At 36.9% G+C, this 115343-nt stretch carries 102 protein-coding genes, 1 tRNA gene and 1 pseudogene (2 of these 104 cut by a window edge); 42 read left to right on the forward strand and 62 right to left on the reverse strand.

Translation table 11 applies throughout. The features are described from left to right. From BUA71_RS00580 to BUA71_RS00595, 5 genes are all read left to right on the forward strand, one after another. Nucleotides 1-175, forward strand: the final stretch of a protein-coding gene (locus BUA71_RS00580; protein ID WP_072875706.1) for an ABC transporter ATP-binding protein. 446 nt of this gene lie to the left of the window's left edge; only the last 175 of its 621 coding nucleotides appear in the window; the start codon falls outside the window, past its left edge; it ends in the stop codon at nt 173-175. A 179-nt stretch (nt 176-354) separates the two neighbouring features. After that, the gene (locus BUA71_RS00585; protein ID WP_072875708.1) at nt 355-2622 is read left to right on the forward strand and encodes a TonB-dependent receptor; all 2268 of its coding nucleotides are present in this window, start codon (nt 355-357) and stop codon (nt 2620-2622) included. Nucleotides 2623-3015: 393 nt separating this feature from the next. Then, nucleotides 3016-3828, forward strand: coding sequence for an SDR family oxidoreductase (locus tag BUA71_RS00590; RefSeq protein ID WP_072875710.1), 813 nt, complete (start codon nt 3016-3018; stop codon nt 3826-3828). A gap of 45 nt (nt 3829-3873) precedes the next feature. After that, entirely contained in the window at nt 3874-4035 is a 162-nt protein-coding gene (locus BUA71_RS17745; RefSeq protein ID WP_245812528.1) for a hypothetical protein, read from the forward strand. Nucleotides 4036-4052: 17 nt separating this feature from the next. Beyond that, on the forward strand, nt 4053-4511 hold the full coding sequence (locus tag BUA71_RS00595) for an HdeD family acid-resistance protein (RefSeq protein ID WP_245812537.1): 459 nt from the start codon (nt 4053-4055) through the stop codon (nt 4509-4511). 28 nt (nt 4512-4539) lie between these two features. On the opposite strand, the gene mgtE is transcribed toward BUA71_RS00595, so the two are convergent. The 3 genes from mgtE to BUA71_RS00610 all read right to left on the reverse strand — a co-directional run bounded on the left by mgtE (nt 4540) and on the right by BUA71_RS00610 (nt 7428). Beyond that, the gene (mgtE, locus tag BUA71_RS00600) at nt 4540-5880 is read right to left on the reverse strand and encodes a magnesium transporter (RefSeq protein ID WP_072876818.1); all 1341 of its coding nucleotides are present in this window, start codon (nt 5878-5880) and stop codon (nt 4540-4542) included. Between the two features lie 371 nt (nt 5881-6251). After that, nucleotides 6252-6668 carry a nickel-responsive transcriptional regulator NikR gene (gene nikR, locus BUA71_RS00605; protein ID WP_072875712.1) on the reverse strand — a complete coding sequence of 139 codons (417 nt, stop codon included), beginning with the start codon at nt 6666-6668 and terminating at the stop codon, nt 6252-6254. A gap of 262 nt (nt 6669-6930) precedes the next feature. Then, the gene (locus tag BUA71_RS00610; RefSeq protein WP_072875714.1) at nt 6931-7428 is read right to left on the reverse strand and encodes a hypothetical protein; all 498 of its coding nucleotides are present in this window, start codon (nt 7426-7428) and stop codon (nt 6931-6933) included. Nucleotides 7429-7712: 284 nt separating this feature from the next. On the opposite strand from BUA71_RS00610, the gene BUA71_RS00615 reads away from it, so the two are divergent. Further along, a complete protein-coding gene (locus BUA71_RS00615; RefSeq protein ID WP_083572008.1) occupies nt 7713-9935 on the forward strand; it encodes an FUSC family protein in 2223 nt (740 codons plus the stop codon). A gap of 188 nt (nt 9936-10123) precedes the next feature. Here the strand turns inward: BUA71_RS00615 and BUA71_RS00620 are convergent, their stop codons facing one another. The 7 genes from BUA71_RS00620 to BUA71_RS00650 all read right to left on the reverse strand — a co-directional run bounded on the left by BUA71_RS00620 (nt 10124) and on the right by BUA71_RS00650 (nt 18623). Further along, nucleotides 10124-11296, reverse strand: a complete 1173-nt coding sequence (locus tag BUA71_RS00620) for an MFS transporter (RefSeq protein ID WP_072875716.1) — start codon at nt 11294-11296, stop codon at nt 10124-10126. A gap of 135 nt (nt 11297-11431) precedes the next feature. Further along, nucleotides 11432-12679 carry an amidohydrolase family protein gene (locus tag BUA71_RS00625; RefSeq protein WP_072875718.1) on the reverse strand — a complete coding sequence of 416 codons (1248 nt, stop codon included), beginning with the start codon at nt 12677-12679 and terminating at the stop codon, nt 11432-11434. Nucleotides 12680-12957: 278 nt separating this feature from the next. After that, the gene (locus BUA71_RS00630) at nt 12958-14130 is read right to left on the reverse strand and encodes an ABC transporter permease (RefSeq protein ID WP_072875720.1); all 1173 of its coding nucleotides are present in this window, start codon (nt 14128-14130) and stop codon (nt 12958-12960) included. Nucleotides 14131-14136: 6 nt separating this feature from the next. Beyond that, complete coding sequence (locus tag BUA71_RS00635) at nt 14137-15102, reverse strand: HlyD family secretion protein (protein ID WP_072875722.1); 966 nt, start codon at nt 15100-15102, stop codon at nt 14137-14139. After that, the gene (locus BUA71_RS00640; RefSeq protein WP_072875725.1) at nt 15092-16492 is read right to left on the reverse strand and encodes a TolC family protein; all 1401 of its coding nucleotides are present in this window, start codon (nt 16490-16492) and stop codon (nt 15092-15094) included. The genes BUA71_RS00635 and BUA71_RS00640 overlap by 11 nt, the downstream gene beginning before the upstream one ends. Nucleotides 16493-16584: 92 nt before the next feature. After that, nucleotides 16585-17202, reverse strand: a complete 618-nt coding sequence (locus tag BUA71_RS00645; protein WP_072875727.1) for a trimeric intracellular cation channel family protein — start codon at nt 17200-17202, stop codon at nt 16585-16587. 485 nt (nt 17203-17687) lie between these two features. Next, on the reverse strand, nt 17688-18623 hold the full coding sequence (locus BUA71_RS00650) for a ClpXP adapter SpxH family protein (RefSeq protein WP_072875729.1): 936 nt from the start codon (nt 18621-18623) through the stop codon (nt 17688-17690). A 212-nt stretch (nt 18624-18835) separates the two neighbouring features. On the opposite strand from BUA71_RS00650, the gene BUA71_RS00655 reads away from it, so the two are divergent. From BUA71_RS00655 to BUA71_RS00665, 3 genes are all read left to right on the forward strand, one after another. Next, the gene (locus tag BUA71_RS00655) at nt 18836-19201 is read left to right on the forward strand and encodes a winged helix-turn-helix transcriptional regulator (RefSeq protein ID WP_245812529.1); all 366 of its coding nucleotides are present in this window, start codon (nt 18836-18838) and stop codon (nt 19199-19201) included. 107 nt (nt 19202-19308) lie between these two features. Further along, nucleotides 19309-19554: a DUF6364 family protein gene (locus tag BUA71_RS00660; RefSeq protein WP_072875731.1), complete on the forward strand. Its 246-nt coding sequence runs from the start codon at nt 19309-19311 to the stop codon at nt 19552-19554. Continuing rightward, nucleotides 19551-19964, forward strand: a complete 414-nt coding sequence (locus tag BUA71_RS00665; RefSeq protein ID WP_072875733.1) for a type II toxin-antitoxin system VapC family toxin — start codon at nt 19551-19553, stop codon at nt 19962-19964. Before BUA71_RS00660 ends, BUA71_RS00665 begins: the two co-directional genes overlap by 4 nt. Before the next feature lie 180 nt (nt 19965-20144). Here the strand turns inward: BUA71_RS00665 and BUA71_RS00670 are convergent, their stop codons facing one another. The 19 genes from BUA71_RS00670 to BUA71_RS00760 form a co-directional block, all read right to left on the reverse strand. Continuing rightward, nucleotides 20145-20867 carry a YoaK family protein gene (locus tag BUA71_RS00670; protein WP_072875735.1) on the reverse strand — a complete coding sequence of 241 codons (723 nt, stop codon included), beginning with the start codon at nt 20865-20867 and terminating at the stop codon, nt 20145-20147. Between the two features lie 373 nt (nt 20868-21240). Next, the gene (locus BUA71_RS00675; RefSeq protein ID WP_072876824.1) at nt 21241-21810 is read right to left on the reverse strand and encodes a YceI family protein; all 570 of its coding nucleotides are present in this window, start codon (nt 21808-21810) and stop codon (nt 21241-21243) included. Nucleotides 21811-22274: 464 nt separating this feature from the next. Then, the gene (locus tag BUA71_RS00680) at nt 22275-22748 is read right to left on the reverse strand and encodes a DIP1984 family protein (protein WP_083572009.1); all 474 of its coding nucleotides are present in this window, start codon (nt 22746-22748) and stop codon (nt 22275-22277) included. A gap of 64 nt (nt 22749-22812) precedes the next feature. Next, entirely contained in the window at nt 22813-23616 is an 804-nt protein-coding gene (locus BUA71_RS00685; protein ID WP_072875737.1) for an MliC family protein, read from the reverse strand. Between the two features lie 160 nt (nt 23617-23776). Further along, entirely contained in the window at nt 23777-24280 is a 504-nt protein-coding gene (locus BUA71_RS00690; RefSeq protein ID WP_072875738.1) for a VOC family protein, read from the reverse strand. Nucleotides 24281-24285: 5 nt separating this feature from the next. Beyond that, nucleotides 24286-25011 carry a DUF981 family protein gene (locus BUA71_RS00695; protein ID WP_072875740.1) on the reverse strand — a complete coding sequence of 242 codons (726 nt, stop codon included), beginning with the start codon at nt 25009-25011 and terminating at the stop codon, nt 24286-24288. Nucleotides 25012-25126: 115 nt separating this feature from the next. Further along, entirely contained in the window at nt 25127-25846 is a 720-nt protein-coding gene (locus tag BUA71_RS00700; RefSeq protein ID WP_072875742.1) for a pirin family protein, read from the reverse strand. Nucleotides 25847-25878: 32 nt separating this feature from the next. Further along, complete coding sequence (locus BUA71_RS00705; RefSeq protein ID WP_072875744.1) at nt 25879-26469, reverse strand: TMEM175 family protein; 591 nt, start codon at nt 26467-26469, stop codon at nt 25879-25881. Next, on the reverse strand, nt 26466-27359 hold the full coding sequence (locus tag BUA71_RS00710; protein WP_072875746.1) for a pirin family protein: 894 nt from the start codon (nt 27357-27359) through the stop codon (nt 26466-26468). The genes BUA71_RS00705 and BUA71_RS00710 overlap by 4 nt, the downstream gene beginning before the upstream one ends. A gap of 12 nt (nt 27360-27371) precedes the next feature. Further along, nucleotides 27372-27821: a DoxX family protein gene (locus tag BUA71_RS00715; RefSeq protein ID WP_245812530.1), complete on the reverse strand. Its 450-nt coding sequence runs from the start codon at nt 27819-27821 to the stop codon at nt 27372-27374. A gap of 387 nt (nt 27822-28208) precedes the next feature. Further along, complete coding sequence (locus BUA71_RS00720) at nt 28209-29030, reverse strand: SDR family oxidoreductase (protein WP_072875750.1); 822 nt, start codon at nt 29028-29030, stop codon at nt 28209-28211. Between the two features lie 370 nt (nt 29031-29400). Beyond that, nucleotides 29401-29685 (reverse strand): GNAT family N-acetyltransferase, encoded by a 285-nt coding sequence (locus tag BUA71_RS00725; RefSeq protein ID WP_072875752.1) that lies wholly within the window; start codon nt 29683-29685, stop codon nt 29401-29403. Between the two features lie 14 nt (nt 29686-29699). Continuing rightward, nucleotides 29700-30404: a flavodoxin family protein gene (locus tag BUA71_RS00730; RefSeq protein WP_072875754.1), complete on the reverse strand. Its 705-nt coding sequence runs from the start codon at nt 30402-30404 to the stop codon at nt 29700-29702. Nucleotides 30405-30436: 32 nt separating this feature from the next. After that, nucleotides 30437-31357 carry a DUF5996 family protein gene (locus tag BUA71_RS00735; protein ID WP_072875756.1) on the reverse strand — a complete coding sequence of 307 codons (921 nt, stop codon included), beginning with the start codon at nt 31355-31357 and terminating at the stop codon, nt 30437-30439. 53 nt (nt 31358-31410) lie between these two features. Continuing rightward, a complete protein-coding gene (locus BUA71_RS00740; protein WP_072875758.1) occupies nt 31411-32385 on the reverse strand; it encodes a quinone oxidoreductase family protein in 975 nt (324 codons plus the stop codon). Between the two features lie 61 nt (nt 32386-32446). After that, nucleotides 32447-33022 carry an NADPH-dependent FMN reductase gene (locus tag BUA71_RS00745; RefSeq protein ID WP_072875760.1) on the reverse strand — a complete coding sequence of 192 codons (576 nt, stop codon included), beginning with the start codon at nt 33020-33022 and terminating at the stop codon, nt 32447-32449. A 44-nt stretch (nt 33023-33066) separates the two neighbouring features. Further along, a complete protein-coding gene (locus tag BUA71_RS00750) occupies nt 33067-33945 on the reverse strand; it encodes a pirin family protein (RefSeq protein ID WP_072875762.1) in 879 nt (292 codons plus the stop codon). 187 nt (nt 33946-34132) lie between these two features. Continuing rightward, nucleotides 34133-34657, reverse strand: a complete 525-nt coding sequence (locus BUA71_RS00755; protein ID WP_072875764.1) for a YceI family protein — start codon at nt 34655-34657, stop codon at nt 34133-34135. 328 nt (nt 34658-34985) lie between these two features. Further along, a complete protein-coding gene (locus BUA71_RS00760; protein ID WP_072875766.1) occupies nt 34986-35579 on the reverse strand; it encodes a Crp/Fnr family transcriptional regulator in 594 nt (197 codons plus the stop codon). Between the two features lie 665 nt (nt 35580-36244). Between BUA71_RS00760 and BUA71_RS00765 the strand changes: the two genes are divergently transcribed. Further along, on the forward strand, nt 36245-37183 hold the full coding sequence (locus tag BUA71_RS00765) for a hypothetical protein (RefSeq protein ID WP_072875768.1): 939 nt from the start codon (nt 36245-36247) through the stop codon (nt 37181-37183). Between the two features lie 261 nt (nt 37184-37444). Here BUA71_RS00765 and BUA71_RS00770 read toward each other — a convergent pair whose 3' ends face one another. Together BUA71_RS00770 and BUA71_RS00775 are read right to left on the reverse strand one after the other, a co-directional pair. Next, complete coding sequence (locus BUA71_RS00770; RefSeq protein ID WP_072875770.1) at nt 37445-39637, reverse strand: beta-N-acetylglucosaminidase; 2193 nt, start codon at nt 39635-39637, stop codon at nt 37445-37447. Between the two features lie 150 nt (nt 39638-39787). Beyond that, nucleotides 39788-41059, reverse strand: a complete 1272-nt coding sequence (locus BUA71_RS00775; RefSeq protein ID WP_072875773.1) for a Kelch repeat-containing protein — start codon at nt 41057-41059, stop codon at nt 39788-39790. A 279-nt stretch (nt 41060-41338) separates the two neighbouring features. On the opposite strand from BUA71_RS00775, the gene BUA71_RS00780 reads away from it, so the two are divergent. Genes BUA71_RS00780 through BUA71_RS00795 form a run of 4 tightly spaced genes read left to right on the forward strand, consistent with a single transcriptional unit; the run spans nt 41339 to nt 47750 of the window. Further along, nucleotides 41339-42067, forward strand: coding sequence for a hypothetical protein (locus BUA71_RS00780; protein WP_072875775.1), 729 nt, complete (start codon nt 41339-41341; stop codon nt 42065-42067). Continuing rightward, nucleotides 42067-44850, forward strand: a complete 2784-nt coding sequence (locus tag BUA71_RS00785) for a TonB-dependent receptor (RefSeq protein ID WP_072875777.1) — start codon at nt 42067-42069, stop codon at nt 44848-44850. Before BUA71_RS00780 ends, BUA71_RS00785 begins: the two co-directional genes overlap by 1 nt. Before the next feature lie 2 nt (nt 44851-44852). After that, on the forward strand, nt 44853-46025 hold the full coding sequence (locus BUA71_RS00790; RefSeq protein ID WP_072875779.1) for a DUF4249 domain-containing protein: 1173 nt from the start codon (nt 44853-44855) through the stop codon (nt 46023-46025). Nucleotides 46026-46034: 9 nt separating this feature from the next. Beyond that, nucleotides 46035-47750 (forward strand): hypothetical protein, encoded by a 1716-nt coding sequence (locus BUA71_RS00795; RefSeq protein WP_072875781.1) that lies wholly within the window; start codon nt 46035-46037, stop codon nt 47748-47750. A gap of 171 nt (nt 47751-47921) precedes the next feature. Here BUA71_RS00795 and BUA71_RS00800 read toward each other — a convergent pair whose 3' ends face one another. From BUA71_RS00800 to BUA71_RS00840, 9 genes are all read right to left on the reverse strand, one after another. Further along, nucleotides 47922-48143, reverse strand: a complete 222-nt coding sequence (locus BUA71_RS00800; RefSeq protein ID WP_072875784.1) for a DUF6095 family protein — start codon at nt 48141-48143, stop codon at nt 47922-47924. Then, nucleotides 48143-48991, reverse strand: a complete 849-nt coding sequence (locus BUA71_RS00805; RefSeq protein WP_072875786.1) for a DUF4249 domain-containing protein — start codon at nt 48989-48991, stop codon at nt 48143-48145. Before BUA71_RS00805 ends, BUA71_RS00800 begins: the two co-directional genes overlap by 1 nt. Further along, nucleotides 48991-51363: a TonB-dependent receptor gene (locus BUA71_RS00810; RefSeq protein ID WP_072875788.1), complete on the reverse strand. Its 2373-nt coding sequence runs from the start codon at nt 51361-51363 to the stop codon at nt 48991-48993. The genes BUA71_RS00805 and BUA71_RS00810 overlap by 1 nt, the downstream gene beginning before the upstream one ends. A gap of 168 nt (nt 51364-51531) precedes the next feature. Then, entirely contained in the window at nt 51532-53751 is a 2220-nt protein-coding gene (locus BUA71_RS00815; protein WP_072875790.1) for an NADP-dependent isocitrate dehydrogenase, read from the reverse strand. A gap of 735 nt (nt 53752-54486) precedes the next feature. Beyond that, nucleotides 54487-54837 carry a 50S ribosomal protein L19 gene (gene rplS / locus BUA71_RS00820; protein ID WP_072875792.1) on the reverse strand — a complete coding sequence of 117 codons (351 nt, stop codon included), beginning with the start codon at nt 54835-54837 and terminating at the stop codon, nt 54487-54489. Between the two features lie 113 nt (nt 54838-54950). Then, a complete protein-coding gene (trmD, locus tag BUA71_RS00825) occupies nt 54951-55637 on the reverse strand; it encodes a tRNA (guanosine(37)-N1)-methyltransferase TrmD (protein ID WP_072875794.1) in 687 nt (228 codons plus the stop codon). A 51-nt stretch (nt 55638-55688) separates the two neighbouring features. Next, the gene (locus tag BUA71_RS00830) at nt 55689-56270 is read right to left on the reverse strand and encodes a hypothetical protein (protein WP_245812531.1); all 582 of its coding nucleotides are present in this window, start codon (nt 56268-56270) and stop codon (nt 55689-55691) included. A gap of 510 nt (nt 56271-56780) precedes the next feature. Next, on the reverse strand, nt 56781-58229 hold the full coding sequence (locus tag BUA71_RS00835; RefSeq protein WP_072875798.1) for a glyceraldehyde-3-phosphate dehydrogenase: 1449 nt from the start codon (nt 58227-58229) through the stop codon (nt 56781-56783). A 123-nt stretch (nt 58230-58352) separates the two neighbouring features. After that, nucleotides 58353-59750, reverse strand: a complete 1398-nt coding sequence (locus BUA71_RS00840; protein WP_072875800.1) for a S1C family serine protease — start codon at nt 59748-59750, stop codon at nt 58353-58355. 137 nt (nt 59751-59887) lie between these two features. Here BUA71_RS00840 and dapF point away from each other — a divergent pair, with 137 nt between their 5' ends. The 4 genes from dapF to BUA71_RS00860 all read left to right on the forward strand — a co-directional run bounded on the left by dapF (nt 59888) and on the right by BUA71_RS00860 (nt 63112). After that, nucleotides 59888-60685, forward strand: a complete 798-nt coding sequence (gene dapF / locus BUA71_RS00845; protein ID WP_072875802.1) for a diaminopimelate epimerase — start codon at nt 59888-59890, stop codon at nt 60683-60685. After that, a complete protein-coding gene (locus BUA71_RS00850; RefSeq protein WP_072875804.1) occupies nt 60673-61203 on the forward strand; it encodes a GNAT family N-acetyltransferase in 531 nt (176 codons plus the stop codon). Before dapF ends, BUA71_RS00850 begins: the two co-directional genes overlap by 13 nt. Then, entirely contained in the window at nt 61193-62236 is a 1044-nt protein-coding gene (mltG, locus tag BUA71_RS00855; protein WP_072875806.1) for an endolytic transglycosylase MltG, read from the forward strand. Before BUA71_RS00850 ends, mltG begins: the two co-directional genes overlap by 11 nt. A 207-nt stretch (nt 62237-62443) precedes the next feature. Further along, nucleotides 62444-63112, forward strand: coding sequence for a peptidoglycan-binding protein LysM (locus tag BUA71_RS00860; protein ID WP_072875808.1), 669 nt, complete (start codon nt 62444-62446; stop codon nt 63110-63112). 17 nt (nt 63113-63129) lie between these two features. On the opposite strand, the gene BUA71_RS00865 is transcribed toward BUA71_RS00860, so the two are convergent. Genes BUA71_RS00865 through dnaA form a run of 3 tightly spaced genes read right to left on the reverse strand, consistent with a single transcriptional unit; the run spans nt 63130 to nt 65770 of the window. Then, nucleotides 63130-63855 (reverse strand): SAM-dependent methyltransferase, encoded by a 726-nt coding sequence (locus BUA71_RS00865; RefSeq protein WP_072875811.1) that lies wholly within the window; start codon nt 63853-63855, stop codon nt 63130-63132. A gap of 6 nt (nt 63856-63861) precedes the next feature. Continuing rightward, nucleotides 63862-64332 (reverse strand): low molecular weight protein-tyrosine-phosphatase, encoded by a 471-nt coding sequence (locus tag BUA71_RS00870; protein ID WP_072875813.1) that lies wholly within the window; start codon nt 64330-64332, stop codon nt 63862-63864. 10 nt (nt 64333-64342) lie between these two features. Further along, the gene (dnaA, locus tag BUA71_RS00875; protein ID WP_072875814.1) at nt 64343-65770 is read right to left on the reverse strand and encodes a chromosomal replication initiator protein DnaA; all 1428 of its coding nucleotides are present in this window, start codon (nt 65768-65770) and stop codon (nt 64343-64345) included. A 206-nt stretch (nt 65771-65976) separates the two neighbouring features. Here dnaA and BUA71_RS00880 point away from each other — a divergent pair, with 206 nt between their 5' ends. Beyond that, complete coding sequence (locus BUA71_RS00880; RefSeq protein WP_072876828.1) at nt 65977-66372, forward strand: acyl-CoA thioesterase; 396 nt, start codon at nt 65977-65979, stop codon at nt 66370-66372. Between the two features lie 53 nt (nt 66373-66425). Here BUA71_RS00880 and BUA71_RS00885 read toward each other — a convergent pair whose 3' ends face one another. Continuing rightward, on the reverse strand, nt 66426-67151 hold the full coding sequence (locus tag BUA71_RS00885) for an SIMPL domain-containing protein (protein ID WP_072875815.1): 726 nt from the start codon (nt 67149-67151) through the stop codon (nt 66426-66428). An 87-nt stretch (nt 67152-67238) separates the two neighbouring features. Here BUA71_RS00885 and guaA point away from each other — a divergent pair, with 87 nt between their 5' ends. The 3 genes from guaA (at nt 67239) to BUA71_RS00900 (ending at nt 71222) form a co-directional block, all read left to right on the forward strand. Continuing rightward, entirely contained in the window at nt 67239-68771 is a 1533-nt protein-coding gene (guaA, locus tag BUA71_RS00890; RefSeq protein ID WP_072875816.1) for a glutamine-hydrolyzing GMP synthase, read from the forward strand. A gap of 80 nt (nt 68772-68851) precedes the next feature. Continuing rightward, nucleotides 68852-70861: a LysM peptidoglycan-binding domain-containing protein gene (locus BUA71_RS00895; RefSeq protein ID WP_072875817.1), complete on the forward strand. Its 2010-nt coding sequence runs from the start codon at nt 68852-68854 to the stop codon at nt 70859-70861. Then, on the forward strand, nt 70821-71222 hold the full coding sequence (locus tag BUA71_RS00900) for an OsmC family protein (RefSeq protein WP_072875818.1): 402 nt from the start codon (nt 70821-70823) through the stop codon (nt 71220-71222). The genes BUA71_RS00895 and BUA71_RS00900 overlap by 41 nt, the downstream gene beginning before the upstream one ends. 325 nt (nt 71223-71547) lie before the next feature. Here the strand turns inward: BUA71_RS00900 and BUA71_RS00905 are convergent, their stop codons facing one another. The 5 genes from BUA71_RS00905 to BUA71_RS00925 form a co-directional block, all read right to left on the reverse strand. Then, the gene (locus BUA71_RS00905; protein WP_072875819.1) at nt 71548-72492 is read right to left on the reverse strand and encodes an NAD(P)H-dependent flavin oxidoreductase; all 945 of its coding nucleotides are present in this window, start codon (nt 72490-72492) and stop codon (nt 71548-71550) included. Between the two features lie 18 nt (nt 72493-72510). Continuing rightward, nucleotides 72511-73701: a tRNA 2-thiouridine(34) synthase MnmA gene (mnmA, locus tag BUA71_RS00910; RefSeq protein WP_072875820.1), complete on the reverse strand. Its 1191-nt coding sequence runs from the start codon at nt 73699-73701 to the stop codon at nt 72511-72513. Between the two features lie 156 nt (nt 73702-73857). Next, nucleotides 73858-74271, reverse strand: coding sequence for a lipocalin-like domain-containing protein (locus tag BUA71_RS00915; protein ID WP_072875821.1), 414 nt, complete (start codon nt 74269-74271; stop codon nt 73858-73860). A gap of 302 nt (nt 74272-74573) precedes the next feature. Then, nucleotides 74574-75578 (reverse strand): M28 family metallopeptidase, encoded by a 1005-nt coding sequence (locus BUA71_RS00920; protein WP_072875822.1) that lies wholly within the window; start codon nt 75576-75578, stop codon nt 74574-74576. Nucleotides 75579-75899: 321 nt separating this feature from the next. Beyond that, nucleotides 75900-76607, reverse strand: a complete 708-nt coding sequence (locus BUA71_RS00925) for an SGNH/GDSL hydrolase family protein (protein WP_072876831.1) — start codon at nt 76605-76607, stop codon at nt 75900-75902. A 163-nt stretch (nt 76608-76770) separates the two neighbouring features. Here BUA71_RS00925 and BUA71_RS00930 point away from each other — a divergent pair. The 3 genes from BUA71_RS00930 to BUA71_RS00940 all read left to right on the forward strand — a co-directional run bounded on the left by BUA71_RS00930 (nt 76771) and on the right by BUA71_RS00940 (nt 80114). Then, a tRNA-Ser gene (locus BUA71_RS00930) sits at nt 76771-76855 on the forward strand. A gap of 255 nt (nt 76856-77110) precedes the next feature. After that, nucleotides 77111-78355: a site-specific integrase gene (locus tag BUA71_RS00935; RefSeq protein ID WP_072875823.1), complete on the forward strand. Its 1245-nt coding sequence runs from the start codon at nt 77111-77113 to the stop codon at nt 78353-78355. A 193-nt stretch (nt 78356-78548) separates the two neighbouring features. Then, the gene (locus tag BUA71_RS00940; RefSeq protein WP_072875825.1) at nt 78549-80114 is read left to right on the forward strand and encodes a Fic family protein; all 1566 of its coding nucleotides are present in this window, start codon (nt 78549-78551) and stop codon (nt 80112-80114) included. A 260-nt stretch (nt 80115-80374) separates the two neighbouring features. Here BUA71_RS00940 and BUA71_RS00945 read toward each other — a convergent pair whose 3' ends face one another. The 3 genes from BUA71_RS00945 to BUA71_RS00955 form a co-directional block, all read right to left on the reverse strand. Next, a complete protein-coding gene (locus BUA71_RS00945) occupies nt 80375-81124 on the reverse strand; it encodes a hypothetical protein (RefSeq protein ID WP_072875827.1) in 750 nt (249 codons plus the stop codon). A gap of 16 nt (nt 81125-81140) precedes the next feature. After that, on the reverse strand, nt 81141-81419 hold the full coding sequence (locus BUA71_RS00950) for a helix-turn-helix domain-containing protein (RefSeq protein WP_072875829.1): 279 nt from the start codon (nt 81417-81419) through the stop codon (nt 81141-81143). A 685-nt stretch (nt 81420-82104) separates the two neighbouring features. After that, nucleotides 82105-82461 (reverse strand): BfmA/BtgA family mobilization protein, encoded by a 357-nt coding sequence (locus BUA71_RS00955; RefSeq protein ID WP_072875830.1) that lies wholly within the window; start codon nt 82459-82461, stop codon nt 82105-82107. Nucleotides 82462-83083: 622 nt separating this feature from the next. On the opposite strand from BUA71_RS00955, the gene BUA71_RS00960 reads away from it, so the two are divergent. The 16 genes from BUA71_RS00960 to BUA71_RS01035 all read left to right on the forward strand — a co-directional run bounded on the left by BUA71_RS00960 (nt 83084) and on the right by BUA71_RS01035 (nt 103433). Then, nucleotides 83084-83557, forward strand: a complete 474-nt coding sequence (locus BUA71_RS00960; RefSeq protein WP_072875832.1) for a UpxY family transcription antiterminator — start codon at nt 83084-83086, stop codon at nt 83555-83557. 858 nt (nt 83558-84415) lie between these two features. Continuing rightward, nucleotides 84416-85792 (forward strand): nucleotide sugar dehydrogenase, encoded by a 1377-nt coding sequence (locus BUA71_RS00965; RefSeq protein ID WP_072875834.1) that lies wholly within the window; start codon nt 84416-84418, stop codon nt 85790-85792. A 56-nt stretch (nt 85793-85848) separates the two neighbouring features. Beyond that, nucleotides 85849-87369 (forward strand): lipopolysaccharide biosynthesis protein, encoded by a 1521-nt coding sequence (locus BUA71_RS00970; protein WP_072875836.1) that lies wholly within the window; start codon nt 85849-85851, stop codon nt 87367-87369. Further along, nucleotides 87359-88360, forward strand: a complete 1002-nt coding sequence (locus tag BUA71_RS00975; RefSeq protein ID WP_072875838.1) for a glycosyltransferase family 2 protein — start codon at nt 87359-87361, stop codon at nt 88358-88360. The genes BUA71_RS00970 and BUA71_RS00975 overlap by 11 nt, the downstream gene beginning before the upstream one ends. Nucleotides 88361-88366: 6 nt before the next feature. Next, a complete protein-coding gene (locus BUA71_RS00980; protein ID WP_072875840.1) occupies nt 88367-89422 on the forward strand; it encodes a polysaccharide pyruvyl transferase family protein in 1056 nt (351 codons plus the stop codon). After that, nucleotides 89422-90534, forward strand: a complete 1113-nt coding sequence (locus tag BUA71_RS00985; protein WP_072875842.1) for a glycosyltransferase — start codon at nt 89422-89424, stop codon at nt 90532-90534. Before BUA71_RS00980 ends, BUA71_RS00985 begins: the two co-directional genes overlap by 1 nt. A gap of 92 nt (nt 90535-90626) precedes the next feature. Continuing rightward, nucleotides 90627-91655: a glycosyltransferase family 2 protein gene (locus BUA71_RS00990; protein WP_072875844.1), complete on the forward strand. Its 1029-nt coding sequence runs from the start codon at nt 90627-90629 to the stop codon at nt 91653-91655. A gap of 1 nt (nt 91656) precedes the next feature. Further along, complete coding sequence (locus BUA71_RS00995; RefSeq protein ID WP_072875846.1) at nt 91657-92589, forward strand: glycosyltransferase family 2 protein; 933 nt, start codon at nt 91657-91659, stop codon at nt 92587-92589. A gap of 37 nt (nt 92590-92626) precedes the next feature. Then, nucleotides 92627-93712 carry an EpsG family protein gene (locus BUA71_RS01000; protein ID WP_072875848.1) on the forward strand — a complete coding sequence of 362 codons (1086 nt, stop codon included), beginning with the start codon at nt 92627-92629 and terminating at the stop codon, nt 93710-93712. Between the two features lie 25 nt (nt 93713-93737). Beyond that, on the forward strand, nt 93738-94922 hold the full coding sequence (locus BUA71_RS01005; protein WP_072875850.1) for a glycosyltransferase: 1185 nt from the start codon (nt 93738-93740) through the stop codon (nt 94920-94922). Nucleotides 94923-95394: 472 nt separating this feature from the next. After that, nucleotides 95395-96582 (forward strand): glycosyltransferase family 4 protein, encoded by a 1188-nt coding sequence (locus tag BUA71_RS01010; protein WP_072875852.1) that lies wholly within the window; start codon nt 95395-95397, stop codon nt 96580-96582. Nucleotides 96583-96851: 269 nt separating this feature from the next. Beyond that, entirely contained in the window at nt 96852-97646 is a 795-nt protein-coding gene (locus BUA71_RS01015) for a polysaccharide biosynthesis/export family protein (RefSeq protein ID WP_072875854.1), read from the forward strand. Next, complete coding sequence (locus BUA71_RS01020) at nt 97647-100046, forward strand: GumC family protein (protein ID WP_072875855.1); 2400 nt, start codon at nt 97647-97649, stop codon at nt 100044-100046. A 460-nt stretch (nt 100047-100506) separates the two neighbouring features. Next, a complete protein-coding gene (locus BUA71_RS01025) occupies nt 100507-101028 on the forward strand; it encodes a HigA family addiction module antitoxin (protein ID WP_072875857.1) in 522 nt (173 codons plus the stop codon). Further along, nucleotides 101028-101678 (forward strand): nucleotidyl transferase AbiEii/AbiGii toxin family protein, encoded by a 651-nt coding sequence (locus BUA71_RS01030; protein WP_072875858.1) that lies wholly within the window; start codon nt 101028-101030, stop codon nt 101676-101678. The genes BUA71_RS01025 and BUA71_RS01030 overlap by 1 nt, the downstream gene beginning before the upstream one ends. Before the next feature lie 393 nt (nt 101679-102071). Next, nucleotides 102072-103433: a capsule assembly Wzi family protein gene (locus BUA71_RS01035; RefSeq protein WP_072875859.1), complete on the forward strand. Its 1362-nt coding sequence runs from the start codon at nt 102072-102074 to the stop codon at nt 103431-103433. On the opposite strand, the pseudogene BUA71_RS17750 reads toward BUA71_RS01035, so the two are convergent. The 8 genes and pseudogenes from BUA71_RS17750 to BUA71_RS01070 form a co-directional block, all read right to left on the reverse strand. Further along, a pseudogene (locus BUA71_RS17750) lies at nt 103411-103524 on the reverse strand (AbrB/MazE/SpoVT family DNA-binding domain-containing protein); the annotation flags it as partial. The gene BUA71_RS01035 and the pseudogene BUA71_RS17750 sit on opposite strands and share 23 nt — an antisense overlap. A 499-nt stretch (nt 103525-104023) precedes the next feature. Beyond that, nucleotides 104024-104659, reverse strand: coding sequence for an SDR family oxidoreductase (locus BUA71_RS01040; protein WP_072875860.1), 636 nt, complete (start codon nt 104657-104659; stop codon nt 104024-104026). Between the two features lie 78 nt (nt 104660-104737). After that, on the reverse strand, nt 104738-105442 hold the full coding sequence (locus tag BUA71_RS01045) for a type 1 glutamine amidotransferase domain-containing protein (protein ID WP_072875861.1): 705 nt from the start codon (nt 105440-105442) through the stop codon (nt 104738-104740). Between the two features lie 19 nt (nt 105443-105461). Next, entirely contained in the window at nt 105462-106457 is a 996-nt protein-coding gene (locus BUA71_RS01050; RefSeq protein WP_072875862.1) for an NADP-dependent oxidoreductase, read from the reverse strand. 83 nt (nt 106458-106540) lie between these two features. Then, complete coding sequence (locus BUA71_RS01055) at nt 106541-107119, reverse strand: TetR/AcrR family transcriptional regulator (RefSeq protein ID WP_072875863.1); 579 nt, start codon at nt 107117-107119, stop codon at nt 106541-106543. Between the two features lie 440 nt (nt 107120-107559). After that, the gene (locus tag BUA71_RS01060) at nt 107560-108513 is read right to left on the reverse strand and encodes a hypothetical protein (protein ID WP_139277045.1); all 954 of its coding nucleotides are present in this window, start codon (nt 108511-108513) and stop codon (nt 107560-107562) included. Nucleotides 108514-108712: 199 nt separating this feature from the next. Then, nucleotides 108713-109531 carry a universal stress protein gene (locus tag BUA71_RS01065; RefSeq protein WP_072875865.1) on the reverse strand — a complete coding sequence of 273 codons (819 nt, stop codon included), beginning with the start codon at nt 109529-109531 and terminating at the stop codon, nt 108713-108715. Between the two features lie 628 nt (nt 109532-110159). Beyond that, entirely contained in the window at nt 110160-112004 is a 1845-nt protein-coding gene (locus BUA71_RS01070; RefSeq protein ID WP_072876833.1) for a PLP-dependent aminotransferase family protein, read from the reverse strand. 521 nt (nt 112005-112525) lie between these two features. Between BUA71_RS01070 and gntA the strand changes: the two genes are divergently transcribed. Continuing rightward, nucleotides 112526-113185: a guanitoxin biosynthesis heme-dependent pre-guanitoxin N-hydroxylase GntA gene (gene gntA / locus BUA71_RS01075; RefSeq protein WP_072875866.1), complete on the forward strand. Its 660-nt coding sequence runs from the start codon at nt 112526-112528 to the stop codon at nt 113183-113185. Nucleotides 113186-113235: 50 nt separating this feature from the next. Here gntA and BUA71_RS01080 read toward each other — a convergent pair whose 3' ends face one another. Next, nucleotides 113236-114453: a serine hydrolase domain-containing protein gene (locus BUA71_RS01080; RefSeq protein ID WP_072875867.1), complete on the reverse strand. Its 1218-nt coding sequence runs from the start codon at nt 114451-114453 to the stop codon at nt 113236-113238. 724 nt (nt 114454-115177) lie between these two features. Then, on the reverse strand, nt 115178-115343 hold the 3' portion of the coding sequence (locus BUA71_RS01085) for a cupin-like domain-containing protein (protein ID WP_072875868.1). The gene runs 698 nt beyond the window's last position; only the last 166 of its 864 coding nucleotides appear in the window; the start codon falls outside the window, past its right edge — the gene reads right to left on this strand; its stop codon occupies nt 115178-115180.

Here is a 115343-nt window from a genome sequence, read left to right on the forward strand (position 1 = left end):
GACCACGATGCTCGATGCCATTACCAAGGCACAAATTTGGGAAACCGTTCTGCAACTGGTTGAACAGCATCAACTGGGAATGCTCGTCATTAGCCACGAACTTTCTTTATTGGAAAAAACCTGTGACCGAATTCTTGATTTTCAGGAGCTTTCAGGGGGTAGTTCAGCTTTTTAATTCATCTTAAAAATCCATCTCGTTCGGGGGTGAGCCTGATTATACCCGAACTCGGATTCCGTCACCAAATTTTATTCCTTGTTCAGTTTAAAATAACCCTGAAAACCGCTATGTTTGCAGAGTATTACGAATTACATAAAAAGTATTACGCAGTATAGTCATTTTTAATTTAGGATTTTATGAAGTTACAACTACTGATTTTATTACTGGGTTTTGTGGGAATATCTGGGGTAAGCGCCCAGGAAACCTGCAGTATTGAAGGTATAGTTTTTTCCGGGGATGGGACTGGTGTAGAAGATGTACATATTAGGATTCTAAATACCGACAAAGCTGCTATTTCCAATAAAAACGGAAGCTTCACCATTGCGAATGTTCCTGTTGGCGATCATATTCTTGAAACTTCCGCCATAGGTTTTAAATCCGTAAAAAAATCCATACGTGTTCAGGCATCTAAATCTACAGTAGTGGAAATAAAACTAGAGGAAGCAACCTTCGATCTTAGTGAAATTGTGGTTAAAGGAGACGGTTTGAATAAGCGAAATAGAACAGAAACGGTTTCCACGATAAACTTAAAAACGATTAAAGAACTTCATATTACCAGTGCACTTGACATTTTAGAAAAAGTCCCTGGGGTCGAAATCGGTGCCTATAACCAGGGTGGCGTTGCCGATGCGTTTATGTTGCGTGGGTTTAGTGGCGGTGGCCACGAGGGGCAGGCCGCGATAGAGGTAGATGGGGTTTCGCTTAATGAAGGCGAGGGCAACCACGACGGATATGCCGATATGAATTTAATAATTCCTCTTAACATCAGTCAAGTTGAGGTGTATAAAGGCCCATCTTCTGCCTTGTTCGGTCGTTTTGGAATGGCGGGAACATTAGCCTTTGAAACCAGAAAAGGTGGTGATTATCAGGATTTGAGCCTGAAAGGTGGGTCTTTTGAAACCTTTGATGCACAAATAGCTTTAGGAAAACCTTTCAGTATTAACGAAAAAGCCCTGAAAACCAATTTCGCAGCCCAATTGTACAGGACGGGTGGCTACAAAGAAAATTCAGAATTCTTAAAGGGAAATTTGAACGGACGGGTTGCTTATGAGCTCACAGATCGTACGGAGATTGCTTTAAATCTAAAGGCCTACAGCGGTAAATGGGATGCTACGGGCTATATTCCCACGAAGCAGTTTAACGATTTGGACCGTCGAAACGATCAGGCCGTAAATGCTGAAAATGATGGTGGCGCTAAAAATTTTGCCTCGGAAAGGATTGATATCAACCATAATTTCAACCAAAACCTCAGTTTGTTGGTGTTCGGTTATGCCGTTCAGCAGAATTCACAACGCTATTTAAAATTCTTTTACGAGCCGGGCGGACAAGCTGAAAATTATGTGGAGCGGAACTTGTATGCTGCAGGCGCCAATTTAAATGGAAAAAACAGCCTTGGGGATATAGCATTGAATTGGATTGGCGGGGTAGAATATTTTAATGAGATCACAAACTATAAAAACTGGGACACCGATTTTAGGCAGCGACAAAACCTGAACGAAAATCGTGATTTTGAGCTGCGATCATTTTCAGCTTTCCTCCAGACTGAAATTGATATTCACCGGTACTTTAGACCAAGCCTCGGGCTTCGGTATGATGTTTATAATGGCCATTTGGAACTGAATGACCCGGGCAGTCCCAATGAAACTAGGCCCTTGAACGATTTTTCGCATTTGAGTCCGAAATTGGGTTTCCGATCCACTTTGTTTGAAGGCTTTGATTTCAGGGCGAACGTTTCTAACGGCTTTTCTCTGCCAAGTGGTTCAATTCGCTACAATAAGGAAGCAAAGGTCGATCCTTCCGAAATCTGGCAATACGAGGCTGGGGTGGAGTATGCTTACGGCAATAAATTCGATTTTAGTTTAACGGGATTTATTTTGAATACGTCCAAAGAAGTAAATGAAACGGCACCGGGATCTGGGGTTTTCATCAATACGGGAAAAACACAGCGCAGGGGATTGGAGCTGGGAATAAACGCACAACCAGTAAATCGTCTCAATTTTAACGGTTCGCTGGCTTATATTAAGACCGAAATCAAATCTAACGTTGACGAATCCCTGGAAGGCAAAGAACTGAATAACGTTCCACGAACAGTAGCCAATCTCTCTTTGGACTATACCCTGGAATCGGGACTGGGCGCACGCATTAATGTAAGGGACGTGGGGAAATACGCGACCGGCTTGGAGAATTTTTTCTATTATCAGGGGTACACCCGGGCCGATGCGATGCTGTTTTACAACTTTGCGGGTGCTTTTTCACATAAAGGGCAAATTTTTGTTGAATTCAACAATATTTTCAATGAAAATTACGCCACGTATGTGTTTGATAATGGCGGCCCCGGAGACGGGCAATCCTATTCGGCCTCGGCCCTTCGAAATTTTGCGATTGGGGTAAGCTATAATTTTTAAGGTTTTTCGTAACACTTTTGCATTGAAAACTTCTGTATAGTTTTAATACTCCTATTTGAGACGTTCTTTTAACTCCTGGAGAATAAATATTTCAGAATAAATAAAGCAGAAAGTGTAGATAAAATACAACATATACTGTATTTCAAAATTCCATTTCCATCTTGCGTTTCCGCAGAAACTTTTCTTACCTCTTTAATAAATCCCAGTTGTTTAAATTAGTCCTAAAGTATTACCAATCGATGCCCTAAATTTTTAATAATGCCAATAAGGTCGTAACTTTAAGTTTATTCAAAGCAATAGCATTTCCTGGATAAAAGTTTAACCTATTATTACCAGAAACTGGTACGCTTGATGCGGCGATATACCATAAATACTGTATTTAGAGAAAATATTATGAAAAATCAAAAAGACATTGTAGTAATTACCGGGGGAGCAGGAGGCATAGGCCAAACCTGTGCCAAAGCCTTTAAAGACCATCCCATAATTTTAACCGATTATTCGCAGGAAACCGTAGATAAGGTTGTAGATAAATTTTCAAAAGAAGGTTTTGACGTAAAGGGAATTGCCTGTGATATAACCGATAAAAAGGATATCGAGAAATTGGTGAAATTTGTGAAAAAACAGGGTTCAGTAAAAACCTTTATTCATACTGCCGGGGTAAGTGGAACGGTAAAGGACCTAAACAAAGTCTTTACTATAGATTTGGTGGCGACAGAACTGCTAATTGAAGCTTTTTATGAACTGGCCAACAAAGATTCCGTGGCAATTTTACTTTCGTCAATGATGGCCCACGCCGTACCGGCCAACGAAGAATATGACGAAGCACTTAAGTATCCGCAAGCAGCGGGGTCTTTCGATACCGTGGTTAAGTTTGTGAATGACGATTCAGATACGATGTACAATTTTGCCAAACGCGGCGTGCAGCTGTTAACCCATAAATATGCCAACAAATGGGGAGAGAAAGGAGCGCGAATTGTTTCGGTTTCTCCCGGGGTTATTGAAACCAAAATGGCTCTAAAAGCGGCAGAAGAACATCCAGAGCGAATGGAAATGATTAAAAAGGCAACGCCCTTAAAACGTAACGGAAAACCCGAAGATGTGGCAGATGTGGTATTCTTTTTAGCCAGTGATGCCGCAAGGTTTATTAATAGTACCGATATTTTGGTTGATGGCGGTGTTATTCACAACATAAAAAATATGCATTGACCAGTGGACAATGAGAAACAATACTAATTATATACAAAAACACTTATGGAAACTTCATTTTTAAAAACCATTAGAAACAGCGTTAAATATTGGTATATTCCGCTACTTGTGGGTATTTTCTTCGTAGTGGTCGCCATTGTGGTGTTTAGCTCACCGGCAGGCTCTTTAATGGCTTTGTCCTTATTGTTTGCCTTATCGTTTTATTAGGCGGACTCTCGGAAACCATTTTTGCACTGGCCAATAAAGACCGGTTGGAAAATTGGGGTTGGTCGCTTGCTTTTGGGATCATCACCTTAATTGTGGGGGTGTTCTTGTTGCTAAAACCCTCATTGTCGCTTACTGCCCTGGCTTTTTATATAGGTTTTGTAATCTTGTTTCGTTCCATTTCAACAATAGGGTTTGCGCTGGATGTTAGAAAATATGGCAGTAAAAATTGGGGCGGACTCTTAATTTTAGGTATTATAGGTGCAATTGTATCCTTCATTTTAATTTGGAATCCGCTTTTCGCCGGACTTAGTATTGTGGTTTTGGTGGCTTTGAATTTTATGTTTGCGGGACTATTCAGTATTTTTCTTTCAATTCAATTACGAAAACTGCACAAATCCTCCAAAAAACTTTCTGCTGACCTCGTAGAGCGATATGACAAAATTATGTTAGAGATTCGTGAGGAATTGGATAAGTAAATTGCGATAGTAAAAAGGCGTGCTTTTTTTAGAAACCAAAATATTGTGCTGCGATTGAGAAATAGATTAATACGCCACAAATATCACATAAAGAAGTTACCAATGGGGCACTTGCTGTTGCCGGATCTAATTTTAACCTCGTAAATATAAAAGGTAAAAAGAGCCCGATTAGACTGCCAAAGATTACTGTTAAAATCATAGACAGGGCAACAACCACAACAACTTCTGGTGCTCTAAAACTCGCTATTGCGGCTACACCTATGGCCATCGTGATCCCCAAACTTAGAGAAACAAGAAATTCTTTACCAATAAGTTTATACCAGTCGTTTAATTTCACTCCTCCCACGGCCAAATAACGTATCATTAAGGTTGCCGATTGGGAGCCCGCGTTTCCTCCGCTATCAATTAAAAGGGGTAAAAAGAACACCAGGGGAACTACAGATTGGATAAGATCTTCAAAACTGGATAGTGCCGCGCCTGAAAAAACATTCATAAAAACCAGGATAAATAACCAACCCACCCTGTTCTTGTAAAGATCGAACACCCTGGCCGTAATGGGATTGGCTATGCTGCTGGTGTTCGCTCCAAATTTATGGAAATCTTCGGTGGACTCAATTTCATCCACATCCATAATATCATCAAAGGTCACAATTCCCAACAAAATGCCTTCTTTACTAATAACCGGCAAGGCAACCCTGTCGTATTTTTTAAATAGTTTTAATGCATCTTCCTGGTCATCCAACGCATCTAAAGCTATAAATCGGTAATCAAGCAATTCTTCTACCATGAGCTGTGGCTCAGCCAAAAGCAGTTCGCCTATCCTAATATCATCAATCATTTTCCCATCCTGATCAATAACAAAAATCACATTCAGGGTTTCTGAGTCCCTGCCATTTTTCCTAATATGCTCCAAAGCCGAATCAACCGTAAAATCGGGTTTAATAGCGAAAAATTCCGGAGTCATCAATCGGCCAACGCTATCTTTTGGATAACTAAGAAGAAGCTCTGTAAGCTCGCGTTCTTTTGGCGACAACAGTTCAATTAAAGGTGTAACGACATCCTCTGGGAGCCCTTGAAAAAATGAGGTTCTGTCATCGGGTTCAATGTCGTTTAAGAGGTTTGCTAATTTATTCGGCTTTTCTCGTAAGGCTTTTATAATGATTAGCTGGTTAGTAGGAGAGAGAAGTTTAAAAACCGTTTTGGCGCGTTCTCTTGTGAGCAGTCTAAACAGAATGATTTTCTCAAGTTTTGGCGCATTATCCAATTCTTGTGCTATTTCATTAACCTCTAATTCGTTTAATGAACGTTTTGCCGATTTCCAGTCTTTGTTCTCGATTAGCTCAAGAAAGTTTGTTTTTGTGACCATCATAGATACCAAATTATTTATGACTACTAATACTATAGGTTTATTTAAAGTCTGAATATCAAAAAAATACTTCAAACAAACAGTGAAAGCTTTTAATTTTATTTGCTTTGCTCACTTTATGACAAAGTATTTTTTAATCCTTAAATATTCTAAAATATCGGAATATTAGCTTATGCTAAAATAAATGTGAACAAACAGTAGCACCTGTACGGGTTCTTTAAGAAATGAACAAAACACGTTTTCATTATTATTGAAAACGGAATTAGAAAAAATAGTAAGTTGAATGGATATTGCGGGAATGGGTACTTTTTCTTAGCCTAAAATTATGCACCTCAACTTTCTTTAAAATTTATTGGCCGTATTTCTTAACCAATTCAGGAAATTTCCTTCCCGGTTGTAGTAAGGGTTAATTTGCCGTGTTTTACGCCTTTTATGCTGATAAGAGAATCGGCCAGCTCGCGTATTTCCCTGCCCTTGCCCTTAACAGCAATAATTTCCAGACAATTGTCATAATCTAAGTGAACGTGCATCGATGAAACAATTAAAGAATGATGTTCGTGCTGTTTGTGGGTAATATCGTCTGAAAGGGAATATTGGTGGTGGTTAAAGACCAGGGTAATGGTGCCAATGGCTTCTTCTTTTTCATCCCAATCCTGGGTAACCAGCTTGTTTCGGATTAAATCCCGCACTGCTTCAGACCGGGTTTCGTAACCCTGATTCTCAATTAACTGGTCAAAGCTGGCCAGCAAATCAATATCTAATGAAATCGCAAATCTTACCGTGTTAGCCATTGTATTTATTTTCTAAGTATGTTGCAGAACCATTATCAAAATCAAGAAATTAAAATGAATGAAAGTTCTGTGTTATTTTCTGGTTCAATATAGTAATAATGCCACATTCATCCCGAAAATAGCTTGTAATTATTTTTAATCGCGGAGAGATAGCCAAGGGTATAATCAGAGCTTACCTCGAAATAAATAATTTTTTTCGGAAGCATACCTCGTACCCTTGGGTGGAGGTTGTTGATTCAATTTTGCTGCTACACGATAAATTTTAGAATCCAAAACCAATGGACAGTCCATAATTAAGCGCTTCAGTTTTACCAAAATCAAAATTGATATCTGGACCTATAGAAAATCCCTTAAAATGAAAATCATACCCGGTGCCAAACCTAAAAGCAAATTCGGTTTCTTTTTCAACTTTATGTTCTCCAGAAGTGTGTTCCTCTAAAAATACTGCCATAGGTGCTGCAACAAATTTTAATCCTTTATATGGATGTACAAAGAATGGAACTCCCGCCAGAAACTCGCCACTTTCTGCAGCAATATATTCTCCCAGAAGACCTAATCCGAATAGTTTTGAAATTCGGTATTCATAATCTAAACCAATGGTATAAGATGTTGATTCGTGGCTAAAATTAGTCGTGGCTCCGTTAAACAGTGCAATGTGATGCTTATGAGTGTGCGAATTATTTTCCGCATCGTTAGTTTGTGCAAAAATGATGGTTTGGCTAAAAAAAGTAAATATTAAAGTAAAAATTATGGTTTTCATTGTGATTTAGTTTTTAGAAACTCATTAAAAATACACTTAAAAATCAAAATTCTAAAATTTTTATCGAGCTTTTCAAAGCTGTATTTTCCACTTGTATCAATTGCTGAAACAAGTCTAATAATAATCAAAATAATAATTTTAATATAGCTGTTCAAGTCCATATTCGAATGCAAAATTAGGTTTCAACTGCGCTAACCAGACAAACATCTTATAAATTGTATTTTTAGTGTGAAAGAGAACTACTTACCTCTAAAACATTATATTTACAATTAAAGTATTCTGCCTTGAGCAAAATAATTTCTTATGTTTCTGAAAGTTTTAAAGAACTGCAAGAGTTTTTAAAAAGCCTTAGTTTTTCGAGAGCTTTGCGTGTTGGTGTTGCGGTTACCTTACCTGCGGTAATTGGCATGCAGCTGGGGTATTATGAGGTGGGGCTGGCGTTGAGTTTTGGTGCCTTTTGGAGTTCACCCAGCGATGTTATTGGTAGTTTTCGGCACAAAAAAATAGGTATTCTTGTTTCTGCTGGCCTGGTTATGTTGGTTAGTCTTGTTAAGGGCTATTTAAATTTAGAACTATCCTTGCTGCTCCCTATTTTGGGACTGTTTACCTTTTGCATCGCTTTTATTTCGGTGTATGGTTTTAGGGCTTCCCTAATTAGTTTCTCGGGGCTCATGGCTTTGGTACTTAGTTCTGCTCAGGTTTCCGAAGAACTGGAAATTTATCAATATGCGCTCTTATTAGGCCTTGGTGGACTTTGGTATTTATTGCTTTCTAAAATTTGGCACCGATTAAATCCTAAAGCTGAAACCGAGGAATTTTTATCTGAAACTTATTCGCTTACCGCGGAATTTTTAGAAATACGCGGAAAATTAGTTGATCCGAAAGAAAATCAGAAAGAGCTTCAATCTAAATTATTAAAGCTTCAAAGCGAGCTCACCAAAAATCATGAAACTCTTCGGGAAATTTTAATTCTATCCAGAAAAACTACCGGTTGGTCTAATTATCGGGATAAAAGATTATTAGTATTCGTGCAATTGGTTGAGATACTGGAAACGGCAATTGCCAACCCGGGAAATTACCATCGCATGGATTTACTCTTTAATGAGCATCCGCAATATATTAAAAGGTTTCAGAGCGTTATTTTTGAAATGGCTTTGCAGTTGCGAATGATTTCTGAAGCTGGAAATAATATAGAAAAATTACCCAAGAGCGATGCTGTGCGCCAATGTTTTGATGATATAAGACGGGATGTAACTTTATTGCGAAATACAAAGTTTTATGAAGAATACCTTATTCTTCAAAATTTGCTAGCCTACCAAGAAAAACAGTTTGAAAAAATTAAAAGAATCAAGTGGCTTTTAGGAGCATCTAAGAGCACTGAAATTGATTTTATTGATAGAACAAAAGCCAAACGCTTTATAGCAGTTCAAGATTATGACCCGCGCTTGCTGCTTAGGAATTTTAGCTTTAAATCCAGTATTTTTAGACATTCCATTAGGCTGGCGACAACAGTGATTATAGGGTTTGCTTTAGGATCCATCTTTGATTTTCAGAATCCCTATTCAATTTTATTGATTATCATCGTTATTATGCGACCCAGTTACGGACTTACCAGAAACCGGGCAAAAGACAGGATGATAGGGACCTTAATAGGTGGGGCGATCGCTTTTGGTATGGTTTTCCTTATTCAAAATTCCTATCTATATGGAATTTTGGGAGTTACCTCCCTGGTAATTGCGCTTTCACTGGTACAAAAAAACTATAAAGCTTCGGCGACTTTTATTACCTTAAGTGTTGTTTTTATCTATGCTATTCTAAAGGAAGATGTTTTAGATTTAATAAGTTTTCGGTTGTTAGACACCTTTGTGGGGGCTATTCTTTCTTATGCAGCCATGCGCTGGCTATGGCCAACCTGGGAATATGAAGAAATAAACGAAAGTATTGAAAAAAGCGTAAAAGCGAATAAAGATTTTCTTCATAAAATTGCCGATTATTATCGGCAGAAAGGAAAAATACCTACCTCTTACAGCATTGCACGTAAACAAGCATTTTTAGAAACATCTAATCTAAGTTCGGCTTTTCAGCGGATGGCACAGGAGCCAAAATCAAAACAAAAAGATTCAGAAAAAATTTATGAATTGGTCGTGTTAAACCACCAGTTTCTTGCCGCGTTGGCTTCATTAAGTACCTATATTCAACACAATACCACCACCGCAGCTTCAGATAGGTTTAAGCTTGCAACGCAAGGAATTGAAAATAACCTTGAAAAAGTACTCGCCTGTTTAAAAAACCGGAAATGCGACCTGAAGCAATCTTTATCAAGCGAAATTTTTTTAGGGGAGAATCTACCAGCCTTCAACATATCTAAAATAGATAATTTGACAATCGAGGATAAAGATGCTTTACAGGATTTACAAGAGGCTCATTTAATATGGGAGCAGCTACAATGGCTTAACTCCATGAGCGAAACCATGCTTAAACTTGCAGTTTCGGTAAAGTTAGATTAATGATAATTACTATCTGCTTATTACTTTCTTGAATATCTTCAAATAAATTTTAATCGTGGCCATAGGTCTATTCCCCGGGGTTTGAATGCTTCAGTTAATTTGATATTAAGAGGATTTAACCATATAAATCAATAAAAAGAATTTTGATAGGATTGATTTTTTAATATAATAAACAACGATAACAGAACTCAACTTAAAGATTTCTTTGCAAAAACGGAAATGATTATTCCCGGTACAGATAAGACGATTGCCAGGTAAACTAAGCTCATTGGTGAGTAAATCCCAAGTAGCAATCCTGCAACGGAAGAGGCGATCATAATGGAAAAGTTGAACACCGAAGATTGCACCGAAGTGGCAACATCTTTTGCAGTTTCTACCTGTCTGCTTACCGCTGCCTGCAACAAGGTTACCAATGGCCCAAAGGAAACACCCCATAAAAAGAAAGCAAAATGTCCTATACCAGTGGTGCCTCCAAACGTTAAGAAAATAAACATAGAGATAATTATTAATGCAAACATTGCTATTGTTAGCAGCCTTAAGTGTTTATCTGTATATTTTATGGCCAACAATACAGAAATTAAAGATCCTGCCCCAAAAAACATTAAGGCGCTTTCAACACCGCCCGCCAGTTGAATTTCGTCAACTAGACTGGTAATGTACACATAAACGCCATAGTGCGCAACTACGCCAAGTAAGGTAAGTAATAAAACTATTAAAACTGCCGGTATTTTGAGAAGGGCAAAGGGTGATGAACTTTTAGTGAGTTTTTCTCCTGGAATTGAGGGTAAGGCAATAAAACTAACTATGGCAATAGCTATTATAAATACGCCAAGACCAATGAATTCTGTTCGCCAGCCATAATCATTACCAATTGCGGTCATTATAGGCATTCCAATACTAATTCCCAGGGTAGTTCCCGCCATAATTACGGCAATAGCCTTCCCGTGATGTTTTTCATCTACCAGTCGCATTCCATAAGCGGCAATCATTGGCCACATTACCCCAGCACAAATTCCACCAAGAATCCTAAGAATAATAACAATGGTGTAATCCTGAACAAGCCCTGAAATAATATTTGAAATAGCAAAGCCACCAAGCAAAATCAACAATAAATATTTACGGTTAAAATGCATGGTTAATGAAATAAGCGGGATTGCAAAAATAGCCGAAGCAATGGCGTAGTAACCAACCATGTTACCTGTTTGCACCTCACTGATATTTAAATCGTCCATTATTAAGGGAAGCACGCCCGAAGGCATCAACTCAGAAAGTATCCCCACAAAGGTTACTGATGACATTAAAATCATTAGCAGCAACGGAAAACCACCCTTGGCTTTTTCTACAATATATTGTTTGCTCATAGCTTTATTTTATAGGAAATGAAAGTTGCCGTGGCCATAAAGTTTTTGTGTTACCAGACGATCAATAAACGAGAGACCACGACAACAGTTCTTTTTTATTTTTTTATGTTTAACTACTCATTAGAGAAACCGAATTTAAAGGCTCAAAGGAATATCATAAGCCATTTCTTTACGGCGGAATAGGAAATCTCCATCTCGAACAGATGCCAGTACATCTACTCTTTTCCGAACTGCTTCATAAACCGAGCTTTCATTAAGAACAATGAAGTTGGCAGCTTTACCTTTCTCCAAACCGTATGTGTCCTGAATATTCATACAACGCGCTCCGTTATAGGTAATTAAATCAAAAATTGTTTTAATCTCTTCTGGGGACATCGTTTGGGCTAAGTGAATTCCGTTGTCAAGAATATTCATCATATTACCATTCCCCATAGGATACCAGGGATCGTTTATGGAATCTTGTGCAAAAGCAACATTAATCCCTGATTCTATAAATTCTTTAACTCTCGTTAATCCGCGACGTTTTGGGTAGGTGTCCTGGCGACCCTGTAAATAAGCGTTTTCGGTAGGGCAGGAGATAAAGTTCATCTTGCTCTTTTGAAATAAATCCATCATCCTAAAAGCATAAGAGTCGTCTGCAGAACCAAAGGAACAGGTATGACTGGCAGTTGTTTTAGTGCCAAAATCTTCCATAAGTACAAGTGCATTTAGCAGCTCAACAAATCGTGAATTAGGATCATCTGTTTCATCGCAATGAACATCAATCATCTTGTCGTATTTTAAACCAAGATCTACAATATCGTGAACCGATTTCTCACCAAATTCCCTGGCTGGTTCGTAATGCGGGATTCCACCAACGACATCAGCACCCATTTTAAGCGCTTCTTCTACTAAATCCCTTCCGCCTTTGTAGGTGTACATTCCTTGTTGGGGAAAAGCTACAATTTGGATATCAAGGGTGTCTTTTAAATCTTCCTTCATTTCCAGCATAGCTTTTAGCGCGGTAAAGTTTGGATCTGTAACATCAATATGGGTGCGAATATGCTGAACTCCCTGAGAGACTTCATCTTTAATACCCTTCATTGCAAGCTTTTTAACGCTTTCAACCGTAAGGGTTTCCTTAAATTTTGGCCATAACTCGATAGCTTCATATAAAGTACCTGAGCCAGCGCCTTCCTGCCCGAGTTCAGATAAGGTATATACATAATCTAAATGCAAATGCGGATCTACGTAGGGAGGCATAACAAGCTTTCCGCCGAGATCAATTTCTTCCTCACATTTGGACAGATTTGTTCCTATTTCTGTAATTTTTCCATCTTCAACTATCAGTTCAGTTGCTGCATCATTGCGATAAATTTTCGCATTAAAAAACTTCTTCTTCATTATACATTTATTTTAAGTTAATCCTATTTTTCAACGTAAAATGTTATTATCCAGGTTTTTGCGTTGTTTGCAATATACAGCACTAATTGCGATTTTAAGCTGATATATATCATAAAACCTACTATTTTAAAAGGTTTTTGTTGTATTCTGGATGGAATTTAACTATGAAACTAACTTTGAATAATTGATAGTAGAGTGGTGGATGGATTGTAAGATTAACAACTTCTTCGAGCTATATTTCTATAGGTGATTTTTATTTTGCAAGGCTTAAACCTGGCTTACAAAGTATTTTCTTCCAGAGCTATTTTTGTCTTTCTAATTTTGAAATATAAAATAACTGCTGATAGCGATAAACAAACTACCGCTATAATAGCCATGGCGATCACCGGCTTGTAAATATGTATAATTTCGGCGTGGTTGAGGTATAACAATCTAAAGGTTTTTAAATAGTGGGTTAGCGGAATTAACTCGGCGATAAACTGTACCCAGGCTGGCATTTGGCTTAGAGGCCAGGTAAATCCGCTAAGGATAAAGCTTGGCGTAGCAACGACCATCAATACTTCTGTAGCTTTTAATTGATTGGGTAAAACAATGCTCACCAGGACCCCTATGCCACAAACGGCCAAAATAAAGACAAAAGTGCTTAACGAAAATGCCCAAAAAGCACCACCAATAATCATATTGTAATATTTTGAAAAACCATAATAGAGTAGGAGTATGCCTATAGACATAATCATATAGGGAATAATTTTAACGGCTAACATCCCAAATGGATTTGGCATTTTTCGCACCAATTCCTTAAAGGTTCCGTTTTCATATTCGGCAGCAAAGGTTAGAGCCAGCCCCAGGAGTAAAACCTGCTGAAAAACCGTTAGCAAGACTCCGGGAAGCATGAAATATAGATAGTTTCCACTGCGGATACTTTGTTTTATGATGGTGGTTTTAAAAGGTTCGTAATTTTGTGCGGCTATATATTCGGGGACTCCTTTTTTCATCTGGGATTCTATTTGGATACCCGCTTTCATCGTCATTGCAACCCCATTTACCGCCATTAAAGCAGTATTGGAAGTAAGGGTGTTGGAAGCATCTACAAAAATGGTAATCTCGGGCAACCTGTTTTGTTGGATTCCGGAAGTAAATCCGTTTGGGAGATTAACAATAACAGTGGCTTCCTCATCTATAGCTTTATTTTTCGCATCATTAAGCGAAGGTAAAACTGCTGCTACCTCAATACTCTCGGTCTCCTCGAGCATATCGATGAATTTAACGCTCATTGGGCTTTGGTCTTGATCCACCACAATTATGGGCAAGTCTGTAATTTTTCCTTTTTGATATACAGCGCCAATAAGTACGCCGTATAAAATGGGAGCGCCTATAAACAGTAATCTCAGGACATTATTGCTAAAGAACAGCCTGAATTCCCGATTTATTAAATGTATAAATTTCTTCACTTTAATCTATTTGTCGAGTTCCAGGGAAACCGATGCTTTGGTTATCAATCCTCTTACCTCCTCGGGATTTGTGGGTTGCACCTCTACTTCAAACAAGGCTTGTTGCATATCAAAATCGGGATAGGCAGTGGCGATGTTGGCGTATGAACTCAATGCTTTCACCATGACTACTTCACCATCAATAAGTTCAGTATCTTTATAAAGCACTTTTATTTTTACTTTTTTACCCGGTTTAATTTCTCCCAATTTACTTTCGGCAATGGTAAACCTGAAATAGACCGATTGATCTACATAACCGCTAAACACGGGATAGCCAACCAGGGCAAGCTCGCCAATCTCCAGGTTGATGGTTTCTACCGACATATCCTGGGGCGCGGTCATATATTTTTCCCGCTCAGCGGCATCTACTTCAGAGATTGCTCCCGAGGCTTGCAATTGCTGTCCCAGGGCCATGGTTTGCTGTTCTAGACGCCCACCGGTGCGAGCTTCTTCCAATTCGGTTTTGGCAGCTTCATATTGATTTCTAGCTCCCTGGTATTTAGCATAAACCTCGTCAAATTGTTGCTGGGGTATGAGGCTGTCCTGCAACATCTTTTCTAACCGGTTCTTAGATTTTTGGGCAAATTCAAATTGTTCCTTAAGTCCGTTTACCTTGTTTTGTAATTGGCGCAATTGGGCACTTGTAGCTCCCTTTTGGGCCATTTGGTACTGCGCTTCTGCGGATTTAAAAGCACCTTCGGCCTGTTGTTTTTTGGCATCGACTTCGGGAATATCTAAAATAGCCAAAGTGTCACCTTTTTTTACAAGATCCCCTTTGGAGACCAATATCTTTTCAACAGTACCAGGCACCTTGGTAACCACTGAGATTTGCGTCCGCTCAATTTTTCCCATAAAGGCTGGCTCAATTTTTTTGTCGGAGCAAGCGGCAAAAACAACCAGAATCGCTAAGAATAAACTATTTTTAATTTTCATTTTTGCTATAAATTTTATCCAACAACTCTCCGGTGGCCAGCAAAAGTTCTATTGTCGCTGCCCTTTGATTGAGAATTTGATTGTAATAATTTAAATTTACCTTGTAGTAATCATTTTCAGATTCCAGGCGCTCTGTTAAATCAACTAAACCGGCATGGTATTGTTTTGTGGCCAATTGCAGATTGTTTTCGGCTATTTTAACGCGTTGGCCTGCCACTAGAACCTTTTGCTCTGCTGTTTGCAAATCAGATTGATTTTTAAACAACAGCAGCTCAAATTTTTCACGGGAATCCTTTAGCTTGGCCTCACTTATCTCGAGTTCGATCTCGGCCTTTTTTATGTTCTTGTTGTTTTCTCCCCCCTTGAACAAATCCCATTGTAAACCAACTCCCACTGCAGCTGCCGGCTCCATACGGATATGCTCTGCTTCTAAAGTTACATCGCCGGCAATGGGCACATCTTTAAAGTCTATACTGGTGTCGAAGGCATTTAAATAAGCCAAATTTCCAAAAGCAAAAACTTTTGGGAAAAAACTTCCCTTTTCTTTTTTATAAGCAAATTCCTTTGCTTTTTTTCCCGCTTCCAGGGCTTTTAACTCTATTCTTTTTTCTGCATCCAGGGAAGCCGTGCTTATCATAAAGGTTTTTAACTCATAGGCAGTAGCCTGTAATTCTTGTTCGCTCATTCGGGTAAGGTAACCTAGCTTGGCAAGCAATACATTTCTGTTTCCTTCGGCTTCAAGCTGTTTCTCTTTCAGTTCCAGCATTGCTAATTTTACTTTGTCGCGGTCATAAGGAATGGCCAGACCATTTTCTATAGCTTTTAAAACCTTTTTATGTTCTGTTTCGAGCCGCTTTTCAGAATCTTCAATTAATTTATCCACCTCATTCAAGAGCATCAATTGGTCAAAAGTAGTAATGACTTCCTTAGCAATCTCTTCTTTACCAGCTTCAGCTAAAAAACGTTCTGCTTTTTGTTTTTCTTTTAATGCCTTTATGCCACTATTAATTTGGTTACCCGCAAAAATAAGCTGCCTTGCCGATAGCGAGCCTAGAAAAACCTGGGTTTGAAAATTGGAGACGAGGGGATCTTCTAAAAAAGGAGTGCCACTAATAGGTAAATATTGGGTGGGAAACTTAGGGCTCAATTGTGAATATAAAAACCCGTAGCCTCCCGAAAATGAAATTTGGGGCAGTCTTTTCCCCTTCACAATTTCCATATCAAATTGTGTGTTTTCAGCTTGCATTTGCTGTATATCAACCTCGGTACTTTCTGTAATCGCTTTTTGAATGGGCTCTTTTAAAATAGCTTCAATAAAGCTTTGGGCCTGGATGGGGGTATCCAATAAGAATATCATTATAATGCCCAAACAGCTTAACTTCCTTTTCATATTAGACTGATTTACCCAATTTCTTTAAAGTTAACGAAAATATTTAATTGACAGAAGCAACCTATTTGACTATCGTCATTAAATAATTATAACTATGATTTCTCAGGTTTCCAGATAGTTGGTAATTGCCAATGATATCTAACAGAGAGTAACCTTAATATCACGATAGAGACCAGGCAAACTACTTCAAATAACATTTTAGGTGCACCCATTTTCATTAAAAGAAAAAAAACAACTCCGCCGAAAATACTAGTGGTAGCATAAATTTCTTTTTCGAAGATAAGCGGAATATTACTTAAAGAAATATCTCTAATAACACCGCCAAAGCAGGCAGTTATTGTTCCTAGCGCAATACAGCCCACAGGATGTAGCTCAAAGCTAATTCCTGTTTGAATACCCACTACCGTGAAAAATCCCAGTCCTATGGAATCAAAAAATAATAGGGCATTATGATAATTTTTAATTACTGACTTAAAGAAAATCGTTGCAATTGTGCTGAGTAGCACGATTAGTCCCGAACTTAAATCGGATAACCATCCAATAGGTACTTTACCAACTAAAATATCCCGGAGGGTTCCTCCTCCCAGAGCAGTTACAAAGGCTATAATAAAAATCCCGAATATATCCAGCTTCTTTTCCATTGCAGCCGAAACCCCGGCAATACTAAAAGCGGCCGTTCCAACAATATCTATTATTCTAATAGACTCCATTATTTGATTTTTGCATGATTTTTTGAGTTAATCGAGTGAATATACGAAATATAGTAATTGATGAAAATGACAACTTGTGACAACTCCCGCGATTATTACTTTTTATGGTTTTTATGCAAAAAAGCGCGTTGAACATGAACTGGATTTGGGTTTTGCCGAATAAAAAAACACCATTAAGTTATTCAAAACCTAATGCTGCCGTTTTCAATATTAAATTACTTCTTTAACGATCTATTTCTACCAATATCTTAACTTCTGAAGGATCTTCCACCAAAGCGTCAAAACCTTTTTCTACAATTTCATCTAGCGAGATCACACTAGTAACCAATTTTTCAACAGGCAATCGTCCGCTATTGATTAATGCAATAGTTTCCGGGAAAATATTACGATAGGCAGCAGTTCATCGTTGCCATAAGTTTTTGTTTTATAAGTTAATAATTGCATTCGGGGATACGCTTCAGTTAAGTCAGGATTCCTATACTTCTTTATGTCCTGGTTGTTTTCTTTTTCCAAATAGAACCATTTTTTGTGGTCAATTTTTCCAATTCTCCATTTTCAGAAAGTTCATTCAATTGTTTCTCACTTTCCACTCTTGGAGCGCCAGATAGTTCAGAAAACTCTTTCGCGGTTAGCGTAGAATATTTTGAAAAGAGCGTTTGCCAATTTTTGCTGTATTCCTTTTTGGAAGCATTCGGTTTCAATTTTAGGATGGCCATTTCATAAAAAGCATAAGGTCTGGTGCCATATACGGTTTCCTGGTTTCCTTCATCATCTATAAAAAATATGGTGGGAAAGCCACGTACGCCTAGTTCCCTTCCCAATTTTAAATCTTCTTCAAACAATTCTTTTGCTTTGCCTTCAAAATCAGATTTCAATTGTTCTACATCAAGCCCCATATTTTTTGCGGCCGATGCCAAATATTCCCACTTAGCGATATTTTTCTTTTTCAGAAATACCATTTCCCGAATTTCCCGCATAAATAGATTGGCTTTTTCTTCATCTTGCATTTGTGCTGCTTTAAATGCTATGGAAGGCGGATAGGAAGATTCCAATGGGTCCTCCAACCACAAATCTCCATCTATGGGCATGTCGTAATGTTCACTCACTTCGTCCCAATGTGAGGCAACGTCTGAAGGTTTTCCAATTCCGCCGCTATTATAACTCCAGTCTGGCAAAAGTCCACCCATCCTGTATTCTATTTCAATGGCATCGCCATATTCCAGTTTAAGCTTGCGCAGTTGCGGTTCTATGCCCCAACAGGACGAGCAAATAGGATCGGTATAGTAAAGTAGCTTTACTGATTTTTTGGTGGATTGCTCTTTGGTTTTGTTTGTCGTGTTTGAAGTATCTCCGGGTGTTTCGCACATTCCGGTTTCTATGTCGCATAAAAGCGGATTGCTTTTTGAAGTTTCTTTGTTCATATTACTATTCTTTCTATTGGGTTTCTTTAAGTGAATTTCAGTAAAAATCGACTTATAAATAATTAATATTCAGTTTATTAGTTGCTGAAACAAATCTTTGTAAAGATACGGAAAATAAGTGTATATTTGACATTTGTTTCCTTTTAGAAAGTACTTTCCAAAAGGAAACTACCCTGATTTGTTTTAGGGAATAATTTTAAGTTTTTTATTAGATGAAAACAATTAAAAAGAAGTCCGTAGTAAACAATACCCCTGTTTGCCAGGTGAGGATACAAGCCATTAGCGATACGATGAGTATTTTATCGGGAAAGTGGAAATTCCATATTTTGGGAACTTTAATAGAAGGCGAAAGTTTGGGATTTATGGATTTGTTGAGGGAGATTGAAGGCATTGGCAGTAAAATGCTATCAAAAGAACTTCAGGATTTAGAAAGCAACCACTTAATAAGCCGCACAGTAAAAGACACCAAACCCATTACCGTGAAATATGCCATCACCAAACATGGAAAAACTTTAGCGCCGGTTATTGATGAATTGGCAAAGTGGGGAATAGCTTATCGCCAATCTGTACACGGTTAAAATACATTTAATTTTGGCCACTATTTATTGTTAGTCACAGGCATAAGAAGCGATAGTAGGCTGAAATTACGTGATAAAATATTAAATTTGTACGTAAATCACATGTTATGGATAAAAAATTGACATTAAGTTTAGACAGAGCTATTATCGAAAGTGCAAAGAGCTATGCTAAATCGAACAATATTAGTTTGTCAAAACTAATCGAATCATACTTAGCAACTCTAACCGAGAAAAAGAGGAATTCAACAGAAATAACACCTCTTGTAGAAAGTTTAAGCGGAGTAATCTCTCTGGATGAGGATTATGATGTAAAAGATGATTATACTGATTATTTAATTGAGAAATATAAATGAGCAAATTACTAATTGACACAAACATCGTTATAGATCTGCTTTCAAAAAGAGAAAAATTCTATGATGAAGCTGCTGATTTATTTTCTCGTGCCGACAGAAATAAGTTGGAACTAACTATTTCATCTTTGACATTCGCTAATACGAATTATATTCTTTCAAAACTTAAATCTGCAGAAGAGGCGAGACAAATATTAAGAAAATTTAAAGTGCTGGTTGAGCTATTAAGTTTAGATGACAAAATAACTGAATTAGCTTTGAGTGATAATAATTTTCCAGATTTTGAAAACGGATTACAATATTACTCTGCAATCGAAAATGAAATTGACGTAATTATAACACGAAATAAAAAGGACTTTAAAAATTCAAAAATCCCTGTCTTAACCGCAAAAGAATTTTTAGCTAAAAAATAATGCTTGTGGCTGATTTATCTGTATATTTTAATTCATTGTTGGTGATAGCCTATTTCACGAATTCCGAAACCTTGGAACTCGCGGACATTCTACCTGTGTTATTTGCTAACTTTTAAGCCTAAACACGCCACGAAATCATACAACAAAAAGGAAAATTAGCAATTGCAGAAACAAGAACGCTTATTGACGTATTTTTTTCTGTAAGAGCCTCAACTTCAATTTGATGTTTTCATAAATAATACCCAAAATTAAAGTAACCGAACCGAGAATTAAGGTGTATAGTCCAATTTTTGTATAAGCGATTCCGCCAATAATCCCGCCAATAAAGAAAAAACTAATAATGATAAGTCGGAGGTTTATGATTTTGGTCAATTCTTTTCTTGAGTCTTTATCTTTATAAAAGAATAATTGGGACAACTCGATTCCCAAATCGGTAAAAAGTCCCGTTAGGTGAGTGGTTCTTACCACGGCATTTGAAATTCTGGTTACCAAAGCGTTTTGCGCGCCCATAGCAAAGAGTAGGGTGCAGGCAATTAAATGCGGATTTCCCGGTAGCAGGTATTTTCCGAAGATTCCGAGGAAGAAAAGTATTAAACTTTCTACAAAGGTAGGAATGATGTAAACGTAATTGGAATCTCTACGGGAAATTTTTTCTATCGCAAAATTAGAAGTAAATGAGCCGGCTAAAAAGAAAAGGATATACAAAAAGTAAACAAGACTGTGCCACGGGTTTAGGTTGTAAACTTCATCTACCAAAAAAGCAAAATGTCCCGTTACGTTTGTCGTGAGCTGTGCAACGGCTAAAAAGCCGGTTACGCTAACCAATCCTGCAACAAAAGATAAAAGGGACGCGATTTGTAAGTTATGGCGAGCTGTTCTTTTTTTACCTTGACGTACAAACATTTATTTTAACTTTAATCGCGGGGCGATAGCCATGCGGTTAATTCCCCGGGGCTTGTTTCGGAATAAAAGAGATTTTTTGGAAGAATACCTCGTATACCTGAGTCCTGATTGTTGATTTCGCTAAAATAGGAGAAGTGCCACGAATAGTTTATAGCAATTAAACCGATTTCTCACACATTGAAATTTTCGTTAAAAATAGTAAAGCCACTTGATTTAATCACTTCTTTCTCTGTGAAATAATCAAGCGGCGTCTTTATAGATTTTTTCTGAAAAAGCAAATCTCGATACAAATTTCTTCAGCTCTCGCTTCAGAAATCCACTCGATTTGACGTTTTGTAACGATAGTGCATCACAGATTTCTTATAGCCAAGGTTTACTGCTTTGCAAATTGTAAGTGGGCAACAATATTTACTTCTTTCCCTACGGCAGCACCGGTTGGGTCATAATCTACATTATAATCAAACCTGTTGATAGTGGTTTCAGCTTTTAATCCTAACTTTTCTCCCTGGTCATTTTTTATTGTTCCGCCATAATGCACATCAAAAATGACGTCTTTTGTAACGCCTTTAATTGTTAGTTCGCCATACAATAAATATTTATCTGGTTTTCCGGTAGCTAAAATTTTATTGCTTTTAAAGGTCATTTCCGGATATTTTTCTACCTCAAAAAAATCAGCACTCTTTAAGTGATTGTCCCTTTTATCAACATTAGTATTGATACTTTCTATTTTTACGGTAAAATCAAAATTGGCATCGGTTAATGCATCGCCGTTTGTAGTTAAACTTCCGGTATAATCCATAAATTTTCCGTTTACCATACTTATCCCCGAATGTTCAATATTAAAATTCAACGAGGAATGATTTGGATCTACCTTCCATTGTGTTTGTGCAAAACTACTTACCGATAGGAGGAGTACTGCTACTAAAGTTATAATATTTTTCATAGTATTCGTTTTTAAATGTCTATAATAATTAAAAATAAACCTTTCAGAAGATTTAATTTCCTCTTCATAAAATGATAGGGGTGTTTCACAATTATTAGAAAGCATATCCAGATTAGACCTCAGGATATTCATTTTTAGAAAAACAATAATTATAATTTTCTTCCCAATCTTTTATGTCCTTATAATACTATGAAAATTAATAACATTTTCCTACACCATTAAGGATATTTTAGCAAATAAAGTCAGTTGTATTTGTCCTGAAAAGTTAAAAAGAATGATCGGTCAGTACCCGGTAGTAAATTTTACATTTTACGCCTGTACTTTGTAAGCAGTAATGGGTCTTAAAGAATACAATTTTGCCGCAGCCCAAGCAGCTCTGGTGGTGTGGTTTTCACTTTGCCCGGAAAAACATACCAAAAAAGGGGCTGGTACTCGCCCCGATCATTCCGCCTTTCGGCTAAAGTTTATTCTTTCAACTCTGTGAGCCAATTAATTTCCTGAATCTTACTGTCCAGCTCTCTAAATGCCCTTCCTGTTTGATCCATCTCAGCTTGCAACTTCTGAATGTCAATGGTCGTTTTAAGATTGGTTTCGCCACTGTTATTTACTTGTGCGGCGTATCTAATGTTTCTTAGTTTTTCCGAAAGCATTTTTAACGAATCTCTTTTGGCCAGGGCTTCCATTAGCGTTCCTTCGCCTTCAACTTGGGTATTATTGTTGGTTTTGTTTATTCTTATAATTACTGCTTCCAAATCTTTAACAGCTTTCCTTAGCTGAGCCAGTAATTTGTCCGGATCTTCTTGTGGGACTTTATCATCAGAAACGATCAATACAGGTCTTATCCTGTTTTGAAGATGCTCTATTTTCTTCATAAGATCTGTTCTTAACAAGAGCCCTTCGGCAAGTTTCATTTTCTTTTGTATGATTTGTTCAGACATTTAATTGCTTATTTAACCGGTTCAATTAATAAAAAATACCGAGTTGGTCGTTTGTTCTACAACTTTAATTCTCAAAAACGGTTTCCCCGTCTTTTATCAGCATGTAATTATCTCCTTTTCCGCGTAACTCATAGGTGTCATTTTCATACCAGATTCCGGGAGCTGCTTTTTTCTGTTCCAAATCAATTTGTTCACCGCCGTTTAAATAGGCCTTAACCGTTCCGGCAGTGTTGTTAAAGGTCATCGTTAAAACATCGTCCTTGTCGTTTTTTGCTTCTACGTTTACTTTATCGTCCTCGTGTTCAAAAACGGTCTCGCCGTCTTTTTTCAACGAGATGTCATTTCCTTTTCCGCGCAATTCATATTGGTCGTTTTTATACCAAATTCCCGATGCAGCCCTTTCCTGCTCCAAATCGATCTGCTCGCCACCGTTGAGATAGGCTTTTGCGGTTCCGGCGGTGTTGTTAAAGGTCACATTTAATACGTCGCCTTCATCATTTTTAAATTCTACGGAAGCTTTTTTGTCCTGATGTTCAAAAATCACTTCACCGTCTTTTTTTAGCGAAATATCATTTCCTTTTCCGCGTAACTCATATTGGTCATTTTTATACCAAATTCCAGATGCAGCCCTTTCCTGTTCCAAATCAATAGTCTCTCCTTTAAAATTCACGGATGCGGTTCCTTCTAAATTATCAAAAGACATCTCAAGGGTTTCGCCATCATTATTCGTCAAAGATTGGGTAACCACATCCTTGGAAGTTGTTTGTTCTGTATTGGATGAATCTTTATTTTCCTGTTTTGAGTTATTCTTACAGGAAATAAATACCGTTGCTGTTAGCATTCCGATTGCAAAAAATCTTTTTATCATTTTTTCTTCTTTTTTATGTTTGAATTTATTTGTGTTATGCTGAATATAATGAATAAAGGAAATTATATATTATTTCAGGTTGAGTTCAGATAAGATCCCAAGACCTCTCGACTGCGCTCGAGCTGACATATTTTTAATATCCTTCATTCTTCGTTTTTATTTAAGTGATGCTTCCGCCGTCGCCAACGTTTTGTAATTCGTAAGAATGGGTGTATATTTCTATACTATTTCCAAAGGGATCTTCCGTAAAGGCCATTTTATAAGGTTTTTCGCCCGGGTACATTTCCTGTGGAGACATTGTTTGCTTTCCGCCGTGCGCAACAATTCTTTCAATCATCGCTTCAATGTCGGGATGCTGAATGCAAAAATGAAAAACACTGGTTTTAAACGGACTATTATCTGATTTTTCTTCGGAATTATTAGCGAATTCAAAAATCTCCAAGCCAATGCCATCTGAAGATGACAAATGGGCAAACTTGAAATTCTTCCAACCTTTTCCGTAAATTTTTCTACTGATAGCCGATAGATGGTTGTCTTCATCTTCGCTGACTTCCATAGGGCCTGCGATTTGATAAAAACCCAAAGCATCTTTATAAAATGCGACGGCTTTATCTATATCTGGAACACTAATTCCCACGTGGGAAAAATTAACTGGATAATTCATAGTTTTTAATTTGGCATCGTATTTACAATAAGTCCGATATGTGTGAAATAGTTAAAGGCGCCGAATAACAGGAATACAATTCCCAGGCCGTAAAGCAAACTGTAACTGATTTTCACTTTGCTGGTCATCGCGGTATTTCCTGTTGCAAAATATTTTAGTACCGAAGGCATCAATATCGAAGCCACTCCGGTCAAGGCCCATAATAAAGAAATAAATGTCGCTTCAACCATTGGGTAATCTGCAAACATTCCTGTAATGGGTTCTTCCGGCGGGGCTGCAAAAAGTTGATAGGTTACCCCGGCTATGCCAATGGCAATTAGCGCAAGACCTAATCCGTAAAGTAAATATTTAATATGCCAAACCACCTGGGCGACATCTTGAAAAGGCTTTACGGCACTTGCGATTTGATTTCGGGTTTTATAAAAATAAAATGAAAGTCCCAAAGCAATGACCCCTAGCGCCAACGTGGGTTCACCAAAGACAATATTGTCAAAAGGGAAATATTTTGCCAGGGGCCAGGTAAGCGTCATATGCAAACCGGTTGTAAAAAGCAAAATACCTAAAACCCCTAAATTTAAACTCCAGCCCAACGGATTTATATGCTGTTTTCTAAACAATTGTTGCCCTATTTTGGCCAAAGACATTAGTACGGCACCAGTGGCCAAAGCCATAATAGTATTGTAAGTGGGCATACTAACCCAATCGATGATAAGTCCGGAATCTTGCGACATACAAAGTTGTTTTTCAGCAAAAACCAAAGTTAAAGAAAGCTATTCATCAAAACAGGTCAATTAAATTAACATTAACCATTTTAGCAGCTTTTTAAAAAAATTATAAGCTTTTAACCTAAGCGGGTAGCTCCATCGGCACTTCCATTAAAAGTATTTTAGAATTTTCTTGCGCTTCCAGTTGAAAGGAATTGGTTTCACTTATTCCCAGGGCGTCTCTTTTTTCCAAAACCTGATCACCGATTTTAGCTTTACCTTCCAGGACAAAAACATATACGCCGTTGCCTTCTTTTTTCAGCTTGTATTCTTTTGAATTTCCCTTGTCAAAATTAGCGAGATGAAACCAGGCATCCTGATAAATCCAAACCCCTGCATCGTCTTTATTGGGCGATAAGATTTGTTGAAAATCATTAGGCTTTGCATTATCGGCTATTGTGATTTGATCGTAGCGTGGCTCAACGTTCATTTTATTCGGAATTATCCAAATTTGTAAGAATTTTACCGGCTTATCGGGGCTGTTGTTGTATTCGGAATGCATTACCCCGGTACCCGCACTCATCACCTGGATATCGCCTTCTTTGATAATGGTTGAGTTGCCCATATTGTCCATATGTTTTAAGTCGCCTTCCAACGGAATGGAAACAATTTCCATATCTCGATGGGGATGGGTGCCAAAGCCCCTGTTTTCGGAAACGGTATCGTCATTGAGTACGCGTAGCACGCCAAAATTCATCCGTTCGGGATTGTGATAATTTGCAAAACTAAAGCTGTGTTTTGAATGTAACCAGCCGTGATTAGCATCTCCTCTGGAGTCTGCTTTGTGAAATATTGTTTTCATTTTTTTATCTATTTAATAAGTTTTAAACGTGTTTAATTTTGTTGGTTTTCTTTCTTGATAGCTTTTTCAATTCTTGGGTCTGGCACAACCCACATTATGGCAACCACCAGATAAATGATTAGACTGATAACAGGAAAGAAGAATGAAATAACCACACCAGCAAAATATAAAAAGAGCGATAAATTCATTCTTTTATCGGAGCTGTAAACCCTGCCAATATGGGAATCTTTGCCTTCATTCATTATTACACAATACACCATAATCTTAAAAGCTACTGCCGCCATAAACAAGACCGCGCCATAAATGGCAGTTGGATTGTCTTCAAAATGGTTTTTCCCCATCCAGTCGGTTGCAAATGGAAAAAGCGAGAGCCAGAACAATAAATTAAGGTTCGCCCATAAAATTTTTCCATTCACCTTATTTACGGCTTGCAGCAAATGATGGTGGTTGTTCCAATATATTCCGAGATATACAAAGCTGAGCAAATAGGTAAGAAAAACCGGAAGTATGGGTTTTAAAGCTTCAAAAGTATAACCTTCCGGTGCACTCATTCCCAGCACCATAATGGTTATGATTATTGCCAGCACCCCATCGCTAAAGGCTTCCAATCTTCCTGTTTTCATCGAATACGCGGTTTTGGCAACGGCACATACTCTTCCTCATCTCCAACTACTTTTGGAAAAGCTTCCAAATTCTGATTTTCCCAATCTTTTTTGGCTTTTTCAATCACTTCTTTATCAGAATTCACGAAATTCCAGTGGATGTAACGTTCCTCATCAAAAGGAATTCCACCAAAAATATAAATAGTGGTGTTTGGTTCCATTTCAAAAGAACAAAGCGTACTATCCTTAGCGACGAGAATTTGTTTGTTTCTGTAGTTATGTCCGTCGGCGTTAATACTGCCCTCCAAAATATACAAAGCACTTTCGCCATAAAGATCTTTACCTATATCGATTTGCTGTTTACGGTCGCTTTTAATTTCGATAAAATACAATTCGCTGTGGACCGGTACGGGCGATTCTTTATCAAAAGCTTTCCCGGCAATCAATTTAAATTGCGCTCCTTGTTCTTTCCAATGCGGAATATCTTTTTCTTCAATATGCGAAAAACTGGGTTCAGATTGCTCTAAATTTTTGGGCAGTGCAACCCAAATCTGCAAGCCGTGTAAGGATTTTGCTTTATTTCGTAAATATTCGGGGGTTCTTTCTGAATGAACCACGCCTTTTCCTGCGGTCATCCAATTAACCGCACCGGGTTTAATTTCAATATCAGAACCCAAACTGTCTTTATGCTGAATAGAACCTTCAAACAAATAGGTGAGGGTAGATAAACCGATATGTGGATGAGGTGCTACATCCAGATTCGTGTCCTTATCCATTTCCGCCGGTCCCATATGATCGATAAATGAAAAAGGACCAACACTTCTTTTTTGTCGGAAAGGCAATAAGCGCCCCACCATAAAGTTCCCGATATCGGCAGCGCGTTCTTCTATTATTAATTGGGTGTTTGACATAAATTTAAAATTTTATTTTTTTCTATTCATAACTGCTTTAAAAGCACCAGTTGACCACAACGTCCACACCACCAATACTGGCTGGAAAAATAATCGTATAAGTCTGGACTGGTCGGTATTCAGACCAAAGGCATCAACTTCGTTTACATATTGCGAGATGTTTCCGGGGAAAATCAAAACGAAAAAAATGGCTATTGCCAAACCAACCAAAGCCTTCCATTTGTATAGGGCAATTAGCGAAAAACCAAGTATAATTTCCGCAATTCCGGAAAGAATGACAACCAAATCTGTAGACAAGGGAACCCAATTTGGCACTTGCGCCACAAATTCTGCTCTATTAAAAGTTAAGTGGCTAATACCTGCAAACAAAAGCGCTGCACCAAGTAAAATTCTGAATATGGTTTGAACCCATTTGGTATCTTTTCCGTAAAGCCATTTAAAGTTTTCTGGTAGTTTCATCATATCGTTTTCTATTTTTGAATTCTGTTGTGAACACAAAATGATATAAGGTATCTCCCTGATTGCTTTGCTGTAAAAAATACCCGAAAAAATGATGTTGGATTCTAATCGAAAACTAATAAAATTGTTGAGTTGATATCCCGCGATTGCACCGATTTGATTCCCGATAAACCGTTTCGTTGCAATTCACTTTTTATAAGTCTTTATCAATTCAAAATCTTCAAATTGTATTAGCAAATTATCATTCTGTTAAAAGTTGCATTTAATAATTGAACTTAGGCATATTCCCAGGAATCAATGTTCCATTTATGGTGAAAGATTAATAATATGAAATGACCATCATTTTTTAAATTGATGACGGTCATTTTTCTCAAAAAGAAATATTTAAAATTATTTTTTTGAGGGCTCAATCTCATCAATCATCAATTCATATTGGCTCTTCTGATAGTCTTTACAGGTTTCAACAAAACTTTCTGGCCAGATAGTTCTGAAATTATGCGACTCCTGCGGAATCACTTCAATCATCTTGTCAATCATTTCTTTTGGGTCAAATTGACTTTCTCCCAATTCTTTAGCAGCTTCCTCAATTTTTTTCAAAGGCGTGAAATTTATATCTTCATCAAACCATTGCTTATACGTATCATACATCCTGTCGTTAAACCCGGTTTCAAAAGGTCCTGGATTTATGGTAGCGATGGTAATTCCCATTGGCATTAACTCGTCCCGTAAAGATTGCACGACTGCTTCCAAAGCGTATTTTGATGTGTTATAAGGTGCTAAAAAGGGTTGCGTTGATAAACCTGAAATCGAGGATAGGAATACAACCTTTCCTTTTCCTTTCTCCACCATTTTACGGATTATAGGCTGTGAAAATTCCAATGGGGAAAATACGTTGGTTTCTATTACCTCGCGCATTAAGTCTACGGGTATTTCGGCAACAGGCCCCGTTTGGCCTATTCCGGCATTGTTTACCAAAATATCAATATCGTATTCCCAGGCCTTTTCACAATCCATCCTATCTAGAATATCGAGTTTTATAAGTTCCAGATTTTTCTCGTAATCCGTTCCCTTTCTTTCAATGATAAAACGGGACATTTGTTCCCAAGTATGCATTCCCGCTATTACGGAATGACCTTTTTTGGCTAACCCAATTGCAGTTCCCTTGCCTAAACCAGAACCCGCACCTGTAATTAAAATTTTTTTCTTACTCATAATATTGATTTTATTTTCAAAAGATAGTAAAAAATAAATATATATTTAACGTTATTAGTTATTTAATTAGCTCCATTTTATAGTTGGGATTCAATTTTTTATTACGTAAAGTTCTGCATATGGTTTGCACCCAATTGGTATCTTTTCCGTAAAGCCATTGTAAGTTTTCTGGTAGTTTAATCATCTATTTTTTTTAAAATTTATTCAAAGTAAAACGAATTAATCCTGCGTATTTTTCTTTCTTATTTTAAAATACCTTGGGTAAAGTTATGCGATATGATTGAGCAAGACTTCGCACTGCAGATGCCAATACGCCTGCAATTAAGTAAATAAGCGTATTTAGATAACATTCTAACAGTTTTAAGCTTACTTAAGCTAAAACGTCCTTTATGCTTTCATCTTTTTCAAACCTGCGTTTTGCGTAGGGACAAAGCGGAATGATTTTTAAGTCGTTTTCCCGCGCGTATTCCACACCGGCCATTACCAGTTGCTTTGCAAAACCCTGTCCGCCATATTTTTCTTCTACTCCCGTATGATCAATGATAAATTTTTCTTTACCCGCCCAGGTAAACGTCATTTCGCCGGCTTCCTCATTATTTTCATAAATGATAAACCGACCTTTTTTTCCGTTATCTTCTCGTTCTATTTTTGCCATAATTTTTAGTTTTTTTATGCTTTTTTATTCCAATATTCTTGTGAATTCCCATAATTGGGATATCCATTATTTGCCTTCAGCATAGCTGCAAGATGAAGCAAATTATAGGTCATAAACGTAGTGTTCTTCTGCGTAAAATCTGAATCAAAACCTACCGGCACATCAAATTTTTCTCCTTTCCACTCTTTATCGCCATAACTGGGGCCGGGGCCAACTTCTCCAATCCAACCGCAATCGGCTTGTGGCGGAATGGAATATCCAATATGCTGTAGCGAGTACAAGATGCCCATCCCGCAATGTTTAATGCCATCTTCATTTCCGGTTACGATACAGCCGCCTACTTTTCCGTAGAAAATATACTGACCTTTATCGTTGGTTTTTCCGCTCATAGCGTATAATCGTTCAATCAATTTTTGTGCTTCAGAAGATTTTTCGCCCAGCCAAATCGGTGTGCCAATTATCAGAATATCAGCATTGATAATTCTTTCAAATAAGGAAGGCCAGGCATCTTCTTCCCAACCATTTTCCGTCATATCGGGATATACGCCGCTGGCAACCGGATGATCAACTAAGCGTATTTCATCAATTTTGACGTTTTCGGTTTTCATAATTTTTTTGGAAATCTCCATCAAAGTTGCGGTATGACTTTGCTTTGGTGATTTTTTTAAAGTGCAGTTTACATAAACGACACTCAAATTACTGAAATCTGGTTTTTGCATATCTTTTTACGTTTGCGGAAATGACTAATTACCTATTTATACTCCTCTAAATTGAATTTAAATTCCTCCCGGTCCCAATTGGCAAGTTTTGCGGCGTTTTCGTAACTACTGTTAAGAAACTCCAGCAATACTTCAGCAGGATTATCGGCTTTTTGAACATCTTCATATTTCAGGATAAATTCGCCAAGATCTTCGTGAAAATAGGCTTTTTCAGGCTTTACGACGGCTTCTTTAAAACCATCGGGTGCCGGATAAATATAACTGTAAAATGCCGCAAAAGGGGCTCCTTCACTGCCCGGCCAGAAACCGCAATTCATTACTTCGTGTGAATAGGCTTCCCGGGTTACCCAATCTGGAAGATTAGGAAATCCTCCGGGATGCTCAGGCGCTTCCTTACCTGAAAATCTTGAAACAACCATATCAAAACTGCCCCAAAAGAACATGACGTCACTGCTTTTGCCTGAAAATTGAGATCGGTATTCATAAAAAACTTTGTTCACTTTCAACAAGGCTTTATGCAAATTGATGGCAGCTTCTTCGTTGTAGGTGCCGCTATGATTTTCGTGGAAATGAAGTGGATCTTCCATTTCGTTGGGTAGCGTATTTATTTTAACGTCAATATCAATATCGTTCAAGCAGCTGATAAGCTTGTTGTAACAACTTGAAACTTTTAGGTTTTTGAGATCAAAACTTTGCTTCTCGTTTTCACTGGAAATGATAGTTAATTGATGATCCAAAAAATTTAAACTAATCTCAACTTGTTTGTCCTTTGCGAAAATAGGTCCGCTGGTCAAACCGTGGGTAGTAACACCTAAAGTAGTGTGCCAGGAATGATTTATCCAGGGATTGAGTTCCAGTTTAATTTTTCCGATGATCTGCGTCCAAAGATGTAAGGTTTCATAGGTTTCCTTACCTTTTTCGAAAGACAATTCCGGCCACTTATTATTTTTCATAATTATATGTTTAAAATTGACTATTATGCTGAAAGTTAATCAATATACTGCATTTAATTTATTGAAACAACCAATCTTTTTCCTGAACCTATTTTAGAATCCCATAGTTTTTCGATATTCTCAATATTTCCCTCTTCCAGTTTCATTGTTAATTTTCCTTCTGCAGCAAGCTGAAACATTTTGGGAAGTATTGTTTGACTATACTCTTCTAATTCTTTTTCTGATAAACTGCCAAAACCAGATCCCAGGATTTCTAAAGCCGAACTTTTTAAAATTCCCGAGGCTAAATTTATGGTTTCCCCGGCCATTGTACCAACGCTTACCACACGTGTTTTATGAGTCGTATTGTCTAAACCACCGCCTTTTAATGCGGTTAGTATTAATTCAATTGGATTGCCCCACAAATAATCAATCACTAAATCTATCGGGTTCTTACGATGAATTTCTTGTAGTTGTTCAATTATGGTTTGCTCATTTTCTTTTAGCGAAACCGTTTGGTCTGCGCCAAGACGCTTAGTTTTTTCCAGATTCTTTTGATTTCTACCTGTCGTAGTAATGTTATTTGCGCCATAATATTTAGCAATTTGCACTGCCATTTGTCCGGTAACCCCGGTTGCGCCGTTAATCAACACATTTTGCCCGGGTTTGATTTGCCCTCTTATTTTTAAAGCCATAGCGGCACCCAAAACCGCATTTGGTATGGCCGCGGCTATATTCCAATCTAAATTATCGGGAATTGGGGTGTATTTATCTTTACGGATAACGGCTTTTTCGGCTACCATTCCGGTGATTCCCTGCGCATAAACCCTTTTGCCATTTTCTAAGATACCAACGCCATCCATCCCAACGACTGCAGGTAACTCTTTATGACTTGCGTAATGCGAGCCACTCGCCCTTAATTTGTCCAGGTTTTTTACTGCCGCCGCTTTCATAGTCATCAATAATTGATCGTTATCCTGAATTTCTGGCTCGGGAAAATCTCTGAATTTCGGGGTGTCTCCCAATTTATTTATAACGGCTGCTTTCATTTGGTTGTTTTTTGTTTCTTTAAATATGTTCGGCGTATTGATTTCGTGATCTGAAAATAAATCAATTATTCTCTTCCCGCATTCCTTTTAAAGCTTTTGCCCAGGCCTGTAATTTATTCAGCATTACATTAGCTGATTTGTCTAAAGGCTCATTGGCTTCAAAAACATTATTTTCATTGATGAATTTGGTAAAAAACGGAATGTTTACGGCTTGTGGCAAGGGCATCATTCCCAAAGTGGTTACCGGTAATTTTAATTCCTGAACAGCTCTGGTACCAGCCGATACGCCTCCGTAACTCACAAACCCCATTGGTTTATCGGCCCATTCTATAGAAAGATAATCCAGGGCGTTTTTTAAAGAAGCCGGATAACCAAAATTATATTCGGGGGTTACAATCACAAAAGCATCGGCGTTATCAATAGTTTTGCTCCATTTTTTGGTATGCGCGTTGGCATATTTTTGTGCTCTGGGATGTTCCAATTCATCCATAAACGGGAGGTTGATTTCCTTTAAATCCAGTAATTCCACCTCAAAATCGGGATGTTGTTTGGCAATTTTTAGAAACCAATCGGCAACGATAGGTCCTTTTCTTGAAGGTCTTGTACTTCCGATTATTACTTTAAGTTTATACTTCATTTGTTTGTTTTTATATGTGTTTCTTGAATTTTTAAGGCTTGATGTTAATCCTCTAAATACCCAAATTTCCCAATATTAAAATCATTAAAAGCTTGCAGCAATTCTTCCCGCGTGTTCATCACGAATGGGCCTTGTGCAGCAATGGGTTCGTTTATTGGCTCGCCACTTAAAATCAATACCAAAGCATCATCAATGGCTTCTATTTCAAAATTTTCACCGTCATTCGCCATTAATGCCAGGTGGTCTGTGGGCGTTTCCTCTTTCCCATTCACCATAATATTTCCTTCCAAAACCAGAAGTGCGGTGTTGTATTCCGCCGGAAATTGAAAATCTGCTTTTCCACCTTTTTTTAATTTGGCATTGAATAAATGTACCGGAGTAAATGTGGAGGCAGAACCTTTTGTGCCTTTATATTCGCCGGCAATCACTTCAATAAGTCCGGAATTATTTGGTAATTCATACCGATTGATAGCTTCATTTTTTATGGCCTGATATTTAGGATCTTTCTTTTTGTCTTTAGCGGGCAGATTGATCCAGAGCTGCACCATTTGGAAGTCACCACCTTTTTTGCTCCATTCGGTTTCGTGATATTCTTTGTGCAAAATCCCTTTGGCTGCGGTCATCCATTGTACATCGCCTTCGTCAATTACGCCGCCGCCACCGCTATTGTCGTGATGTGCAACTTTGCCTTTGTAAGCTATGGTTACGGTCTCAAAACCTTTGTGCGGATGCACGCCAACTCCCCTGGGTTTATCTGAAGGTGGGAAATTATAGGTGGAATTATAGTCCAACATCAAAAACGGACTCATGCGTTGCATATCCATTCGATAACCGGATGGGATAAAATTATGTACCCGAAAACCATCGCCAACAAAATGCGGTTCCCGCGGACTTGCTACTAATTCTACTGTTTTTGTTTTCATTTTCTGCGTGTTTGTATTTAATATTCCTCAGAAAATATTAAAGAGGTTTACCTATGTTGCTTTTTTAAAATTTGGGGATAAAAGGATAAAAAGACCTGAAATGAACTTGATTTCCGCCATAGCGGGTAGGGTAAAACAAGCACATTCCAGGATTTTATGGGTTGATTATAAGAGTCTCAACCTCAGCTTATTGCTTGGTAAACTGAAGATTGGCTACCAATTTTACTTTATCGCTAACCACAACATTTCCTGCTTCGGTTACAGCGCTCCAGTTCAAACCGAAATCTTTTCTGTTGATTTTTCCAGTTGCCTCAAAACCAGCTTTGGTCTGTCCGTATTGGTCGTCTGCAATTCCGTTGAAATCTACATCAAGGGTAACTTCTTTGGTTACATCTTTAATGGTCATATCGCCAACCATTTTTTCTCCGTCAAAAGATTTTGATTCAAAAGTAAGATGAGGATGTTTTTCAGCATTAAAGAAATCTTCCGACTTCAAGTGCGTGTCCCTATCATTATTTTTTGTACTGATGGAATCAATTTTCGCATTAAATTTGAATTTGGCATCTTTAAAAGAATCGTCTGCCGCTTCAACTTCCCCTTCAAATTCACTAAAACTTCCTGACACTGTAGAAATCATCATGTGTTTTACTTTGAATTCGATTTCAGAATGCGTTGGGTCTAATTTCCAAATTGTTTTTACTGCTGTTTCCATTTCTCTAAGTTTATTATGTGTTAAACATTTTAATTTGATACAAAGCTACGCGACAGGATGTTACTGTGCATTGATGTATGATAAGAAACCGAAAAATTAGAGGTGAGACGTTAGAGGTTTTGAGATGGGAGGTTGGAGGTGGTTTATTTCTATTTGTTTAGCGGGAAATGGATTTACATAAAAACAGCTATAGCTTAGTCAGGCTAATACTGTTGGAATTAGCTGTCATTCCGACCTAGGAGGAATCTATTCTTTGAATAAGGGTTATTTATTATGCACGACTAGAACCATGAAAATTAATTCATCTAAATTTCTACAATTCAAAAATCTATTTTTTAAAATTTTTACGAGCTAATTCCTTGCGAACGCGGCTTAAGCTTTCTGGCGTAATGCCAAGATAAGAAGCGATCATGGTTTGCGGCACGCGTAATAATATATCGGGGTACATTGCTACAAACTCGAGATAACGCTGTTCTGCGCATGCACTTAATAACATATTAATGCGCTTTTGAAGATGCCGAATATGATTGTGAAGCAGCTTGTTATTAAAATCTGTAAACGAAGGAATTTCTTCGGAAAGTGTCAGAAAAAAATCCTCGTCAATCATTACAACTTCACTATCCTCCAGCGCCTGAATATAATAAGCGGAAGCCTCATCAAAATATACGCTTTCCCTATCACTCACAAACCAATTTTCAGGTGCGAAAGATATGGTGTGTTCTTTCCCTTTATCGTCTATGGAATATTGTCTTATAAGTCCGCTTTCCACGAAAAAAGTATGCTTGCAATGTTCGTTTTCCCGTAGTAAGAACGCATCTTTTTTCACACTTTTTACCTGACAACTTTTGAGTATTGATAATATTTCATCCTCCTCAATATCGAGATTTGAGGTTAAAAATAATTTTAGGCTGGGACTGTTCATGTCGTTATCGAATATTGTTTTAGCGTATCACTTAATTTTTCAAAATTACATTTTTAAATGAAGGATTGGTAATATTAATATATCGTTCAGCTACATTATGAAAGCGAATTAAAAATTGTTTCACAAGAATTTTTAAATCTGTTTAAATGCAGCAGTTTTTAACACTAAGCTTTTTATATCAGCTTCAGACAAAATATTAAATAAGTTGAATATTCTACCAAATAGACGAAGTGCATACGGGCCTTAATGCTACAAGCTAAGAGTGATGTTCTTTTCTTCCTATTAAAACATACTAATTTATAATCATTGATGTCCGATAAAAATATAACTAATTAGCAGGTTCTCTTTTATAGCAAAGCCCAAAAGCGATTTCATAATTATCCACCTTGCTATTAGAAATCTTTACGAAAAAGAGTTAATTGAAGAATATCACTTATGAAAAAAGTTGGATTCTCAGTTAGTTAGAGTTTAGTCTTTTCTCTTTTTTCTTGCAGCGAAGCGATCTTGTTTCTTTACCGGACAATAGTGATTTATAATTTTTTCTAAGGTTTTTCCCCCGAAAATTAAATTTTGACTAGAAATTGAGGTTTAGGTCTTAACTTGCTCGTTATCAATTCCCCAAAGCTATTAATTTCACTAATTAACCTGACTTAAAATCTTAGACAATGAGAAATTTTAAATCACGAATTATAGTTTTATGTGTATTAGCATTATGTAGTGTAGGTTGTACCAAGCAAGAAACGGGGTTTGTGCCAGAACAACAGGAGGAACTGTTTAACCTTTCTTTAAATATTAGTTCGCTTGCAATAAGCAAAAACGCACTCACTAAACAACAGAATGCCGAGTTTCCCGAGTGCCTGGATGATACACCCTTTTATTTGGAAATTGTTCTAATGCAAAATAATAATGAAATGTTGGGCGATGCCAACGCGCCGTTTCGAATAGACTTAACGCCAAACCAAATGTTTACCCGGGATGTTCCTGAAATGAAACTTCCAGCCGGGGAATATTACTTAGATTATTGCGCTGTGTATAATGAAGCTGGAGATTTGCTCTGCCTGGCACCACGAGCCGATAGCCCCATGGCCGTGTTTTCTGATATGCCTATGCCTATGCAAATTAATCTTGGTGCAGATAGCAAAACCTTTCCCGATATTCCTGTTTTATGTTTTGACAACCGAGATACTAATGAATATGGTTATCTGTTTGAGGTTTTGGAAAACACCCGGGTAGAGAATTTTTGCTTCTTCGCCAATTACTGTAGCGATAACGGACGTCATTTTCCCGCCAAATACGCACTGGATATTGTCGTAGAGGAAGATACAATTTACAGCGAAATTATAAATAGTACTGGGCAATACGAAAATGGAGATTATTTTGCAGATCCGCTTTGCGTTGCTTTACCAATGTCACAAAATTATGGTGCAGATGAAAAATATATAGATTATACCTTAAGCTTGTTAGCCTGGGACGAAGTTTATGCTACAAATGAAGAAATAGAGATAAGCGGAAGTTTAAGCCAAAATGATATTTTAGAGCATTTTCAAGGAGCTGAAAATATAGAGCCTAAACATATATTCTTTAATTGCGATAATGTGGAATGAGCGGAACAATATAGATTTTTAATTTGATAAAATTTATACCACACTAACTAACCAAAAAACCCTCGAAATAAGCTATTTCGAGGGTTTTTAGATTTTAAAAATTAAGAAGCTCGGACAAGCCCACGAGGTATGAATCGAAAAATACTAATGGAAATTCCCGGCTGTCGTTTTATCAGGCTATTACTGTTGTAACGTTCTTTCATTCCGTCCTGAGCAAGGACACTCCAAAATAATAGCAACGCAGCACTAATTAAATCCAAATCACTTAATTATAGCAGAAAACTCCTTAATCTTCAATGCCACATCTTCATTGGAAACATTAATTATTCGAATAAATTTTCCGGATTTATTTACGGCCACTTTTAGTTCATTGTCTTTTTTGTTTAATTCTATCTCTTCCCAATCTGTACCATTATTAGAAATCTCCAGGTTCAAGACTGAAAAATCTTCCAAACCTTCTAACTTTAACAGCACCTGTTTTATATTACTACTTTTCTCCAACTCAAAACCGAGGTACGCTTGCGGTTCCATTTTAATTACCTCCAGTGGCGGATTTAAAGCGAGCTTGCGATTTTTTAAGCGCACATTTTGGTTTTTTAACTGTGCTACATTGGTATAACCTTGATGCGGATTGTAATTTGCCCGAAGTGGTAAATTCCGCTCAAATCTTTTATTATAGGTTTTAGTAAGTATTACGAAAGTAGAATCTATTAAAGGCGTAACCACCAGGCTCGCAGTTTTTATTCCCGGTTGATACGGATTTTGATTTTCCGTTTGGTCTATTTTATACATTTGCGATTTCATCGCTTTTACAGCTTTATAGGTTTGTTCAAAATCTTCATTTTTATTTTCTTTAAGTGCGCTGTACATATTTAAAGTGGAAAGTCCCGCCTGGGCGGTTAGTTGAAATTGTTCCACCCAGGGTTCTATTTCTTTGTTCAAAACCTGGTTGTCTTTGCTATTTAGCAAGACATATGAAGCTTCTAGCATGGCGTTAAACTCATCTCTAATTCTTTCCAAATTCTCAACTTTTCCATTAGCTTTTAGCTGTTTTAAAAATTGTTCGGCTTCCGGAGCAAAAGCTACCGATTCTTCTCTGCGGTAACGATGCCCATTTGGTCCCAAATCACTATTGTGCCTGGCAAAAATTTCCAGGGCTTTGTGATCATTTGGCATTAGTTTTCTTAAAGCTTTTTGCCAGCTTTCCTGTGGATCATAATTCTCCATATTCCAGGTGTAATTGGCCACACCGTAAATAGCTATTTTGGAAGCTTCAGCGTGTTCCATAGGATTGGATACAAACCCCGAAACTTTATTAGCAATACTCTTTTCGTTGCCATACGCCGGGCCCAAAAGAACGTGGTCCCTTACATAATCTGAAACTGGATAGTTCCACCATATAAAAGCTTCCCGTTGAATTTGCTCATTAATCCATTCCATAGTTTCCTGGTCAATATCGGCAATCACGTGGTTTCCGGTCCACATAATACGTATGGATTCATCTAATTCTTTACCAAGAGTTTTAAGATAACCACCTTCAAGGTCAGACCAGCCTTTATTGTATTCCGTAGGGCAAAGAATAAGAGGTTTTACCCCATCTTTGGCTTGAACAAAATTTTCATTTAGGTAGTTTAAAAGATCGGCTTGTTGATTGGGATCGGTTCCCTCTCCAGAAATATCATCAAAAAATACAGCAAAGGCACGCACGCCCAAATCGTACATCAATTCAAACTTATGAAGCAGGTTTTCCCGGTCTTCCTGGTTCCATTTAATATCTTTTCCCGGGTGAATCGCCCAAACAAAATCTACTTCATTGAGCTTAGCCCGATCTATCAATTTTTTTATTTGCGTCGCTTCCTCTTCAGGATAAGGTTTTCTCCAATTTGGCGAGCTATGGTAAGGATCGTCTTTAGGACCGTAGATATAAGTGTTTAATTTATTAGCACCATAAAAATCTAACTGCCGCATTCTGTGGTTAAAACTCCAGGGAGTACCATAAAAACCTTCTACCACGCCCCGTGCGGTAACATCTGGATAATCTGTAATCTCTCCCAGGGGAGTTTTACCGGCGTTTAACAGGTCTATTAATGTTCTTAAACCATAATAGGTTCCCCTGGCATCACGACCAATTACCGTAATTTTTTTATCGTTGCCGTGAATAAAATAACTTTCGGCACGCGACGGAACTTTCTTTAAAAACTTCTTCGGAAATTTATCTTTTACATCGCCTATCTTAATCTTTAGCCCTTTGTTATTGGTGTTTTCTGAAGTAAAATAAGAAGCTATTAAATGTTGGGTAGCTTTATCTGTATTTTGCTGGTCAATTTTAAAAGTTTCTGGAGCTTTTCCAAACCCCGAAAGTTCCATTTTTTGCGGCACGGGGTTTAAGGGAACATCTTGCGCAAAGATAAGGCTGATAAATAAACTAAAAATTAGGGTGAGTCTAGTCTTCATAGGAAATATTATGGATAGATTGTTATTAACAGGCCAAAATACAGCATTTTTATGATGCTTAAAAATCAAACTTTCATAGTTTTTAGGCTAATCTTTTAAAGAGCCGAAAATAGTAATCGTCTTGTAAACTAATCAAGCTGAAATAGTTATTTATTCGGGTTTATTGAAGGGTATAACGAAAGCTTTTTCTGCTCCGGCTTTTTTAATTCGTAGTTCCCCGGCTTGTGTACTTCCTTCAATTTTCAATTCAAAATCTGCCCTTGGAGCTAAAATAAAAGGCAACTGTTTTTTATTGAGAATTTGAAAACCATCTGAAGTAGACATTTCAGTAATTATCATGGCCTGGTTGCCACCTTTATTTGAGATACTCACCCCGTTTACCTTATTTTCAGAAAAATCAAGATTTTCTTTAGAGGCTTTTAATTCCCCTGCAAGTACAGATTCAGTACTAAAATTAAGCCTGTTATTTTTGGTAAAGATTTCGAAAGAGTTTAATTCATCACCGCCACCTTTGGTTCCATTTCCTGCACCAATAAGTATTTGATCATTTAGTGTGATTGCCTGGGTACCGTGCCTGCCTTGTTGTAAAGCCGGCAGACTTTTCCAGGCTTTTTTGTTGAAATTAAATGTCTCTACTACAGCAAGGGCTTTTTCCAGGCTATCACTTTCCCCTCCAATAATTACAGGATTGTCATCCATTAAACCTACCGCAGTGCCGGCACGTGGTGTGGGGATTTCTGCCACAGTTTTCCATTTTTGCTCATCAAAATTATAAATATCTGTAGCCGCTACAGTTTCGCCTAAAGCGGAAGTTCCACTACCAGATTTTCTCCCCCCGGCCACAAAAAGCATTTTTCCGGTAATAATGGCGTGAAAATGATCCCGCTTGTGGGGAGAATCGGGTAATTTAGTCCAGGTATTTGAGTAAGGATCAAATTTATCAAACCAGTTTACCCAGCCAGATTGGTGACCATTGGTAATGCCATTCACCATATAAATCTTTTTATCCTTTACTGCCACGCCAGCTGCACCTCTTCTTCGGTCTTCCGGTATTTCGGGCCCTGTGATCCAAATGTCTTTTAAGGGGTCATAGATATATATATGTGCTACCGGGGTTTCGTTAGGCCAATTTCCTGTAAATGCACCTATGATATAAACAAGTCCGTCCACACTTACTGCCTGGGCGTGATGTAGCTCTATAGGTGGCGTAGCTCCTTTTTTCCATTTTTGTGTTTCGGCATTGTAAATATCAATCTGTTTTTCGCCTCTTCCACCAATCAATAAAAAGTTCTTCCCTACTTGAATAAATGAATTTTCGTGTCGTTTTTGTGCTTTTTCCTGGGCTGGAATTGCTTTCCAGGATTGTGCAAACAAGCCGGTACTTAAAAAACTTAAAATTGAAACAAGTAGAAGTTTTTTCATAATATTTTTTTTGATTGATAAAGATAGGCTTTCCTAAAATATAAGAAGCGCCTATTTACCGGTAGCTGCTAATTTTATGCCATTAACGCATTTAAATGAGTTCATTTTGAATGCTGAAGCATATAAGCATTTTATTAAAAACTGAGCACTAAAACTCAAATAAAATAATTCTTATTTAATTTTCAGGATTTTAATTTTTAGAATTGAAATTAATAAATCCTTAAATTTATGTATATTGAGCTCATCCAAAATTTCTTAATTTTAGCTTTTTAATGCAAAATGATTAATCTTTCACGTCTTTTATTCATATTACTTTGTCCAACTGTTTTCACCTGTTTAAATGCTCAAAGTAATACCGAAAAGGAATTATTCAATCATTTTGATGCTGTAATTGGTATTGAAAATACAGGCTTGTATAATGGAGTTGCCTACAATGAATTCCATAAAATAGATAGAGAACAGCACAAGTTTCTCTTTTCAAACGAAATGCATGAGGGGGAAATTACTTACAATGGACAAACCTATTTCAATATCCCGTTAAAATACAATATCTATGATGATGTGGTACTGGTTAAGCTGCAACACGATCTTTTAACACATACATTTCAACTAATCACCGAAAAAATAGGAGGGTTTAAGGTCAAAAATTCTGAATTTATTAGGATTAATAAACAAAATGAGAATGGAGAGATTGATGGTATTTACGAGGTTTTATGGTCTAATGAAAATCACAGGCTTGTTTTACTAAAAAAACATCGGTTAAAAGAAAATGTGAAGCTGAATAGGGGAGAGGTTTCTGTTTATACTTATAAAAAGGATGATAGTGAATTTGTAATTAAACGAGATGAGAAATTATTTTCTGTAAAAACCAGGGATGATTTTCAGGAGCTTTTTCCGAAGTATAAAAAGGATATTTCTCAATTTTATAAAAACCAGCGTTCGTTGCGAAGATCTAATCCAGAAAAATTCCTAACAAATTTAATGAGCTTTTTAATCACAAAAATTTGATGAAAAAACTATTACTTTTCTTCTTATTAATTTCATTTACTTCCCTGGCCCAAGAGCAAAAATACTCTATAGCGCTAAAAGGAGATTCGGTAAAGGAAGCGCTTTTAAAATTGGAGACTAAAACCGGAAATCGCTTCTTTTTTATTGATTCATGGTTGGATGGACAGCTGCGAATAGCTCAAAATTTTACAGATAAATCACTATTTGAGATTCTTCAGGTGGTTTTGGAAGATACCTATTTGAATTTTTACAAGTATAAGGATAAGATAATTTTAACCCGAAATAATTTGATCTATGATAAATTGCCGAAAGGTTTTTTTGGGACTGAAAACGATACCACACAAAACGAAATCACTAAAAATGAAGCAATAGCAGATAGTGAGGAGACCGGTTTTAATCCTATTTTTTATAATGGTATTCAAAGCAGCGCTACCAACCAACCCATTAAAACGGTCACTATTGGAAAAGAAATACCGGGCAATAGCAAAAAGAGGTTTAGCCTAAGCGGAGTGATTACAGATAAGTTAACCGGAGAACCTATTTCCAACCTGGCGATATTCGTGAAATCTAAAAATATAGGAACTATTACCGATGCCAGGGGATATTACAGGCTTAGGCTTCCACAAGGCGCCAATCTTTTGGAAACCCAATCATTAGGTTCAGAAAATTTAAAGACCAGGGTAGTGATGTATAATAATGGCGAACTTGATATTAGTCTTAATGAAACTTATGAGGAACTGGGAGAGGTGTTTTTGGAAACTACCAATGATGATAATGTCGCCGATGCCGTGACCGGCTCGGAAACTATAGATGTTGAAGAAATAAAAAATATCCCCCTGGTATTGGGAGAACGGGATATTTTAAAAGTAGCCACCACCTTACCCGGCATTACCAAAGCTGGCGAAGGCGCCGCAGGATATAATGTGAGAGGCGGTAGGGCAGACCAAAACCTAATATTACTCGACGATGCCGTGCTTTATAATCCTTCCCATTTTTTCGGCTTATTTTCAGCATTGAATCCGTTTACTTCCGGGGAAGTTAATATTTATAAAGGGAGCATTCCGGCAAAATATGGGGGAAGGCTGTCTTCGGTATTTGATATTCACACCAAAAATGCGAACACCCAAAAATTTGGCGGGGAAGCGGCCATTGGGCCTGTGACCAGTAATTTATCTTTAGAAATTCCTGTGATGGAAAATAAAGCGGGACTTATTGTTGGTGGACGTGCAACATATTCAGATTGGATTTTAAAAAACCTCGATGAAGAATCCTTAAATAACAGTGAAGCTTCGTTTTATGATATTGTCGCAAAATACCACCATAGTTTTGATGAAAACAATAAGTTTCAGGCTACCGGATATTTTAGTAAAGATAAATTTAGTCTTACTTCAGATTCCTTGTTTAGCTATCAAAACCGGTTGATTTCCTTAAATTATGAACGTAAATTTTCAGAAAAACATGAAGGGAAAATCAGCTTTTCGAATAGCGATTATAAATTTAAAATAGATTATGAAAATGATTTGAAAGATAATTTTGAGTCTGGTTATCATATTAATGAAAGTGAGTTAAAATTGCTTTTTAATTACCGGTTAAATGATAAACATCGATTAACTTATGGTGTATCAAGTAAACTCTACATGGTAGATCCCGGAGAGATGGAGCCGCTTGGGAATGATTCTGATATCACGGCATTAGAGATTCCCAGGGAAAAAGGACTGGAATCTGCCGCTTTTCTTTCAGACGAATTTAAAATAAGCGATAAGTTACTTTTAAATGCAGGACTTAGATACTCTGTTTATGCTGCTTTAGGGGAGAGAGAGCAACGAATTTACGAACCGGGAATTCCAAAAACGGCATCTACTGTTTTAGATACCGTAAGTTATGGCAATAATGAAGTCATAGAAACTTACGGAGGTGCCGAAGCTCGTATCTCTGCGCGTTACTTTATTCAGCCCGATTTCTCTATAAAAGCCGGTTTTAATAACAGCTATCAATACATTCACACGTTAACCAATAATACCACGGTTTCTCCTACCGATATTTATAAATTATCAGATCTAAATACTAAGCCGCAACAAGCCAATCAATATTCTCTAGGATTGTATAAGAATATAGATAACAATATGTACGAGCTTAGTGTGGAGGGGTATTATAAGCGTTCTAAAAATTTGTTGGATTTTAAAACAGGCGCTAAATTATTTCTGAATGAAAATGTGGAAACCGAAGTTTTGCAGGGTGAAGGAAAGTCTTATGGAGTAGAATTTTTAGTGAAAAAAACCCGCGGGAAACTAAACGGTTGGCTGGGTTATACCTATTCGAGGTCGCTCATTAAATCGGATAGTGAATTTAATGAGCAGGTGGTAAATGCCGGGAAATATTTTCCCTCTAATTTCGATAAACCCCACGATGTAAGCCTTGTGGCTAATTATAAGATTACAAAAAGGTTTAGTTTTTCGGCGAATTTCGCCTATCAAACCGGGCGTCCCGTAACTTATCCCACCGGAAAATATAATTTTAACGGCGCCGAATTTGTTTTATACAGTGACCGAAACAAATTTAGGATCCCAGATTATTACAGGTTGGATTTGAGTTTTAATGTGGAAGGAAATCACTTACTTAAGAAATTTGCACATAGTTTTTGGAATATTTCGGTATATAATGTTTTGGGTAGAAATAATCCCTATTCTGTCTTTTTTGTGACTAAAGACGGAAAGGTAGAAGCCCTGCAAAGTTCTATATTTTCTGTGCCTATTCCCACAATCACTTATAATTTTAAATTTTAAGAATGAAAAATTATACGCTAATATATTTAATAGTTTTCAGTTTGTGTTTTGTAGGCTGTGTAGAACCTTTTGAAATTGAAGCAGAAAATTTTGAAAGTGCCCTGGTGATTGAAGGTACAATAACCGATGAGTTTAAGCATCAGGAGATAGAACTTTCACGAACCTTTGCTTTAGATGCTGAAGGTCCAAATCCCGAAATGAATGCCCAGGTAAAAGTTGTGGACCTTGCTGGGAATTCCTATCAATTTCAAGAAGAAGCACCTGGAGTTTATAGGTCGTTACAGCAGTTTTCAGCTAAAAAAAATAGCGCTTACCAGGTAGAAATCACTACCAGCGATGGCAGAAATTACTCGTCTGAACCGGCAGAACTTAACGCTGCCAGTAATATAGACAAACTAGAGGTGGTGAAAAGTAATCAAACCATAAACGGTGTAAAGCAAGAAGGCTTGGCAATTACAGCTAATTCTGGCAAAAATGATTCGAAATACTATCGTTATACTTATGAAGAAACTTTTGAGTTTCGTTCTTTTTATCGAATCCCAAACAAATTAGTAATCGTGAATGGCGGATTGGAAATCGTACCCAAAACCGAAGAAGACTACCTGTGTTATGTTACAGAAGATTCAGAGAGTATTATCATTTCAAGTTCTACGGCGGTTAATGATGAGGCGGTAAATAGATTTCCCGTTCGTTTTTTAAGTAAAAAGGATCCGGCCATTACTTATAGATATAGCATATTGGTAAAGCAGTATAGTTTATCGCGGGAAGCCTATAATTTCTATGAAGTTTTAAATGAATTATCTGGTTCAGAAAGTCTTTTTTCACAAAACCAACCCGGTTTTGTGAATGGAAACGTCTATTCTGTAGATAATGCAAACGAAAAAGTGCTTGGTTATTTTAGTGTTTCGGCTGTAGATTCCCAGCGAATATTTTTCGATTTCACCGATTTTTATGACAGAAGCGAAAGACCCGATTATCCTTATAATTGCACCATTAGGAGGCCAGAATATTTAGCTCTTATAAATGCAATAGAAACTGATGTTCTAGGGCTTATAAGCAAGGCCAATGGACCGGGAGATAACGAAGGAACGGGACCTTATAGAATGGCTCCCAAGCCCTGTGTGGATTGCAGAGCTTTTGGTGTAAACGTAAAACCAGATTTTTGGGAAGACTAAATTGTGGTTATGAAAAAACTCTATACGGCTATATTATTTTTTATTTTTCTAGGTTCTGCTTTTGGTCAACAAAACAGGAAAGAACTTCCAGAATTGAATGCCGGCGAAAAAGTATTTGTAGATTATACCTCTTCTCTCGTTTTTCCCGGCGAATACCTTTATTACAAAGTTTATTTATTGGATGAAGCGACTAAAGGCTTAAGTAACTTGAGTAAAATAGCTTATGTAAAAATGATTAATGAGGAAGGGAAAAGTGTTTTTACGCATAAAATAAACACAAATAATGGTAGTGGCAACGGCGACTTTTTCGTGCCTACAAATATTGCCTCAGGGACATATAAACTAATCGCTTTTACCAATTGGATGTTTAATAAAAACCCAACTAACTATTTTAGTGCCACTATTTTTGTTATAAATCCATACACCACGAAGCGAAACAACAGCCTGAAAAGAATTGCGCAAATTGATTCGACTACCCGAGAAAATATTGGTGAAAAGGGGCCAGACGCAAGTATTCTAAGCTTATCAAAGAATGGAAGCTTCAGCAAAAGGGAACAGGTGACTATTTCCCTGGATACGACTAAAATAGCCGAAGGTAATTATTCTTTGTCTGTCACTAAAAAGTCTAATTTTCAGTCTTCTGATAAAACAACTATTTCAAATTTTGCAGAAAGTTATATCTCATCTAGTTCAAATGAAAATATTTCTGAAGAAAATTATCTCCCCGAACTTAGAGGAGATTTATTCCGCGGAAAAATTTCTGCTTTAAGTAGAGATCTGGATGTTAATAATAGAAGTTTGGCAATTTCGGTTCCTACGGAAAATTTTAAACTGAAAATTAGTAATACTAACGAAGAGGGAGTTTTTTATTTCAATCTTGAGCCTCGGCAAAGCGTTGATGAATTATTTATCCAGGTTTTGGGATCGCAAGCGGAAGAATTTAACGTAAGCTTAGATTCACTGCCCAATTTTGATTACTCGGCGCTGGATTTTCCGGCTTTAGAAATAAATTCGGCAATGAAAGAGGAAATTGTGAACAGAAGTATTCAAAATCAGGTAGAAAATAGCTATTACAGCATTAAACCCGATACCTTAAAATTGATGGACCGGGAAGTTCCTTTCTTTGGTTCAAAAGACATAGAAGTATTTCCTTTAGATGATTACACGCGCTTTCCTACGGTTAAAGAAACGTTTATTGAAGTAATTACCTCGGCTAAAATCAGGAAAAATAAAAATGATAAAAGCGTTTTTGGGGTGTATGCTAGAAACAGTGATATCACCTTTAACAGTAGTGCCCTTTTACTGGTAGACGGACTTTATATAGAAAATACTGAAGCTTTAATGAATTATAGCGCTACAAAAATAGACCGTATTGAAGTGGTGCGGGACGAGTATTATTATGGTTCTAAAATTTTTGGCGGAGTTATATCTATAGAAACAAAAGAGAAAGATTTTGTAGAAAATTACCAGGCTGCTTCTTTAAATAAGTTTGATATCATTCCGGTGCAAACACCCAAGAATTATTATAAAGTAGATTATGAAGATCAGGATTTAGGACGTATTCCAGATTTTAGAAGACAACTCTTATGGCAGCCAAACTTAAGTGGTTTTGAACCAATACAGTTTTATACTTCAGATGTGGAAGGTGTTTATACGATAACCTTACAGGGTATAGATAACAATGGAAATCGTGTTTTCGACCAAAAAGAATTTGAGGTGAAATAGAAGTTCAAAGCTGCTGATTTAGATATAATTCTTTCAACTGATTTTTAATACCCGCTCAATTATTAAATGCCCCTCCGCTAGAGCTCAAAGTAAGCTATCTATCTTTGCCTATAAATCTATCGTCTCTCTGGGGTACACTAAATACTGAACAAAATAGAGTTTGAGAAATTTTTAATCAAAGACTGCTTTTACAATGGTAAGAATACCTTTAAATAAAAGAAAAACAGCCGCAAACATCGCTAGAATTCCTAGTATTAAAATGGGGATATATAGATAATGATCCTGATTGTTAAAGGCTGAAAATAGAATTGAGGGCCCAATAAATATTAGGGGCAGGGCAAAGGCTAAATACTTAATTCCTTTGGTTAGTACTTGTTTATTAGTGTGTTTCATTATTTTACAATATAAGAAGTTGAATCGACTTCTGATAATTGAAAGTAGCCAAAAGGAAAATTATCTTCATTAGTTTGATTTACAATATTCCCTTTAACCGTGGCCGGTTGCGTTTCAAAAGGTCCGCCACCACTTCCCACTTGTGATCGCAAGATAAATAAATATTCATAATATGGTTTGGAAATACCTCCCATTTCTATGGCTATGGTATCATTCACTTCAAGCTCTTCGTTAGAATAATAGCCAAAAATCCTATTACCATTAGAAAATTCGTCGTTGTAAATTTCGAGTTTTGTTTTCTCGTTAGTAAAGGTGAAAACGTAATAATTAACCTCGTCTGGCGGATCTTCATAGAAAACTTTAATTTCTATTTCGTCTCCTGTAAACCCCCCGGTGTTAAGTTGTTCTACAGTGTCAATCTCGGTAACCGGCATCATTTTCTCGGTGGCGGTGTAAACTTCATCTTTATACTTTACTTCAAGCTTATATTCTTCATTCAAGATCAAATTAATACTGGAATTAATATAAAGCCCCGAATTGGCATGCTTAAATTCATAAACATTCCCCTGGGCATCACTCACGTTAATTATGGCATCTTCAACCGGAACAATGGCTTCCTCATAAAAGCCGGTGGTTTTAGAAAGAAGGATTGTTTGGGTAGATTTTTCAGCATTTTTATATTTTTCAAGAGAAGCATCAATGACCAGTCTGGGCGTATTTTCTTCAAGATCTACCTGTACTACTTCTTCACAGGAAATGTTTGACAATACCAGGAAACCCAAAATAAGCCAGGTTCCAGGATTATTTAATTTGATCCTAAACTTATATGGAAAAAATGCTTTCTTCATTAAAAACTAAAATTATAAGTTACAGAAGGAATAATACCAAATAGGCTCAAACGTGTAGCTTCATTCATACCGTTATCACTGTTTCTTGCAAAGTTAAGGGAATAGGTGTTTTGCCTGTCATATAAATTATAAATCCCAAAGTTCCAGGAACTTTTAAAGTCTTTGCTTTGCGGTTTTGGAGTATAAGTTGCTGAAATATCCAACCTGTGGTAAGCCGGCAACCTGTTGGAATTTCTATCGCTAAAAATTGGCACTGTGATATTTCTGTAATTATACTGGCCGGTGGGAAAAGTAGCCGGAAGCCCTGTTTGAAATATAAAATTGGAATTAAGTTGCCATTTTGTTGCTAAATCATAGCTTAAAGTTAGGCTTATATCATGCGTTTTATCGTAGCCCGCCGCATACCAATCTCCATTATTAATACCAGATTCTTCTGGCGTCCTGCCGGGAGTTTTTTGTTCGGCTTTAGATAAAGTGTAAGATAGCCAGCCGGTTAAGCGACCTTCATTTTTCTTAGCCATAATTTCCAATCCGTAGGCTCTCGATTTTCCGTTTAAGATGACAGTCTCAATGTTATTGTTAGCAATGAGGTTGGCGCCATCTACGTAATCAATACGATTTTTAATATTCTTGTAAAATGCTTCAGTTTCCAGGGTATAATTTCCGTTAGAAAAATTCTGAAAATAACCTACCGCATATTGATCCAGGATTTGTGGTTTTATAAAAGGACCGCTGGGCGCCCAAACATCTAATGGAGTAGGGGAGCTGGTGTTTGAAATTAAATGCAGATACTGCGCCATCCTGTTATAACTGGCCTTTACAGATTGGTCCCGGTTAAAACTATAAGCCAGGGCTAACCTGGGTTCCAAATTGGAATAAGTTTTAATAATTTCAGATTTAGAATAGGAACGCTGGTTTATAGGCTCGGCTTCTTGATAGATATCGAATTCTGGATTATAAATTACAGCTTCATTATTGGCATATTCGTTAAGTTTATCCTGTCCCAGTCTAAAGAAATTGCTGAACCTCAAGCCGTATTCTGCAGTAAAATTATTGGCTATTTTATGTTCTACGGCAAGATAAGTGGCGTTTTCTATCGCATATTTTTCATCGAGCTTAAAATAGTTGATGCCAGAGTCTTCATCGACAGGTTCAATCTCACCGGGATTAAAATCATAATAGGTGTTGTGGGTGCCGTATTTTAATTTAAAAGTCTCATTTAAATAATGATTAAAATCGTACTTTATATTGAGGTTTTTTATGCCACTGTCCCAGTTAAAACCTACAAAGTTTAGCGTTAAACCATAGTAGTAGTCGCTGTAAATAAGCGATAAATTTGTAAATATTTCATCGGAAAATAAATGGTTCCAGCGCAGGTTAAAAACAGAATTACCATAATTATTTTTAAAGTTATCGTTTATATTAAAAACATCCCTCCCAAAGTAACCTGAAAACAACAGTTTATCCTTGTCGCTTAGTTTGTAACTCAGTTTTGCATTTAAGTCGTAAAAATAGGCCGAGTTGGGATTATCTGTCAATTTTAGAAAAAGATGTGCATAGGAACTGCGACCACCTACAAGAAAAGAACCCTTGTCTTTTACAATGGGACCTTCTGCCAATAATCGGCTGGAGATTACCCCAATTCCTCCCTGAGCTTTAAATTCCTTACTATTGCCATCCCGTTGATAGATATCTAGAACTGAAGAGACCCTGCCACCGTATTTTGCAGGAATTCCGCCTTTATAAAGTTTTAAGTCTTTAATGGCATCGGGATTAAAAACGGAGAAAAAGCCAAAGAGGTGCGAAGAATTAAAAATAGTCGCCTCGTCCAGCAAAATCAGGTTTTGATCTACTGCTCCACCACGAACATTAAACCCGGAAGAGCCTTCGCCGGCATTCGAAACCCCGGGCAGTAATAGGAGGGATTTTATAACATCTACTTCTCCAAAAATCGCCGGTAGTTTCTTTATGGTTTTTATGGAGAGTTTGTTAACACTCATCTCCGGACTCTTAATATTTAGGCGATTATTATTGGAATTAATAACCACTTCTTCCAGATTTTCTGAACTCTCCTGAAGTTCGAAATTTAGATTGGTATCTTCTTCAATTTTTATAGTTTTAGTGACCGTTTGGTAACCTAAATAGGAAACCACCACCTCATAGATACCGGGAGTTAATTTAATGGCATAGAAACCGTATTCATTAGTGACTACCCCCGTATTTTGTGAAGGGATAAGCACGTTTACCCCAATAAGTGTTTCATTACTCTTAGCATTGATCACCGTCCCACTCAATCCATAAGTTGATTGCGCATAGTTTTGACTGAAAGTACAGCAAAAAATCAGTAGCAATAAATAGAGGGGGAATTTCAATTTTTCCTGTAAATATAGAATAGTAAGCGTTATAATGAAAATTTAAGCCTAAATATTATAGCATCCCAAAATTGTTGCATAAGGAAAGTTTGCCGAACTACAATAAAAGCAAAAAAGCCGAAAACTAAATTTCGGCTTTTGGGACTTGTTTATAAATATAAACTAAGATTATTCAATAACTCCATTTAAGGTTTTACTAGGTCGCATCGCTTCAATAACGAGCGTTTCGGTTGGCTCGTAATAACCCCCAATGTCAACAGGGGAACCCTGAGCCGCCAATAATTCCTTATTGATTTGTTCTTCCTTACTTTCCAACTTAGCCGCTATCTCTTTAAAATGCGCTTTTAAATCGGAGTCTTTCTCTTGTTTAGCTAATTCCTGAGCCCAGTAAAGAGCAAGATAAAAATGACTTCCGCGGTTGTCTATTTCATTTACTTTACGGGAAGGGGATTTACTGTTTTCAAGAAACTTATCTGTTGCGTCATCTAAAGCTTCCGCAAGAAGCAAGGCTTTTTTATTATCATACTTTTGTCCCAGATGTTCCAGGGAAGCCGATAAGGCCATAAATTCCCCAAGGGAATCCCAGCGTAAGTGACCTTCTTCCAGGAATTGTTGAACGTGTTTGGGAGCAGAACCTCCTGCACCGGTTTCAAACAATCCGCCTCCATTCATAAGTGGAACGATAGACAACATCTTAGCACTGGTTCCTACTTCGAGAATAGGAAAAAGATCGGTTAAGTAATCACGCAGCACATTTCCTGTTACAGAAATTGTATTTTCTCCTGCTTTAACGCGTTCTAAGGTGTACTTTGTAGCCTCGGCTACCGGCATTATTTTAATTTCTATATCGCTGGTATCGTGCTGAGGTAAATACTCGTTTACTTTCTTAATAAGTTCAGCATCGTGAGCTCTATTTTCATCCAACCAGAAAACTGCGGGCCACCCGGTAGCTTTAGCCCTATTAACGGCTAATTTAATCCAATCTTGAATTGGTGCGTCTTTTACCTGGCACATTCTCCAAATATCACCTTCTTCAACTTCATGCTCGGTCAATACATTTCCGGCTTTATCAATCACTTTTACAGTTCCTGCACCAGGAATTTCAAAAGTCTTATCGTGAGAACCATATTCTTCAGCTTTTTGTGCCATAAGACCTACGTTGGGGACAGTTCCCATAGTGGAAGGGTCGAAGGCTCCGTGTTTCTGGCAAAATTCGATGGTCTCCTGGTAAAGTGGAGCATAACTACTATCTGGAATTACCGCTTTGGTATCCTGCGTCTCATTATTTTTATTCCACATTTGCCCCGAAGTTCTAATCATTGCAGGCATAGAAGCGTCAATAATCACATCACTTGGCACGTGTAGGTTAGTAATACCTTTATCTGAATTTACCATTGCAAGATCTGGTCCTTCTTCCAGGTCTTTCTTGATTTTTTCATTAATTTCGGTCTGTTTTTCTTCCGGAAGTTTTTCCAAAGCATTTAACACATCGCCTAAACCACTATTGGGATCACCTCCTGCATTTTTTATATCCTGGCCGTATTCTTTAAAAATATCTTCAAAAAATACTTTCACCGCGTGCCCAAAAATAATGGGATCAGAAACCTTCATCATAGTAGCTTTCATATGCAGAGAGAAGAGTACGCCTTTATCTTTAGCATCTTTTACCTGCTCTTTAAGGAATTGCAATAAAGCTGTTTTGCGCATTACACTGGCATCTATCACTTCTCCTTTAAGCAGGGATAAACCGTCTTTTAGTACTTTTTTATCTCCGTCTTTAGAAGTAAACTCAATATTAACATCGGTTGCTTCGCTAAGCGTCACAGATTTTTCGGTTCCTTTAAAATCACCACTTTCCATAGTAGCAACGTGGGATTTGGAATCTGAACTCCATTTCCCCATAGAGTGTGGGTGTTTTTTGGCGAAATTTTTAATCGCTTTAGGAGCTCTCCTGTCTGAATTTCCTTCTCTAAGTACCGGGTTTACGGCGCTACCTTTCACTTTATCGTAAGTAGCTTTTACGGTTTTTTCCTCTTCGGAAGAAGGTTCGTCTGGGTAGTTTGGTAGTTTAAAACCTTTTCCCTGGAGTTCTTTTATAGCCGCCTTTAACTGCGGAATAGATGCACTTATATTAGGTAGTTTTATAATATTTGCATCAGGATCTTTTACCAAATCTCCCAGCTCAGCTAAATCGTCACTAACTTTTTGTTCTTCGGTTAGATATTGTGGGAATTGTGATAGAATTCTGGCTGCAAGGGAAATATCCTTGGTTTCCATGCCTACATTGGCAGCTTTCATATAAGCTTTTACAATTGGATAAAAAGAATAGGTAGCTAAAGCCGGTGCTTCATCTGTTTTGGTATAAATGATCTTTCCAGTTTTTGACATATTTTTATTTTTATAGCTAATTAATTATGATTTTCTTTATAACTCAAACGCCCAGTATTCCGGGCGTTTGGCTTTTTGCAAGATAGTATTTTTCAAGCTTTTATCATAGCTACACAGCGTTAAAGCTCGTTAATTTATTACTTTAAGGTTTAAGGTTAATTAACTGGATGAAGGCCTGCAGAACTGTGAAAACATGCATTTAATAACAGTTTCTAAAAATTGATTCCTGAATATTATAGAATCCTCAAAAAAGTACAATAAAAAAAGCCATTTCATTTTAATAGCTAAAATGAAATGGCTTCAACTGAAATAATACTTACTCACCGAATTTTTGCAATTCTTTAAAGGAAAATCCTGGTGTGTATCATTTCAATGATTCAAGAATGGCTGAAAAGCTAAACTTTGAATCATACGGGTTTTTATTTTTCAAACTATTTTTGACAAAGCAAAAAATTGGCGTTATATAGAAAATAAAAACCAGAAGTAAAGGTTTTTAAACTTTACGGGAATTTGGTGTAAAAAGAAATCCTTTTGTCATTCTTCTCTTTCTTAAATTCCTACTCTAAAGATAACACTAAAAAAAACTTTTTGCAAGTAATTTATTCGAAAAATTTATAAATTCATGTATTGCAAATGCTGCTTAAGTTTTGTGGTTACCGGGCAGCAATAACTAAATATTTAAACATAAAAAAAGCCCCAAAAATTGGGGCTTTCAATACTGTAAAATAAAGTGATTTATCGGTTAGCTTCCTTAATACGAGCTTTCTTACCGGTAAGTTCTCTAAAGTAATAGATACGAGCTCTTCTTACTTTTCCGCGTTTGTTCACTTCAATCTTTTGGATAGCAGGAAGATTTAAAGGGAAAATTCTCTCAACGCCAATAGTACCACTCATTTTTCTAATGGTAAAGGTTTGAGATGAACCGCTTCCTCTTTTTTGAATTACCACACCTCTATAAAACTGGGTACGGGTTTTTTGACCCTCTCTAATTTCATAATAAACGGTGATAGTGTCTCCGGCAGCAAACTGCGGTAAATCTTTTCTTTCAACGAATTCGTCCTGTACGTACTTGATTAACGATTCCATAATAACTTATTTAAGGTAAAATCTAAACAACATTCACGGGTATCGCCAGAGGTTATTTTAGAATGAGTGCAAAAGTATTAATTTTAATGAACTCTACAAGTGGCAAAATGTATTTATTTTTCTGTTTCATCCAAGAGATCAGGTCTTAAGCTCCTGGTACGTTCATAAGCTTTTTCTTCGCGCCAGGCTTCTATTTTTGGGAAATTCCCAGAGGTAAGTACCTCAGGCACTTTCCAGCCTTTATATTCTGCGGGTCGGGTATAAACCGGCGGGGCCAGTAAATCATCCTGGAAAGTATCGGTTAAGGCAGAGGTTTCATTGCCAAGCACCCCGGGAATTAACCGTATAATAGCATCGCAAACAACTGCTGCGCCCAATTCACCGCCAGAAAGCACGTAATCTCCAATAGAAATCTCGCGGGTGATGAAGTGATCGCGCACGCGTTGATCTACACCTTTATAGTGTCCGCATAAAATGATAAGGTTTTCCTTTAAGGAAAGTGCATTAGCAGCTTTTTGATTAAAGCGATCTCCATCTGGCGTCATATAGATCACTTCGTCGTAATTTCGCTCGCTTTTAAGTTGGGAAATACACTTATCTATTGGTTCTACCATCATAACCATCCCCGCACCGCCTCCAAATTGATAGTCGTCAATTTGTTTGTAATTATCGGTTACGTAATCTCTTAAATTATGCAAATGAATTTCTACATGACCGTTTTCTATAGCCCTTTTTAAAATAGAAGCTTCAAATGGGCTTTTAAGCAAATCTGGAACCACGGTTATAATATCTATACGCATGTCTTTCTATATAAAATGTAAAGATGCTAAATAAAACTAGTCGGGATAAAATTATTCTTTCGCCTTATTCTTTTCATCCTGTAACATACGACCTAGACGCTGTTCTTTTTCCAAAGCTTTGGCTCGGTAAGCATCAAACTCGCTTTCGGTTTCTTTAAGTTTTTGCCTGGCTTCCCGGGTGGTGGAGTGGGAATTTTTGTATTTGTAGATAAAAAATAACAGCGCTAAAACAAGCACTCCTACAATTCCCCACATTAAAGCCATATAACTGCCCTTGCTAAAAGGCATACCTAAGAAATTTATAGCGTCTTTTTCATCATTAACCCGTTTTAGCTCTTTCTGGGTATCGGCTAAATTATTTTCAAGGCTGTCATTTTCATCATTTTGTTCACTAATAACTCCTTGCTTCTCCTGCAACTCATTTTTTAACTTTTGTACATGGGTTTTAGTGTTATTTCTCAGCTCAATTAGAGCATCATAATCCACTACTTTATATCCCTGGTAGCTATTGGAAGATTCAATTAAATTGTCAAATTCATCTTCTATAAAGTTTGAAGTTGCCAAAGAATCCTGGGCCAGTAAATTCCCTGCTGAAGAAATTAAAATTAAGCTAAAAATAATCTTACGCATCATTTGAGTTTATCTGTTTCTGAATTTATATGCATCAACGCCTGCCGCTTTCACTTATTGTAAACTAAAGCCATTATATTTAAAATTTTCTCCAGGTTTCCAATCATTTCCATTAACCAGGGGAGCAACGCTAAAAATTACAATACATTTTTTAAGACAGAAGTATAGGTTATATGCTAAAATCCTTTAAATTAATTATTTGAGCGCGCAAATGTAAGTTTTTCTTCTGAACATAAAGCCTTGAAAAGAAAGAAAAATCATTTGCGAATAGCTAAATCAATTTGCTTTTACAGAACTATAGTTTTGATAAATTTACCCGAAGCCGTTTAAAGCTTCGGGTAACATTAATTTTCTCCTGTTTTCATAATTTTAGTCGCAGGGTGATAACCGGGGGGTTAATTCCCTCCGGTTTGCTTCGAAATAAAAGAATTCTTTTTGGAAGCATACCTAATACCCTTAGCCGGAGCTTGGTGATTCTGAAAGATAATTGTTTACATTCATAAATTACACTAATTAATAGTATGTAAACCTTCGCACTTTAGCAATATATTTGGCTAATCTTATAAGCTGGTGGCTATAACCATATTCATTATCATACCATACATAAAGCACAATATTTTTACCATCTGGAGAAACTATGGTTGCTTTACTGTCAAAAATAGCCGGGGCATTAGTACCCACGATGTCTGATGATACTAATTCATTATCCAGCGAATATTTTATCTGCTCCACCAGCTCGCCTTCCAGCGCATATTTTTTTAGCAAGTTATTAAGCCTGGTCGTTGTTGTTTTAGCCGCAACCTCCAGGTTTAAAATAGCCAGGGAACCATTGGGTACGGGAACTCTTATCGCATTAGAAGTTAATTTTCCTTCAAAAGATGGTAGGGCTTTTGCCACTGCTTTACCGGCTCCGGTTTCAGTGATGACCATATTTAATGCTGCTGCTCGTCCACGTCTGTATTTCCCGTGCATATTATCTACCAGGTTTTGGTCGTTGGTATAAGCGTGAATGGTTTCCAGGTGCCCGTGTACTACACCCAGGCTGTCTTCTACAGCTTTTAAAACCGGGGTTATAGCGTTTGTTGTGCAAGATGCTGCTGAAAATATATCGGTTTTATCTGGATTATATTCCTTGTGATTTACTCCGTGTACAATATTAGGAATTCCTTTACCGGGGGCAGTTAAAAGCACTTTTGCAGCACCTTTAGCCTTTAAATGTCTTTTAAGCGCTTCTTTATCTCTAAAAGCACCAGTATTATCTATTATTAAAGCGTTGTGAATACCATAAGCATTGTAGTCTAATTCCTCTGGCGCATTAGCCGAAAGTATCAGCACGGTAGTGCCATTAATTATTAGGGCATTTTGTGCTTCATCTACACTAACAGTGCCCGAAAAATCCCCGTGCACAGAATCATTTTTTAACAGGGAAGCGCGTTTTTCCAAGGTGGTTTTATCAACCCTGCCGCGGGTAACAATAGCCCGAAGTCGCAATTGACTCCCTTTTCCGGTTCTGGCCATAAGCTCTCTGGCTACCAAACGACCAATTCTTCCGAAGCCATAAAGCACAACATCCTTTGGCACAACAGCGTCATATTTCCTGGCTTCTTTTAATTTGTCTGTGATAAAAGCCATGGCATTAAGATGTCCCTGGTCTTCTAAATGATATTCATAGGTTAATTTCCCGATGTCTAATTTTGCGGGCGGAAGATTTAAATCTCTAATAGCCCGTGCGATCTCCAAAGAATCGAAAATAGAAATGGGTTTTTCCACAAATTCCCCCGCATATTCGTGAAGGTTTAGAATGTCGCTAACATTGCGGTTAAGCAATTGATTTCTGAATAAAACCAGTTCTATTGCTTTGTCGTACCACAAATCGCTAACAATATTGATAAATTCTACCGTGGTTTTACGACGGTTTGCTTGAAAAGTAAGTTCCTTTTCGTAAACTTTATTAAAGTTCATGAGTTAATATGTTGTTGTTGATATTTGGCGCAAAAGTATAGATTTCAAACGTTTTCGTAAAGTCTTTTTAAATAAAAAAACTCTCCTGGTTTAGGAGAGTTTTTTGAAAACTACTTGGTGAAATTAACGCCAAACGATACGCTGTTTTTCGCCGTTTTTGTCAATTAATGTGATCATAATATCCTCCCCGGCATTTATGCGGCTAAAGATGCGTTCTACATCCTTTACATCATATACTTTTTCATTATCTATGGCGGTTATGATAGAACCAACCAATTCATTTGCAGGAAGTTTTGGGGATAGGGTGCGGTAAATTTTCACCCCATTTTCAGCCTTTAAAGCTTTTAATTCATCCTTAGAAGCATTGCTTACTTCAAGCTTTAAAGGATTTATGGTATAGGTTTCAAATTTAGTGAGTGTTACTTCTGTTTGCTGCTCCTCACCATTCCGTAAAAAATGTACTTCTACTTTTTCATTGGGACGCTTAGAGTTTATATAGCCGGTGAGGTCTGAAAACTTGTTGATTTTCACATTATCAATCTGCTTAATTATATCTCCTTCTTTAAGTCCGGCTTTTTCAGCACCACTTTGGCTGGAAACATCGGCTACAAAAACCCCTTGATTAGTTTCTAAACCTAATTCCTCAACCGCTCTGGGAGTAACACTACCACCGCGAATTCCAAGAACTCCCTTTTGAACATCTCCATATTCCAGGAGATCTTCTACAATTTTTCTGGCATTATTAGAAGGTACTGCAAAAGCGTAGCCAATATAACTACCTGTTTGAGAGGTGATGGCGGTGTTAATTCCTACCAGTTCACCGTTTATATTTACCAGGGCACCGCCACTGTTTCCCGGGTTTATCGCTGCATCGGTTTGAATAAAAGATTGCGGTGTGGCATCGTGTGTGTTTAGATCGCGAGCGGTAGCACTAATAATCCCTGCGGTAACCGTAGATTTTAAATTAAATGGGTTTCCTACCGCTAACACCCATTCTCCTAATCTTACATTATTGGAATCTCCAAAAGGGAGGTAATCAAGATCTTCAGCATCAATTTTTAATAGTGCAATGTCTGATGTTTCATCATTTCCAATAATTTCAGCCTTAAACGTTTTATTATTGTTTAGGGTTACCTCTATTTCGCTGGCTCCTTTTATCACGTGATTGTTGGTTACAATATAACCATCGGGAGAAATTATTACACCACTCCCTGTGCCTTGCAGGGCTTTACCGCCCCTATTATTTCCATAAATGTAGTCACGCATAGTTCGTGGGCCTCTATATACAGCAACATTTTTTACGTGCACTACGCCATTTACGGTTTTTTCTGCAGCTTCGGTAAAATCGGCATTAGTGCCATAAATTTTTCCAGGATAATTTGCCGGGATCACATTTGGTGTATTGTTTACAACAGGAGGAAGTACTGCTGTTTGCTCATCTTCAATAAATACTTTGTAACTACCTAAGGTCAAGACTCCGCCCAGGATAGAAACGACTAGTAATTTTACAAAATTTTTCATTTTCTTCTCAATTGTTTTTTAAGTAATTCAACTATAAAATTATAATTTTCGTTTTTCAGAATTCTAACTTTAACGGCCATTTAACATCAGAAAAGTCGTCTTAATTGTAGTATATTTGTCACCCTAAAAATCCAGAAATGAAGATTCCGTTTTATAAATACCAGGGTACCGGTAACGATTTTGTAATGATAGACAACCGCACTCAAGTTTTATCCAAAAACAATGCCAGAGTCATAAAAGAGCTTTGTGACAGGAGATTTGGGATTGGTGGCGACGGTCTCATCCTTTTGGAGAAGCCCGAAATGGAAGGAGATGATTTTAAAATGCTGTATTTTAATGCCGATGGTAATGAAAGCAGTATGTGCGGTAATGGTGGAAGATGCCTGGTAGCTTTTGCAAAATTTCTGGGAATAATTAATGATAAAGCTAAATTTACTGCGATAGACGGTCCTCATCAAGCAACAATCTCAGATAAAGACGAGGTGAGTTTGCAAATGCAAAATGTAAACGAGATCAAGCAAATGGGAAACAGTGTTTTCCTGAATACCGGTTCTCCACATCATATCATTTTCACTAGAAATGTTCCGGCCTTAGATGTAAAGACCGAAGGCGCTGCAGTGCGATATTCAGATGAATATTTAACCCAGGGTGGCACTAATGTAAATTTTGTAGAACCCCAGGAAGAAAATGTTTTTCTGGTTCGAACTTATGAACGTGGAGTAGAAGATGAGACACTTTCTTGCGGCACGGGTGTAACAGCAGTTGCAATTGCCGCTTATGCTACCGGAAAAGCTAAATCTAACACTGTAAAGTTGATAGTGCCCGGTGGGGAATTGTCCGTTTCATTTATTTTAGATGGAAGCGAGTACAAAGATGTTTGGTTAACCGGCCCGGCTCAACAGGTCTTTAAAGGTGAAATAGTATGCAAACCCTAAAAGGTGAAAAGGTATATTTAAGGGCACTGGAGCCTGAAGATCTGGATTTTGTTCATCAGGTGGAGAATACAGAAGAGTTCTGGGAGGTAAGTGCCAACCAAACACCTTATTCCCGCTTTATGATTAAACAATATTTAGAGAACGCACACCGGGATATTTATGATATTAAACAATTTAGATTAGTGATTTGTACGTTAAGGCATAAAGTTGTGGGGTTAATAGATATTTTCGATTTTGAGCCTAAGGATAGACGTGCTGCTCTTGGAATTTTAATCGCTAATCCTGCTCAACGAAGAAAGGGCTATGCCAGTGAAGCACTTAAGCTGCTTTGCGACTATTGTTTTACCCACTTAGATCTGCACCAGGTTTATGCTAATATAACCTTAGATAATAAAAACAGCGCTCAACTTTTTGAAAATCTAGGTTTTAAAAAAGTTGGGGTAAAAAAGGACTGGACCTTTTCGCAAGGCCAATTTAGAGACGAAGTTTTATACCAATTATTAAATAATGTACATTAAAAAAATTGTATTAGCTATTGCCATTCTTGGACTATTGGCCCTGGCAGGTTTCAGCTATTATATCTACACCAATATATTCTCTGCCAATACCAGTTTTTCTGAAAAAGAAGAGGCTGTTTATGTGCCTACCGGTGCTACTTATCGTACGGTGATAGATAGTTTACGACCCTTGGTAAAAGATATTGAATCTTTTAACTTGATTGCTGAAAAAAAAGGCTACCCGGGGAATATTAAAGCCGGTAAGTTTATGATCAAAGCGGGGATGAACAATAATGAATTGGTGAATGCTCTTAGGAGTGGAAATAAGCCGGTAAAGGTGAATTTTAATAATCAGGAGCGGTTGGAGGATCTCGCCGGGAGGGTTGCCAAACAAATTGAAGCCGATAGTGTTTCTTTACTGAATGCCTTTAAGGATGAAAAATATTTAGCAGAAAATAATTTTTCTGAAGCGCAGGCTTTGTCCATGTATATTCCCAATCAATACGAGTTTTACTGGAATACTTCTGCTGAAGATTTTAGAAAGCGAATGAAAAGGGAATACGAAAGGTTCTGGACGGCCGAAAAAAGGGAACAGGCTAAAAAAATAGGACTGTCCCCAAAAGAGGTTTCTACCATCGCAGCGATTGTTCAAAAGGAAACAGCAAAAGTAGATGAACGCCCAAAAGTAGCCGGAGTGTATATGAACCGCTATAAAAATGGCTGGAAATTAGATGCTGATCCTACGGTAATTTATGCGGTAAAGCACAAAACCAAAAAATGGGATACAATAATTAAACGTGTTTTATACAAAGATTTAGAGATAGATTCACCTTATAATACTTACAAAAATAAAGAATTACCACCGGGGCCTATCTTTATGCCAGATATTTCCTCAATTAATGCGGTGCTTAATTACGAAGATCACGATTACTACTACTTTGTAGCCGATGTAGAGAATTTTGGATACCATAAATTTGCTAAAACCCTGGCGCAACACAACCGGAATAAGCGGGAATATGTACGTTGGATAAATAAAAAGGGAGTTAAGAGGTAATCTTTATTTTTCTTTATTTTTTTCTGAAAGGTTTAACTGCTTGAAGCCTTGTTTCTTATAGCTGCGTTAAACCAAATTACAATTTTATGTATTACTTAACAATCTGTAGTTCAGATTTTTAAAATTTGTTGTACATTTGCCCGGCAAAATTGAAGAGGGAGCTGCAGTTTATTTTTAAGTTCCATAACTCTTCAGAAACATAAAATGATGAGAAGGAAAATTGTAAGATTTTCAATCTTGCCTGTAATTGCAGGCTGTATGTTTTTTAGTTTTAGCACTAAAAAAGCTGCAAATCTGGAAATTGAAGGCTATTCAACTTCCAATCTTGATCTAAATTACACAGTTGTCCTGGAGCAAAATGATTTAGAAAAAGAAGTTTCTTTTAACCGCGCTCTACCCAAATTGGGAAAATCCTATGACGGATTTAAAGAAGCGGTTGGTTTTAAAGAATCCCGCGGTAATTACCGCACAATAAATGAGTTTGGCTATATGGGGAAATATCAATTTGGTATAGGAACTTTAGAGCTACTCGGCATTTATAACGGGGCAGAATTTCTTAATTCCCCCCAACTTCAGGAGGCTGCTTTTTATACCAATACTTCCCGCAACAAATGGATCTTAATTAGAGATATCGCGCGTTTTGAGGGAAAAATAATTAATGGGGTAGAAGTAACCGAATCTGGTATTCTGGCTGCGGCGCATTTAGCCGGGCCGGGGAGTGTAAAAAAATACCTTAGAAGCTACGGCGCACAAGCATTTAGCGATGCTTTTGGAACTTCCATAAAGAACTATATGAAGCGTTTTTCTGGTTACGATACTTCTTTTATCAAACCTGAAAAAAATCCAAGAGTGGATATGAAGGCTTATAGAATGTAAGTTTTATTCTTTTTGGTTTAAATGTTCTTTTGAAGAATAAATATAGCAGGCCTTTTATGAAGGTCTGTTTTTGTTTTTTTCCAGTCTGAAATTGATTTGGTAATTATAAGTTCGCTGGGAAGTGTAAGATCGCAAGCTACGCAAAGCTGGGTTGCGGGATGCAGGGTTTTAAAAAGATCTTCGAGGAGCTTATTGTTTCGATAAGGAGTTTCAATAAAAATTTGCGCCTCCTGTTTTTCTAAAGAAACGCGCTCCAGGTCTTTTATCTCTTTTTTCCGTTCTTTTTTGTCAATAGGAAGGTAGCCGTTAAAAGTAAACCGCTGCCCGTTCATTCCGCTGCCCATCATAGCCAGGAGGATAGAAGAAGGGCCAACCAATGGCACCACCTGTATACCTTGTTGATGTGCTATTTTAACTACTTCGGCGCCGGGATCTGCCACGCCGGGACAACCGGCTTCACTAATTAAACCAATATTTTTTCCTTCTTTGCAATCGTTTAAGAACGAAGGAATATCTACAGCTTCAGTAAACTTATTAAGGCTAAAGAATTTTAAAATAGATTGCTGTTTTTCAGGAACCAGCTTTTTGATATGTCTTCGCGCGGTTTTTTCGTTTTCAGCAATATAAATATCAATCTTTTCCACTATTTCTTTCACGTGAATGGGCAGTACTTCACCGGGGTTTGCCGCACCCATAGTAGTTGGGATCAAATATAGTTTACCTGAAAATTTAAACTGAGACATTCTTGATTATGCTTTGTGCTCTTCTTTTAATTCCTGTGCAATCTGGTCGCAGGCCTGGTCTAACATATCATATACATTAGCAAAACCTTGATCCCCACCAAAATAAGGATCTGGAACATCTACGTTTTCTGCAGGAAAAATTTTGTCCAGAATGAGCTCTACTTTAGCTCGATCTTCATCATTACGTGCTAAAGCAATTACATCTTTAAAGTTGGAATTATCCATCACGTAGATATGATCAAAATTATCGAAATCTTCAACTCCAAATTGCCTGCCGCGTTGATCTGTAATGTCTAATTTCTTCTTTTTAGCGATGGCGATAGATCGAGGGTCGGGTGAACTGTCTATATGATAATCTCCAGTGCCGGCAGAATCCACAAAAACTTTGTTTTCATCTACCTTGGCTTTTAAAATTCCTTCGGCAAGTGGGGATCTGCAAATATTGCCCAGACAAACCATCAATACCCTGGTTTTCATAAATAATATTTTAAATAGTGAGTTTTTTGTTGAGGTCTTCAACAAATTTCTTGAATTGCTTATCTGTAGTTGCTAGATTATCTACGGTTTTACAGGCGTGCAATACCGTAGCGTGGTCGCGTTTTCCTATTTGTGAACCTATACTCGCCAGTGAGGCTTTAGTGAACTTCTTAGCGAAAAACATAGCTAATTGCCTGGCCTGAACAATATGGCGCTTTCGGGTTTTAGATTGTAAGGTTTCCACATCCATTTGGAAATAATCGCTTACCACTTTTTGAATGTAATCTATGGAAACTTCCCTTTTTGTGTTTTTTACGTAGTTATCAACAATTTTCTTGGCCAATTCCAGGGTGATATCTTTTTTGTTAAAAGAGGAGTGAGCGATAAGCGAAATAATAGCTCCTTCCAGTTCCCTGATGTTGGTTTTAATATTGTTTGCTAAAAACTCTATAATATCTTCTGGCATTTCCACGCCATCCCGATATAGTTTATTTTTAATGATAGAAATACGCGTTTCAAAATCGGGGTTCTGCAATTCGGCAGAAAGTCCCCATTTAAATCGCGATAGCAGGCGTTGCTCTATGTCCTGCATATCTACAGGAGCTTTATCACTGGTTAAAATAACCTGTTTTCCGTTTTGGTGCAGGTGATTAAAAATATGAAAAAACACATCCTGGGTTCCCGCTTTTCCAGAGAGCAATTGAATATCGTCAACAATTAAAACATCAATAATTTGATAGAAATGAATAAAATCATTGCGGTTATTTTTTTTAACGGACTCAATATACTGCTGCGTAAATTTTTCTGCGGAAATATATAGAACCGTTTTTTCCGGATATTTATCCTTTATTTCTACCCCAATGGCATGAGCTAAATGCGTTTTTCCAAGGCCAACCCCGCCAAAAATTAATAGCGGATTAAAAGAAGTGCCCCCGGGTTTATTAGCTACCGCAAGTCCCGCCGATCTTGCCAGACGGTTGGAATCTCCTTCCAGGAAATTTTCAAAGTTGTAACTGGGGTTTAATTGAGATTCAATTTTTACATTTCTTATACCCGGAATTATAAATGGATTTTTCAATTCCGGATTTTTATTTTTTAAAGGTACATCTACCTCTTGCGATGCCATGTTGCTGCGCTGTGTACTGGGTATTTTTTCGGTAAAAGGAAGTTTATTTCCGTAGGTGTTTTCCATTTTGATAACATACACCAATTTTGCCTTTTCACCTAATTCTTTAGTAAGGGAAACCTTTAAAAGCTTTACATAGTGTTCTTCCAGCCATTCATAGAAAAACTTGGAAGGCACCTGTATGCTTAGTGCACAATCTGTAAGTTTTACTGCTTGTATAGGTTCAAACCACGTTTTGTAGGCTTGCGGAGTGATATTATCTTTAATAAAAGCCAGACAGCTATTCCAAACTGATTGCGCAGTTTTCGACATGCTTTTTTACTTATTAGTTAGGTTAGTATTGCTTTAATTTTTACACCAAATGATGTATTGGTCTCTCGACTTAGGTGGAACAAATATGTGAACAAATTATTTAATAAAAAAACCGGTTTGGTATTGAATATTAGGAAAAAATTATGCATACTTAATTCCGCTTATGAATGTACGAAACCTTGTTCAATTTAGCTGTTAAATTTAGTATGAAAAGCCACGAGTCAAATGTTAAAGTCCGTTATTCAGAAACCGATCAAATGGGCGTTGTTCACCACGGCAATTACGCGCAATACCTTGAAATTGCCCGGTTAGAGTGGCTTGCTGCTCTTGGAGTTTCCTATAAAACCATGGAGGAAGAAGGGGTGATGTTACCCGTATATGAATTGAACACAAAATTTCTAAAACCAGCTTTTTTTGAAGACGAGTTGGTGATTAAAGTGCGTTTAAAAGAAACCCCTTCGGTAAAGATAACTTTTGAATATTTTATTTATAATCAAAAGGAAGAATTGTTGACTACTGCTTTTACAACTCTGGTCTTTATGGACTCAAAAACCAGGAAACCAATACGCTGTCCAAAGTATATTTTAGAAGCTTTAGCTTGAGTTTTAATTTATTTTAATTTCGCAACCCGCGACCCGCAACCCGCGACCCGACTTTAATCGATTTCATACTCAAGTCGCATGGTAATAGATGCAGTTTTCTTCTTATCTGCCGTGTTGTAAGCACCACTCCAGCTATAATCCTCACCACTGTTTTGACCTGTGATTTGAAACACGCCCAGGTTGGCATTTTTTAGAGCACCTAACCGGCCTCCACTATTTTCAGCGATTTTTTCCGCACGTAAGCGTGCATCTTCGGTGGCTTTGGAGATCATTTCAATTTTCAAGTCGGCTAGTTTGGTGTAATAATACCTGGGTGGGGTAGAATTAAACTGAACACCTTTATTTAAGAGCTCGGTAATTTCACGGGAAACCTGTTCTACCTTTTCAACATCATTAGATTCTATTTTTACATTTTGGGTAAGTTGATATCCCTGAAAAATACTGCCAATATAATTACCTTTCTCATACTGTTCTTTTCGTCTTTCGGAAGTTTGCACCGAGTTAAAAACGATATTTTCTTCTTTAATGCCTTTTTGAATCAGGTAATTTCTAACGGTTGCTTTATCCCTGTTTAGTTCGTTGTAGGCCATTTCTAAATTCTGACTTACCTGGCTAAAGCGACCTTCCCAAACAATAAGATCTGATGTGAAATTTTCACTCCCAGAGCCGGTAACCGAAATAACCCCATCTGGGTTTGCTCTACTTACATAGGAATTGCCTAAAAACCAGGCAGCAACAACAATAGCAATAGCAAAGATGATGGCACTTACATACTTCATTATAGAGACTTATTTTTTTAATCTATCAAAGATAGAAAATAAATAGGTTGAATATTTTTTTCTTGCTCCAAATTCTTAATTTTGCCTATGCAAAAAAATGTACTCATTCTAGATTTCGGTTCGCAGTACACACAACTCATAGCAAGGCGTGTGAGAGAACTTAATATTTACTGCGAGATTGTCCCTTTTAATAAAATTCCCAGTGATATTTCTGGTTTTAAAGCGGTAATCCTTTCGGGGAGTCCGTTTTCGGTTAGAGCAGAAAATGCACCACAACCAGACTTGTCTAAAATACGAGGTAAATTGCCTATACTGGCGGTTTGTTACGGGGCCCAATATTTCGCCTATTTTCATGGCGGAAAAGTAGAACCTTCTCAAACCCGGGAATACGGCCGGGCAAATCTTAGCCTAATTAAAGATGCCGAGCCACTTTTTGAAGGGGTAATGGAAAATTCACAGGTATGGATGAGCCATAGTGATACCATTAAGGAATTACCTAAAAATAGTATTCGTTTAGCCAGTACCAGTGATGTTTTAAATGCGGCATACCGCATTGAAGGAGAAGAAACTTATGCTATTCAATTTCATCCGGAAGTATATCATTCTACAGATGGAAAAAGGGTTTTGGAAAACTTTTTGGTAAATATCGCCAGAGTTCCACAAACCTGGACCCCCGGGAAATTTGTTGATCTTACGGTAGCCGATCTTAAGGAAAAGATAGGCGATGAAAGAGTAGTGCTTGGTCTAAGCGGTGGTGTGGATTCTAGTGTTGCGGCCGTACTTTTGCATAAGGCTATTGGCAAGAACCTATACTGTATTTTTGTAAATAACGGCTTGCTTAGAAAAGATGAGTTTGAAAGCGTTTTAGACCAATACAAAGATATGGGACTAAACGTAAAAGGCGTAGATGCTTCAAATAGATTTTTGGATGCGCTAAAAGGAATTAGTGATCCTGAAGAAAAGCGTAAAAAAATAGGCAATACTTTTATTGAAGTTTTTGATGATGAAGCCCACGAAATTAAGGACGTGACTTTTTTAGCCCAGGGTACCATTTATCCAGATGTTATTGAATCTATCTCGGTAACCGGAGGACCTTCAGCAACAATAAAATCGCATCATAATGTAGGCGGATTGCCCGACTTTATGAAACTAAAGATCGTGGAGCCTTTAAAGATGCTTTTTAAAGATGAAGTGAGAAGGGTAGGAGCTGAAATGGGTATTGCCAAGGAACTATTGGGAAGACATCCTTTCCCGGGGCCGGGATTGGCCATTAGGATTTTAGGTGATATTACTGCTGAAAAAGTTCGTATTTTGCAGGAAGTAGATCATATCTTTATTCAGGGGTTGAAGGACTGGAAGTTGTATGATAAGGTTTGGCAGGCCGGTGCGATTTTATTACCGGTAAGTTCTGTGGGAGTGATGGGCGATGAGCGTACCTATGAAAAAGTAGTAGCACTTAGGGCCGTAGAATCTACCGATGGCATGACGGCAGACTGGGTAAATTTACCCTATGAATTTTTGCAAAAAACATCAAATACTATAATAAATAAAGTAAAAGGCGTTAATAGAGTAGTATATGATATTAGTTCAAAACCACCGGCTACCATAGAGTGGGAATAGAATTTGCACTGCAATTTCACGTTTAGGCCTATTGAATGTGGGTTTTGTAGCGTTTAAAAATTAGGATTAAACCAATGAGAATGAAAAAGCTTTTAATATTTTGTTTTTTATTTCAACTGTTAAGCTTTTCGGCGACAGCCCAGGAATATAAATACCATACGGTAAGAGCCGGGGAAACGGTATATAGCATCGCTAAAGATTATCAGATTTCTGAAGAAGCAATCTATAAGTACAATCCAGATGCTAAAGAAAGTCTTGATATTTCTTCAAAATTGGTTATTCCGCTTAGTGCTAAAAAGCAGCCTAAAGAGGTTGCAAAGCAAGAAGAGGGGGCTCAATTTATAACGCATAAAGTAAAGAGGAAAGAAACTTTATACCAGCTTTCGAAAAAGTATGATGTTGAGGTTGACCAGATCAAGCGGTTTAACAAACAGTTGTATGCTAAAGAGCTCCAAATTGGAGAAGAAATCCTTATTCCGCAGAAAAAAGAAAGCCATGAAACTGCAGTGCGGCCCGAAGCCAGCAATGGTAAAGTTACATCACAGCAAGAAACCAAAACCCGGGAACATATAGTTATTCCTAAAGAAACCAAGTATGGAATCGCCAGGAAGTATGGACTTACGGTAAAAGAACTGGAAGAATTAAATCCAAAGGTTGAAGTTTTGCAACCGGGGGTAATGTTGCGGGTAGGTACAGATGTGTTAGATGAACCGGTAATTATAACCAATAAAGATTTTGAATTCTATGAGGTAAAACCCAAGGAGACGCTATTTGGTTTATCCCGAAGGTTTGAGGTTTCCCAGGATTCCCTGGTGAATTTAAACCCTGCATTAGAAAAAGGCCTTAAAATAGGAATGGTGCTTAAAGTTCCCGATAAAGGAGAAGGACAGGGGAATTTAGAAACCGACGAGACCGAAGAATTTTCTGACAAAGAGGAGGAAGAGAGCGCAAAGATAAAAGTAGTTTTAAGTGAGCACCTTAGCAATTTTAAGCCAAAGGAATTGGTGGTAATGCTGCCTTATGGTACTAATAAAATAGCAGGCGATTCCTTAAGTAATTACGAAGATGCGATTTTGGATAATAGGGTGACTAGAATTTCTTTAGATTTTTATAAAGGTGTTCAAATGGCGGTAGATAAAGCCACATCTTATGGTATTTCTACAAAGTTAAGGACTTATGATACCCGCCAAAGTGTGCAACACGCCAGTAATATTATAAATACTGCCGATTTTAAAAATGTAGATGCTGTAATAGGACCACTATTACAAGATCCTACCGAGGCTGTGGCTTCTAAATTGCAAAGCAGTGGCGTGCCAGTGATAAGTCCGCTTTCCAACAGGGAAATGAGACCTTACCGTAACCTGTTTCAATCCAGGCCTACAGATGAGGTTTTGGCCAGTGCTATGATAGAATATTTACGGGAAAATGCAATTGATAAAAATGTGATCATCATTGCCGATCCTTCTCACAATCAAATTAAAAACCGACTTAACAGAATATTACCTTCGGCTCGGGTGTTAATGCCCTCCGATGGTTATATTGGAGATGCCGAAATTGCAAAAACACTTTCTGAAACTTCAGAAAACTGGGTGATTTTAGAATCTACAAGTGTAGGACTATTGAGCAGTGCTACTTCAGCATTAAACAGGTTGACACGTTCTCACGATATCAAGTTGTTTACTACCAATAAAAATAACGCTTACGAAGGGGATATTGTAGATAATGAGCATTTAGGACGCTTAAATATGCATTACCCATCTGTAGATAGGGAATTTGTAAGCACTGGGCCGGAAGGTTTTGCAAAGGAATATGAAGAAGAATTTGGGATGCTGCCCAATCAATATGTGAGTAGAGGTTACGATCTTACTTTAGATGTGTTGCTGCGTTTAGCTTCGGCCCAAGATCTTTATGAATCTTTTGAAAGATTTAAAGGTTATACCGAGTATGAGGAGAATAAATTTCACTATATTCCCAAGCCAAGTGGCGGCTTCTACAATGATGCCGTTTACATAATGGCTATAGATAAAGAGTTAAATTTAAATGTTGCTAATGACATCGAAAGTAAAATACAACGGGAATTTAAGGACTGAAGCAGAACACCTTAAGAGTGGAGCAAAAATAATAACCGATGCCCCAACTGATAACCACGGTAAGGGCGAAGCTTTCTCTCCAACAGATACGGTAGCTACGGCTTTAGCGAGCTGTATGTTAACGGTAATGGGAATAAAAGCAGAAACACTGGAGATAGACCTTAGCGGAACTACTGCCGATGTAACCAAGACTATGGCTTCCAATCCCCGGCGTATTGAGAAGATAGAAATCAACATTGTTTTTCCTGCAACTTACCCTACACAAACCTGCAGGACCCTGGAGCAAATAGCGAAAACCTGTCCCGTTTTTGAAAGCTTGCATCCCGATATGGAAAAAGTGATTAACTTTAGCTATTCTTAAAAAAGCTTGCCACGAAGGCACGAATATTCACGATATTGAAAATTAGGGATTAAGGTAAAATATCTTTTTTACGATTAATTTTTTCTGAAGAAATGAGCTTCGGCAAGCGCAGCCTGACGCTGTTATATAATATTGACAAAGGGCTTTGACAGGCCCAGCTTGACGAATATTTTGAAAATAGAAGGAAAAACACTTTATGAGTTTTCACTCTGTTATTTAATTGGCATTTAGAAAATTTTAGTTAAGAAACGTTGTTTATAGAATAGAGAGGTTTTCAGTTAAATACAGGTTTTGTCTCTTTTCTTGTCTCTTATTTCTTTTCTCTTTAATAATTAATCACCTCCTGTTTAGCTTCCTCAAATTCCTGTAAAATTTCTTCTACAATTTTGGCTGCCGGTTTAATTTCGTGGATTAATCCTGAAATTTGACCTATTTCCAGCTCTCCTTCTTCCAGGTCGCCCTCGAACATACCTTTTTTGGCCCGGGCTCGTCCCAGTAATTCTATGAGTTGTTCTTTTGAAGGATTTTTGGTGTAAAGCTCCTGGATATTTTCGAAGAACTTATTTTTTAAGAGACGAACGGGAGCGAGCTCTTTTAAGGTGAGTTGCGTATCACCTTCCTTAGCTTTTACTACCATTTCTTTAAAGTTTTGATGAGAGGAAGCTTCGGGAGTAGCTACAAAGCGGCTGCCTACCTGCACGGCATCTGCTCCTAATACCATCGCGGCGAGCATTCCGCGCCCGGTGGCAATTCCGCCGGCAGCAATTAGCGGGATATTTAGCTGTTCTTTTACCATGGGAATTAAAGTGAAAGTGGTGGTTTCGTCCCGTCCATTATGTCCTCCGGCTTCAAAACCTTCTGCAACCACAGCATCCACACCGGCTTCTTGAGATTTTAATGCGAATTTCACGCTGCTAACCACGTGCACTACTTTAATACCGTGTTCTTGTAAATGTTTGGTCCAGGTTTTAGGATTTCCGGCCGAAGTAAATACAATCCTTACCCCTTCAGCAATAATAATTTCCATAATCTTATCGATGTCGGGATAGAGTAGGGGGACGTTTACTGCAAAGGGTTTATTGGTTGCATTTTTACACTTTTCTATATGTTTTTTTAGAACTTCGGGGTACATAGAACCGGCACCAATAATCCCAAGTCCGCCGGCATTGCTCACAGCACTTGCGAGTTTCCAGCCGCTGGCCCAAACCATCCCTGCCTGGATTATAGGATATTCGATTCCAAAAAGTGTCGTAATTTTATTTTGTGACATACATATCTATTTCAAAATTTAAGAAATCACTCCTGAACCTAATAATTCTTCCTCGTGGTACCAGGCTACAAATTGGCCTTCGGTGATAGAAGCTTGCGGTTGTTCAAAAACAACATACATCCCGTTTTCTGTTTGATGTAAGGTAGCACTTTGTAAGGGCTGCCGGTATCTAATCCTGGCTTTCACCTCTAAAGTTTCGTCTGGGTTTATCGCTAGATCGCGTCGCACCCAATGCACTTCATCTTGAGTGATAAAAAGTGCTTTTCTATAAATTCCCGGGTGCGTTTTTCCCTGTCCTGTATATATTACATTGTCTTCTACATCGGTATCAATCACAAATAACGGCTGGGGTGTGCCACCTACAGCAAGTCCTTTACGTTGTCCTTTAGTAAAGAAATGGGCTCCCTGATGCTCGCCAACGAGCTTTCCATCTTCAGCTTTATATTTATATTTTTTTGCCAGGAATTTAAGCTCCTCTTCTTTGTTACTAAACTGAGGTGTTTCAGCTTTATACAACTCTTTTTCAGCTTCAATCTCTATAATTTCACCTTTTTTAGGCTCTAGTTTTTGCTGAAGAAAATCTGGTAATCGCACTTTCCCAATAAAACATAGGCCCTGAGAGTCTTTTTTATTGGCAGTAACCAGGTTTTGTTCCGTAGCAATCTTCCTAACTTCAGGTTTTTGCAGTTCTCCAATAGGAAAAAGTGTTTTTGCCAGTTGCTCCTGGGTTAATTGACAAAGAAAATAGGACTGATCTTTATTCTGGTCTTTACCGGCTAAAAGTTGATAAACGGTTTCTCCATTTTGCTCAATAGTGCCTTTGCGGCAATAGTGTCCCGTTGCCACATAATCTGCACCCAGAGAAAGGGCGATTTTCATAAAGACATCGAACTTTATTTCACGGTTACAAAGTACATCTGGGTTGGGGGTGCGGCCGCGCTCATATTCATTGAACATATAGTCCACAATACGCTCTTTATACTGCTCGCTAAGATCAACTGTTTGAAACGGAATTCCCAATTTATCTGCCACCATCATCGCATCATTGCTGTCGTCTAACCAGGGGCATTCATCTGAAATAGTTACAGAATCATCGTGCCAGTTTTTCATAAACAGGCCAATCACCTCATATCCTTGCTGTTGCAATAAATAGGCGGAAACACTGGAATCTACGCCGCCAGATAAACCAACTACTACTTTCTTTTTCATAACCCGAATATTAAAATTCTTTCTTCCTAAAGTCGGAAAAGAAGCTGCAAAATTACGAAATTTTAGGGGAAAGCTTTAAACGATAAAAATGGGTGTAAAATAAAAATCGACCCAAAGCTCAAGCCCGGATCGATTCATAATAGTTGCAATAAAAAATTACCTTTTTTCGAATACTATGGAAGCCGAAGGAAGTAAGGTTGGGGTAAAAGTAAATTCCGTAAGGTCAGAATTGAAATTTATTGTGCCTTGTACATTTTCAAATCCATCTAAATCGAAAGGAAGGTTAAAGTTATATATCCCACTGTTTACAGACCAAACACTTTCAGTTGTATCTTCCCTGGTGCAATCTTCACCGGTTTGTGTATAATATTCTGAATAAGTGGTATTATCGCTGTTGAATTCAATAAATGATTCACGGTTGCAATCTTCCAATTCGAAGTCCGGGATACCGTTGGCCTCAGCCACAAACCAGGTTCCAAGGATTTTCTCATCGCCGGCATTTACGTCATCATCATCACTACAAGAAGTGAGTAGGGCAATACTAAAAAGCATTAAAAATAATTTCTTCATAACATGTAGGTTTTAAAATTTGTGCAAATATATTGTAATTTTATTCAAGCTGAAAAGAACTGGAACATAAGGCTTTGCTAAATTTTTGGTGGAATACTAGCTTTAGAATCATTATTGATTTATTTTTAATCGTGGGGCGATAACCAGGGGTTTATTTCCAGGGGCTTGCCTCGAAATAAAATAACCTTTTTCGGAAGCATAGCTCGTAACCTTGGGTCGAGGTTGTTGATTTAACTGAATCATTAAAATGCAAAAGCCCCGGTGAGTCCGGGGCTTTCTTAGTTTTTATGGTATTTGGCTTATTATTCACCAGCTTTATCTACCACAAGTCTTTCATCACGATTTAAGATTTCCCATGCAGTTAGGAAAACCAGTTGAGTTCTTTTCTTTAAAGCTTCATACTCAATTTTATCGGCCGTGTCTGTTGCTTTGTGATAATCTGGGTGCACACCATTAAAATAGAAGATCACCGGAATATTATTTTTAGCGAAGTTGTAATGGTCACTTCGGTAATAAAATCTATTGGGATCATTTTCATCATTATAGGTATAGTCGAGATCCATATTCATATACTTAGTGTTCACGTTTTCACTAAGTTCATGTAGATCTGTACTTAATTTATCACTACCAATTAAATAGATGTAATTATCATTGCCGGCGTGTTCCTTATCGATACGGCCAATCATATCCATATTTAAATTGGCAACGGTATTTTCAAGTGGAAAAACAGGGTTTTCAATATAGAATTTAGATCCTAAAAGTCCTTTTTCCTCTCCTGTTAAATGAAGAAATAACACCGATCTTTTTGGAGTATAGCCGTCTTTTTGAGCTTCTTTAAAAGCTTCAGCAATTTCAATGAGTCCCATTGGGCCAGAGCCACCATCATCGGCACCATTGTAAATATTACCTTCATCATCAATTCCCACGTGATCATAATGTGAACTAATTACCAGGACTTCTTCCGGCTTTTCACTTCCTTTTATAAAGCCCAGTACATTTTCTGAATCTTTAAGCTTTCCATCAAAAAATTCAGTAGGAATTTCCTGGTAGTAGTTGTCATATCCTTTAGGGGGATCGATGCCAATCTCTTTGTAGGCATTAACAATAAACTCAGCGCCTTTTTTCTGTCCCGGTTCACCTGTGTCGCGTCCCTCATATTCATCGCTGGCAAAAATATACAAGTTGTCTTTTAATTCTGAAGAAGTAATGGTTTCTGCATACTTCATGGGATCAGCATTGTCAACATTTTTTTGTGAGCCGCAAGCTACCATTCCGGCAGTAAGCGCTACCAAAATAAATTTTTTCATAGTTTGTTTTATTTTTTAAATCGCAGCAAGATAATAGTTTCGGCTGAATTTAAGTAAAACTTATCAAAACTTTTAAAAATCTACGGTTTAGCCGGTAACTATTCGTCAAATTCAGTTTAAAACTTCAAAAATTATAACATCTTTAGGTTACTAAGTGACCTAAGATCAGAAAATTAAAAATTTAGTCAAGGTTAGCACGTTATCCAACGTCAGGCTGGGCTTTTCGAAGCGTTAATTGATAAAAAGTTCTACCGATATATTCCGATCCCAATGACTGTGGTAATTTTCAAAATTAATAATTCATCAGGATAGCATCTACTATTATTCCAAAAGTGTCTGCTCAATACCTTTTTTAGTAAGAGGTGCCATTACTTTGTAACCTTCAAGGTTGGGGTGCACGCCATCTTCTGAGTATTTTTTCGGCAGTCCTTCTCTTTCATCCTTTAGCGCTGTAAAAAGATCGAGGTAAGTAAATGATTGTTGCTCGGCATAGGTTTTCATCCAGGTATTTACTTTTGCAATTTTATCTACCGGCTCCAACCCGGGTCTCCAGGGGTAATCGAAAACGGGTAGGATAGAAGCCAGGATTACTTTTATATCATTCGCTTTTGCCAATTGTGACATTGCTTTAATATTATTTGTAATTGTTTCTACGGAAGTAAACCCTGTATTCCCGGCGATATCGTTGGTGCCGGCGAGGATAATTACAGCTTTAGGCTCTAGCGCGACAACATCTGGCATAAAACGTATGAGCATTTGCGGGGTAGTTTGTCCACTAATACCCCGGCCGGCATAGTTGTTTTCTTCAAAAAAACCGGGCTGTTTATTTACCCAGCCTTCGGTAATCGAATTCCCCATAAAAACCACTTTCGGGTAATCTTTATTTTCAATGATTTTCTCATTTGCAGCCTGATATTTTTTAAGGTTGGGCCAGTCTTGTTCCATAAGCTCTTTATACTTTGGGTTCTGCGCAATTAAATTTGTTGTGCTTAGAAATAATAGTAGTAGTGAGGTAAGATAAGATTTCATAATAGATTTTGTATAAAGATAAAAAGTTTTAGAAAATCTTTTATCTGAATTTATTGAAAACAAAGCAAGTATAAAAAGTGAGAAAATCTTTTTAAATTTTTTGTGTGTAATTGAAAAAGCTTGCTATATTTGCATCCGCTAAGCAGAAATGCTGGCATTTATTGGAGGAATGGCAGAGTGGTCGATTGCGGCAGTCTTGAAAACTGTTGACTGTAACAGGTCCGGGGGTTCGAATCCCTCTTCCTCCGCTGAATAACTTACAAAATTGCTCAAAAAGCCCCAAAATCTATGATTTTGGGGCTTTTTTGTTTTTCGATATGTCAAAATATATCAAAATGAATCAAGCTTGGAGGTGTCAAATTCGGTGTCATTTTAATAATCGAAAATAGTGACACCTTTAAGATGAATATTCCTACAAATAAAATTAACATTCTGTTGATTAGTGTATTACGAGCTTAAAAATTCTGTACTTTAGAAGTATATAAATTCAAAAATCTAAAGTTATGGAAACTAATTTTTTTCATATTTTTTATCTTCGAGGGGGAATAAAAAATAACTTATCATCAATTTACCTTCGGGTGACTTTAAGAGGTAAACGCGCGGCCGCCAGTCTTGGTAGGAAAATTACCGCTGATTTGTGGAATTCTTCGGCAGGAAGAGTAAAAGGTAATACCGAAAAAGCTAAAGTTCTTAATAGATATCTATCTAAGATTGAAAATGACCTCTATTTAACTCACCAAAAGCTTTTAGAAAAAGGAACAAAGTTCTCCGCTCAGGATTTAATTGATGCTTTGTTGGGAAAAGACAAAAAGGAAGAAATTCAGGAAAAAATGCTTCTTGAGATCTTTCAGGAACACAATGATCGTGTGAATAGACTGGTAGGGAAAGATTTTGCTGCCGGTACTGCTGAAAGATATAGAACGGCAAAAAAACACGTTGCCGAGTATATAAAAAAGGAATATAAAACTTCAGATATCCCTGTTAAAGATGTCAATCATAAATTTATTACAGGTTTTGAATATTATTTAAAAACCGAAAGGAACTGTGCGCATAATTCAGCCATTAAGTACATAGTAAATTTTAAAAAGATTATCCGAATTGCATTTTCAAACGAATGGATCAGCAAGGATCCATTTCAGAACTGGAAGGCTAAATTAAAGGTGGTGGACCGGGAGTTTCTTACAGAAGATGAACTTCAAGTTATGATCGCCAAAGAAATTAAAAACGAGCGCTTAAGTCTAGTCAAGGATATTTTTACTTTCAGTTGCTTCACAGGACTTTGTTATGCTGATGTAAAAAAACTTTCAAAAAAAGAAGTGGTGGTTGGTTTTGATGGGAACAGATGGATTAAAACAAACAGGACCAAAACTAAAACCCGAAGTAGTATTCCCATTCTTCCTACGGCAGAAGCTATATTAAAAAAATATGCTTCACATCCAGAAGTGAATGAGAAGCATTTACTCCCGGTTTTAAGCAATCAAAAAATGAATGCCTATATCAAAGAAATTGCAGATCTCTGCGGTATTAACAAAAACCTGACTTTCCATTTGGCCAGGCATACCTTTGCTACTACCGTTACCCTCTCAAATGGAGTCCCTATTGAAAGCGTTAGTAAGATGTTGGGACACAAAAATCTCCAGACTACCCAGCACTATGCAAAGATTCTCGATCGAAAAATTAGTGATGATATGGCAGTTCTTAGAGAACGTTTGGGTGCTAAAAATTTTGGAAAAAATGCTAAAGGGTAGATTTTAAACCGCAATTTTAGTTGAGCTAACCTTTTAAGACTTCTAGGTTAAAGGCAGAAATAACTTTCATGGCAAAGATCAAATTTGTGTTACAATTATTATTGCGCCTATTTTTTTATAAATATTAATTATGCGCTCGTTTTTAATAAGTCGCGCCTATTTTTTTTATATATTGCGCTTAAATATTTTTTAAATGTCAAATCGCGCCCATTTTTATTCAGAAGCGCCTGTTTTTCACGGCCTCGAAAGACCGGAAAATGGGATCATTGTAGGATATGCCGCCATAATTGATAAGCTTGTACTTAATGTACCTATCCACAAACCAGTGGCTCTTATTTGTGATAAAAACAAATCTTTTGTAAATGAGGACTGGCAGGTCTTTCAGCCGAGTTATTTGCCAGAAGATCACGGAAACCTTTCGAAAATTGAAGCCCTTTATAAGCACCTGGTATTCAGTTTAAAATATGAAGGTGTAAATTTAGCAGTATTCAGTGCACTGACTAGATATTTTTCGGAGGAAGATTTATATGAACTGATTGACATTGAACCTACAGGACGGTATAGCCGAAGGATATGGTTTTTGTTGGAATGGATCATGGAAAAAAAAATTCCTGGAAAGGAAGCACTAACTAAGAAGAGTTATGTTCATGCTATAGATGAAAATCTTCAGTTTGCTGTTAATGGGATAAAATCTAAACGTCATTTGGTTATCAATAACCTCCCAGGTACTCCCTATTTCTGTCCGTTAATTCGTAGGACTGCAAAGCTCGAATTCTCTCAGGCCGATATAGAGGAGAAAAAAACGGAATATTTAAAAGGACTACGCAAGGATATCATACAAAGAGCTTCTGCGTTTCTTCTTTTAAAGGATTCCAAAGCTTCTTTTTCTATAGAGGGAGAAAGCCCGCGAAGCAAACGTGCAGCAAGATGGGGGAAAGCGATAGGACAGGCGGGAACAAAAGACCTGTCAGAAGATGAACTCGTGAGATTGCAGCAAGTGGTGATTGAAAACAGTCGATTTGTAGAAATGGGTTTTAGGAAAAAGGGAGGCTTTATTGGAGAACATGATAGAACAACCGGGGAACCCATACCAGATCACATTTCCGCAAAACCTGAAGACCTAACTAAGCTAATAAAAGGCTTGCTTGCTACAAACCAATTACTACTTAAAAATGATTTTGCAGCAGTAATGGCCGCCGCAAAAATTTCTTTTGGGTTTGTGTTTATTCATCCTTTTGTTGATGGGAACGGGCGTATTCATAGATACATAATTCATCATCTCCTGGCCAAGAAAAAATTTTCTCAGCAAGGAGTAATATTTCCTGTCTCAGCTTCTATTCTTGATCATATTGAAGACTATAGAAATGTTCTGGAGGATTATTCACACCCTCTTCTGGATCATATCGAATGGGAGCAAACATCGGACAATAATGTCCAGGTGATGAACGAAACGCTGGATTTCTATCGCTTTTTTGATATTACCAAGCAGACGGAATTTTTATATGATTGTGTAAACGACACAATAGATAATATAATCCCTCAGGAAATTCAATATCTCACGGCTTATGATACCTTTAAAAGGTGGTTGGATGACGAATATGAAATGCCCGATAAAATAGTGGCTCTACTGGTTAGGTTCCTCGAACAAAATGACGGGAAATTATCTAAAAGAGCACAAGAAAAGGAATTCTCCATACTGAAACCAAGAGAGGTTTTGGAAATAGAAGAGAAATTTACAAAAGTGTTTAATGCAGATTAGCAGCATAGAGTTTGCAATTTCCTTCACTTCTCTATTTTAGTAATGATAATAGCTATGCTCATTTTATATAATTCATTATAAACTTCAACTACTCCAAAAAATGGACAAGTAAAAAACAAGTAGGAGGTAAGCTATGAACTAGCTCGAAACAAGTTTTTATCCGATTTTGTTCCAAAAATTAAACAAATGCGCTATCGCGCTTAAACAAATCAAACTTTGGCCAAAAAGATTTATTTTAATTTTTCTTATAAACCTTTCCTTTATGTTTTCAGTTTTTTCCTTCTTTTAAAAAGAAAAAGAGGTAAAATAGTATCAATTAGCTGAAAACGATAGCTTCCCTGTACAAAGACGATGTTGTTGGGCTTATCATTGTAACCTAAACACAGCTCCAAGGCCATTTTATTGGGTATCATTGCCCCGTAATTTTTATTTACCTTCAGCAGCTTTTGCTTTAAGGCACAGTTTTTAAGCCTGGAAGCGGTTGCCGCTGAAATTTGAAAAATACTACCAATACCTAAAACAGAAAGGGGAGCAGGAGCTTCTTTATAATTAAAGTGAGGGGATAGAAAATGATAGGTACTGCCTTTTATCTGTACGCTTTTCTTTCTCCTTACTTTTCTCCAGAAGTCTTTATGAAGATATCCATAAATAATTGCCCCGGTAATTGCTTTAATGTTTTGATAGGAATTAAAATCTACCGGGAAAGAAAGCCGAACCTCCCAGTTATTTTCACTTCGTATTCTTTCAAAAGATTTAATGATATAATACCCGGTCTTTGCATTATAAGTTAACCATCCTTTTTCCAAAAGAAATTCAATGTATTTGAGTGTAGTTTTACGGGAGCTAATTTCCTCGGTTAATTCTAGAAATAACAATTCCTCCTCATCCAGTTTGGTTTTTCCGCAGTTATAAAGCAATTTTAAGGATAGAAAGAATTGAAGCTTTTTCGCATAACCCTTTTGCTGTGCGTCGATAAATAGCTGAATGGGAACTGAGATTTCCGAAGTCATTTTACTAAAGATTAGATTACTTCCTCCTTTTTCGGTGGCGATTTATAAATGCCTGAATATCCTTAAGACTGTAATATATCTTTCCTTTCACCTGTGCGTATTCAATAATCCCTTCTTCCCGCCAGTTTTGAGCTGTTTTAGCACTTATTTTGAACATCTGGATAAAATCGGCATTATCCAGTAGAATAAGTCCGGAATCTTTGATCTGCCTGATTTTGAATTCCCTGGTAAGCTGTTCTATCTTAGCCTCCAGGGAATGCATACTTACTAAAAATGGATGCGTGTTTTCTTTCATAGTTTTATCAGTTTATTGGTTCCTATTCTTACTTTAACTATTACCACGATTCAATCTTTGAACTCTTTAAAGCCAGAGAACAAAAATGTCATATTAGCCTGCCTCAAACCAATACCGGTTTAAAAGGCAATAAAACCCAAAATGATTCTTTAGATACGTACTCTTGTCGGCGAAGTCAAATCAAAAATATTAGACAAGAAAGTACTTTAAAAATAGCTGTAATTCAGCTCTTTAAAATTAAATAATATTTTGATCTTAAGGAAGTTGAGAGTGATTAATTTTATGAAATTAAATTTGATACGTTTTGATATAAAATGACATTTCAAAATCTAAAAAATAAGGTTCAAGTTCACAAAATCAACCAAATTGCATTAAATAAAATGATGACTTTAAAACCATTTACTTTTTTCATCTTGAGCATTTTCCTTTTTGATGTCGAAAAAGGAGCAAAAAGGTAGAAAAGGATGATATTTTCCGTTCTTTCATTTCATTTACTTCTTTCAGCGCCTTCGCATTCCCTTTTGATGCTGCTGTATTTTCAAGCTTTAAAATTATAGAGGAGCTATAAATAGCCTGCCGGTTTATGCGCTCCGGTTAATTTCAAAGCTTGTTTCTTTTGCAGTAAAAGGGGAGGCGTTAGCTAAGAGCTTTCTAAATAAAAAGAACTAAAATCTGGCTCGGGAAATTATTTATAAAAGTCAGGATGAGTATCGTCTTCCTCATAATCCCTTTTCTGGTTCGAGTTATTGTTTTTAGGATCTGCAGCTTCCATTAGTGATTCCAAAATTGCTAAAGTTGGGGTGGCTTTATTCTTTTCCATATTTTTCATAATTGCGATTACGGCGTTTATTCTTTTCTTTAAACTATTTTCAATTCGTCTGCCGGTGGGCCCAAAATTTTCTTTAGGAGAAATCTCATTGTAAAAGAAAAAATCCAGCATTCCGGCGATAGCTTCTGAATGCGTTTTGTAATGTGTTCTGGAAAATTGCTGAAAGCGTTCCGCCGTTTTCTTTTCGATAGTAATATTTTTAACTGCCTTCATAACTCAGGATTTATTAAGATTTACTGGTATTTTGAACCATTTTATAGGGGCTTAGAGCTCAAAACCAGTAAATCTGTATTTCTATAATATCGCTAATATCTTCAAGTAATTGATAGTCAATATTTTAAAACAGAAAAGGTAGCTTCAACATCGCTTTGCGTGTTGTCCTCTTGCTCTACCTTTTCGTCAGCCACAAGCTAACAAAAACTTCAACCATTAAATTAAATTTAATAGCCTTTTTGATACATAAAACCTGAATGCTGTTTTTTAAGATTTAAAAAGAAAATCTTTGCAATTAACTTTAGGCATAAGGCTGAATGATTGAGAATTCCGTAAAACGATGACATTAATAAGAAAAAGTTTTATTGAAAGTTGTGCGGGAAAATGATTTTCACAATACGCTGTTTTTATTTACTCTTAACTTTCCGTATGCTTTAAGAAATCTATAGAATCTGGCGAAAATTATAGTAAATATTGACCAAAGACAGGTATAGACTATCAACACTAAACCAAACAGGCTCTCGAAGTGGGAGGTACCAACGAAAATCATTAACTTTGTGATTCCATCATTATTTTCTTCCCTGGCCTGCTCTCTGGAAGTATATAATTTCAAATAATCTATATGCCCTGGTACGTATTACGAAGTAAACCTCAACACGAAATTAAATCGGCTAAAATTCTCGAGCAATTGGGATTAGAAGTTTATTGTCCTGTAATTACCGAAATAAGGCAATGGAGTGACCGAAAGAAAAAAGTGACTGTACCCTTATTTAAATCATATTTATTTGTTCATTTAGATCCAGCAAATAGAAATAAGGTTTTTGAGGCCCCGGGTATTTTAAATTATTTGTTTTGGTTAAAGAAACCTGCTATTGTAAGAGAGGAAGAAATCGAAACCATAAAATCCTGGCTTAATGATGATGCGTATCAGGATTTTAAGGTGGAAGCCTTTAAACCCGGAGAAGAAATTGAAATTAAAAATGGAAAATTAGCTCATAAAAAAGCTATTATTAAAGAAGTAGGGGCTAAAAGATTAAAACTTATTCTTCCTGACCTAGGGTGGACGCTAAGCACTAGAATTCAGGATGTGATTTAAATTTCCGTCTTCAGTATCGGTTCCCGGTTTTCAATTATTCTTGGTTTTAGAAACTACTTTTTTAAGTAAACTTCAGGCTATATTGTCGAGAGCCTCGAAGCCGGAATTTGCAAGAAGAACTAAAGGCCTTCTAAATTGAAAATCCATATTATCTACACTTACTTTCCATAACCAATAACGATAAGCTAATATTAAAGCATATCCGTTAAATTTTACACGCATATAACTAATATAATTTGAAGAAATTTCTTACCAGAAAATTTCTTCAATCTTAAAACTTCCTTAAATTTGCCGGCTTAATGGCAAACTAATTTCATTAGGGTTTTCCAGAGTAACAATACAGGAAAACCGGTATTTTTACCGTATTTAATGAATGCCGAAGCCGATTTTATCGAATAGTGAATTCAAAAATGGGATTCACAGCGGCGAAGCCATGAAAAGCTTAGCTTTTCTAAAAAATAGAATAAAACCAAATCGACCATAAAAATAACCGCCGGCTACACCCTACAAGCCGGAAAAGCTTTTTTAAATGAAAACACGATGATTTCAGGTTCCTGAAATCTTTTCTTTCCGAAAATCTTTTTAATTAATTATCCGGATGTGAGTCCGGCAACGGAGTTCTTATGCTGATTTTTAAATATGCTGAGCCAACACCTGAAAAATTTAAAATAACAATAAACAACAAAAAGATTCGAGTGCTTTATTCTCGTAATCACTAACCGAGAGTCAGATGGCAGTCGCAGGGTTTAGTAAATAGTTTGCTCCTCCCATTTTTAAAGAAAGGTGGTATTTATAGACGACGAATCAAAAAACTCCATCAGCTGATAACAGACAGATTACAGCCGCTAACCGAAACAAATGAACAAAGAAATTAAAATAGCAGTTATAGGCCTGGGCTATGTAGGCCTGCCTTTAGCGAGACTTTTCGCCACAAAATATCCTGTCGTGGGATTTGATATTAACAAATCTCGGGTAGAAGAACTTCAACAAGGACATGATGCTACAATGGAAGTAGAAGATGAAATCCTGCAGAGTGTTCTGCTAAATTCGAACCCTCTTATTGTAAAACAGCGGAATGAAGAAGTTCTTGAAACGGCGGTGGATTTTAGCGGTCGTCACCCTGAACTCGTTTCAGGGTCTAACACGATCGAAACTTCTACTGGTTTATACGTTACTCACAGCTTAGAAGATATCGCCGATTGCAACCATTATATCATCACCGTACCAACCCCAATAGACAAAAACAACCGCCCCGATCTTACTCCGCTGTACAAATCCAGCGAGATGGTAGCGAAAGTTTTGAAAAAAGGAGATATCCTGATCTATGAATCTACGGTTTATCCCGGGGTAACAGAAGATGAATGTGTGCCGGTATTGGAAAAAAGCAGCGGACTCAAATTCAACGAGGATTTCTTTGTTGGTTATTCTCCCGAAAGGATTAACCCGGGAGATAAAGAGCATACTGTAGAAAAGATATTAAAAGTAACTGCCGGTTCTACACCGGAAATTGGGCAGCGAGTTGATGCGCTTTATAAAGAAGTAATCACCGCCGGAACTCACCTGGCGCCGACCATCAAGGTTGCCGAGGCCGCCAAGGTGATCGAGAACTCTCAAAGGGACATTAATATTGCTTTTGTAAATGAACTGGCGAAGATCTTTAATAAGATGAACATCGATACCAATGATGTTTTAGAAGCAGCCGGGACCAAATGGAATTTTTTACCATTTAGACCCGGACTTGTTGGCGGACATTGTATAGGCGTAGATCCATATTACCTGGCACAAAAAGCACAGGAATTGGGCTATCATCCTGAAATTATTCTTGCAGGAAGGCGTATGAATGATTCTATGGGGAAATATGTAGCTTCGGAAGTGGTAAAGCTGATGCTGCAAAACGAACTTAAAGTAAAAGGTGCCAACATTTTGGTATTGGGGTTCACTTTTAAAGAGAATTGCCCAGATGTGCGGAATACCAAAGTGGTAGATGTGGTTAAAGAACTGCAATCTTATGGCACCAACATTACTATTTACGATCCCCTGGCAAAGCCTGCAGAGGTGGAACACGAATACGGATTAAAAACCACCAACCAATTACCTGAACAAAAGTTTGATGTGGTTGTTTTGACAGTGGCGCATAAGGAATTTTTGGATATGAAGCTACTTGATTTAAAGAATAAAGGAGGAATTATTTATGACATTAAAGGATTTCTCAAAAATGTAAATGGAAAATTATAAAAATAATTTTCGATAACTACTTTATTAAAAAAACTCACTGAATTGAAACCACGGAGATGAGCCAACTTAAAAAAGGCGTACTTCTTTCTTACGTAACAATTATTTTAACAAACGTAATCGGGTTAGCCTTGACTCCATTTATTATCAGGAGTCTAGGTGATGCGGAATACGGTTTGTATGCTTTAATTGGTGCCTTTGTAGGATACATAAGTGTACTGGACCTTGGACTGAATAATACTATTGTACGATACGTGGCCAAATTCAGGGCTGAAAAAGACAAAAACGGGGAAGAAAGTTTTCTGTCTACCACTATGATAATTTATGGATTTATTTCCTTAATTATAGGAGTTATTGGAACAATTCTTTATTACAATCTGGAATCCCTTTTCGGTTCCTCTTTAACTTCAGTGGAATTGAGTAAGGCAAAGCTCATGTTCCTTATCCTAATTTTTAATATTGCAATTACCTTGCCTGGAGGAGCTTTTACGGCCATTTGTAATGGATATGAACATTTTGTTTTTCCCCGCACTATTAACATAGCACGTTATCTTGTCCGATCGGCTGCTGTGGTAGGACTACTATATTTAGGAGGTGATGCAATAGGGTTAGTTCTCTTGGATACCGCGTTGAACCTAGCTGTAATTGTCATTAATATTTGGTATGTAGTCACAAAACTTAAAATAAAATTTTCCTTAAGCGGCTTTCAATTCCCATTAATAAAAGAAATTTTTTCATATTCTATATGGATTTTCGTAATGGCTTTAGTTTATCAGTTTCAGTGGAAAGGAGGACAGGTGATACTGGGTATTGAAACAAATACTGTCACAGTAGCTATTTATGCCGTAGGAATTTTATTAGGCACATATTACGGTGCTTTTGCTTCCGCTATAAATGGAGTGTTTTTACCTAAGGCAATGCAAATGGTAGTTAAAAACGCCTCAGGAAAAACCTTGACGGCTGAAACCATTCGAATAGGTCGAATAACTTTAATTGTTTTATTAGGAATTCTAGGGGCATTTTCTTTATACGGCAAACAATTTATAACTTTATGGGTGGGGGCAAACTATCTTGATGCCTGGCCTATTGCATTACTAATTATGCTTGTAAGCACTAATATCCTTGTCCAATCTTTTGCCGATTCGACATTAAAAGCCAAAAAATTATTCCGATTCAAAGGTCTCTCCTATATCATTCTACTGGTAGGAGGGACAATTCTGGGATATTTTCTGATAAAACCACTAAATAGCTTTGGAATTATATTAGGAATTGCAACTAGTTGGGCACTTTCACAATTGTTAGTGACTTTTTATTTCAAAAAGAAGATGGATTTCCAAATTAAGGATTTCTATTCTGAATTGTTTAAAGGAATCTTACCGGTCTTTATTATTTCAATAGGTATAGGGTTTTTGATTGATTATTTAATTCAATTTAAAAATTGGATAGGGTTTTTTATTAAAGTAATTCTTTTCCTTACAGTCTATATCTTATTAATTCTAAGATTTGCAATAAACAATTATGAGAAAAATTTGTTTTATGGCTTAATATCAAAAAAAGAAAAAATAATCAATGGAACCTAAAGTATCCATAGTTTTACCTGTTTACAATGTTGAAAAATACATTTCCAAATCTATTGAAAGTATTTTAAACCAAAATTTCACCAATTTTGAACTGTTGATCATTGACGATGGGAGTCCAGACAAAAGCATTCAAACAGCAAAAACTTATGAAGATAACCGGATAAAAATTTTTCATAAAGAAAATGGAGGACTATCCGATGCACGGAACTACGGCCTGAAAAGAGCAGCTGGTGAGTACATCTATTTTATGGATTCTGATGATTGGATTGAACCTAACCTCTTAGAAGAAAATATTGCTATTCTGGATACAGAAAAACTAGATTTTGTCATATTTGGATATCAACAAGATAATGAAAATCTGGAAGGGAAAGTTTTGAATAGTCTTGATTTTGTTCCTCCTAACCTTAAGTTGAGAAAAGGTCAAGATGTTTTAACTGTAGATCAAGAAATTTTGGGTCTTATGGGATATGCCTGGAATAAAATTTATAAGTTAGATTTTCTTAAAAAGCATGAACTCCAATTTGAAAAAGGTACCTCTTTAGTTGAAGATATACTTTTTAACTCTCAGGTTTACAACCTTTCAAATCGCCTACATTTCAATAATAATGCATATTATCACTATATAAATAGACCAGTTGTAACCTTAATTAAACAATTCCATTCAAACTCGTTTGAATTAAAAAAGAATAAGACAATTGCACTCGAAGAATTTTTAATTGGCTGGAGCCTAAAAGAGGAGGAAATAAAAAGAATTCAAGCACTAAGCTTGATACAGGGTATTAGATATTGTATCCATAATCTCTACTCCTATAAAAACAGCTTGAGCCATACAGAAAAAAAGGCGTATTTAAATTATATGCTTTCAGATGGTCTTACCAGGGAGGTAATAAATTTTTACAATCCAACAAATTTAAAAGATAAGGTGTACAAATTCTTACTCAAACATAAATTAGTTGGCCCTCTTCATAATTTATCCACGCTTACAAAATAGCTCAAATTGATACAGCAACTCATTGGTTTTAAAAAAAAGTATTTTATAAAACTGCTTTTACAATCAAGAAAACCTTATTCCTATTTTTCCACTACAACCATATCAAAAATTCACAGGAACGTTTTTATCTTTCTTGCTGCAGATTATGGTAATCTTGGAGATGTAGCCATAACATTTGCTCAAACAAAATTTCTAGAAGAATACGCTCCTGATGCAAACATTATTGAGATACCCATAAGTCAAAGCTTGGAAGGTTTTCATTTTGTTCGCAGAAATATTAAACCGGGAGATATTGTAACTACTGTAGGTGGAGGCAACTTAGGGGATATGTATGATCAAATTGAATACATTCGCCAGTTAGTGGTGAAGTTATTTCCGAATAATAAAATAATTTCCTTTCCGCAGACTTTCGATTTTGGCAACACACATCAAGGAAACAATGCTTTAAAAAAAGCAGCTAAGATATATAATAAACATAAAAATCTCGTTTTTGTAGCTCGTGAAAAGGTTTCCTATGAACTTATGCAAAAACATTTTACAAACGCGACCATATTGCTCACCCCGGACATCGTGCTATCCTTAAATAAAAGTGATAGGGAAGGAGAGTCTGGTCGTGAAGGCGCTGTGATGTGTATGAGGAGTGATAAGGAAAAAAACTTAACAACTTCTCAGTCTGAAATCTTGAATGACATAGTTTCGTCACAATATAAGAAGGTAATTACCTATGATACCCATCTAGGTCGAAATAATTTATCAGTAACAGAAAGAAAAGACGAGCTAATGAAAATCTGGAATGCTTTCAGAAATGCTGAATTAGTTGTAACAGATAGGCTACATGGTATGATTTTCTGTTATATAACAAATACTCCTTGTTTGGTATTTCTTAATAATAACCATAAAGTTAACGGCACCCATAAATGGTTTCCAAAAGAATGCAATATTAAACTTATAGAAGAATTTGAGGAACAAGAAATTACGGACTCTATAGTTGAATTACAGTCAAATTCCTTTGCCTATTCAAGCTTGAAGGAACATTATAACCCTCTTTTAAAACAGCTATAATGGAAAAAATTCTTCATATAGTGGACCGAATGGATAGAGGAGGGGCCGAAATGATGATTATGAATCTTTATCGGGTTCTTGATAGAAATCGATTCCAATTCGATTTTCTATATTTTACAGAGAAAAAGTGCGATTTTGATGATGAAATAAGGGATTTGGGCGGCACTATTTTCAATATACCTGAAAGTATAAAGGATCCTTTTACCAGAATTATAACCATAAGAAAGCTCCTCAGAAAAAATAAAGATATCAGGATAATTCATTGCCATACACTCTTTAGCATAGGACTTCATCTATTTGCTGGGAGGTTAGCAGGTGTGCCCGTGAGAATAGCCCATTCTCATAATACAAGTGATAAAAAAGGAAGTGATTTTTTTCGTCAGGTATATCATACCCTAATGCGAAAAATGATTTTTGCAAACGCAACCCATTATATTTCATGTGGTGAAAAAGCTAAAACATTTTTATTTCCAAAAGTAAAAAAGAAAATACTTTTGTTGAATAATGCTATCGATACGGAATTTTTTAGCCGTATTGGACGGGAAAATGAAAATTACTTTAGAAATGAATTTCATCTTCAGGATAATTGTCTGGTTGTTGTCCAAATAGGTTCTATAAACAAAACTAAAAATCAAGAATTCACTCTTCGTCTTTCCGAAGCATTAAACGATTTAGAAATAAACCACCAAATTTTCATCATTGGTGAGGGTGACGATAGAATTGACCTTGAGAATTTAGCTAGTTCTAAAAACTTCAGAGGCAATGTGATCTTTTTGGGTAAAAGAAAGGATATTCCTAATCTTCTTGGTGGCGCTGATTTAATGCTAATGCCTTCCTTACATGAAGGCTTCCCTGTTGTTTTGGTAGAAGCACAAGCCGCAGGCACTCCTGCCCTGATTTCCGAAAATATTTCTAAAGAGGTAGACCTGGGCGTGGAGCTGGTTAACTATGAATCTCTGAGTAGCGATTATAAGCATTGGATCGAAAAGATAAAATATATCCGCAAACAAAAGAAAATAGCCAATTCAGAGAGATTGGCAATTCTTAAGCAGAAAGGATTTGATACGAAAGATAGCTGCCAAAAATTGACCCATTTCTATTTAAATGTATAGGCAAACATCAGAATTATTTTTGGTTTACTTTTCGGCTAACAGCAAAAGAAAACCATTCTTTAAAAATATAAACACCTTTAATTCGTCAGCACTTGAGATCACCTAAAATAAGTGTAATAGTTCCTTGTTACAATGTTCAAGATTATGTTGAGAAATGTCTCGATAGCATTGTTTCCAATCGCTATTCTGAACTAGAAATAATATTGATCAACGACGGTTCTACAGACCAAACTTTGGAGACGCTGAAAAAATTACAGCAGATATATAGTCAAGAAAACCTTAAGATCATCGATCAGTCAAATCAAGGACCTTCCGAAACCCGAAATAAAGGAATACAAGTTTCGCAAGGAGAATACATAATGTTTATAGATAGTGACGACTGGGTAGGCCCGGATTATTTTGTTCATTTTGTAAACAGTCTAAAAGGCATGGATTTGGTTTTAGCCTCATATACCCGTGAGTTCGGAAACTACAGCAAACCGCGATCTCTCGGAGTAGAGGGAAAAAAAGATGCCAGGATGATTCAAAGAAGAATGGTAGGACTGCTTGAAAAGGAATTACAAGACCCTTCACAAGCAGATAGCATAGTAACTGTCTGGGGTAAAATGTATAAATCTGAAATATTAAAAGGCAAGAAACTAAAATTTAAATCCACCGAAGAGATCGGTACTGCAGAAGACCTTCTTTTTAATGTGGACTACCTTCATTTCTGTCAGAATGTTTTTTGTATAGATAAACCTTTATATCATTATCGAAGAAATAATCAAGACTCTTTTACATCAGTTTATAAGGCTAACCTATTTACTCTTTGGACAAACTTATTTAATCATCTTTTTGCAAGAGTAAAATCGAATGGAGATGTATTTTGTAAGGCCTATTTTAATAGAATATGTCTGAGCATCATAGTACTTGGTCTAAATGAAATTAGAAATCCGGCTGGTTCATCTACTATAAAAAAGAATCTTCTAAAATTTTTGCAGAGTCCGTTGTACGAAAAAGCATTTTCTCAACTTCAGTTGAGACATTTTCCTATGCATTGGAAAATATTTTTTCTTTTCGCCAAAACAAAAAATGTGTCTGGACTTTATCTTATGTTAAAAGCTATAAACACACTTAAGTAATATGTCCATATCAATAGCGATTCCATTTTATAACGCGGAAAAATTTTTGCCCGATGCAATCCGTTCTGTATTTGCACAAACATTTCAAGAATGGGAATTAATTCTCATAGACGACGGTTCTACCGATGGATCTTTAGAAATTGCGCAATCCATAAATGATCCTAGGGTAAGGGTTTTAGCAGACGGTAAAAACAAGAAATTAGCCGGCAGATTGAACCAAGTCGTGGAGTTAGTTAAGTACGACTATATAGCAAGAATGGACGCTGATGATATTATGGATCCAAGACGTCTACAAATACAATATGACATTTTAGAAAATACAGATTATGATCTTACCACAACAGGTTTGTACTCTATTAAGAATGATTTGACTCTGGCAGGAATGAGAGGAGTAGAATTTTCAGATAAACTTTCAGTTAAGGATGTAATTAATCGTAAGGTTGAAATTCTTCATGCGAGTGTCTTAGCAAGAAAATCATGGTATGAAAGGAATAGATATGATGAATCCTTACCAGTCGCCCAAGATTATGACCTTTGGCTAGGTGCTGCAAGTCGCGAAGACTTAAAAATTAAGATTGTCAGTGACCCCTTATATGTTTACAGGGAGGAAGGTAACGTGACAGTGCAAAAACTACTTAAAGCCTATGGACTAACAAGCAGGATTATTGAAAAGTACAATGTAGATAAACAATTTGCCAAGAAGCAAATTTTAAACTCGAAAATCAAAAGCTTTATTGTAAAAATGCTAGATAAATTTGATCTTTTACATCACCTACACAACAAAAGAAACCAGCTGCAATTAGTTGATGAAGAAAATATAAAAGACTATAGCAAAATGCTCAGACGAATCCAAGAAACTCAAGTGCCAGGTTTAGTTGATAAAAATTTTCGTGATTTTCCAAAGGAAGCCACGGGAGACAGTAACTACAATTAGGTTACATTTTTTATAGCTTCTAAAGCAACAAATTTTCATGTTAGAATTTATTCCAATAGAAATATACACCCCTATTTACTACCACATTCTGCTGAGCGTAGTACTTATGACTATACTCCATAGTCAAGTACTTCAGATTAATGACAAAGTAAATCTTGTCTATGTTAGAAGTTGCGGTCTGATTCTATTAATTTTTGTTCTTGGATATATGGGTCTACGACCCCTAAGTGGAATTTTCACGGATATGGGCTTATACGCTAAGTATTTTTTCCAAATTCAGGAGGGGAATAATTTCAGTCTCGGTGAAGATTTTCTTTTTGACTTACTACTATTAATCACAGCTTACGCAACAAACATTGATTTTTTTTTCCTTTTATGTGCTGGCCTTTATGTAATTCCTCTCTACTTGGGATCAAAGAAATGGTTTGGTGGTTATTGGTTTTATTCGTTTTTATTTTTAGTGATATCATTTTCTTTCTGGAACTATGGCACTAACGGGATTAGGAATGGCATAGCAACTTCTATATTTATTCTAGGCTTGTCTAGAGAGAACAAAAGAAATCAGATCATTCTTATCTTGGTTGCAGTTGGTTTTCATAAATCTATGCTACTTCCTGCAATAGCTTATGCTGCGACGTTTATAAATAACAACCCCAAGGTCTATTTACGGTTTTGGCTGCTATGCATACCTCTTTCTTTGTTCCTTGGTGGATATTTAGAATCAATTATAACATATTTAGGTTTCGGTGATGATCGACTTTCCAAATATTTGACAGATGAAGAGTTTGGCGCCAACTATAATAGAGGTTTTAGATGGGATTTCTTAATCTATAGTGCTGCCGGGGTGTTTGCAGGCTACTATTTTATTTTCAAAAGAAAGTTTAAAGATAACTTTTACAACCATTTGTTCAATATTTATCTAATTGCCAATGGTTTTTGGATACTAATAATACGCGCGAGCTACTCTAATAGATTTGCTTATTTGTCTTGGTTTCTTTTAGGAATAATAGTAGTCTACCCATTTTTAAAAGAAAAATTATTTGTTAATCAGCACCAAAAACTGGGAGGCACTTTACTCGTCTACTTTATGTTCACCTACATTATGAATGTGATTTTAGCATAGCCTTTATTAAGTAAAAAATTCAAAAATGAAAATCGCTTATATAATAACCGACTACGGAGCCTTTAACAATTTCCTGGCTGAACTATCGGTCAACCTCTTACAGAAAAAATATGAGATCCATGTTATTTGTTCAAATGATAAGGTAATCAACCGAAAAGATAAATACAATTATGTCGAGTTGGGAATTAATTTTTATCATTTAGAATTTCCTAGGGGATTTAATTTTCTAAAACATCTTAAAATTTCGAAAAAGATTCATCATTTGCTCGAAAAAATTGACCCTGATCTTGTTCATATAAATTTTACTACTGCTGCATTTACTACTTTACTTTATAAAAAACCACGATTCCCTACCCTAGGGACTTTTCACGGCCTCGGTTTTCCTGTTTTATCCGGCCGTAGAAGAAAGATCTTCAAGCTTGTAGAAAATTTTTGTTTTACAAGATTAGATCAGATATGGCTCCTAAATAAAGTGGATTATGATATTGTTAATAAAACCCACCCACATAAGGCTTTTTATTATGATTCAGCAGGTTTAGGATGTGATTTGGATAAATTCAACCCCGAAAATTTTTCCCAGGGGTCAAAGTCTATACTAAAGAAGAAATTAGAAATAAGGCCGGATGATTTTGTAATAACTTTTACAGGACGATATGTTGATTTTAAAGGCTATCACCTTGTAGTAAGATCTTTTTTTGAAGCGTTTCAAAAACATAAAAATTTAAAATTAATCCTGTTGGGAGGAAGAGACCCAATTCATCCAACGGGATTGTCAAAAGAAGAAGAAGAACAGCTGTTAGAATGCCCAAATATTATAGATATTGGTTTCACCCACGAAATTGAAAAGTATTTATCAATTTCTGATGTATTCTTATTCCCTAGCGTAAAAGAAGGTGTGCCGGTATGTATAATTGAAGCTTTAGCAATGGCTGTGCCGGTTATAACTGCAGACAGCAGAGGTTGTAATGAATTAATCTTTGACTATAAGAATGGCTTACTAATAGCCAATCCTCCTATGATAAGTGATATAGTAGGTAAAATTTACCTCCTAATAAATAATAATGAATATTTAAAAAAGTTAGCCAATCAAGCTAGAAATGACAGGACAATATATGGTAGAGAAAACTTTATTGAAGAACAGTGTGAGATTTATAATCTAACCATTTCCAGGTCGAAGCGAAAAGAAGGGCAAGAAGTTGAACATGCTTAATCAAATAAATATAAATTTTCACAGAATATTTATTTATTCTGCAATTAGTTGATTATTTAAAATTCTAAAAATAAAAATTTAAGACTATTCGAATCATTTCATTTCTAAGCCTTCTTACTTGAAAAACACAGCAAAATAATAAATCATCAAAAATTAATCTATAATGAACATTCTCGCTCAAGTAGTAATAATCGATATTTCTATGTGATTTACAAGCGGTTTGTTGATCTTGTATTCCTCGACACCATGCCAGGACCTTCAATTTTAATCCTAAGGCGCAGTGATTAAAAAATGAAAGTAACACATAACAATTTCTAAGCTTTTTAAAAAAAAGAGAACGATAGTTGCTTTTAAAATTGACTGTTGCAAAATAGAAAATAAACATTATATATTATTCTTTGAAACTTAAACATTTCCCATTGGCCCTACCCGATTATACCCCATCTTATATAATCAGCTAAAATTTTTTAAAATGAACATTTTAGATCAGGACATTTTATTGGACCTATTTCACCGGTATTATCTGTTTTTTGCCGGCTGCGTGTTTTTACTGGCCTTTGTACTTACCTGGTATTTCACCCCCAAGGTGTTATGGGTGAGCAGGGAAAAAAATATGATGAAGGAGATAAATGACCGGAGTTCCCATTCCACCGCAATTCCTCCTTTTGGTGGTGTTGCTTTTTTCCTGGTACTGGTACTAGTAATAAGTGTTTTGCAAGCCTTAAGAACTTCGCCTACCGGAAATCATTTAATTATAGGACTTACCTTTCTTTTTATGGCCGGCTTAAAAGACGATCTGGTTATTTCTTCGGCTAAATTAAAATTCGTTAGTCAGTTGTTTGTCGCAGGATTTATTATTTTTTCCCCAGAGTTACAGTTGACAAGCTTACATGGGTTTTGGGGGATTTTCGAGATACCTATGGTTTTGGGTTATGCATTTAAGGTATTAATTGTGGTAGCCCTTATTAATGCTTATAATTTGATAGATGGGATAGATGGGCTTGCCGGAATTTTGGGAATTGTGATCTCCCTTACCTACGCCATGGTTTTTTACGCTACCGGACACCCTTATTTTGTATTATTAAGCCTAACGGTGGCAGGACTTTTATCAGCATTTCTTCGGTTTAATTTTTCTCGGGGAAGAAGAAAAATGTTTATGGGTGATGGTGGAAGCCTGGTAATAGGCTTTATGATCGCTTTTTTAAGTTTAAAGATCCTGGTTATGCAGCCCTATGAGCCTTTAATGAAAGAAGGTTTTGTCCCCGAAAACAGATTGTTATTTGCTTTAGCTGTTTTGTTTATCCCAATTTTTGATACGCTTAGAGTCATTTGTATTCGTTTAAAAAATGGAAAAACCCCCTTTGAAGCCGACCGTAATCATATGCACCATGTATTACTGGATAATGGCTTAAGTCATAAAAAAGCCAGTTTTGTGCTTGGAGGATTAAACCTTGCCGTAATAATTATTTATATGATGTTAAGTCGAGATCTAAAAAGTATTGGTATGAGCCTTGCGATGCTCGCTATTTTCGCGGTAGTGGCAATAGCTTTTGCCGGACTAAAAAGAAAGTCGCAACAAAGAACGATCTTATATGGCCGGCCAAAAGGAATTAAGGTAGAGCGACGACAACAAAGGGAAGCGGTGTGGAATGAAGAGTGAAAGTGTGAAGAGTGGAATAGTGAAGAATTATAGACTAAAATTCCCGAACCGCAAACCAAAAACTATAAAAAACAGATCTACTACTATCTAATATTTCAAAACGACAAACTAACCATAAGGTCGCAATACACGCTATCATAAAATCGGGAAACCCGAACTAACGGCAACATAAAACATCAAATCCAACTACCATCTACCGACTAAAGTCAACTTACTTTACTAAATAAAAATACACATAAACCCATATATTCGCTAAAATTTTGAAAACAATGAAATTTCCCAAATTTTTTAGATTAAGTTTTTTTGCACTTCTAAGTGTACTATTAACTACCTCCTGTGTTTCCCGGCAGGAAATTGTATATTTCCAGGGATTGGAAGAAGCAGAGGCCAAATTGGAAGAAAACACTCATAAAGAGGGTATAAAAGCGAATGACTTGTTAACTATAAGCGTTGCCGCGGCAGAACAGGAAGCAGCACTACCCTATAACCTTCCGGTAGTGGCGGCGCCGCAGGGAGGCATTAACATGGCCATGAGTATTAACGGAAGACAGCAGTTGCAAACCTACCTGGTAAGTAAAGATGGGAATATACAGTTTCCGCAATTAGGAAAATTAGAGGTAAAGGGTTTAGGCCGGCAGGAATTATCTGAAAAGTTAGAACAGCAATTGGAAGCTTATATTCAGGATCCTATTGTAACGGTGAAAATAGTGAATTTTGAAGTGAGTGTTTTAGGGGAAGTCAACCGCCCCGGCACTTTCACTATAGAAGATGGTTATATTAGTTTACCTCAAGCCCTTGGTTTAGCCAACGATTTAAGTATTTATGGCCGCAGGGATAACGTTTTGGTCATGCGGGAAGATAATGGAAAAAAGACCCACGCTTATTTAGACCTTACCGATGCCGATGTAATAAATTCACCATACTATTATCTTCAACAAAATGATGTGGTATATATAGAACCCAATGGACCTCAAAGGCAAAGTGCCAGTTACAATCGTAACGCCAGCGTTTATATCTCTATCGCTTCGGTTTTAGTCTCCTTAATTGTATTAATAGCAAGATAAATGTCACAACAACACAATCCCGGGATTCGCCCGCAGGAAGAAGAAATAGATTTAAGGGAAGAACTTGAGAAGTATCTTCGGTTTTGGCCCTGGTTTGTAATTGGAGTTATCCTTTGCATACTGGCAGGGATTATTTACTTAAAGTTTAGTACTGCACAATATAGTACCACCGCCAGTATTATTATTAAAGATGAAAAAAGCAAAGGCCCTGCCAGCCAAATGGAGGCTTTTGCTGATATGGGGTTTTTAGGTGGCATGGGGGCCGAAAGTATAGAAAATGAAATTGGCATTTTAAAGTCGAAAACTTTAACCACCCAGGCCGTGAAGGCACTAAACCTAAATATCACTTATTTTCAGGAAGGCACATTAAAAGACAAAGAGCTTTACGAAAATAGTCCTTTTGAAATTCAGATTTTGCAGTTAGATGAGGAGCGGCTGGGAGAAAGAATAAAAGAGGAATCGGGAAATACATTTCGAATTAATCCTGCTTCCGAAGAAAACTTTAACCTGGTAAATACCGAGACCGGAGAAAGTTTTAAAGCTAAATATGGAGCTCCGGTAAATATTGGTTTTGCAGACATTACGGTTGAAAAAACCGGAATGCAGCTCGAAACCGATGACAACTCAGTACGGGTTCATTTTAATCCTATAAATGGGGTAGTTGGAAAATATCGTAATGCGGTACAGGTAAATTTAACCGATAAAAATTCCAGCTTATTGGAATTGAGTTTAGTAGACCCGGTAAAAGAGAAGGCGCAAGATATATTAGACCAACTAATTCTGGAGTACAACAGGCAGGCTATTGAAGATAAAAATTTAATAGCCTCCAATACTGCTGAATTTATAGATGAGCGTTTAGCAATTATCAACCAGGAACTGGATTCGGTAGAAGTAGGCAAAGAAGAATTTAAAGAAGCCAACCAACTCACCAATATTGAAGCTGAATCTGAACTGTTTATAGAAAATGCCAGCGAATATAAAAAGCGCCAACAAGAAGTAGGAACCCAGTTGGAGTTGGCCAACGCCATGATTAACTATTTAAAAACCGGGAGCAACTCCGATCTTTTACCGGCCAACCTTGGAATTGAAGAAGCAGGGGTAAACGATTTGATTAAAGAATATAACACGCTGGTTTTGGAGCGCAACCGCATCTTAAGTGGATCTACCGAGAAAAACCCGGTGGTGATGCGTTTAAGTTCACAAATAGAACAAATGCGGGCTAATGTGCTACAAAGTCTACAGCGAATGCGTAGCAACTTCCAAATAGCCCAGGAAGATTTAGATAGGCAGGCTGCGGTAATAGGTTCACAAATTTCAGCGGTACCTGCCAAAGAAAGGCAGTATCGGGGAATTGAGAGGCAGCAAAATATAAAGGAAGCACTCTATTTATTTTTACTCGAAAAAAGGGAAGAAAATTCTTTATCCCTTGCCGTTACCGCCCCAAAAGCAAAAATTGTAGATAGTGCATATAGTAATGCCAACCCTGTTTCTCCAAAATCGAAGATAATATTACTTGCCGCATTAATTTTAGGCCTGCTTATTCCTTTTTTAATTATCTATCTTAAAAATTTACTGAATAATAAAGTAAGAGAAAGAGGTGATCTTGAACGAGTGACCAAAGAGATTCCTATTGTAGGGGAAATCCCTAAAATTACTAAAAAAGAAACAGACCTGATTACGGAAAATGACCGCTCGGTACTTTCCGAAGCTTTTAGGATTATGGTAACGAACCTGCAATATTTATTGGTAAATACCAGCCGAAAAGAAAAGGGCATCAAATTATTTGTAACCTCTACCGTAAAAGGAGAAGGCAAAACTTTTCTCGCCTTTAACCTGGGAATTACTTTTGCCAATATGCAAAAGAAGGTGGTTGTAGTAGGGGGTGATCTAAGAAACCCGCAATTACAGCGCTACGAAACTGAAGCCCGTGAATTTACAGGGGTTAGTGATTATCTTTATAAGCCATCTTTAAGGGCGGAAGAACTTATTAGCTCTTCTAAAATTCATCCTAATCTTGATATTTTAGCTTCAGGAAACATTCCTCCTAACCCATCAGAATTACTTAGAAGCGAACGCATGGGAGAACTATTGAGCGAGTTGGAGGAAATTTATGATTATATTATTGTAGATACCGCCCCTGCTATGCTGGTAGCAGATACTTTTTTAATTAATAAATACGCCGATCTAACATTATATGTAACCCGTGCCGGTTATACAGAAAAACGACTTTTAGATTTTGCGGTAGATGCCAAAAAAGAAGGGAAGTTACACGACGTAAGCTTTGTACTAAATGATGTAGAAATGGCCAATTTTGGTTATGGAAATAAATATGGCTACGCCTATGGCGAGGAAAAAAAATCCTTCTTTAAGAGGCTAAAAGATAAAGTGGCGATTTTGTAGTTGTTTCGGGTAGCACCACTTCGAGTGGCACCACGGTAATCGGGATATAGCGAGAAATTAGGATGTATATTGTTCAATGCTTGTTATTTTCGGCTTGTTATTTTGTAAGATAATATTGACTTTTTCAATTTCAGACTGGGCCCGACTGGAGCCTCTTGACAACGTTACCCTGATTTAGTCACCTCAAGCACTTCTATTAAAACTCAACAAAATCTCTCACGAGGGTTTAGAAACTGTCCCGAGTTTTTGGTTGGGAGCCTGACGGGAAATTTGATCGGGAGCTAAGTTGAGCGGATAATCTTTTGGAATCAACTAAAACAATTAACAAAGGCAAATTACCTCGCGGCAAACCAGGATTTCCAGACAAGCCTCGGAGCATTAAATCTTGATTATCGCGTAAAATTATTATTCTAAACAGATTTGTTTATTTTTTTATATTTTTGTATTTCAATTTATAGAGATGATCCCAGAAATATCTAAAATAAAAGGAATACATCCCGGAGCAGTTTTAAAAAGAGAAATAAAACAACGAGGAATAAAAAGCAAAGATTTGGCACTTTGGATAGGTGAACACGCCCAAACTATTAGTGCAATTATAAATGAGAGACGTAATATCAATCCGGGGCTTTCTATTAAATTGGGAAAGATATTAGGTGTGGAGAAAGATTATTTTATGCATTTACAGGCCAGTTTTGATGTTAAAAAACTTCAATCTAAAAACTTTGATCAAAAAATGCCAAATTTGACAAAAATAAGAAGAGTATTATTCTGGGATACTGACTTCACAAAAATCGATTGGATTAAAGATCGAAAAGCTATAATAAAAAGAGTTTTTGAACGCGGCAATCCTTTGGAAATAAAAGAAATTATTAATTTCTACGGAAAAGATACTATTCAAAAAGAATTAACAGGAATAAAGAATAATTTTTTACCCTCCTTTCGTCATAATCTGGTTAAGTATTTAGAAGAGGAGACTAATTGATGAAAATATTTAAAGCAACAGTATCAGAACTTCTATGGGAAATGCTTTGTAAAGTAATGACTTTTAAAGAACTGGAATCATTTCGATTAGTTGGAGGGACTTCTTTAAGTTTATTACTCGGGCATAGAATGTCAGTGGATATAGATTTATTTACAGATGCAGAATACGGGTCTATAGATTTCGATAAAATTGATGTGCTTTTTCTCAACTCTTTCAAACATGTAGAAATGAGTTATGGAGGAAATAACGGAATGGGCAAAACTTATTTTATAGGTAAAGACAAAGAAAACTTAATTAAAGTAGATTTATTTTATACCGATCCTTTTATTTATCCTTTTTTGAATTACGGGAAACTTAGATTGACACGTTCGGAAGAAATTTCTGCTATGAAACTTGAGGTTGTGGGAAATTCCGGAAGAAAAAAAGATTTTTGGGATATACATGAGTTAATGAATTACTTCACTTTAAAAGAAATCTTAGCTTTTTATCTTAAAAGACACCCTTACAGTTATACGGCTGATGAAATTATTTTCAAAATGACCGATTTTGAGGAAGCTGATTCTGACTTTGATCCAATATGTTTAAAGAATAAATATTGGGAGCTTATAAAATTGGATATTGAAGAAGCTGTTGCATCAAGTTTTTACTAATAGAGATTTGATTTTTTTGATCGGGTTTGACCGGAAAAGGATTAATTGCCTTTATTAAGTTTTAGTAGTAAGTTCGAATACCTTTGGCGACGAACAAATAAAAATAAACTCAATCAATATTCTAAAAGTATTCCCTTTTAAACTCATAAAGTCAAAATCGTGAATATATCGTAATGCTGATTGTTTCAGAACCTGTCCCGATTTTTTGGTAGGGAGCCGGCCGGGAAATTTGATCTGGAGTCTAAGTTGAGCGCTGCAATCTTTCGTTGTGAAGATTGAAGAAAATGAGGTAACAGAAATTTTTTTTTATTACCTGATTAACAATTCACAACAAGCTACAACCGGCTATGGCCCATCCTTTACAAACTAAAAGCAGAATTAAAATTTTGATTAATGATTAAAAAATTAGCCTTAATGGGCTTTTTGAGCTTAGTGAGCTTTAGCAGTTATGCCCAGTGGGATTTTTCGGGTTCGGTAAATCTTAACGGATATATATACGAAGGAGAACTGCAACGCCTCCCTTTTTGGATGTATGCCAATCAGCGTGGTCGCGTTTCAGAAGAAACAAATATTTCCGGCTGGGTTTCAGGCAGAACTTTTAATGAGTTTAGGAATGGAAATTCATTAGAAATTGGAGCCGGGGTTTTATACCAGGATGGAATAAATGATGAAGTTTTCCTGGATGAAATTTACGCTGAATTCAATAATGATTGGTTAGAAGCTATAATTGGAAGAAAACAGGAAGAAGAACTTTATAAAGGTTTAAGCGCTACCAATGAAAGTATTTTGTGGTCCTTAAATGCCAGGCCGATGCCGGGAATATCTTTAGCTACAAATAGAACGATTTTCTTTAGTAGAGAATCTGCTTTTGGTTTTGAAGCGTATTGGAGTGACTATTTACTGGGTGAAGAACGCTTTGTGAGTAATGCCCGTTTACACCACAAAGGTTTTAAATTAGTGTATCGTCCCAGTCCTGATTTTGAAATAAAAGCAGGTATTCGTCATTTTGCACAATGGGCCGGTAACTCTCCGGAATCTGGACAACAACCTAGCGAATTTTCCGATTATCTAAAAGTGATTGCTGGAAGAGAAGGAGGCGAAAATGCAGTTGGTGGAGATCAGGCTAATGTATTAGGAAATCATTTAGGAACTTATGAGCTGGAAATTAAAAAAAAGGTTAATCGGGAGCTAGAATTAAATTTTATTTATAACCACGTATTTGAAGACGGCTCAGGTAGCAGATTTGCGAACTTTCCCGATGGACGCTATGGCGTTTTCCTGGATTTTGATGATAATAGGCGCCTGGTTAATGGAATACTATATGAATTTTATTATACACGAAATCAAAGTATCAATGCCGGTTCACCTCACGGCGCTGATAATTATCTAAATAATTTTTTAACTTATCATTCCGGATTTACTTATGAAAGGAGAATTCTGGGACTACCATTTTTTACCTATAATGAAGAATTAGACCAGGTAGTAAATAATAAGTTTAGTGCCCATCACTTAGGAATCTCCGGAAATTTTTCCAATTATTTTGTAAGTTATCCCTGGAAGTTATTGCTAAGTTTTTCCCATAACGAGGGCAGGTATGGAAGACATTTTGTGCCTAACAGAGATATTTATTCCGGTTTTTTTGATATTCAAATACTTCAGTCTTTCGCCCTGGTTAATCTGCAATTAGGTATAGATATCAGTAATGTTTCCGAGCCTTTATATGGAGCCGGAATTAATTTGAGGAGACAATTCTAAGTATCGTTTCCCAGTTTTTTCTTGGAGATTCTATAGGTCTTATAATAATTTGTTCTTTTTCTAGAATCAATTCTACTTTATCTTTTATATGATTTAGACTTTTATAATAGCTATCTCGATGATAAAGTAACAATTATAGAGGTAAATTTTTTTAGGATAACTGAGTTAAACTTTGGTTAAAGGTGTCAAATTCGGTTACACCTAAAAAGTGACCCTTCCGAAGTGCCAGTAACAGTAGACTTTTAACATTTTCGGATAGTTCCTCTTCCTCCGCAAAAAGAAGCCCACGACTTTTTGGTCGTGGGTTTTTTATTTTGTGGAACGGCTTAAGCTTTTTCAGGCATCAAGCCTAATTGTTGTCTTTAAGCAAAAATTGTGGATAGGAAGAATTCTACATTTTTGACTCCCCTGAATTGAGCTATACTTCGACTACGCTAAGTACAGGCGCTATGCAATTCAATCGCAGCGTCCTAAAACACAAAAGCAACTTTGTTTTCTGTACGACAGTACATAATTAAGTTAGTTTTATAGAGCTATTGAAAAATCCCGGATATCAAAACTTGAATACCCGGGATAAAATTCTATTATAATTATTGAACAGCTTGCTTAATAGGCGTATCCCCAGCCATAATCTCAAAGGTTTCGTGAAGCTTTATCTCGTTAGGCAAAACTTCAACTAAAGTCTGGGCGACGTCGGCTCTCGAAATATTACCGCTTTTATCCAGCTCAGCTATGCCGCCGGTTTTTATTTTTCCGGTTGCATCTTCATTGGTGAGTGCACCGGGACGCACGATGACATAATCCAGGCCACTGGAGCGTAAATAATCGTCTGCATTTTGTTTGGCTTTGAGATAGTCTGTGAGATCGCCACCCTGGGAAGGATCATCGGTTCCAATAGATCCCAGCATCACAAACTTTTTAACGCCGGCTTCTTTTGAAGCATCTACCATTTTTTTAGCTCCTTCCTGATCGACTCCTATAACATTTTTACCGCCAGAACCTGCCGCAAAAATAACCTTATCGGCACCTTGAACGGCCTGGCTTAGATTTCCTTCTAAATCTGCCATTACCGTTTGGACTTTCTGATTGTCAAAATGTTGTTTCTGTTCTTGCTTTCTTACCATCGCAACCGGATTGTATGCTTCAGATTGTTTCAATATATCAATGATAAGCCTCCCCGTGGTACCGTTTGCGCCGGCAACCAATACATTTTCTTTCGTATTCATAGTATTTTATTTTTAGATTTTACAAGTTTAGAAAGTTGTTCCATAGCGCTATTCTCTTCGGAATAGACTTCTAAGAGCTTAATTTTTATTGTTTAATTTATTCAGCAATAATTCGGCTACTTTTTCTGAAGATGCCGGATTTTGCCCGGTAATAAGCAAGCCATCTTCCAGGGCGTATTCCTCATAGTCATTTCCTTTGCTATAATTTCCACCTTTCTCTTTGAGCATATCTTCTACTAAGAAAGGAACCACTTTGGTAAGTCCAGCGATATCTTCTTCAGAATTTGTGAAGCCGGTGACGTTTTTGCCTTTTACCAGAGGTTCGCCCGATTCACCTTTTACCTTTTTCAAGGCGGCCGGAGCGTGACAAACAAAGGAAACCGGCTTGTTGGCTTTGTAAAAGTCTTCAATCAATTGGGACGATACTTCACTTTCAGCCAAATCCCACAAAGGTCCGTGGCCTCCCGGATAAAATACCGCATCATAATCTTTTGCAGATACCTCAGAGAGTTTGTGCGTGGATTTTAACTGCTCCTTCAAAGCCTCATCTTTGTTATAACGCTTCGTCGATTCTGTTTGATTTTCTTCCTGTGCACTGGTAGGATCAATTGGTGGCTGACCACCTTTTGGAGAAGCCAGCGTCACCTTCGCGCCGTTATCTATTAAATGATAATAGGGCGTAGTAAACTCTTCAATCCAAAATCCTGTTTTTTGGCCGGTGTCTCCTAATTCTTCGTGAGACGTTAAAACGATTAATATTTTTTGTTGCTTTGTATTTGTCATAAATTTAGTACTTTAAAAATTATACTTTAACGATCATTTTACCTTTGTTTTTACCTTCAAAAAGATCTAAAAAGGCGTTGGGAATATTGTCAAAACCTTCTACAATGGTTTCTGAAAAATTGAGCTTTTCAGCTTTCAGCCATTGTGATAGCTTGTCCATACCTTCGGGAAATTTGTCGGCATAATTGCCAATAATAAAACCCTGCATTAATACGCTTTTCTTAATCAGAAATGGCTCCACACGCGGACCAGTAGGTATGGAAGTACTGTTGTATAGCGAAATTGCACCACACACTACAATGCGCCCAAAACGGTTAATATTGGCGTGAACACTGTCTGAGATTGTTCCGCCCACATTATCGTAATACACATCAACACCGTTAGGCGCGGCATCAGCAATCGCTTTGGTCATATCTTCCGTTGTGTTGTAATTAATCGCCGCATCAAAACCGAATTTAGATTTAAGCATTTCTCCTTTTTCATCAGTTCCTGCGATGCCAACCACTCGACAGCTCAGGATTTTCCCAATTTGGCCTACTATAGTACCTACCGCACCTGCGGCTCCTGAAACAACGATGGTTTCGCCTTTTTGGGGATTTCCAATTTTGGTCAACCCGAAATAAGCCGTTAAGCCCGTCATTCCTAAAATTCCGAGATAAGCCGATAAGGGCGCTTTATCTGCATCAACCTTGAGCAGTTCATTGCCGTTGTTGGTTTGGTATTCTTTCCAGTCTAACATTCCGGAGACAAAATCACCTTTGGAAAAAGAGTCATTTTTCGATTCTATGACTTCAGCAATGATGCCGGAATTAATTGGTTTTTGTAATTGAAAAGGCTCAACATAAGAGTCAGCATCGCTCATCCTGCCTCGCATATAAGGATCTACAGAAACGTACCTGGTTTTTAAAAGAACTTCTCCACTTGTAACTTCAGGGGTATCTTCGTTTGTAAATTTAAAATCGGATTCTTGTGGTTTTCCGTTTGGACGATTATTTAAAAGAATGGTCTTATTCATATTATTTTTTTAGAGTTTACTTAATTTTGAATTCGAAAATAATTTATTAATGAACGTTCATTCATTTTTTTGGATAGATTTTTTTAGATTTTGATGGCATCCCAGGCACTTTGAAAGGCTTTTTGACGCATTTCATCATTTAATTTATAATAGTTTTTCTCCTGAATAGCCAATAAAAACGATAAAGGATAGACTGTATAAGCGTAAAGAATATAATTGGAAAGCGGTTTAACGATTTCCTCTTTCCTGCCTTTTTCCCATAAATCGAGTAGGGGCTGCAAATGTTTTAATCCTTCTTCTGCAACAGCCTCATCAATTATTGGGGTGTTGTCACATTGTGATAAAAAGGTAGCCTCATCGATTTTATTTAATTTATAATCGGCGATATTATACCATATAATTTCAAATCCTTTTTTAACCGGAAGACCATCTTCGTAGCCTTTAAATGCGTGTTCACTAAAAGAGGCTTTAACCGTTAAATACAGGGAATTGATTAAATCTTGCTTGTTTTCGAAATAAAGATATATGGTGGCTGGCGCAACTCCGGCTAGTTTTGCAATTTTGGACATCGGGGCTTTGTGAAAGCCGTGATTGTTGACCAGGTTTAAGGTGGCGTCTAAAAGCGCCGTTTTTTTATCGGTTATTTTTTCCTTTTTCTCCATTTTTTCAATGCTGTTTTAAATAGTTTCTTTATTGGTTTAGAACTTGATTAGTTATCCTTGTTTCAGCATTAATAAAAATCTTTCTAAACCGGAATTAACTATCTTCACAAGGCAAAATTATAAAAAATGAACGTTCATTCATTAGAAAATGTGTTCTTTAACAATATTTTAATTGTAAGATTTAATCTTCGGGAAGTTTTGTGACAAAATCAGGATGGATTGAAACGGCTTTAAACAGTATTGTTTGCTAAGAATTCAGTTTTTTTTACGCTTACTTAGGCCAGTAGTGTACTACGCAATTGAACTATTATAACTTTATTCTAAACGGGAGTAAGACGCTTCTAAATTCGCAGTTTCTTTACAGAAAGGGTAGTTGAAGTCTATTTTTTTTACTTGCTTTTATTTTTGTTGAAATTCTACGGCTTTGCTTCAGGTTAAAACTATTTTTTCTTCCATTGTACAGTATATTCTCCCGTAGGGGTTACCTCTGTCCACTTTCCTCCTATAATTTTTTTTTCTCTAGTTCTATTATTAATTAAACGAAGCTTATAAGAAACCTGACGCTTGCGCCATTCTTGTTCGGTAAAAAATGCAGATTCACCGGCGGGGACAGTAACGGTTTTCATGGCCTCAAAACCGTGCGGTTTTTTTGTTGAATAGTCACTGTATAAGCTTTTTTCCCCGTTACGGTAAATTTCACCATTATTAATGGCTGTAGGGACTTCAAGCATTATAGAGTCCTTTTTTAACCATACAAACGCATCTTCCTCGTTGCTATGAAACGTAGATTGGTTATGAACATCAATTCCTCCATAAGGGGAGAAAGAAAATTCCTGAGGTTCCGGAATATTAAAATTATAAACGGTGGTTCCTTTTTTTACAAAAATGGAATCGCCATCCTCTTCTTTTAAACTATAGGTTATGCTATCAAACTCATAACCCTGTGATTTTTTTTGAAATACCTCAATTTCTTTTACTTCCTCTCCCGACTTTATTATTACAGTAAAGCCAAATTCTTCACCTGTGCTGTTTTCTTTTAACCAAATTTTAAGCGAGGATGGCGAATCTTTGGTAATTATAAAGCCTTTATTATTCCACAAAGCTTCTATCTTTCCCTGGCCTTCCAGTGATAATGAAGAGTGTTCCTTTGTTAATTCCCCGTCTTGCGAGTAGGTCTCTCCCTGAATATTAACATCGCCGTTATGGTTAAGTACTGCAGCTATATACCAGTTAGCACTGTTAAAAGAAACTGCTGTAGCCCCGCCTTCAGCTTCCATTTCAATCAATTGGGTTGAAGGTTTTATGCTTGAAACTTTGTCGTCATTGCTGCAAGACGTTAATGCAAATGATAGGAATAAACCAATGAGTATTCCTTTAAATTTATAGATGTTCATAGTAGGGGGATTTTCAACATGTTATGTTTTTTAAACCTGTAATCAAGTAAATACCAAAGTTTTGTCGGGAATTTGTTTTGCTACTAAAATACTGCTATTTTTTGGTAAACTAGAGACCGACTACCAAAAAATGGAACTTTAGGCCAGGATATAGAAATGGTATCCTTAAGGAAATTATTAATGAAAACTTTTTAGTTTCTTATGGTAAAACAACTAATGGGGTTTGCCCTTCATTTACTAGCTCATCAATTAAAAACTTTCTAAAGAGCTGATCTGTTAGGAGGCGCGAACCTTTTTGTACAATCAGCAACTCGTCAATTTTATTATTTATAACTTTCTTAATGTCGTTAAAGGGATCGTTCCCTTCATATATCGCAAATGACGTATTGTATTTATCTACAAATAACCCTGATAATTCCCGAAGATGTTTTTCTATATCCACCGTTTTTTCATAGGGTTTCGTTAAATGAAAAAAGATAATTTCTGTATTATCACGATCAATAAAACTCAAAAATTTGTTTAATTCCAGAATATTCAAAGGATGTTTTTCCGTTACTGCCACAAAAATTTTTTCGTGAGAAAATGTATTAATTTCAACAGGCATCGCTACAGTAATATTTTCTATAGCATCAATTATCTGAAGGGTTACACTAGGAAGAAGTAACTTTTTGAATAAACCTTTTCTTTTTATTCCTGAAAAAATTAGGTTGTCAAAAGGTTCCGATAGAAGTTTAGGCAGGCTAAGTTGTAAATTTTCTTCAGAAACATAAAACGAAACCTTAACCGTAGGTGGAATAAGTTTCTTCGCGAGGTCTTTTAACTTGTTTAAAGCTTCATCATTGGTTTGTTGTGTAAGTTGTTGTCTAATTTGCGTGTCGGTAAGAGAAGGTTTTAAAACAAGGGTCTGGTGCACTAACAAAAGTTCTACATTTACCTCCTTACTCCACTCACAAGCATACTTAATGAGGTTTGTTGAAGATGCTGAAAAGTCAATTAGTATAATAAATCTTTTTTTCATTTTGTAAAATTTTAAAATGCACTTGTGCCTGGATAATCATTCTTTTCAATCAATCTTTAAGAGCATTTTTTATCCATTAACCATCAAAACTGATTGTTGTTAAACCACTGACAAAAAACCAATTTACCAAATATATAAAACGGTAATATTATTATGAAAACCTTTCAAATATAATCATTGACGTTCCATAAAAATAAAACTAATTAGCATATTCTCTTTTAAAACAATGTCTAAAAGCGGTTTCATAATTATTCTTCTTGCTATTTTCGCCTAAAAGAGGTCGTTGAAGGATATTATTTATGAAAAAGCAGGACTCTTAGTTAGTTAGTTAGTGTTTTCTCTATTTTCTTGCAGCAAAGCGTCCCGATAACTAGCGGGATTGTTTCTTTAACGCACCATAATGATTTCAAAGAATAAACAGCAACATAGCTAGTTTTTCCCTGATTTATTCTAAATTTTGGTATAAGAAAGTATCGAAAAAAACCGTCAACAAATCACTCCTAAGTGAATTGATACCTGTGAAATTCCGGGTATTTGATTGTAAACCTTAAACTTCAGAAGAAAAAATGCGTAATTTTTGCTTCTGGGCTAAAAAAAATAGGGAAGGGGCTAATCGTCCCCGTCCCGTTTATATTTGTTTTACAAAGTCTAGAAAAACCTCCTTATGACGTTCCAAATCTAAATTTGGCGATAGTGATACACGGGCAATGTAATCTTTGTCAGCTTCCTTGGTGGTTCCCTGGGTAGAAGTGGCAGGAATAGTCCAGTAACATCCATTTAATTGCCCATAACTCACACAATATTTGCTTTCGTTGGGAATTTCCTGAATCATCATATTAATCAGTTTTAGGTTTAATGCTCTTTTATAAGCTTCCCTTTCTTCAGCAGTATCTCCTTTCGTGGGAAGGTCTAATGAGAAAACCGATGGGGTAAATCCTTGGTTTGCCAATTGTTCAGAAACAAAATTTATTTTAGCTTCCGGTAAATTCTCCTGGATAAAACTCACAAATTCACGCGTATTTTTATAGGCATCTTTAATCCGCTGGTTCATGGTAGGCAATTGTTCTGCTAATATTTCCATCTGAAGATTTGTTGCTTTATTATCACAAAGTACAAGGTGCTCTTCTACTTTATCCAATAAATTGGCAGCTTTATTATTGGCTACACAGTAACCGGCAGTACATCTTCCGCCACTGGGAAATTTAGATCCGCTTACGTATGAAATGCTGCTAATTGCGGAGAGTATTCCATCACTGGCCAGAAATTGTACGTTGGGACAAAACGTTTGGTCTAAAATAAAAACGGGCTCAATAGCCACTTTGTCCGTTGAGGTCTTACGTTTTTCCTGTAGTACATCTCTTAAGTCTTTCAGGTTTGGAACTTCAACCCTGGGATTTGTAGGAATCTCTGCAATAATATAGGGGACAGCATCTTCCCGGGCAACTTTCTCTAAAACGGTATCGATGCTTTGCACCATATCGTTATCACCATCTACGGGCATATCCAGCACTTCAACTCGATCAAGACAAGCGGCAACCCGTCTAACCTGGTCGTTTGTCCCACCATAACAATTGGGAGGAACAATAAATTTAATTTCTTTTCCTTTATGTTTTTCTAAAGCTTCGTGAACGAGGCCCATCATAATCGCATACTGCATGGAAAGTCCGCAGGAAGCCACCAATACTTTTGAACTTGTACCGGTAATTTCATTTATGGAATTGGTAACCTGATTTTTTTTGGTGCCAATTTCGGTTTCTTTACTTTTAGCTGAAGATTTGCCCACGAGTAGCTTTAACGCAGCAAGACAATTGGCGGGGGTCATAGCAATAGTTTCCCTTCTTCTTACGTGTTGAATTTCTGAAACATAAGCATTATCCTGCTTTCCATCCATTACTAAAACACTACCCAGGTCTGACTGTAAATTGATGAAAAAATCGATATTTGAGGAAAGGTTCACTTCTGAAACTTGAGCATCCTGAGAGATAAAAACCGTACTACCATCAAACGACGAAATTTCCTCTACTGTTTTCACCTTTTTCAAATCAAATGAATAGCCATAAACCTCACGCAATGTTTCCACATCAAAAAATTCGGGCAGTTTATCTGTATAAAGGATTCGGGTATTTTTTTGGTCTAATAGGTTTTTTCTAAGAATGGCCAAAACCGGAATTGTTTTTGACTGAAAAGCAATTACATTTTCAGGATCCAGGTCATTAGATTTTGCTATCGCCCATTCCAGAATACAGGATAATGGGTGTCCCAGGCGAATATAATCGTAGGCCGTGGGTAACTTTTGCAACGCAAAGGTTTCTGCGATATTTTCACGATATAAATTTTCAAAATGTTCTAAAAATTGAGTTTTCGCCAATTCTTCATCATAAATATCCAATCGGTGCGTGGTGAGTTTTAACCAATCGGTAGGCATATTTGCAATTACTTCACTAATATAATTCAGCATTTTATCGTCTTTCATAAGTATCAGTTTAGATAGGCCGATAATATACATGAAATCCACTTTTTAAAAACCTTGGAAGAGCTTTTATTCTAATGTTTTTCAGTATAAAGCTATCTGGAATTAAGAAAACTTGCGCTTACTTGCTATTAAGACATAAGATCACAGAATGCGTTAAGATACCCATTGTGTTTTTCTTAGTATCCTGGAGTCTTAGTAGTCTTTTTTTAACGTTTATCCTGAGGTTTTATGGTCACTTTTAAATCTAATCATCACTATTTAGTGTTGAGCTAATTTTAATTTGAAATGCATTAACCTCAACAGTGAGAAGTCACTAATTTTGTTAGCTTCTAAGTTTTTAAATGCTTAGCTTTTGAAAATTTAGAGGACAGGTTTAATCGCGGGGCGATAGCCAAAGGTTTAATTCCCTTGGGGCTTGCCTCGAAATAAAAGAACTTTCTTCGTAAGGATACCTCGTACCCTTTGATCGAGGTTGTTGATTAGTCAATTTTTAAACGAGTTCAATAAATAGTATTCCAATCATGGCCCACAACGCGCAAAAAGAATCTATGTTAACTGCTTTTCATGATTTTATCATAAAAGAAAATCACCCATGTATAATGGCGCAAACCGTTTTCAAAATGGATAGCGTAGATTTTCACTCCTATTCCAATTTTGGTTCAGAAGAAACCGGAAAACTAATCATGAGGGATTTAAAAGTATATCTTAAGAATTATGATTTTACTTCGAATGATTTTTTTACGTTTATCGCAGCTTTTGAGAATGAAGAGAAGTTTTCTGAGAAAGAATTTGAAAAAATGCTTTGGCAGCAACTTCAGCATTTACACAACTTAGATGAAGAAGCCTGGGACCCAAGCGTAAGTGACGATGTAAATGATGATTCGTTTAGTTTTAGTCTTTATAACCGGGCATTTTATATTGTAGGACTTCACCCAAATAGTTCCAGGCTTGCGAGACAAAGCCCTTTCCCAGCAATAGTTTTTAATTTGCACTGGCAGTTTGAAAAATTACGGGAGATGGGAAGTTATGAAACTGTTCGTGATCGCATTCGGGACCGGGATGAAGCTTTGCAAGGATCTGTAAACCCCATGATGCAAGATTTTGGTGCCGGGAGTGAAGCTAAACAATACAGTGGTAGAAAAGTAGGCAAAGATTGGAAATGTCCTTTTCATAAATATTAGCAGTTCTTGAATATTTAAATTTTTTAGAACATTTTCTATAGCAGAATTTCTTATTTAATTTCCCGTTCTACAGCATCGATAAAGCTTCTTCGTTTTTCGGTAAGCTCATCTGATGTAGCTTTTGGCCAGGCTGCGAATTGAGCGATTACAAGATCTTTATGCGGATTGATATAAATCATCTGGCCAAAAATCCCAACCGCAGCATAACTTCCGTCTTTAAAACGCCACCATAAATAGCCATAGCCACTTCCATTATCATCCGTTTCATATAAAAGTGAAGTAGCATTTTCTAAATATTCTTCGGAAAAAAGACTGGTATCTTCGTGCTTTCCATTTTTTAACATGACGGTTCCAAGACGTGCATAATCTCTTAAACTCGCCGAGAGGCCACTTCCACCAATATTCAGATTACTGCATTCATCGGCAAGCCAATACGCACAATTTTCCATGCCCCATGGCTGCCAAATTTTTTCTGAAAGGTATTCTGAAAGGGATTTGCCGGTTGCCTTTTGAATTAAGATTCCAACCAAATCGGTTTCTCCCGTACTGTAATTCCAGTGAGTACCCGGTTGATGTTCAAATTTTAAAGCTTTCATATAGGTTAAAATATGAGATTCATTCCCTTCGCAAGGATGCTGGTACATTTGCGCGACATCGGCGTCTGGATCTGTGTAATCTTCGTTCCAGGCAATTCCGGAAGTCATGGTGAGCAATTGTCGAACGCTTACTTTTCCGTAGTCATACCCTTTAAAGGCTTCAATGTACTTTTCTAAAGGATCGTCCAGGCTTTCAATAGCGCCTTCTTTTAAAGCTATGCCCAGTAGCATAGAGGAAACCGATTTCGCCATGGAAAAGGAAGTCCAAAGCGTTTCCTTATCCACCCCGTCTGCATATTTCTCCAATTTAATCTCATCGCTTTGCAACACAATTACCCCACCAATATGGTTTTCTTTCATATAAGAATTTAGCGTGGTCTTATCCTGCCACTGCGGAGTGATATTTTCTCTTTCTTTTAATGGATAAACCCGGGAACCGGTGGGAACGTGAATACTCGGGAAGATATTTTGCATTATAGGAAAGCGACGCTCTTTTTCTTCTTGCGACCAAAAAAGCAAGCTTTCAAGTTTCTGTCCCATGGTTTCGCCCTGTATCGCTGCTCTTTCTTCAAGATCTAATCGCGCTTCTAAACTTTGGCAATCCTGTGCATGAATGCTGAAGCTTACCAGCGTTAAAAATAGAAAGCAAAGGAAGTATTTTTTTATCAACATAGTACTTTAAAATTTTGATGTCTGCCGCGCAAATATAGCAAACTCTACAGCCTAAATAAAAGTGGGTTTTTTTCAAAATGGCATTTCTCAGTCACTCGGCTCTCTTCATTTTAAAGGAGAGGATGAAATCAGCTTTGCTGAAGAGGGGGAGGTATTTATTAAAAGAATAATATATTGCAAACCAGTAATGTCCTAATTAATATTAGCACACAATTTATCTTTAAACTTTCTAATATTATTTATTCTTTTTTGCATTGCCCAAAAAAGAAACAAAAAAGTCTAGGCTTACGAAACTTTATCTAAATTTATCGTTCAATCCCTAAATTTTAGGAACTCGCTAATAACCTTTAGTATAAATTTGAAAAATTCGTTTGGCTCAAACAGCCTAAAATTTTACGGAATTTTCACTTCAAATTTTACGATAAATTTTCGATAGGCCGAAGAAATCGTCCTACTAAAAATTATCCCAATCATTTTAAAAAGCTAACGAAACCCAATTAAAATAGGTTCTTACAAAATATCACCGAAAACGTTTAGGACGCTATTGATTGCAAATCAAAACATTAAAGCTTACGTTGATGACCGCACTTCGATAAACTTAATAAATGTCTGTAAAAATCATATTGAAACGAGGTGTGTTGAGAGCTTCGACAAGCTTGATTTTTCTCGTAATTTTAAGAAACAAATGATAATAAGATATTTAGCTATTCTTTAATCATGAAATTTAATCCAGGCCTAATTTCGCATTTGTCCTGGTAATCGCTTTTTCATTCTTTTGATCAATCCAATCCTGACCTTTCCACTTGCGCATCATGGTATCAAAATGACGCATCACCATAATATTATAAACGGCTTTTCCCAGGTTTTTAGGATTACGAGCAATAGCGCGA

It is taken from the genome of Salegentibacter echinorum (assembly GCF_900129445.1).
Taxonomy (GTDB): domain Bacteria; phylum Bacteroidota; class Bacteroidia; order Flavobacteriales; family Flavobacteriaceae; genus Salegentibacter; species Salegentibacter echinorum.

Excerpts from the sequence above, each read along its gene's own strand:
- trmD (WP_072875794.1), bottom strand. The coding sequence starts at position 55,637 with ATGCGTATAGATATTATAACCGTGGTTCCAGATTTGCTTAAAAGCCCA.
- BUA71_RS00900 (WP_072875818.1), top strand. The coding sequence starts at position 70,821 with ATGACATCGAAAGTAAAATACAACGGGAATTTAAGGACTGAAGCAGAA.
- BUA71_RS00965 (WP_072875834.1), top strand. The coding sequence starts at position 84,416 with ATGAACAAAGAAATTAAAATAGCAGTTATAGGCCTGGGCTATGTAGGC.
- dnaA (WP_072875814.1), bottom strand. The coding sequence starts at position 65,770 with ATGTCGAAAACTGCGCAATCAGTTTGGAATAGCTGTCTGGCTTTTATT.
- BUA71_RS00720 (WP_072875750.1), bottom strand. The coding sequence starts at position 29,030 with ATGAGTAAGAAAAAAATTTTAATTACAGGTGCGGGTTCTGGTTTAGGC.
- rplS (WP_072875792.1), bottom strand. The coding sequence starts at position 54,837 with ATGGAATCGTTAATCAAGTACGTACAGGACGAATTCGTTGAAAGAAAA.
- BUA71_RS00585 (WP_072875708.1), top strand. The coding sequence starts at position 355 with ATGAAGTTACAACTACTGATTTTATTACTGGGTTTTGTGGGAATATCT.
- BUA71_RS00750 (WP_072875762.1), bottom strand. The coding sequence starts at position 33,945 with ATGAAAACAAAAACAGTAGAATTAGTAGCAAGTCCGCGGGAACCGCAT.
- BUA71_RS00725 (WP_072875752.1), bottom strand. The coding sequence starts at position 29,685 with ATGGCAAAAATAGAACGAGAAGATAACGGAAAAAAAGGTCGGTTTATC.
- BUA71_RS00640 (WP_072875725.1), bottom strand. The coding sequence starts at position 16,492 with ATGAAAAGGAAGTTAAGCTGTTTGGGCATTATAATGATATTCTTATTG.
- BUA71_RS00755 (WP_072875764.1), bottom strand. The coding sequence starts at position 34,657 with ATGGAAACAGCAGTAAAAACAATTTGGAAATTAGACCCAACGCATTCT.
- BUA71_RS00940 (WP_072875825.1), top strand. The coding sequence starts at position 78,549 with ATGTCAAATCGCGCCCATTTTTATTCAGAAGCGCCTGTTTTTCACGGC.
- BUA71_RS01020 (WP_072875855.1), top strand. The coding sequence starts at position 97,647 with ATGTCACAACAACACAATCCCGGGATTCGCCCGCAGGAAGAAGAAATA.
- mnmA (WP_072875820.1), bottom strand. The coding sequence starts at position 73,701 with ATGAAAAAGAAAGTAGTAGTTGGTTTATCTGGCGGCGTAGATTCCAGT.
- BUA71_RS00860 (WP_072875808.1), top strand. The coding sequence starts at position 62,444 with ATGAGAAGGAAAATTGTAAGATTTTCAATCTTGCCTGTAATTGCAGGC.
- BUA71_RS00780 (WP_072875775.1), top strand. The coding sequence starts at position 41,339 with ATGATTAATCTTTCACGTCTTTTATTCATATTACTTTGTCCAACTGTT.
- BUA71_RS00610 (WP_072875714.1), bottom strand. The coding sequence starts at position 7,428 with ATGAAAACCATAATTTTTACTTTAATATTTACTTTTTTTAGCCAAACC.
- BUA71_RS00650 (WP_072875729.1), bottom strand. The coding sequence starts at position 18,623 with ATGAACAAAGAAACTTCAAAAAGCAATCCGCTTTTATGCGACATAGAA.
- BUA71_RS01000 (WP_072875848.1), top strand. The coding sequence starts at position 92,627 with ATGTTAGAATTTATTCCAATAGAAATATACACCCCTATTTACTACCAC.
- BUA71_RS00665 (WP_072875733.1), top strand. The coding sequence starts at position 19,551 with ATGAGCAAATTACTAATTGACACAAACATCGTTATAGATCTGCTTTCA.
- BUA71_RS00655 (WP_245812529.1), top strand. The coding sequence starts at position 18,836 with ATGAAAACAATTAAAAAGAAGTCCGTAGTAAACAATACCCCTGTTTGC.
- BUA71_RS00865 (WP_072875811.1), bottom strand. The coding sequence starts at position 63,855 with ATGTCTCAGTTTAAATTTTCAGGTAAACTATATTTGATCCCAACTACT.
- BUA71_RS00835 (WP_072875798.1), bottom strand. The coding sequence starts at position 58,229 with ATGAACTTTAATAAAGTTTACGAAAAGGAACTTACTTTTCAAGCAAAC.
- BUA71_RS01040 (WP_072875860.1), bottom strand. The coding sequence starts at position 104,659 with ATGAATACGAAAGAAAATGTATTGGTTGCCGGCGCAAACGGTACCACG.
- BUA71_RS00870 (WP_072875813.1), bottom strand. The coding sequence starts at position 64,332 with ATGAAAACCAGGGTATTGATGGTTTGTCTGGGCAATATTTGCAGATCC.
- BUA71_RS00815 (WP_072875790.1), bottom strand. The coding sequence starts at position 53,751 with ATGTCAAAAACTGGAAAGATCATTTATACCAAAACAGATGAAGCACCG.
- BUA71_RS00695 (WP_072875740.1), bottom strand. The coding sequence starts at position 25,011 with ATGTCGCAAGATTCCGGACTTATCATCGATTGGGTTAGTATGCCCACT.
- BUA71_RS00970 (WP_072875836.1), top strand. The coding sequence starts at position 85,849 with ATGAGCCAACTTAAAAAAGGCGTACTTCTTTCTTACGTAACAATTATT.
- BUA71_RS00625 (WP_072875718.1), bottom strand. The coding sequence starts at position 12,679 with ATGAAGAAGAAGTTTTTTAATGCGAAAATTTATCGCAATGATGCAGCA.
- BUA71_RS00760 (WP_072875766.1), bottom strand. The coding sequence starts at position 35,579 with ATGAACAGTCCCAGCCTAAAATTATTTTTAACCTCAAATCTCGATATT.
- BUA71_RS01015 (WP_072875854.1), top strand. The coding sequence starts at position 96,852 with ATGAAATTTCCCAAATTTTTTAGATTAAGTTTTTTTGCACTTCTAAGT.
- BUA71_RS00945 (WP_072875827.1), bottom strand. The coding sequence starts at position 81,124 with ATGACTTCGGAAATCTCAGTTCCCATTCAGCTATTTATCGACGCACAG.
- BUA71_RS00680 (WP_083572009.1), bottom strand. The coding sequence starts at position 22,748 with ATGTCTGAACAAATCATACAAAAGAAAATGAAACTTGCCGAAGGGCTC.
- BUA71_RS00690 (WP_072875738.1), bottom strand. The coding sequence starts at position 24,280 with ATGAATTATCCAGTTAATTTTTCCCACGTGGGAATTAGTGTTCCAGAT.
- BUA71_RS00590 (WP_072875710.1), top strand. The coding sequence starts at position 3,016 with ATGAAAAATCAAAAAGACATTGTAGTAATTACCGGGGGAGCAGGAGGC.
- BUA71_RS00975 (WP_072875838.1), top strand. The coding sequence starts at position 87,359 with ATGGAACCTAAAGTATCCATAGTTTTACCTGTTTACAATGTTGAAAAA.
- BUA71_RS01060 (WP_139277045.1), bottom strand. The coding sequence starts at position 108,513 with ATGAACATCTATAAATTTAAAGGAATACTCATTGGTTTATTCCTATCA.
- BUA71_RS00635 (WP_072875722.1), bottom strand. The coding sequence starts at position 15,102 with ATGAAAATTAAAAATAGTTTATTCTTAGCGATTCTGGTTGTTTTTGCC.
- BUA71_RS00995 (WP_072875846.1), top strand. The coding sequence starts at position 91,657 with ATGTCCATATCAATAGCGATTCCATTTTATAACGCGGAAAAATTTTTG.
- BUA71_RS00745 (WP_072875760.1), bottom strand. The coding sequence starts at position 33,022 with ATGAAGTATAAACTTAAAGTAATAATCGGAAGTACAAGACCTTCAAGA.
- BUA71_RS01055 (WP_072875863.1), bottom strand. The coding sequence starts at position 107,119 with ATGGAGAAAAAGGAAAAAATAACCGATAAAAAAACGGCGCTTTTAGAC.
- BUA71_RS00660 (WP_072875731.1), top strand. The coding sequence starts at position 19,309 with ATGGATAAAAAATTGACATTAAGTTTAGACAGAGCTATTATCGAAAGT.
- BUA71_RS01030 (WP_072875858.1), top strand. The coding sequence starts at position 101,028 with ATGAAAATATTTAAAGCAACAGTATCAGAACTTCTATGGGAAATGCTT.
- BUA71_RS00710 (WP_072875746.1), bottom strand. The coding sequence starts at position 27,359 with ATGTCAAACACCCAATTAATAATAGAAGAACGCGCTGCCGATATCGGG.
- BUA71_RS00685 (WP_072875737.1), bottom strand. The coding sequence starts at position 23,616 with ATGATAAAAAGATTTTTTGCAATCGGAATGCTAACAGCAACGGTATTT.
- BUA71_RS00775 (WP_072875773.1), bottom strand. The coding sequence starts at position 41,059 with ATGAAAAAACTTCTACTTGTTTCAATTTTAAGTTTTTTAAGTACCGGC.
- BUA71_RS00955 (WP_072875830.1), bottom strand. The coding sequence starts at position 82,461 with ATGAAGGCAGTTAAAAATATTACTATCGAAAAGAAAACGGCGGAACGC.
- BUA71_RS00790 (WP_072875779.1), top strand. The coding sequence starts at position 44,853 with ATGAAAAATTATACGCTAATATATTTAATAGTTTTCAGTTTGTGTTTT.
- BUA71_RS01065 (WP_072875865.1), bottom strand. The coding sequence starts at position 109,531 with ATGAAAAAAAGATTTATTATACTAATTGACTTTTCAGCATCTTCAACA.
- BUA71_RS00885 (WP_072875815.1), bottom strand. The coding sequence starts at position 67,151 with ATGAAGTATGTAAGTGCCATCATCTTTGCTATTGCTATTGTTGTTGCT.
- gntA (WP_072875866.1), top strand. The coding sequence starts at position 112,526 with ATGGCCCACAACGCGCAAAAAGAATCTATGTTAACTGCTTTTCATGAT.
- BUA71_RS00985 (WP_072875842.1), top strand. The coding sequence starts at position 89,422 with ATGGAAAAAATTCTTCATATAGTGGACCGAATGGATAGAGGAGGGGCC.
- BUA71_RS00840 (WP_072875800.1), bottom strand. The coding sequence starts at position 59,750 with ATGAAAAATTTTGTAAAATTACTAGTCGTTTCTATCCTGGGCGGAGTC.
- BUA71_RS00850 (WP_072875804.1), top strand. The coding sequence starts at position 60,673 with ATGCAAACCCTAAAAGGTGAAAAGGTATATTTAAGGGCACTGGAGCCT.
- BUA71_RS01035 (WP_072875859.1), top strand. The coding sequence starts at position 102,072 with ATGATTAAAAAATTAGCCTTAATGGGCTTTTTGAGCTTAGTGAGCTTT.
- BUA71_RS00915 (WP_072875821.1), bottom strand. The coding sequence starts at position 74,271 with ATGAAGAAATTATTTTTAATGCTTTTTAGTATTGCCCTACTCACTTCT.
- BUA71_RS00735 (WP_072875756.1), bottom strand. The coding sequence starts at position 31,357 with ATGAAAAATAATAAGTGGCCGGAATTGTCTTTCGAAAAAGGTAAGGAA.
- guaA (WP_072875816.1), top strand. The coding sequence starts at position 67,239 with ATGCAAAAAAATGTACTCATTCTAGATTTCGGTTCGCAGTACACACAA.
- BUA71_RS01050 (WP_072875862.1), bottom strand. The coding sequence starts at position 106,457 with ATGAATAAGACCATTCTTTTAAATAATCGTCCAAACGGAAAACCACAA.
- BUA71_RS00620 (WP_072875716.1), bottom strand. The coding sequence starts at position 11,296 with ATGAGCAAACAATATATTGTAGAAAAAGCCAAGGGTGGTTTTCCGTTG.
- mgtE (WP_072876818.1), bottom strand. The coding sequence starts at position 5,880 with ATGATGGTCACAAAAACAAACTTTCTTGAGCTAATCGAGAACAAAGAC.
- BUA71_RS00670 (WP_072875735.1), bottom strand. The coding sequence starts at position 20,867 with ATGTTTGTACGTCAAGGTAAAAAAAGAACAGCTCGCCATAACTTACAA.
- BUA71_RS00800 (WP_072875784.1), bottom strand. The coding sequence starts at position 48,143 with ATGAAACACACTAATAAACAAGTACTAACCAAAGGAATTAAGTATTTA.
- BUA71_RS17745 (WP_245812528.1), top strand. The coding sequence starts at position 3,874 with ATGGAAACTTCATTTTTAAAAACCATTAGAAACAGCGTTAAATATTGG.
- BUA71_RS01070 (WP_072876833.1), bottom strand. The coding sequence starts at position 112,004 with ATGAAAGACGATAAAATGCTGAATTATATTAGTGAAGTAATTGCAAAT.
- BUA71_RS01005 (WP_072875850.1), top strand. The coding sequence starts at position 93,738 with ATGAAAATCGCTTATATAATAACCGACTACGGAGCCTTTAACAATTTC.
- BUA71_RS01025 (WP_072875857.1), top strand. The coding sequence starts at position 100,507 with ATGATCCCAGAAATATCTAAAATAAAAGGAATACATCCCGGAGCAGTT.
- BUA71_RS00920 (WP_072875822.1), bottom strand. The coding sequence starts at position 75,578 with ATGAAAAAATTTATTTTGGTAGCGCTTACTGCCGGAATGGTAGCTTGC.
- BUA71_RS00765 (WP_072875768.1), top strand. The coding sequence starts at position 36,245 with ATGAGAAATTTTAAATCACGAATTATAGTTTTATGTGTATTAGCATTA.
- BUA71_RS00785 (WP_072875777.1), top strand. The coding sequence starts at position 42,067 with ATGAAAAAACTATTACTTTTCTTCTTATTAATTTCATTTACTTCCCTG.
- BUA71_RS00730 (WP_072875754.1), bottom strand. The coding sequence starts at position 30,404 with ATGCAAAAACCAGATTTCAGTAATTTGAGTGTCGTTTATGTAAACTGC.
- BUA71_RS01045 (WP_072875861.1), bottom strand. The coding sequence starts at position 105,442 with ATGACAAATACAAAGCAACAAAAAATATTAATCGTTTTAACGTCTCAC.
- BUA71_RS00675 (WP_072876824.1), bottom strand. The coding sequence starts at position 21,810 with ATGAAAAATATTATAACTTTAGTAGCAGTACTCCTCCTATCGGTAAGT.
- BUA71_RS00895 (WP_072875817.1), top strand. The coding sequence starts at position 68,852 with ATGAAAAAGCTTTTAATATTTTGTTTTTTATTTCAACTGTTAAGCTTT.
- BUA71_RS01080 (WP_072875867.1), bottom strand. The coding sequence starts at position 114,453 with ATGTTGATAAAAAAATACTTCCTTTGCTTTCTATTTTTAACGCTGGTA.
- BUA71_RS00740 (WP_072875758.1), bottom strand. The coding sequence starts at position 32,385 with ATGAAAGCAGCCGTTATAAATAAATTGGGAGACACCCCGAAATTCAGA.
- BUA71_RS00950 (WP_072875829.1), bottom strand. The coding sequence starts at position 81,419 with ATGAAAGAAAACACGCATCCATTTTTAGTAAGTATGCATTCCCTGGAG.
- dapF (WP_072875802.1), top strand. The coding sequence starts at position 59,888 with ATGAAGATTCCGTTTTATAAATACCAGGGTACCGGTAACGATTTTGTA.
- BUA71_RS00830 (WP_245812531.1), bottom strand. The coding sequence starts at position 56,270 with ATGATGCGTAAGATTATTTTTAGCTTAATTTTAATTTCTTCAGCAGGG.
- BUA71_RS00645 (WP_072875727.1), bottom strand. The coding sequence starts at position 17,202 with ATGGAGTCTATTAGAATAATAGATATTGTTGGAACGGCCGCTTTTAGT.
- BUA71_RS00770 (WP_072875770.1), bottom strand. The coding sequence starts at position 39,637 with ATGAAGACTAGACTCACCCTAATTTTTAGTTTATTTATCAGCCTTATC.
- BUA71_RS00880 (WP_072876828.1), top strand. The coding sequence starts at position 65,977 with ATGAAAAGCCACGAGTCAAATGTTAAAGTCCGTTATTCAGAAACCGAT.
- BUA71_RS00805 (WP_072875786.1), bottom strand. The coding sequence starts at position 48,991 with ATGAAGAAAGCATTTTTTCCATATAAGTTTAGGATCAAATTAAATAAT.
- BUA71_RS00700 (WP_072875742.1), bottom strand. The coding sequence starts at position 25,846 with ATGAAAACAATATTTCACAAAGCAGACTCCAGAGGAGATGCTAATCAC.
- BUA71_RS00935 (WP_072875823.1), top strand. The coding sequence starts at position 77,111 with ATGGAAACTAATTTTTTTCATATTTTTTATCTTCGAGGGGGAATAAAA.
- BUA71_RS00905 (WP_072875819.1), bottom strand. The coding sequence starts at position 72,492 with ATGTCACAAAATAAAATTACGACACTTTTTGGAATCGAATATCCTATA.
- BUA71_RS00705 (WP_072875744.1), bottom strand. The coding sequence starts at position 26,469 with ATGAAAACAGGAAGATTGGAAGCCTTTAGCGATGGGGTGCTGGCAATA.
- BUA71_RS00925 (WP_072876831.1), bottom strand. The coding sequence starts at position 76,607 with ATGAAATCTTATCTTACCTCACTACTACTATTATTTCTAAGCACAACA.
- BUA71_RS00960 (WP_072875832.1), top strand. The coding sequence starts at position 83,084 with ATGCCCTGGTACGTATTACGAAGTAAACCTCAACACGAAATTAAATCG.
- mltG (WP_072875806.1), top strand. The coding sequence starts at position 61,193 with ATGTACATTAAAAAAATTGTATTAGCTATTGCCATTCTTGGACTATTG.
- BUA71_RS00715 (WP_245812530.1), bottom strand. The coding sequence starts at position 27,821 with ATGATGAAACTACCAGAAAACTTTAAATGGCTTTACGGAAAAGATACC.
- BUA71_RS01010 (WP_072875852.1), top strand. The coding sequence starts at position 95,395 with ATGAACATTTTAGATCAGGACATTTTATTGGACCTATTTCACCGGTAT.
- BUA71_RS00795 (WP_072875781.1), top strand. The coding sequence starts at position 46,035 with ATGAAAAAACTCTATACGGCTATATTATTTTTTATTTTTCTAGGTTCT.
- nikR (WP_072875712.1), bottom strand. The coding sequence starts at position 6,668 with ATGGCTAACACGGTAAGATTTGCGATTTCATTAGATATTGATTTGCTG.